The sequence below is a fragment of the Cupriavidus sp. 86D6 genome (genome assembly GCF_057815095.1).
On sequence record NZ_JBYPSB010000003.1, the window covers coordinates 113824 to 228346 of the forward strand.

The following is a 114523-nucleotide window of genomic DNA, read 5'->3' on the forward strand; positions in this document are numbered from 1 at the left end:
CCCGAGATCGTCGGCACGTTCGGCGTCGCTGCTTCCACCCACTGGCTGGCCACCCAGACGGCCATGGGCGTGCTGGAGCGCGGCGGCAATGCGTTCGATGCAGCCGTGGCGGCGGGCTTCGTGCTGCAGGTGGTGGAACCGCACCTGAACGGCCCCGGCGGCGAGGTGCCGATCCTGTTCTGGAGCGAAAAGGACCGCGCGGTGCGCTCGGTCTGCGGCCAGGGCCCGGCCCCGGCGCTGGCCGACCCGGAGGCGCTGCGCAAGCAGGGCATGGAACTGATGCCCGGTATCGGCCTGATGCCCGCCACGGTGCCCGGCGCGTTCGGCGCGTGGCTGACCATGCTGCGCGACCATGGCACGTGGTCGCTGGCCGACGTGCTGGCGCCGGCCATCGGTTACGCACGCAACGGCTTCCCGCTGGTGCCGCGCATCTCGCAGGCCATCCTGGCCGTGCAGCAGCTGTTCCGTGACGAATGGCACAGTTCGGCCGATACCTGGCTGCCCGATGGCCGCGTGCCGCGTCCCGGCGCACTACATACGCTGCCCGTGCTGGCCGATACCTACACACGCATCGTCGAGACGGCCGTGAGCCGGAGCGACAGCCGCGAAGGCCAGATCGACGCGGCGATGCACTGCTGGTATCGCGGCTTCGTGGCCGAGGCCATCGACGCATACTGCCGCACCACCCCCGTGCGCGACACCACCGGCGAGAAGCACACCGGCCTGCTGCGCTACGACGACCTGGCCGGCTGGAAGCCCACCGTGGAAGCGCCGGTCTCGCTCGACTTCGGCCGCTATGCGGTGGCCAAGTGCGATATCTGGAGCCAGGGCCCGATGTTCCTGCAGCAGCTTGGCATGCTGCGCCACGCCAATCTGGATGCCCACGCGCCGACCTCGCCCGAATTTGTCCACACCATTGCCGAGGCCGCCAAGCTGGCGATGGCCGACCGCACGGCCTGGTACGGCGATCCGTTGTTCGAGGACAGTCCGCTCTGTGCGCTGCTCAATCCGCATTACCTGGCCGCGCGGGCCGCGCTGATCGGCGACCGCGCGTCGCTGACGATGCAGCCGGGCGCGCTCAAGGGCCGCGCGCCGCGTATGCCGGACCTGACCGTGGCCGACCGCACGCTAGCCGCGGCAGATACGCGCTTCGGCATCGGCGAGCCCACGTTCGCGGCGCTGCCGCCGGTCAGCGAATGGGCCGAGCGCGAAGTGTTCGTCGGCGATACCTGCCATATCGACGTGATTGACCGCCACGGCAACATGGTGGCGGCTACGCCGTCGGGCGGCTGGCTGTCGTCGAGCCCCACCATTCCGGCGCTGGGCTTTGCGCTGAACACGCGCCTGCAGATGACGTGGCTGGAGCCGGGCCTGCCCAATACGCTGGCACCGGGCAAGCGCCCATGCACCACGTTGTCGCCGTCGCTGTGCCTGCGCGATGGGGAACCGTATATGGTCTTCGGCACGCCCGGCGGCGACCAGCAGGACCAATGGTCGCTGGCCTTCTTCATGCGCCATGCGGTGCACGGCATGAACCTGCAGGAAGCGATCGACGCGCCGGCCTGGCATATCGACCATTTCCCGCAATCGTTCTGGCCGCGCCAGACCACGCTGAACCGCATCACCGTCGAGTCGCGCTTCCCGGCCACCACCATCGAAGCCCTGCGCGCCCGCGGGCACGAAGTTCGCGTAGGGGAAGACTGGTCCGAAGGCCGCATGTCGGCGTGCACGCGCGAGCGCGACGGCAAGGGTCGCCTGGTGCTGCGCGCGGGCGCCAATGCGCGCGGCATGCAGGGTTATGCCGTGGGCCGCTGAATCGCATCACATCAGACAGTTCGAAGACAGAAGGGGAGTTGCATCATGAGGTCCGTATTGAAAAGCCTGCTGTGCGGTGCCGCCGCGCTGGCCATGTCGTTCGCCGGCCACGCCGGGGCCGCCGACACCTATCCCGCCAAGCCGGTCACGCTGATCGTGCCCTGGGCCGCCGGCGGTTCCACCGACATCCTGGCGCGCGTGCTGTCCGAGCACCTGACAAAGTCGCTGGGCCAGCCGGTGATCGTCGACAACAAGCCCGGTGCGTCGGGCAACATCGGCTCGGCGATGGTGGCGCGTGCCCAGCCCGACGGCTACACGCTGCTGATCGGCTCGATGAGCACGCACGCCATGAACCCGGCGCTGATGGCCAACATGCCGTTCAAGGGCGTGGAGGATTTCACGCCGCTGGGCCTGCTGGCCTACGTGACCAACACGATGGTCGTGCATCCGTCGGTGCCGGCCAATAACGTCAAGGAACTGGTCGCCTACGCCCGCGCCAATCCCGGCAAGCTGGCCTACGCCAGCGCCGGGCCCGGCTCGACCAACCACCTGAGCGCCGTGCTGTTCGAGAAGATGGCGGGCATCCAGATGCTGCACGTGCCGTACAAGGGCGGTGCGCCGGCCGTGGTGGATACCGTGGCGGGTCAGACCCAGCTGCTGTTCTCGGCCGGCACGCAGACGCTGCCCCACGTGAAGGCCGGCAAGCTCAAGCTGCTGGCGGTGACAGAGGCCAGGCGGTCGCCGCTGCTGCCCAATGTGCCGACCGTGGGCGAGACCATCCCCGGGTATGAACTGTCGGTGTGGTACGGCGCGTTCGGTCCGAAAAACATGCCGCCCGCGCTGGTGGCCAGGCTGAACACCGAAATCAACCGCGTGATGTCGCTGCCAGAGGTCAAGGCCAAGATGGACGCGATCGGCGTGGAAACGGCCACCTCGACGCCGCAGGAGTTTGCCAAGATCCTGCGCCGCGATGCCGACCGCTACGGCAAGCTGATCAAGGACCTGGGCATCCACGGAGAGTGACGATGGCAAGCGTCGATACGCTGGGCCACTGGCAAACGCACCTGCATCCGCTGTTCGACCGCCTGCGCGCCGCCGCCACGCCGCAGGCTGTCATGGACGCCGTTGGCGCAGCCACGCTCGATATCGTCGGGCCGGGTTTGCTGACGATCAACGCCTGGCACGTGGAAAGCCGCGAAATCCGCCGGCTCTGGTCGTCGGACCCGGTGGCCTATCCGCCCGGCGGCAAGAAGGTCAAGGGCGATACGGGCTGGACACGCCAGCTGCTGGACCGTGGCGAAGTCTTCGTGGGCGAAGGCGACGCGGCGCTTGCCGCCGTATTCGACGACATCGCCACGATCCGCGCGCTGGGCCTGAACGGCGTGGTCAACGTGCCGCTGTGCCACGGCGGGCGGGTAATCGGCACGTTCAACTACCTGGCCGGCGTGGAATCGTGGACCGCTGAGGACATCACGGCGCTGCGGATATTGGGGCAGTTTGCGGTGGGGGCTGTCTGCGAGGCAAGCGTGGACTGATTGTTGTCTCCCTCTTCAGCAGTGCGGGAGAGGGAGCAAGCCGACGGAGGTTGAATGGCGTGCGGTGTTCTCCCTCTCCCGCCTTGCGGGAGAGGGGCGGGGGAGAGGGTCGGCCGTTCAATCTGCGACAAGTCGGCAAGCAGAGCCGCCGTTGCCCTCTCCCCCAACCCCTCTCCCGCCTTGCGGGATAGGGGAGCAAGCCGACGGAGGTTGAATGGCGGGCGGTGTTGTCCGTCTCCCGCAGCGGGAGCAAACAGCCCGGCAAGCGGCCGCCTACTCCGTCGTACTCGCGCTCCAGAACGCCTGGCTGACCACGCTGGTGCCGCCCAGGCGGGTCACGATCTGGTCGAGCACATCGCCATCGACCGATGTGGCTGCCAGCGCCGCCTCGATTTCCACATCCTGTTCGCCGAACGCGCGCACTTCGAGGTCGCGCGTCGGATACTGGGCCGCCTCCAGCGCCTCTTCCAGCAGGCGCATCGCCGTTTTCTGGTAGTCGCGGGCCGTGATCACATGCACGGTGTGCGTGACCTCCACGGCCGTGGTGTCCAGCGGCTGGCGGTTGATCCGGTCAACCACCGGGCGCAGCAGCGTGTTGGCGGCCAGGATGAACAGCGCGGCAATCCCGGCTTCCGCAATCATGTCGGCGCCGGCGCAGGCGCCCACCGCCGCCGAGCACCACAGCGTGGCGGCGGTATTGAGCCCGCGCACGTTGCCTTCCTCGCGCATGATCACGCCCGCGCCCAGGAAGCCGATGCCCGAGACCACGTACGCAATCACGCGCACCGCGCCGTCATGCCCCGCGATATGGTTGGCCAGGTCGACGAAGATGGCCGCGCCCACCGCCACCAGCACATTGGTGCGCAGGCCGGCCGTGCGTTGGCGGTACTGTCGCTCAAAGCCGATCATGCCGCCCAGGATGAAGGCGGCGGCCAGGCTGATGGCGGTATCGAGCAGCGATTGCGGATTGATGTTCTGCAGGGCTTCCAGGGACATGGGCGGCATCCGGTCGGGCCAAAAACTGGCGCGATTGTGGCACAGCTGCCGCCGTTCCCTGAAACTTCCTGTTCAGCGCCAGCTGCCGGTGGCCAGCGCCTGCGGCGACGCGCCATCGGGATCGATGTCCCAGCGCAGCGGCAGGGCGCGGTCGCGCCGCACGATCTGCTCGGGCGTGAATCGCCACAGCCGTTGGGCACCGTCGAAGGTGGCAATTTCTGGCGAATCGATGATGACTTCGGTGCGGCCGCTCAGTTGCAGCAGGTCGCCCGTGGCATAGCTCACGAACACCAGGCCGGCCACCGGATTGACCATCATGTTGCCGAGCGTGTTGAAGAACGTGTTGCCCTGGAAGTCTGGAATCGTCAGGGTGCCATCGTCATCGACGCGCACAAAGCCGGGCTTGCCGCCGCGATGCGAGACATCCACCTGGCGCAGCCCGCCGGGCAGGTCCACATAGGTCGCCACGAAAAACGAATCGGCATGGCGGATCAGCGTCCGCGCGCGGGCATCCAGCGCATCGAGCATCTCGGGCGGCTCGCTGGCCGGCGTGGCCGGGTCGCGGGTCATCACGGGCGCGCGCTTCTGGATGTACTGCGGGCAGTTGCCGAAACTCTGGCCCACCGCCACCTGAAAGCCCTGGGCGCCCGTCGTGGCATCGCGATGGATCGTGCCGTTCATCCGGTTGCGGCGCCGGGTATGCGGCTGGATGCCCAGCAGCCCGATGGCGTTGCCGTCCTCCATGCCCGCGTCGGCCGGATCAGCGGCGTCGCGCACCATCGCCACGTCGAGCTGGCGCGGATCGGGCGAATGCAGGAAGCCCGGCTGACCGCCGCGCACCGTTGCCCAGGGCCGCCCATCCGGTGCCACCGTGCCAATCACGACCGACGGCAACATGGCGAAGAAGTCGCGATGCTGGTCCGGCATGTAGTCGCGCACCACGCGCGAGCCCACTTCGGCCAGGCGTTCCTCGGCGCCGATGCTGGCTTGCAGCTGGCGCTCGCCGGTATGCCAGGGCGTGCCGGGCAGGATTTCCACGTGCGGAACCGGATGCGGGGTCATGACGGACTCCTGAAGTTATGCGGGATGCCGGAACGGCGGGAAGCGCGGGCGGGGTTCAGGCGGCCAGGCCGACTGGCGTGGTCTGGAACGGGATGAAGCCGGGCAACGCTTCCACGCGCGCCAGCCACTGGCGCACATTCGCGTAGTCCTTCAGGTCGACAAAGCCCTCGGGCGCGCGCGCCGTGTAGCTGTACAGCGCCACGTCGGCAATGGTCGGATGATCGGCGGCAAGCCAGGCGCGGCCCGCCAGCGCGTCGTCCATGCGCTTGAGCACCACGTGTGCGCGTTCGATCGCGTCCTTGCTGTCGTACGGGGCCTTGAAGACAGTGATGATGCGGGCGCGGGCGGGGCCAAATGCGATGTCGCCCGCGGCCACAGACAGCCAGCGTTGCACAGCGGCGGCCTCGGCGGGGGCTTCGGGCAGCCAGTCGGTACGGCCCAGCTTCTTGCTCAGGTAGACCAGGATCGCGTTCGAATCGCTGATCACCGTATCGCCATCGACCAGCACGGGCACCTGGCCGAACGGGTTCATGGCCAGGAATTCCGGCGTCTTGTGGGCGCGCGCCAGCAAGTCCACATCGATCCACTCGGCAGGCTGGCCCAGCAGCGACAGAAAGAGCCAGGCGCGGTGCGAATGTCCGGAAAGCGGGTGGCCGTACAGTTTCATGATGGATGTCCTTGGTCGATTATTGTGGTATCGGGCGCAAACGCTGCGTACGGATCGACTATAGACACCCGGCTGGGCGGGAAAAACCGGTGAAGCCCGAAGGGACTCTTGTGAAATCCAGAAGAATCAGCGGGTTCGGGCGCTGTCGGGAATGTTCAGCGAGGCCTGGCCGCGCAGTTGCGCCACGGCCAGGTCGATAAACGCGCGCACCTTGTGCATGGCGTGCCGGCCCTCGCGGTGGATGACGTGGATCGGCAACGGGTCGGGCTCGTAGTCTTCCAGCACGATCCGCAGCCTGCCGTCGCGCAGTTCGTCGGCAATCTGGTAAGACAGTACGCGCGTCAGGCCGAAACCGGCCACGGCGGCGGCAATCGCGGAATCGTTGGTGGTGGTGGCCAGGCGTGGGGTCAGCCGCACGGGCAGCGGCTCGCCGTTGCGCATGAAGCGCCATTCGGGCGCGGTGGAGATGCCCGTGGTCTGGATCACCGCATGGCGCGCCAGGTCGTCGGGCGACGCCGGTGTGCCGTGTTGCGCCAGGTAGTCCGGCGCGGCACAGACCACGCGCCGCACGTGGCCCACCGGGATGGCCTGCAGCGAAGAACTCGGCAGCGGGCCGATGCGAACGCCAACGTCGATGCCCTCGTCGATGAAATTCACCACGCGGTCGACGAACATGCAATCGACATCGACCTCCGGATAGCGGCGCAGGTACTCGACCACCACCGGCGTGACAAAGCGCCGGCCAAACAGCACCGACGCGGTGATCGACAGCCGGCCGCGCGGCGCCTCGTGCGCGCCGGCGGCGGCCAGTTCGGCGTCGTCGATCTCGGCCAGGATGCGGCGGCAGTTCTCGTAGTAGGCGGTGCCGGTGGGGGTGGGGCGCACCACGCGCGTGGTGCGCGTGAGCAGGCGTACGCCCAGATGCGTTTCCAGGTCGGTCACGATTCGACTGACCACGCTCAGCGACGCGTCGAGCTTGCGCGCCGCGGGCGTGAAGCCGCCGCATTCCACGACGGCCACGTAGGTCTTCATTGCTTGCAGTCGGTCCACGGCGTCTTTCGCGATTGGCGTCAGTGAGCCGCCGGGTCTTCGGCGTTGTTCAGGTCCCAGCAGGCGATGAACAGCGCGGCGATCAGCGGCCCGATCACAAAGCCGTTCAGCCCGAACAGCGCCATGCCGCCCAGCGTGGAGATCAGCACCACGTAGTCGGGCATCTGGGTGTCCTTGCCCACCAGGATCGGGCGCAGCACGTTGTCGACCAGGCCGATGACCACCAGGCCAAAGCCGATCAGCACGCAGCCCTTGAGCACCGAGCCGGTCAGCAGGAAGTAGACCGCCACCGGCGCCCAGATCAGGCCCGCACCCACGGCTGGCAGCAGCGACAGGAAGGCCATCACCACGCCCCACAGCAGCGACCCCTGGATGCCCAGCACCGCGAAGATGCCACCGCCCAGCACACCTTGCGCCGCCGCCACGGCGATATTGCCCTTGACCGTCGCGCGCACGACCGTGGTGAACTTCTGGATCAGGTGCTGCTTGTGGGCCGCGCTCAGCGGCACGGCCAGCCGTATCCGGCGCGACAGCTGCGGGCCATCGCGCAGCAGGAAGAACAGCAGGTACAGCATGATGCCGAAGCCGATCATGAACTGCGCCGTGTTCTGGCCGATGCTCAGCGCGCGCGTGGCCAGCATCTGGCTGGCGGACAGCGCGCTGGCGCTGAGCTTGTCCTTGAGGTCGGAAATGCTGGCCAGGTCGGCGCGCGCCAGCATGTCGCGCACGAAAGGCGGCAGCGCATCGGCGGCGGACTGGAAGTAGTGGCCGAAGTTGATCCGGCCGGAGCGGATGTTGTCGTAGAGGTTCACGCCCTCCTGGATCAGCGACATCGTGATCACGATCATCGGCAGGATCACCAGCAGCAGCACCAGCAGCAGCGTCAGCAACGCCGCGATGTTGTTGCGGCCGCGCAGCGCCGACACCAGCCGCCGCTGCAGCGGCGCAAAGATGATGGCCAGCACCGCGCCCCAGAACACCGCGCCGTAGAAGGGCAGAAGAATCCAGAAAAATGCGATGGTGACTATCGCCAGCAACAGCAGGAACGTCTTGTGATGCAGACCGTCGGGGTCGGCCATGGGTCGAGCCTCAGTTTGCGAGCCAGTGGCCATTCTACGATGTTTGCCGAATGGCGCCGTGGCGGTCGGCCTGCCGGGCGTTCACTCCGCGCCGGGGCCGCCCGTGGTGGGCGGGTCGCCGGCACCCGTGGATTCCGCCACGAGGCTGTCCCACATCGACAGCAGCCGGACGGCACATGGATAGAGCCGGCGCGCGGCGGCCGTGGGGTGCATCGACGCGGCCTCGCGCGAGAACAGCGTGGTGCCGAGCCGATCCTCCAGCCGGCGGATCGCATAGTGGATGCAGGCGGCGCGGATGCCGGTGTGGCGCTCCGCCGCGATGGCCGATTCGTGCTGCATCAGCATGACGAAGCGGCGCAGTTGGGTCGTGTTGATGTGTCGGACGGGCAGGGGCGCATGCAGGCTGTCCGGCGGGCGGACCGGCAGGGAGCGCGCCAGACGCGGGCGGCGCGGTGCGCTGCCGGGAAGTGCGGCGTCCGGCTTTGCTTTGTCAATGTCCCACATTCTCGTGCTGCCCAAGGCGGTATTGCAATGAGGCCGGATTGTGCAGCGATTCGCTGCGCAGGCACTTGTCCCCCGACAAGTTGCGCAGCGTGCGACGGCAAAGAAGCCCCGCAGGCCCGCGCGGCACCGCGCATCGACATCGGAATTCTCCGAATCCACGCGATGTCGCGGATCGCAATTCGACGATTTTTCCCGCATACACACGGAATCAATGCGGAGCGGCGGAGCATCGCAGTTGGAGGTCTTTCTTCTTCGCATTGGCCCGTTCTGCCTCAGCACAAACCTGGTACGCCTGTCGCCAAATCATTGCACTCCGTTGTGTCGATACGCCACTGAAGTCAGATGTAAAGAAGTCTCAGATCGGCCGTTTTCACCTACGGATTCTGGCGATTTTTCGAAACTGTCTCTTCGGCTTCTTCGGCCGGCGGGCGCGCCCGCTCGCGCCGTTGCACCCGTGATAAACGTGTGACCAAAAATGAACGGACGTTCACAAATAGAGGGTCTTTCGGTACTTCGTCCCCTCCAGTAACCTGCGCGCCGTTTCGATTTACTTTTCCGGTTGAAACGGTAAAGCGCGCGACAGGCAGGTTCTCCGGTCCGAATGACCCGGTGTTGCCTTGAAGATCCGCATTACGTGGATGACTTGACGATTGGCAGCCGATATACCGTACGGGGTTTCGATGGCGAGAGCCAGCTTGCCGGCGAGCGTGGATTCTATTGGCGCAACGAACTGCAGGCGCCCCTGGGAGCCAGCGGCCAGGCGCTTTACGTCGGTCTCGATTATGGCCGCGTGTACGGACCATCGACCCAGGCACTGGTGGGCACACAACTGGCCGGCGCGGTGATCGGCATGCGCGGCGGCGTGGGCTCGCAACGGTTCGGCGGCGTGTCGTATGACGTGTTCCTGGGCACGCCCGTGTACAAGCCGGAGCCATTCAATACCGCCGGGGTGACGGCGGGGATGCAGGTGGTTTATCAGTATTAGTCCATGAGCAATCGCCAACGGCCGCGCGGAACGCTAATCGCTGCCTGACTCCTGCCATGGCTCTCCCTCCGCAATCCTTTGCGCCACTGACACAAACCGTTGCACATGCCGGTCGTCGGTGTCCTGCTGCGTGGCCAGTGCGATGCCGATGCGGTTGGTCGGGCGCGGGCTCGACAGGCGCAGAAAGCGCACGCGCCGGTTGGTGTAGCGCGCGGTCACGCCCGGCACCAGGGCCACGCCCAATCCGCTTTCCACCAGGCTGACGATGGTCTGCACCTGCACGGCTTCCTGCGTGATGCGCGGCACGAAGCCGGCCTGCTGGCATAGCAGCATCGCCACGGCTTGCAGGTTCGGCACGTCGGCGCTGGGATGCATGATGAACGGTTCGTCGGCCAGCGCCTTCAGCGCGATGCTGTCCTGGCTGGCGAAGCGGCTGTCGGCGGGGACGGCGGCCATGAACGAATCGGACTCCAGGGGCAGCAGCTGAAACGGCCCGCTGCTCAGGATCGGAAAACGCACCAGGCCGGCGTCGAGCTGGCCGCGCTCGATGCGGTCCAGGATCGCCGCCGACGTTGATTCATGCAGGATCAGCTCGATGCCGGGGTGTTCGCCACGAAACGCCGGGATCAGCCGGGGCAGCAGCGCATAGGTTGCCGATCCGACAAATCCCACGCGCAGCGCGCCGCGCTCGCCATGGGCGGCCGATTGGGCGGCGGCGCGGGCCTGCTCCGCATGGAACAGCGCACGCCGCGCATCGTTCAGGGCGGCCTCGCCGGCCTGGGTCAGGCGCACGCCACGGGTGGTGCGCACGAACAGCGGCGTGCCTAGCGACGCTTCCAGCTTGCGGATCGAGATGGACAGCGGCGGCTGCGCCATATGCAGGCGCTCGGCGGCACGGTGGAAGTTGCCGGTCTCGGCAAGCACGACAAACTGCTGAAGCTGGCGCAGGTCCATGGCGATATACGGGCGATATACAGGTGATATCAGTTCCTAAATATCTAATATTAGACGCAAGCGTCCGACTGGACTACGCTAGGCCCCCATCAGTTCCATAAAAGCCATAAGGAGACACCGCGATGCTGCCCTTGTCAGGTATCCGTGTCATCGACCTGTCGACAGTCGTGATGGGCCCCTACGCCAGCCAGTGGCTGGCCGACCTGGGCGCCGAAGTGATCAAGGTGGAAACGCCCGACGGCGATTCCACGCGCCGCACCGGCCCGGCCACCGAAGATGGCATGTCCGCCATTTTTTTGGGCGTGAACCGCAGCAAGAAGAGCGTGGTGCTGAACCTGAAGCAGCCGGCCGCGCAGGCGGCGCTGCACAAGCTGCTGGCCACGGCCGATGTGTTCCTGCACAGCATGCGCCCGCAGAAGCTGGGCAAGCTGGACCTGGACCCGGCCAGCGTCATGGCGCGCCATCCGCAACTGGTCTACGTGAGCCTGCTGGGATTTGCCGAGGATGGCCCCTATGGCGGCCGCCCGGCCTACGACGACATCATCCAGGGGCTGTGCGGCAATGCCGCGCTGATGGCCGCGCAGACCGGCACCGTGCGCTACTTCCCGACCATCTCGGCGGACAAGACCAGCGGCCTGGTGGCCGCGCTGTCGATTTCCGCCGCGCTGGCCGGCCGTGCGCGCAACGGCGGCAAGGGCGGGCTGGTCGAAGTGCCGATGTTCGAATCGATGGTGGCGTTCAACCTGGTCGAGCATCTGTACGGTCAGCATTTCGAGCCGCCGCGGGCCACGGCCGGCTATCCGCGCGTGCTGGCGCCGTTGCGCAGGCCTTACCAGACGGCCGACGGCTACGTCTGCATGATGCCGTACACCGACGCCCACTGGCGCGACTTCTTCCGGGCCGCCGGCCGCGACGACCTGGCTGCCGATGCACGCTTCACCGACATCGCGGCGCGCACGCGCCATATCGAGACGCTTTACGAAATGACCGGCGAACTGGTGCGCGAGCGCAGCACCGACGACTGGCTGGCGCTGTGCGAAACGCTGCAGATTCCGGTGGCCCGCGTGAATGACCTGGATGAGCTGGTGGATGACCCGCACCTGCGGGCCACGGGCTTCTTCGATCAGGTGCACGACCCGGCCATGGGCACGCTGCGCTTTCCGGGCGCGCCGGTGCGCTTCGACGGCGAGCGCGCGCATGCCGCCGTACCGCCGCGCCTGGGCGAGCACACGCGCGAGGTGCTGGGCAGCCTGGGCCTGAGCGACGCCGAGATTGCCGCGCTGGGCGATTGAGCCGCGAACACCCCCATCGACACACGACACGGAGACCACATGACCGCAGCACAGCCGCAACGCCTGGGACAGGGCTTCTACTGGCAGGACATCCGGGAAGGGCAGGTATTCGAAACCTTCCGCCGCACCGTGACCGAGACCGACCTGGTCAACTTCATCTCGGTCACCGGCATGCTGGAGGCCATTTTTATCGAGGAAGGCTACGAGGCCGGCGCGATCAAGGGCCGTCCCGTGCCGGCCGCGCTGACCTATGCGCTGATCGAGGGCTTCATCCTGCAGACGATGATCCAGGGCACGGGCCTGGCCATGCTGGAGCTGACCCAGAAGATCCACGGCCCGGTACTGGTGGGCGACACGATCCACGCGCGCATCACCGTGACCGGCGTGCGGCCGACGTCGAAGAGCGGCCGCGCCGTGGTGGATTCGTTGATCGAGGTGTTCAACCAGCGCCAGGCGCTGGTCATGACCTATACCGCGCGGCGGCTGCTGGCCGGACGCGAGGCCTGACACGGGCCGACGGCCCCACGGCGTGACGGCGTGACGCGCCGGTTGCGCCGGTCGCCCGCTGCTGCGCTTCCTGACGGGGCGGGGCAGGACACGGTTTTTACCGGAGGAGACAACCATGCCCATACAGAGCAGAATTGCCAGGCATTGCTTCAATATTTCCACGCGCCGCGCATGGCTGCTGGCACTGACGGGGTGCGCGCTGGCCGTCGCCGCGCTGCCTGGCGCGGTGCTGGCCGCCACCTATCCCGACCGGCCGATCCGGCTGGTGGTGCCGTTCCCGCCCGGCGGTCCCACCGACCTGGTGTCGCGCGTGATCGCCCGCAAGATGTCGGACGAACTGGGCCAGCAAGTGCTGGTCGACAACCGGCCGGGCGCCAACGGCAATATCGGCAACGAGATCGTCGCCAAGGCGCCCGCCGATGGCTACACGGTGCTGTACAACACGTCGTCGATTGCCCTGAGCCAGGCGCTGTACAAGAAGCTGCCTTACGACGTGAAGCGCGACCTGCTGCCCGTGGCGATGACGGCCAATGTGCCGTTGGTGCTGGAAGTCAACGCGCAGGTGCCGGCGAACACGGTGCCTGAATTCGTGGCGTGGCTCAAGTCGCATCCCGGCAAGATGACGTATGGATCGGCCGGAAACGGCAATGTCACGCATCTGGCCGCGTTCCTGTTCCTGCAGGCCAACGGACTGGACGCGGTGCATGCGCCGTACAAGGGCAGCGCGCCCGCACTGACCGATCTGGCCAGCGGCCAGGTGCAGTTCATGACCGATACGATCAATTCGTCGCTGCCGTTTATCCGCGACAAGCGCATGAAGGCGCTGGCCGTGACCAGCGCCGCGCGCAGTGCGCAGTTGCCGGATGTGCCCACGCTGGCGGAATCGGGCATGCAGGGGTTCGAGGTCGGTGCCTGGCAGGGCATGATGGTGCCGGCGAAAACGCCACCCGACATCGTGCGCAAGCTCAACGCCGCCGCGCTGAAGGCGCTGGGCTCGGCCGACGTGCGCGCCAGCCTGGCCGCGCAGGGCGCCGAAGCGCGCGGCTCCAGCCCCGATGCCTACGCGAAATACCTGACGCAGGAAATCGACCGCTGGCAGAAGGTGGTCAAGGACACCGGCGTCACGCTGGACTGACCGGCAGCCGGCGAATGGATCGGTAAAGGAGTCGACATTGCATCCGTTGTTTGGCACGTTCGCGCTGACCGCCTTGCCTGCCGGCGCCGCCGCGTTCCGGCAGGAAGTGAAGGCCTTCCTGCGGGATCACCTGCCCGCGCTGCCGCCCGATGTACGGGCACGCTCGTGGATGGGTTTCGATGCCGGCTTCAGCCGCGCGCTGGCCCGGCGCGGATGGGTCGGTATCACGCTGCCCGCGCAGTACGGCGGGGCCGGTCTCGACGCGTTCTCGCGCTTTGTGCTGGTGGAGGAACTGCTGGCCTGCGGCGCGCCGGTTTCGGCGCACTGGATTGCCGACCGTCAGAGCGGCCCGCTGATCCTGCGCTACGGCAGCGACGCACAACGGGCGTTCTACCTGCCGCGCATCTGCCGCGGCGAGGCGTTCTTCTGCATCGGCATGAGCGAGCCCAATTCGGGCTCCGACCTGGCCAGCGTGGCCACGCGTGCGGTGCCGCTGCCCGATGGCAGGTGGCGCCTGAACGGCCGCAAGATCTGGACGACCAATGCCGACCGCTGCCACTTCATGCTGGCGCTGGTGCGGACGTCGGGCGAGACCGGAGACCGGCGGCAGGGGTTGTCGCAGGTGATCGTCGACCTGTCGCTGCCGGGCGTGACCGTGCGGCCGATCCACGACCTGGCCGGCGACGCGCATTTCTCGGAAGTCAGCTTTGAAGACGTGCAGTTGCCCGCCGACGCGCTGGTCGGGCAGGAGGGCGCCGGCTGGGAGCAGGTCAACGCGGAACTGGCTTTCGAGCGCAGCGGGCCCGAACGGCTGTATTCGAGCGTGGTGCTGCTCGATGCATGGATGGCCGCCCTGCGTCGGCAGCCGGCGGTGCAGCGCGATCTGGTGACTGTCGGGCGGATCATGGGGCAACTGGCCACGCTGCGCGCCATGTCCCTGGCCGTGACCGCAAGGCTTGCAGCCGGCGAAAGCCCGCTGGTCGAGGCCGCGCTGGTCAAGGACCTGGGCACCGGGCTGGAACAGTCGATCGGCGCACTGGCCGAGGCGGCATTGGGCGCCGATGCCGACCTGGCCGCCGATGCCGACCTGTATCGCACGGCGGCCTATGTGAGCCAGATCTCGCCGACCTATTCGCTGCGGGGCGGCACGCGCGAGATCCTGCGCGGGATGATCGCGCGCGGCCTGGGACTACGCTGACACGGAGAGAGGGCATGGACGACATCTACGCCAATGCGCTGGAAACGGTGCTGCGCGATCACTGCACGCCAGCCGTGGTGCGGGCCATCGAGGCGGGTTCCGGGTCCGCGGCATCTGCGCTCTGGACGCAGCTCGATGCCACCGGCTTCGCGGACAGCCTGCTGCCCGACGCCGGCCTCGCGCTGCGCAACCTGTTGCCGATGCTGTGGGTCACCGGCCGGTACGCGACCCCGCTGCCGCTGGGCCAGACGATGTTTGCGCGCGCGCTGCTGCACGCGGCCGGCGTCGCGATACCGGACGGCCCCGTCGCACTGGCCAGTTTCGGCGTGCAAGCGCGGACCCTGATTGCCGATGGCGCCACGGCAAGCTGGTTCCTGGCGCAGCAGGCCGACCGCGCCTGGCTACTGCCGCGCGACGCCGCCGATGTGGCGCCGACCGGGGTGCACGGCGACCTCGCCGTCAGCATCGCCGGCGCGCCGGCGTCAGACTTTGCCTTGCCGTCGGGCACGCTGCGCACGATAGGCGCCGCACTGCATGCCGCGCAGATGGCCGGGGCCATCGCCCGTGTGTTCGATCTGACCCTGCAGTACGCCAACGACCGCGTGCAGTTTGGCCGGCCCGTGGGCAAGTTCCAGGCGATCCAGCACCAGATCAGCGTGATGGCCGAGCAGGTGGCGGCCACCCGCATGGCCGCGCAGATCGCATTTTCCGGCGATGGGGCGACCCCGCATCGCATGCACGCGGCCATCGCCAAGCTCGGGGCCAGCGAAGCCGTTGCGCCGGTCACGTCGATGGCGCACGCCGTGCACGGGGCCATCGGCGTGACCGCCGAATACGACCTGCAGCTTTACACGCGACGGCTGCACGCCTGGCGCGTGGCCGACGGGTCGGAACGATACTGGGCCCGCGAGATCGGCCAGGCGGTCTGCGAGGCGAACGGTGGTGCGGTGGACATCATCCGTGCCTGGAGCGGCGAGGCCGCGTAAGGGCGCGGGGAACGACGATCAGGCCGGCAGTACCGTGGTCCAGTAGCGCGTCATGAAATGGATACGCACGGGCAGCATGCCGCGCAGTGCGTCGAGGATACGGTCTGTGTCGGCAACGGGGAACGTGCCCGACACGCGCAAATCCGCGACGGCCGGATCGCAGCGCAGATGGCCCGGGCGGTAGCGGTCGACATCGGCCAGGAACGCATCGAGCCGCATGTCGGCCGCCACCAGCATGCCGTCGGTCCAGGCGGTGGCAGCGTCGGACAGCGGGGCGGGTGCCTCCACGCGCCGTGCCGTGAACTGCGCGGCCTGGCCGGCCATGACGATGCGTTCGGCGGCCCCGGTCTCGGCGGGGCTTACCGATACGGCGCCTTCGGTCACACCAATCCAGTCCGCATCGGTGAGATGCCGTACCGCGAAGCGCGTACCCAGCGGCCGCAGCGTGGCGGCTTGCGTGGCGACGACGAACGGGCGCGGCGTGGGCGCGGTATCGCGCGCAGTTTCGATCTCGATTTCGCCACGCTTCAGGACCACGCGGCGCTCGGTTGCCGAAAAGGCGATGTCGATGGCGGTATCGGTATTGAGCCGCAGGTGCGTGCCGTCGTCGAGCGTGAGCCGGCGCTGCTCGCCCACGGCGGTGGCGGCATCGGCCAGCCATCCCTGCAGCGGCGTGTGTTCGCGGGTCATCCACGCCACCCCGCCGCCCACGAACAACGTGGCGAGCGCGCGCACGGCCTGGCGGCGCCCGGCTGACCGGGGTGGCGTCAGCGCGGCGCTGGCCACGGTGCTGGCCAGCGGCGATGCCACGCCGCGCAGCCGCGCCAGCCGGGCATTGACGGCTTCGATATGCGCCCATGCGCGGGCGTGTTCCGGATGCTGATCGAGCCAGCGGCGCCACGCCGCACGGGTGGCGTCATCGGCGTCGCTGCCTTGCAGCGTGACCAGCCATTCCACAGCGGCATGCGCCACGTCGGACCTGACGGCAACGGTCGAGGCGGTTGCGCGGGTCATGACGCGGCCATCGCGAAATAGCACTGCGTGCCGGCGCGGACCAGATAGCGTTTGACGGTGGTGACGGAGATCCTCAGCGCAGCCGCGATGTCGGACTGGCTCAGGCCATCCAGTTGCGCCATCAGGAAGGCGCGCTGCACCGGCACGGGCAGGCCATCCAGCAGTTCGGCGATTTCCTGCAGCGTTTCGAGCAGGATGGCGCGTTCCTCGACCGAGGGCACCAGCGACGGCGCCTGGTGCGCCAGTGCTTCCAGATACGCTTGTTCGAGCTTGTCGCGGCGCCACTGATTGGCCATCACGCGTTGTGCGACGGTGGTCAAAAAGGCGCGCGGCTCAAGGATGGAAGGCGATTCCTCGCGGGCCAGCAGGCGCATGAACGTGTCCTGCGCCAGGTCCGCCGAACGGTGCCAGCAGCCCACCTTGCGGTGCAGCCAACCCAGCAGCCAGCGGTGGTGGTTGCTGTATAGCGCGTGAATGTCCTGATGTGGACCGGCGTCGGCGGCCATTGTCCTTTCCTTGTTGCCGCGGCGGGCCTGCTGAGGTACGAATACCGTGGAAATGAGAATCGTTATTATATGGAGGCATGCGGCAGCGGGCAAATGGAACTTCGGGGGCACGTGGAGAACGTCGTGCCGGTGCCACGCTTGGGGCGTGGGGCCGTCCTCAGTGGGCGGTCAGTGGGCGGTCATTTCCACGCGGCAGTCCATTTCGGGTTTGCCGGGCAGGACCAGCCGGGCATTCGGGCCTTTGTCCCAGAACTGGGCCTCGCCGTCCTTGAGCGTGGCGGCATAGCGCGCGCCAGAGGCGGCGGGGGCTTGCTGGAGCACGATTTGCTGATCGAGCCATCGCAGATAGGCGTAGCCGGGGTCGGTCTGCACGAAGGTGCCGGCGATCACCGCCTCCACGCCGGGGCAACGGATATTGAACGGGCCCCGGCTGATGCCGCGGTCGTCCTGGGTGCGGGCGCCTGCGTAGCCGTGGCGCAGGTCGAAAATGCGCTGCAGGTAGGTGGTGGCGGTGCAGGCGTGCACGTCGTCGGCCTTCCAGCAGTCGTTGCGGCCCTTGATCCAGCCCCGTTGCTCGGCGATCAGCGATTTCTTCTGCGCGGTCGGCAGCGACCGGGCATCGAGCGCCAGGCCGTAGAGCCGGGTAGTTTCGCGATCCAGCCGCGCCAGGGCGGCGTCCTTGCACACCAGCTGTTCGATCTGGCCCTCTGCCTTCTTGCAGTCGAAGCTCGGCGTGGCCGCGGTCTGTGCGGCGTGTGCCGGGCTGGCGAGAACCAGAATGGCCAGGAGCAGGGTCGGGACGTTCGGCAGGGCGCGGTGGCTGGGCATGGCAGGAACTCCTGCGGGCCGCTCAGCCCGCGTTGCGATCGATCACGACGAAATGCTTGCGCACCGGTTCGATGACTTCGAAGACGCCTTCAAAGCCCGCGGGGATCACGCAGGCATCGCCCGGGCCGAACTCCCGTGCGCTACCAGTATGGCTGGTGATGCGCAGCCGGCCACTGATCACGCAGAAGAATTCTTCCTTGCCGGCCGGAAAGGCGATGCGCCACGCGCCCGGCTGGCACGCCCAGATGCCACAGTCGAAATCGCCCTGCTCGGCGCTGTAGTGCGTCCAGGTGGTGCGATCCGGATTGCCGGCCACCAGGCGGTCGGGACGTGGATTGTCATGGGCAGGCGCCGGTTCGGCACGGAAATCGACCAGGGAGACGGGCGCGGGGGACGTGGGATGCGACATGGATGGCAACCCGGCGAGAGCCGGGCCAGGCAGGGTGTAAAGCCGTAAGTGTAGCCGCCGGTGGCAGGCCTGCCCGGGCGCCGGCCGGGCTCGGCGGGCATCGGTCAGCGGCCGGCCGCCTTGTCGCGCAGGAAGGCAACCAGCGTCGTGACGGCACGCGTCTGGTAGCGGGCCGGCATGTACAACAGGTACATGGTCGTGCGCAGGAACGCCAGATCCTGGGGCGGCAGCGGCAATTGCAGCAAGGTGCCGGCGGCCAGGTCCCCATCGACCATGTAGTGGGGCACCAACCCCACGCCCAGCCCTTTCAGGATGGCGTCGCGAAGGAAGAAAAAGTTTGCCGACATCAGTCGGGGGCGGATATTGGGCACCCCGCCCGCCGCGCCCGCCCGGCCCGCCGCATGCAGTTTCTGGCCGGTCAGTTCCGACGTGATCAGCGGCAGGTCCCGAAACTGGTCGAGCGTGCGCGGCATGCCGTATTGGCGCACGAGCTGTGGGGTGGCGCAGGCGACATATTCGACATCGCCCAGGCTGTGCGCCACCGCATTGGTTGGCGCTTCTGCCATGACGCGGATGGAGAAGTCCACCGCCCCCTTGAACATCGTCATGAATTCGATGAACCACGCCGACATGGTGTGCTGGCCGAACCCGCTCGGCACGCTGAGCCGCACCGTGCCGCTCAGACGCTTGCCCAGGCTCTGCACCGATTCCTGGGCGGCCATCAGTTCCTGGCGGATGGCGCGGCCATGTTCGTAGAGTTGCCATCCCAGTTCGGTGGGTTCGAGCTGCCGGGTGCTCCGCCTGAGGAGTTCGGCACCCAGCTGCCGCTCGAAATGATTGAGCCGCTTGCTCACATTGGCGCGGCTCATGCCAAGCTGGCTCGCGGCGCGGCTCAGGTTTCCGGCGTCGATGATATCGACCAGCAATGCGAGCGCGTTCAGGTCCATTGTCAACCTTGAGTATGCAGATATGTTGAAAACCGGTTGCAATTGTCAAGGATTAGGAACATATGGACAATGCTTCCTCGTAAAGACAACCGGACCTCCCTGTCAGGAACCGATCCGGGACGCGGGGAGACGCATCAAAAATGAATCAGGAAAACATGGCATCGCTGCCGCTGGCCGGCGTGCGGGTGCTGGACCTGTCACGTGTGCTGGCAGGGCCGATGTGCGCGATGGCGCTGGCCGACCTCGGTGCGGACGTCATCAAGGTGGAACATCCCGCCCGGGGTGACGACACCCGCGACTGGGGCGTGCGCATCGGCACGCGCAATACCTCCTACTTCAATAGCGCCAACCGCAACAAGCGTTCGGTGACGCTGGACCTGCAAAGCGAAGCGGGCCTGGTGCTGGCGCAGCAACTCGCCGCGCAGTGCGACGTGGTGATCCAGAACTTCAAGGTGGGCGGCGCCGAGAAACTCGGCCTCGGCTACGAACAGCTCAGCGAGATCAATCCGCGCCTGGTCTACTGCTCGATTTCCGGCTATGCGCGGTTCACCCCGGAAGCCGAACGCCCGGGCTACGACCTGGTGGTGCAGGGCGAGTCCGGCGTGATGGCGACCAACGGCGAGGCCGGCCAAGGCCCGCTGAAGTTCGGCGTGGCGGCCGTGGACATGTTCACGGGCATGTATTCCGCCCAGGCCATCCTGGCGGCGCTTTTCGCGCGCCACACCACCGGCCGCGGCCGCCACGTGCAAATGGCGCTCTACGACTGCGGCGTGATGATCACGTCCTATTACGGCATGGAGGCCTTGCTCAAGGCCGGCGATCCGCCCAAGTTCGGCAATGCGCATCCGTCCATCGTGCCCTATGGCGTGTTCGAAGCGGCCGACGGCCCGCTGGTCATCACGGTCGGCAACAACGGACAGTTCCAGCGATTCTGCCGCGAGGTCATCGGCTGCCCGGAATGGGCGGACGATGAACGGTTTGCCACCAACACCGCCCGCTCCGCGCATCGTGACGTGCTGCTTGCGCAGGTCCGCGAACGGCTCCGACGCTTCACGCGTGCCGATCTGCTGCAGCGCCTGACGGCTGCCCAAATCCCGTGCGGCGAGGTGCTGGGCATGCTTGACGCCCTGCAATCCGAACGTACCGCGCAGGCGGGCCTGCTGCATCGCTTCGAAGACAGCGAGGCCGGCACGCAGGCCGTGTTGGCGCCGCCGTATGCGCTCGATGGCCAGCGTCTGCCGGTGCGCATGCCGCCTCCCCACATGGGCCAGCACACGCACGAGGTGTTCAAGGAATTGCTGAAGCTCGACGACGACGCCATCGCGGATCTGCAATCCCGCGGCGTGATCTGACACCCCGAATTTTCGATCGACAGGAGACAAGACAATGACCAAGCTGCTACTGAGCCGCCGCCAGGTACTGAAGGCGGGTGCCGCCGCGTCGATGGCCGCGGTGATGCCCTCGGTGCTGGCCAAGACCGGCTGGCCCGACAAGTTCATCAAGATGGTGGTGGCATTCCCCGCTGGCGGCCCCACCGATACCGCCGCGCGCATCGTGGCGCAGAAGCTGTCGGAACGGCTCGGGCAGCAGGTCATCATCGAAAACAAGCCCGGTGCCTCGGGGTCGATCGGCACGGCGAGTTTCATCCGCAGCCCGGCCGATGGCTACAACCTGTCGATGTTCGGCATGCCGGCCCTGCTGGCGCCGCTGATGTACAAGACCAACGCCTACGACGTCAAGAAGGACTTCCTGTCCGTGGCCACGGTCTATGTGCTGCCGATGGCCATCGTCATCAACCCGGCCGTGGTGCCGCATGTCGAGACGCTGGCGGACCTGATCCGCTTTGCCAAGGCCAGCAAGACCCCGTTGAGCTATACCAGTTCGGGCACCGGCAGCTTTGGTCACCTGGCCATGGAACAGCTCAAGGACCTGGGCGGCTTCGACGTGCTGCACGTGCCCTACCGTGGCAGCGCCCCGGCCGTGGCCGACCTGCTGGGCGGCCAGGTGGGCATCATGTTTGCCGACGTGGTCGCCGCGTTGCCCCATATCCGCGCCGGCAAGCTCAAGACCATCGCGCTGAGCTCACCCAACGCCCGGGTGCTGCTGCCAGGCGTGAAGACCGTCTCGGAGCAGGGCTTCCCGGGCTTTGATTTCGATTCCTGGGGCCGTTGGACACCCCGCAGCCTATCGTCGATCGCATCGCCAGCGAAACGCGCGACATCCTCGGCAAGGACACGGAATTGCAGCAGAAGCTGGTCAGCGCTGGCGCCATCGCGTCGTTCCAGGACGGCAGGCAGATGCAGGCGCGGCTCAACAAGGACTACGACCGCTGGAGCGCCATCGTCAAGGCAAAGGGCATCAGTGCAAGCTGAGGCGGGTCGCCGCCGGCAGTCGTCCGGCACGTGAATGCGGCAAGCGGGCTGGCATGCGTGGCCCTGGCGGCCCTCTGCCGAAAGGATCGATCAGCCGTACGCCGGTCTGGGCGAAGTCCCGCACATTGCGCGTGACGACGGCCAGCCCGTGAATCATGGCGGTGGCCGCGATCATCTTGTCCAGCGGGTTCTCCGGATGGGGCACCCGCAGGTGGCCCCATAGCTCGACCACGCGGCCGTCCACGCCAAGGATGTTGTGTGCGTAGCGACGTTGGACCGCCAGCAGCCATTCATCGAGCGCCTGGCATTGCTGCCGGTCGCCCCGGAAGCGTTTCAGTTCCACGCCCCGCCGCAGTTCTCCCATGGTCACCACCGACACGAACAGGGCGTGGCCATCGGCCTCGGCATCGTCAAAGAAGGCCCGCACGCCGGGATCGGCCCGGCGCCCCTTGCGGCTTTCGCTGATGACATCGGTATCGATCAGGTACATGTGCCGGCCCTCCCGTCAGTGAATCCGTGCGAAGTCCTGGTCGTCGTACGCGTCGCCAGGCGGAATCGTCTTGAGGAACGCCGCGAACGTCGGCTTGCGGGCGGATCTGGCGCGGCTCGTACGCGATGTGCCGCCGCCGCGTGACGGATCGCCCGCGTCGGGGCCGGCCGTGCCTTCATCGAGACCACCGGCATTGGATTTGTCGTGCTGTTTCATGCTGGACCTCCGTCATGAGTGAATGAACGAGGCGCCATCTTGCATGCGGAAAGGCCCGAAATTTGTGTCCGGATGTGACGGGTGATCGACTGTTGATCCAGCGCAATGTGGTGCCTGGCGCGGGCTCGGAGGCCAAGTCGGCGCCCCAAAAGAAAATACCCCGACGCGCGGGATCGTCGGGGTAGTAAGAGTTGCCAAGTCGTTTGGAGTCGTGTCGAAATGACCCCGCATCAGTGTGACGTTCCCGGCCAGCTACGCCAATAACTCACATGAGTTATTGGCGTATGCGGAACAATCCCTGGGAAACGCCCTATTGCGTCGCGGAATTCTGAACAAAGGAACGAAATTCCGATTGGGAGCCGTGGCATGCCCCGCCAGCCGTTGTTTCATCGCGACCCGCGCCGCGCCAAACCATCATTCGCCGGTGTCCGGCCGGCCCGCCTTGCTGCGTTGCGCCGGGTGCCACGGATACAGTGCCAGTAGGGCGCTGACCACGCCGTTGGTCCAGCCGAAGCCGTCCTGAAGCGGGTACTCGCCCCCGCCGCCGCCCTCGGCGCCCCCGGTGCGGCGTCGCTGCAGCCGGTATTTCTCCACCAGCTTGTATTCCGAGACATAGAGGCTGGCCACCGTCTGGAGCCAGCGGTGCGCAATGTCGTCGGCCAGCGCGTCGCAGCCATAGCGCCGCAGGCCCATGATGCCGATCCACTGCAGCGGCGCCCAGCCGTTGGGCCGGTCCCATTGCTCGCCGGAATCGATCTCCGTGGTGGCCAGGCCGCCTTCCTCGACCAGCCGGGCGGCCACCACGCCGGCCACCTGCGCGGCTTGTTCCTTGGTGGCCAGGCCCAGGAACAGCGGCATCAGGGTGGCTGCGCTCAGGCACGGACGCGGCGTGCCGCGATGCCAGTCGAAGTCGACGAACGCGCCCGTGCCGGCGTCCCACATGATCGTGGCGATGGCCAGCCGGCGACGGTCCGCGGCTTCGCGATAGCGCGTGGCGCGGTCGATGTGGCCGGCGCGCTCGCACAGTTCGCCCAGGCGGCACTCGGTATGCCAGAGCAGGGCGTTCAGGTCGATGGGCAGGATCGCCGTGGTGCGGATGGTGGCCAGGTCGCAGGTTGGCTGACCGCCGGCCGGCGCGGGGTCGCACCAGCGCGAACTGAAGTCCCAGCCCGATTCCGCCGCGGCGCGCAGGTCGCGGAATACCAGGTGCGCGGGCCGGTCGGCGCGCCGGGCCGTGGCCACGTCTTCCAGGTACGCTTCCTCGCGCGGATGGGCGCGGTCGTCCCAGTAACGGTTGAGCAATGCGCCGCCGGGCAGGCGCACCAGGCGCCGGTGGGCGGTGCCGGGGGCCAGGTGGACGGCGCCGTCCATCCAGAACGCATATTCGCGCTCGAGCTGGGGCAGGTAGCGTACCGCCGCATCGACGCCCTGGTCTTCGAACAGGTCGGTCATCAGCGCGAATACGGGGGGCTGCGAACGGCTCAGGTAATACGACCGCGTGCCGTTGGGCACCAGCCCGTAGGTATCCAGCAGGTAGGCGAAGTTGTCGGCCATGGCGCGCAGCAGATCCTGCCGGCCGCTGGCTGACAGGCCGAGCATGGTGAAGTACGAATCCCAGTAGTACAGCTCTCGGAAGCGCCCGCCAGGTACGACATAGGGCTGGGGCAGCGGCAGCAGCGAGCATCGCGGCGGATGTTCGGCCGGTTCGCGTGTGAGGACGGGCCACAGCCCGTCGATGTGCTCGCGCAGCGAATTGTCCGGATCGGACTGGTAGTGATCGTCCGGAACCGTCTCGCGCGCGAAATAGTGGCGCACGAAGGCTTCGAGCGAAAAGTCGGGCGCATCGCGCTCGGCGCGGTAGCGCGACAGGATGGCCTCGGGTGCTTCGAGCGGAATGCAGTCGGGAAAGGTCTTGCTGTCCGCGAACATGCCGCTGGCCTGTACGGCGACGAACAGCTCGGCATAGCGTTCGGCCGGCGACATGGTGTCGGCGTCCGCGCACCCTGGCAGCGTGCACGGCGCGGGGGTGGGCAAATGGGTGATCGCAGGCGCGTGCCCGTGGCAATGCGGCGGCAACGGTGGCTGGCCCGGTCCCGACGCTGCGGCCGTAACAGCCGGCGCAGAAACCGGGGCCGCGGGATGCGGCGCGGCATCCGCCCTAGCGGGCTCGGTTCGCGCGGGAACGTGCGGCGTGCCGCCGGCCGACTCAACGTTATTGTTCCGCATAGTTCCAGAGGAGTCCGCCATCGATCACGAGCGTGGCGCCGGTGATGTAGTCGGCATCGGCGCTTGCCAGGTAGGCCACCAGTCCGGCGACTTCGTCGGGCTGGCCCAGCCGCCCCAGCGGGATGTTGGCCAGCAACGCCTGCAGTTCGGCGCGGTCGGCCATCAGCTTGCGGTTGATGGGCGTCTGGATGGCACCCGGTGCGATGTTGTTGACCGTGATGCCGGCCGGTGCCAGTTCGATGGCCAGGTTGCGCATCATCATGCGCAGGCCGCCCTTGCTGGCGCAGTAGCTCGTGAAATGGGGAAAAGGCAGGTCTTCGTGCACGGAGCTGATGTTGATGACCTTGCCCCCCAGCTTGCGCGCCAGCCGGTGCTTCACGAACTGCTGCGTGAGAAAGAACGGCCCCTTGAGATTGGTATCGAGCACGCGGTCGTAGTCGGCCTCGGTCACCTCGGCAAACGGTGCCCGCACTTCGACGCCGGCGTTGTTGACCAGGATATCGAGGCTGCCGGACGGCGCGACGGCCGCCACCGCCTGGTCGACGATGGCGAAGGCCTGCGCCACATTGCCGATATCGCCCGCCACCACATGGGCGCGGCGGCCTGCGGCGCGCACGCCATCGGCCGTCTCTGCGGACTCGGCGTCGAGCTTGTGCACCGCAACAACGATATCGGCGCCTTCCTGGGCCAGGCGCAACGCGATGGCGCGGCCGATGCCACCCGCGCCACCCGTGACCAGAGCCGTCTTGCCTTGCAGCCGCATGGGGAACCTCCTGCATTCACGGTGGTGTCACCGTCAGAGCCACGCGCCGGGCGCGAAGTTCAAACGTCGCCCCGACATGCTCCGACGTTGCCATGTCCGATGGCGGGCCGCTGTCGGCGCAGTCCGAATCCGGTGTCGGCCGGAGGCTCAATCGTGCGTGGCGGGGTCAGGGGCGGCGGTCTGGCCGCCAGGTTCGGAAGGTTCGCCAGCTTCGGAAGGATCGGCGGGGTCGATCGACAGGCCCAGCTGGGCCAGCACGCTGGCGGCGGCCTGTGCCACGGTGCCCGCATGGGCCGGCATGATCAGGTGGGCGATTTCGCGGTAGAGCGGATCACGCTCGCAGAACAGGGCTTCGAGCCGGGCGCGCGGGTTGTCCACCTGCAGCAACGGGCGGTTGCGGTTGCGTCGCACGCGGCGCCACAGTTCGGGCAGCGCCGCGTCCAGATAGATCACGTGGCCGCGCGCGCGCAGCATTTCGCGGTTTTCGGGCCGCAGCACGATGCCACCGCCGGTGGCCAGCACAATGCCGCTGCGCTGGGTCAGTTCGTCGAGGATGCGGGTTTCACGGCGGCGGAAACCTTCTTCGCCTTCCAGCTCGAAGATGGTGGTGATGCGCACCCCGCAGCGCGATTCGATCTCGTGGTCGGTATCGAAAAACGGACGGCCAAGCCGACGCGCGACGGTTCGCCCGATCGTCGTCTTGCCGGCCCCCATGAAGCCGATGAAAAAGAGGTTGTCTGACGCGGATCGGGGTTCCAAAAGTGTGCGCCGTAGCGTGCCGTCCCATTCTTCGCAACGGTAGCACGTAATGGCGTTTTCGCCATAGCGCAGCCGATTTACGGGACGAAGCGGGATCGGCGCGCTTCGCCTCGCCGTGCTGCCGCCGCCTCTCAGTGCCCGGCCACGGTCTGGCCGGCCGGTTCGCCGCCGTCCACTGCGGCACCCGCCCCGGAGAACTGCTTGACCACCAGTGCCCCTGCGGCGATGAACGCCGGCACCGTCAGCAGCGTGAAGATCGCGTCGAAACCGAGGTGCATGCGCAGCAGTTCGGCGCCCAGCAGCGCACCGGCAATGCCGCCGAAGCGGCCGATGCCGAGCATCCAGGCCACGCCGGTGGCGCGGCCCTGCGTGGGGTAGAAGCTCGCTGCCAGCGTGGGCATCGACGACTGCGCGCCATTCATGGCCGTGCCGGCCAGGAAGATCAGCAGGCCGAGTACGAACTGGTCGCCGCCCGCGCCATGGCCCACCGTGTAGATCAGGACGCCGGTTAGCGCATAGGTGAACGCAATCACCTTGTTCGGGTTGAAGCGGTCCATGAACCAGCCGGCGGCAATCGTGCCGATGCCACCGCCGAGCGGGAACAGCGCGGTCAGCAGCGAGGCGCGCTGCAGCGTGAATCCGGCGTCCTTCATCAGCGTCGGCATCCAGCTGGTCAGCAGGTAGAAGATCACCAGGCCCATGAAGTACGTGAGCCAGAGCATGGCCGATCCCACGCGATAGCGGGGCGCCAGCACCGTGCCCACGGCCGACCTGGCTGCCGGCGCCGCCTCGTGGATCGTGAACACCTGTGCGGCGCCCAGCGCGGCGCCGGTCACGCGTGCCAGCACCTTGCGGATCTGGTCGGCGGGGTACTGGCGCACCACCATGTAGCGGATCGACTCCGGCAGGGCGGCCACCAGCACCACGGCCAGCACCAGCGGCACGATGCCGCCGAAGACCAGCACGCTGTGCCAGCCGAAATGCGGAATGATGGCTGCCGCGAAGAAGCCGCCACCAGCCGACCCCAGCGGGAAGCCGCAGAACATCGTGTTCACCAGGATCGCGCGGCGGCGGGCCGGTGCGTACTCGGACATCAGCGTCACCGCATTGGGCATCGCGGCGCCAAGCCCGACGCCCGTCAGGAATCGCAGCACGGTCAGCCACGTCACAGACGGCGCGAAGGCCGTGGCCAGGCTGCACGCGCCGAAGAAGAACACCGACAGCACCAGCACGCGCTTGCGGCCCACGCGGTCGGCCATCGGGCCGGCGAAGATCGCGCCAAAGGCCAGCCCGAACAGGGCGGCGCTCATGACGGGCCCAAGCGACGATTTTTCAATGCCCCACTCCTGGACAAGGGCCGGGGCGATATAGCCCATGGCCGCCGTATCGAAGCCGTCAATCGCGACGATGAGGAAACATAGAATCAGGATGAGCCACTGATACGCGGAGAAGCGGTGGCTGTCGATCAATGACTGCACGTCGAGCGTGCCAGTCGCGGGGCGCGGGGGCTGGGACATGGGGTCTCCGTTCTTCGGATCGTTTCAGGCCCGATCAGGCGGTCTGTCGGGCGTTTCTTGTTCGCGATTCGCCTTGTTTGTTCTAAAGGCGAACTCATGTTCTCGATAGGAACGGATCATACGCAGCGTTTTTCCAGGCGAAATATCGGCGTTAACCCGCAAGCGGGGTGGCGGCCGACCGGGGCCGAAGCGCGCTGGCCCGCGCGCCCAAAGGGCTGGCGGCGGGATGGAAGGGGTCCCAAGATTTTTTCGGCGCAGGCGGGACGAACGGCAAAAGTGCCGCGCGGGGATCAGGCCGGCGGCTCGATGACGGCTGAACGGCGGCCGGGATTGGCTCAGCCGGGCTGGGCCGCGATGCGCCGGATGGTTTCCGCAAACGCCTCGGCCACCGGGCCCAGCGTGCGGTCGCTTCGGCGTAGCAGGCCGATCGGTTCCTCGGTGCCTTGCGTATCGACCGGCAGCAGCACCATTTCGCCGGCCGCCACCGCCCGGCGCGTGGCCGACAACGGCGCGGCCCACACGCTGTCGCCCTGCTGCGTGAGCAGGCGGCCCAGGTAGGCGTCGGCGGTTTCCAGGCAGCCTTCGGGCAGCGCAAAGCCGTGGCGGGCCAGCAGGCTTTCGGTGCTGTGGCGCGGGATGGAGCCGACGGCCGGCACCACCATCGGCCACGCCACCACGTCGCGCAGGGTCGGGCGCGGCTGGGCCGCCAGCGGGTGTCCGGCACGCACGGCCAGTACCAGCGGCTCTGCCGCCAGCGATTCGAACCACAGGCCTTCCATGGCCGCCGGGTCGTCCATGCGGCCGATCACGACGTCGAGCACGTCGGCCTTGAGTAGGTCGATCAGCGTGCGGTTCATGCCGCTCTGCACGGCCAGCGCCACCTCGGGATGCGTGGTGCGGAACGCGGTCACGGCATCGAGCAGCAGCGCGGGCACGATGCTGGGCAGGGCGCCCACGCGGATGCGCTCGTGGCGCGTGGCGTCGGTGGCTGCGAGGCTGTCGGCGGCGGCGTCGATGTCCTCGATGATCCGCAGCGCATGGCGCAGGAACCGCATGCCGGCCGCCGTCAGGTTGGTGCCGGCCCGCTGGCGCACCAGCAGCCGGGCGCCGACCAGTTCCTCCAGTTCGGTCAGCGTCTTCGACACCGCCGGCTGCGTCAGGCCGAGCTGCTCGCCGGCCCGCCCCAGATGCTGCGCCTGGGCCACGGCTACGAAGCAGTGCAAGTGCCGCAGCCGGATGCGGCTGCGAAAGGCGTCAACGCCGGGGTGGGGTGCGGGAGGGCGTTCCATTATAAAAATTCATCGTAATTACGCCAAATCTCAATTTACATGACTTCTGACGTTGCATACAGTCCATCCCATCGATTCACACCAACAACGGAGACAGCGCGATGCCCCACCGCTCCGATCGCCCCGCCCAGTACCGCCGGCCGTACTGGGACACCCAGCCCGAATACCGTTTCGACCCCTATGCCTCGACGCAGCTGCGCTCGCCGGCCCAGCCGCTGATCGCGCTGCCGCAGTCGCTGTCCGAAGTCACGGGGCCGACGTTCGGTCCCGAGTTCGTCCGCGAGGGCGACAACGACCTGACCGTCGGCAACGGCGGCGAGCCGATTGGCGAGCGCATGCTGGTCACGGGCCGCGTGCTGGACGAAAACGGGCGCCCGGTTCCCAACGCGCTGATCGAGGTCTGGCAGGCCAACGCCGCGGGCCGCTACACGCACAAGCGCGACCAGCACGACGCGCCGCTGGACCCGCACTTTTCCGGCGAAGGCCGCACCATCACCGACGCCAACGGCCAGTACCAGTTCAAGACGATCAAGCCGGGCGCCTACCCCTGGCGTAACCACCACAACGCCTGGCGGCCGCAGCACATCCATTTTTCGCTGTTCGGCAACGCCTACGCCACGCGTCTGGTCACGCAGATGTATTTTCCGGGCGATCCGCTGCTGGCGTACGACCCGATCTTCCAGTGCGTGCCCGACGAGAAGGCGCGCAATCGCCTGATCGCCACGTTCGACTGGGAAACCACGGCACCCGAGTACGCGCTTGGCTACCGTTTCGATATCGTGCTGCGTGGCCGCGATGCCACGCCGATGGAGTAAGGCCATGCTGTACGCCACCGCATCCCAGACCGTAGGTCCGTACCTGCATATCGGCCTGACCGGCCTGAACTGCGCCGACCTGACCGCCGACGCGCCCGACCTGGCCGCGCAACGCATCGTGATCGAAGGCCGTGTGGTCGATGGTCGCGGCGAACCCGTGCCCGACGGCATGGTCGAGATCTGGCAGGCCAACCCTGCCGGCCGTTACCGTCATCCCGAAGATGCCCGCGAACTGCCGCTGGTGCCGGGCTTCACCGGCTTTGGCCGTGTGCCCACCGAGGCCGATGGCTCGTTCCGCTTCACCACGGTCAAGCCCGGCACCGTGCCCGATGGCGATGGGCGTCCGCAGGCGCCGCACATCATGGTGTCGGTCTTCACGCGGGGACTGGTCAAGCATGTGGCCACGCGCATGTACTTTCCCGAGGACACGGCCGCGCACGGCGCCGATGCGGTGCTGTCGCTGGTGCCCGCCGAGCGGCGCGACACGCTGATCGCCAGGGCCGAGGGCCAGAACCGCTACCGCTGGGACGTCGTGCTGCAGGGTCCGGGCGAAACGGTGTTCTTCGATATCTGATACGTCGCCATCGTTGCCCGCCTGGCATGAACGCGGCGCCGGCTCACACCGGTGCCGCGTTTTGCATCACAATCGGCGCATTCCTTGCCGGCAACTCAAACGGTTCGCCCCCAACCGACCATGCCAACGTTTTCCCGCCTGACCGATCCGATGTTCGGCAGCCCCGCCGTGCTCGATATCTTTTCCGACACCGGCACGGTGCGCCGCATGCTGGATGTGGAAGCCGCGCTGGCGCGCGCCGAGGCGCGCTGCGGCGTCATTCCCGAAGCGGCCGCCCAGATCATCGAACAGGTCTGTGCCGGCGACCCGGCCCAGGTCATCGACTTCGACGCGCTTGCGCAGGCCGCCGCCTCGGCTGGCAACCTGGCGATTCCGTTCGTCAAGCAGCTGACCGCCGCCGTGACGCAGCGCGATGCCGAGGCCGGCCGCTACGTGCACTGGGGCGCCACGAGCCAGGACATCATCGATACGGCATTGGTGCTGCAGCTTGCCGACGCCTTGCACGACATCGATGCCGGCCTGCTGGCGCTTGGCGATGCCTGTGCGGCGCAGGCCGCGGCCCATCGCGCCACGTCGATGGTGGCGCGCACCTGGCTGCAGCACGCGCTGCCCACCACGTTTGGCCTGAAGGCCGCCGGCTGGCTCGATGCCTTGCGCCGCGATCTGGCCCGACTCGACCTGGCGCGCACGCATGGGCGGGCGTTGCAGTTCGGCGGCGCGGCCGGCACGCTGGCCAGCCTGGGCGGCGATGCGCCGGCGGTGGCTGCGCAGCTTGCGCAGGGGCTGCAACTCGATCTCCCCGCGCTGCCGTGGCATGCGCACCGCGACCGCATGGTCGAAGTGGCCACCACGCTTGGCATGCTGACCGGCACGCTCGGAAAGATGGCGCGCGATATCTCGCTGCTGATGCAGACCGAAGTGGCCGAGGTGGCGGAACCATCGGGGCCGGGCCGGGGCGGCTCCAGCACGATGCCGCACAAGCGCAACCCGGTGGGCTGCGCGGCGGTGCTGACCGCGGCCGTGCGAATGCCGCCCCTGGTTGCCACGATGCTGGCCGGCATGACGCAGGAGCACGAGCGCGCGCTGGGCGGCTGGCAGGCCGAGTGGGACACGTTGCCGCAGATCGTCACGCTGGCAGCCGGCGCGCTGCGCCAGATGACCGACGTGGTGGCCGGCCTGCAGGTTGACGCTGCCCGCATGCGCCAGAACCTGGATATCACGCATGGCCTGATCCTTGGCGAAGCGGCCATGCTCGAGCTTGGCCGGCGCATCGGCCGGCTGCCCGCCCATCATCTGGTGGAGCAGGCGTCGCGTCGCACCGTGGCCGACGGTACGACGCTGCGCGACGCGCTGGCGCGCACGCTGGCCGACGATCCATCGCACCGGGGCCTGCTCGACGACGCCACGCTCGACCGGCTCAGCGACCCCGCGCAGTACGCGGGCCAATCCACAAGCTTCGCCGATGCCGCCGTGCAAGCCTGGCGGCACGCGCGGGCGCACCGCAACCACGCCTGACTGGAGACGACCTTGCCTTACCTCGATCACGCCGGTGCCCGGCTGTTCTATACCGTAGACGGCCCCGACACCGCGCCCGTCATCATCTTCTCGAACTCGATGGGTACCGACCACACCATGTGGAAGCCGCAGGCCGATGCGCTGGCCGGCCGCTTCCGCGTGGTGCGCCACGACATGCGCGGACACGGCCGATCATCGACCGATGCGTCCGAGGCAACGGTCGACGTGCTGGGTCGCGACGTCCTGGCGATCCTGGACGCACTGCAGGTGGACCAGGCCGTGTTCTGCGGCCTGTCGATCGGTGGCCTGATTGGCCAATGGCTGGCCGTGAATGCCCCCGGGCGGTTCTCGAAAGTCATCGTCGCGAATACGGCGCCGAAGATCGGCACGGCGGACGCGTGGCGCGCGCGCATCGACGGCGTGTTGCGCGACGGCATGGCGCCGCTGGTCGATGCCTCGCTGGGCCGCTGGTTCACCGAGAACTTCCGCAGCACCGCGGGCGGCGCGCTGGACGACCTGCGCGCGGTGCTGCAGGGTCTGGACCCGCGCGGCTACGCGCTGGGCTGCACGGCGCTGCGCGACGCCGACCTGCGCGAGGCCGTGAAGACGATCGCGGTGCCGGTGCTGGTGATTGCCGGCAGCGACGATCCATCGACCACCGCCGCCGAGGGCAGGGCGCTGGCCGATGCCATCCCCGGCGCACGCTATGTCGAGCTGCCGGCCGCGCATCTTTCCAACCGGGAGCAGCCCGGGCGATTCACGGCGGCGTTGCTGGACTTCATCCATGGCCGCTTGCCCGTGACCGATGACCACGCGCGCTACGAGGCAGGGCTGTCGGTGCGCCGCGCGGTGCTGGGCAGCGCCCACGTGGACCGTTCACTGCAGAAGCTGACGCCGCTGAACGAGGAGTTCCAGAACCTGATCACGCGCTATGCGTGGGGCGAGATCTGGACACGCGAAGGCCTGCCGCGCCATACGCGCAGCCTGGTGACCATCGCGATGATGGTGGCGCTGAACCGTTCGGAGGAGCTGAAGCTGCATCTGCGCGCGGCGGCCAACAACGGGGTGACACGCGACGAGATCAAGGAGGTACTGCTGCAGACCGCGATCTACTGCGGCGTGCCGGCCGCCAATTCGGCCTTCCATATGGCCGAGGAAATCTTCGCGGAGGTTGACAAGGCGCGCGCCTGACGCGCGCGGCAGCGGCATCGGGGCTCAGCCCTCCCGCGTGGCGAATGCGGGAAGGCGCGCACGCCCCGATTCGCGGAACGCGGTGGGCGTCTGGCCCGCCAGCCGCGCAAAGAAGCGCGAGAAGTAGCCCGCATCCGAAAACCCCAGCGTCATGGCGATCTGCTTGATATCGAGATCGCTGAACAGCAGGTCGCGCTGGGCTTCCGCCAGCACGCGGGCGTGAATCAGCTGCAGCGCGCTCTGTCCGGCCAGCTGGCGGCAGATGCGGTTGAGCTGGGTCGGCGTGATGCCGATCGTGTCGGCGTAGTACGCCATCTCCTTCTGCTGGCGATAGTCGGTTTCCAGCAGCTGCTGGAACTGCTGGAAATGGCGCGCGGGCCGGCTGCTGGCACGCGTGGCGGCAGGTGCCGATGCCTCGGCAATGCGCGCGATGCCCACCAGTACCAGCGTGAGCAGCGCCGACAGCGCGGCGCCGCGCCAAGGGGCCACCGAGGCCATCTCCATCCTGAACATCGCCAGCGCACTGGCCAGCGGGTGCTTGCGCGCCACGCGCTCGTGGCGCGGATGCTCGAACAGCGGCAGCGTGCCCGGCACGCCGGCCAGCAGCGTGCGCAGGTAGCTGTCGGTCATCGTCACGATGATGCCGTCCACGTCCGGCGAGAACACGAACCCATGCACATGGTGGGGCGGCACGCAGATCAGCGATCCGCTGGCCAGGCGCTCGCGCCGGCCGTCGAGCAGCGCCTCGCCGCTGCCGCTGTGGATGTACAGAATTTGAAGGAATCGCTCGTGCCGGTGGGGTTTGATCTCCCACGCGTAGAGCTGGCTGCGCGACGCGATCGATTCGAAATGGAGCTGGTCCAGCAACGGCTCGGCGGAATTGACGCCGTAGAGCGAGTAGGTGGGGACGGTTCTCATGGGGGCGCGCTGCATGCTTCCGGGAATGTTCGAATTTTCACGTTCTTGGTTCGATCTGTCCATTCCGGCCAGGCACGCGAGGCTCTATCGTTGAGCCCAATAACCACATTCCAGATCAGGAGACACGCCATGGCCCCCAATGGCTCGCCGCATTCCCGTTCCACCCGCGTCGCCATCGTCGGCGCCGGCCCTGCCGGCCTGCTGCTCGGCCAGTTGCTGACCGTGGCCGGCATCGACAATATCGTTATCGAACAGCGCAGCCCCGAGTACGTGCTGGGCCGCATTCGCGCGGGCATTCTCGAATGCGTGACCGTGGAGGCGCTGCGGCGCGCGGGGGTCGATGGGCGCCTGCGCGAGGAAGGATTGGTGCACCACGGCATCGAAGTGTCGTTCGGTGGCGCGCGGCACCGGATCGACTTTCACGCGCTGATTGGCCGCGACGTGACCGTGTACGGCCAGACAGAGGTCACGCGCGATCTGATGGCGGCGCGCCAGGCGGCCGGCGTGCCAACCGTCTACGAGGCGCAGGACGTTGCACTGCACGATTTCGATGGCGGACGCCCGCGCGTGTCGTATCGCAAGGACGGCGTCGAGCACGAGGTGGTCTGCGACTTCATCGCCGGCTGCGACGGGTTCCACGGTGTCAGCCGGGCCAGCGTGCCCGCCCCATCGAAGCGGATCTTCGAACGGGTGTATCCGTTTGGCTGGCTGGGCATCCTTTCGGACACGCCGCCCGTGGCCGACGAGCTGATCTACGCCAGTCACGAACGCGGATTTGCGCTGTGCAGCATGCGCTCGAAGACGCGCAGCCGGTATTACGTGCAGGTGCCGTCGACCGAAAAGCCGCAGGACTGGTCCGACGCACGTTTCTGGGACGAACTGCGCAGCCGGCTGGACCCGCAGGCGGCGGAATCGCTGGTCACGGGGCCGAGCATCGAAAAGAGCATTGCGCCGCTGCGCAGCTTTGTGTGCGAGCCGATGCGTTACGGACAGTTGTTCCTGGCCGGTGACGCCGCGCATATCGTGCCGCCGACCGGTGCCAAGGGCCTGAACCTGGCCGCCAGCGACGTGCTCTACCTGGCTGACGGCTTTATCGCGCACTACCTGCACGATGATTCGCACGAGCTGGATCGCTATTCCGCGAAGTGCCTGGGCCGGGTGTGGAAGGCCGAGCGGTTCTCGTGGTGGATGACATCGCTGCTGCACCGCTTTCCGGATGCCGACGACTTTGCACACCGCATCCACCAGGCCGAGCTTGAGTATCTGGTCAGCTCCGAGGCTGCATGCCGGTCACTGGCGGAAAACTATGTCGGGTTGCCACGCTGAAGGGGCGTATCCATATGCAGAGAATATGAATAGATAGGTTGGCATATATTTTACGTGGCATCACCCCGGTGATACCGTCTCGCTCCAGCATGCCGGCACAAGTACCGGCTGTACTGGAGGAGACGAACGATGACAACCGGATACATGGGCAGCCACCCTGCGTTGCGGCTGGCCGCTGCATTGTCAGTGGCACTGCTGGTGTCCGCCTGCGGCGGCGGCGAGGATGCCCCCGCCACGGCCAGCCCAGGCAACACGGGCAACACCGGGGCCGGCAGTGATGCGGGACCGGCACCGACCGCGCCGGCGCTCAGTGCGCTGGAGGCCTGCAACGCGCTCAATGGCGCGAGCCTGCCGGCGTCGAGCCTGGCCTTGGCTTCGGGCGGCGCCATCGTCAGCAAGGCCACGCTGATCGCGGCCGATGCCCCCGGCAACACGCTGGGCGAGTACTGCCAGGTGCGCGGCGCGATTGCCCCGGTCGATGCGTCGGCGTCCAGCATTCAGTTCGCCGTCAATCTGCCCACGCAGTGGAATGGCAAAGGCATCCAGTTCGGTGGTGGCGGTTTTGACGGCACGCTGATCGACGGCACCGAGACCGTGCGCTTTGCCTTGCCCGGCGACCCCGCACCGCTGTCGCGTGGCTACGCCACGTGGGGCGACGACTCGGGTCACCAGAGTTCCAGCATCACCGATGGCCGCTTTGCCACCAATGACGAGCAACTGGCCAACTATGGCGGCGACACGCTCAAGAAGACGCACGATGTGGCGATCGCGCTGATCACGCAACGCTATGGCAAGGCGCCGGTGCGCGCGTATTTCCTCGGCACCTCGACGGGCGGCCGCGATGCGCTGCGCTATATCCAGCGATGGCCGGCGGACTACGCCGGCGTGATCGCCAACGAGCCCGCGCTCAACTACACGGGTACGCGGCTGTCGAACGTGGCCGTGGGCCGGGCGCTGTACCTCAATGGCGGTGCAGGCTGGCTCAATATCAACAAGACGCTGATGGTGCAGAAGGCGGCCATGGACGCGTGCGACACGCTCGACGGCGTGGCCGACAAGGTCGTCAGTAACGTGGAGGGCTGCCGCGTCGGCGCCATGCAGGTGCTGGCCAGCCTGCGTTGCGCGGGGGGCGCCGATACCGGCGACACCTGCCTGTCCGATGCGCAGATCGCCACGGTCAAGACCATCGAGCAGCCGCTGCAGCTCGGCTATCCGCTGGCCAATGGCGTGACGGTTGCCGGCGGCTACAACCTCATGGAAGGCGCGCTGGTGGCGGGGCCATTCACCACGCGCGACCTCGGTACGCGTGCGGTGCCCGGCAATCCGGCCACCACGGCAGACGCCAACATGTACGTGACCGGCGACCAGTGGGTGAAATACTTCGTCACCCGCAACGCCACGTTCGACGCGCTGACCTTCGATCCGGCCAGCCCGGGCAGCTGGACGTCGCGCGTGCAGGCCGTGTCGGCGCTGACCGACGCCACGAATCCCGACCTGTCAGCCTTTCTGGCCAGGGGTGGCCGCCTGATCATGCTGCACGGTCTGGCCGACGAAGTCATCAGCCCCAATTCCACCATCGCGTGGTACAAGGCCGTCATTTCGCAGGTGGGGCAGGCGGCGGTGGACCAGGGCATCCGGTTCTATACCGTGCCCGGCATGGGCCACGGTACGGGCAGCTTCCTGCCGGCGTGGAATTCGCTGACCGCACTCGAAAACTGGGTCGAGATGGGCGCGGCGCCGGGCACCCGTGAAGTGATGGACACCAACGTGGGCACCTACGGCCGCACCCGGCCGCTGTGCCAGTATCCGTCGTGGCCCAGGTACAAGGGCACCGGCAGCGCGGACGCCGCCGTCAACTACACGTGCGAAGGGGCTTCGGGCATCGTGCAGTCCTGTCTGAACCTGCCGTCGGTGGCCACCACCTGGAAGGGCGGCAACACCAATGGCGAGGAACTGTCGGTCCGCATCGACCCCGCCACGCTCAAGTACACCGTGACGATCGATGCCAGCGCCCAGCGTGCGGCCAGCACCGTGCTGAGCGGACAGCTCGTCTCGCTGGGTGGCTGCACGTACGCCAGCGATGAAAACGGCGCGCAGTTCTCGTTGACCGGCGGCGGTGTGCTGGCGGGCGGCGTCAAGCCGGTATCGGGGGGCGGGTTCCTGCCGCTGGTGGCGTTCCAGAACGTCTCTGCCGACTACAAGGCGGTGGCCGATATCTACAACGTCAACGGCATCCAGACCGCCGTCGCCGACGGATCGGTCACGGTGCGCAACGGCTCGGCGCGGCTGCGGTCGTCGGCGGCCACCTGGCAGACGTGCGCGGCCACGGCCAGCGGCGGCTATATCGTCTATGACGCCGCGTGTACGAACACGACCAAGGGCTACATCGTCTGGAACGCTGCCCGCAACGCGTTCGATTACTTCGTGGGCGGCACCATCGCGGCCGGTGATGGCGTGCTGAGCGGGTCGCTGATCAGCGGCATGGTCAATGGGGCGCCGGTACCGGTGGTCCTGACGCGCTCGGCCACGGCGTACGGCATGAACATTTACGCGCAGCAATCGACGGCCGGCCTGGCGGCCGGCGCCGCCGATGGCGCCTATCGCGTGATGGCCACCACAGGCGAGCAGGTCAATGCCGACCTGAACGGCACGCGCATCGTGCGTAACGGGGCGTCGGGCACGCTGGCCTATAACAGTCCGGTGCCGGGCGTGATCGGTGCAACGGGTGGGGTGGTCGCGTCCTACCTGTACAACAGCGGCCTGCTGATCGGCACGGCCGCCGGGCGCTTCGAGGTTGGGCTGCTGCACTGACGCCCGCCGCGTTGCCAGGGGATCGCCCCCGTGCTCGCGGGAGCGTTGCGGCGATCCCGGCTGGCAGCTATTCGTCTTCCTGCGCTGTCTTGCGGTGGCGTGTGGCGATGCGGTGGGTCAGCGCCACCAGTGCCGTCAGCGCGGCGTCATCCTGGCCCTCGCGGTAGCCGAGCGTCAGCGGTGCGCGCAGCCGGTCGGCCTCGACCATCCGGCAGTAGGCCACGCCGTGACGGTTCAGGCCGGCCATCGATGCCGGTACCACACTCACGCCGGCGCCGGCCGCGACGAGATTCAGGTTGGTCAGCATCCGTTCGACTTCGGCGCCGATGCGTGGCGTGAAGCCAAGCGCCTCGCATTCGCGCAGCAGGTCGCCGTACATGCCCGGCGCGCCCGGTCGCCGTACCAGGATGAACGGGTCGGATGCCAGCTCGCTCAGCGACACAGGCGCCCCAGCGTTCTGGCCGCGCAAGGCACGGCGCCGCAGCAGGGCGTGATCGAGCGGCAAGGCAATCACCATTTCCTCTTCCAGCAGCAGGTCGAAGCGCACGCCCTCGGGATGCGATACCGGTGCGCGCAGCAGGGCGGCGTTCAGCGTGCCGTCGGCCAGCCGTTCGATCGCTTCCGCGGCGTTGCATTCGGTCAGGGACAGCGCCACGCGCGGAAAGTGCCGGCGGCAGGCGCGCAGTACCTCGGGCGTGAGCTTGTGGGCGGCGGCGGAACTGGTGAAGCCGATGGCCAGCGCCCCTTCGTCGCCCCGCGCCATGCGCTGCATGCGTGCGCGCATCTGCTCGACCCGGGCGAACAGGTCCACCGCATCGGCATGCAGCGCCGTGCCGGCAGGCGTGAGCGCCACGCCGCGCGGCAGCCGTTCGAACAGGGTCACGCCAAGTTCGGCTTCCAGTGCCTTGAGTTGCTGCGAAAGCGGAGGTTGCTGAATGCCAAGCTGTTCGGCGGCGCGCGTGACGGACCGGGTTTCCGCCACGGCCAGGAAGTAACGCAGGTGTCTCAGTTCCATGGATCTATATCCAGAACATATGGAATTCTTGTGAGGCATATATTTTACGTGCGGCCGGCGTGGCCGTAGTATTGGCGTTTCGCCCGATGCGCGCGGGCGGCCAGAACATCAAAGGAGACAGCTTCATGCGCCGCATTACGCAATATTTGGCCGTCACCGCCTTGGTCGCGGCGGTCTCGGTGCTGGCCGGTTGTGCCGGCCAGACCGGCACAACGGCTGCCATGGCTGCCACACCCGGCGCGCCCGGCGCACCGGCAGTCAAGCCCCAGTGGCAGCGCGTGCACCTGGGCAATGGGGCCGGCTATGACTTCCCGGTCTATGCCAATCACGCGCTGAACGGCGACCTGCGCGGTATCCGCGAAGTGGTGTTCGTCCAGCATGGCTTGCAGCGCAATGGCGACGACTACTACGACGCGGGCGCGGCCTTGTTGAAGGCCAGCGGCCGGAACCCCGACGAGGTGCTGCTGGTGGCGCCCAATTTCCCGGGCACGCCCGACGCCGCCAAGCATTTCGACAACATGCCGGTGTGGACGGTGCAGGGCTGGATCGGCGGCGAAGACGCGGTGTCCGGCCCCGGCGCCGGCGTCAGTTCTCTGCAGGTGATCGACGATCTGCTGGCCTACGTCACCGACAGGCAGCGCCTGCCGATGGTGCGCAAGGTCACCGTGGCCGGCCATTCGGGCGGGGCGCAGATCGTGCATCGGTACGCCGTGCTGAACAACGTGGACGAGACGGTGCGGGCGTCCGGCATCGACCTGCGCTACGTGGTGGCCAATCCGTCGTCCTATCTGTACTTCACGCCGGACCGTCCGGTGGCGCCGGATTACCGCCGCTTCGCGCCATACAGCACCAGTACCTGTGCCGATTACGACAAATACCGCTATGGCATGCGCGACATGGTGGCTTACGCGCGCGGCGCCGATGGCATGACGCTCTATCGGCGCTACATGCAGCGCCAGGTCACCTACATGGTGGGCAGCGAAGACAACGATCCGAACCATCGGGTTCTGGACAAGGCTTGCGGCGCCGAAGCCGAAGGTCCCACGCGCCTGCAGCGGGCACGCGCTTACTGGCGCTATGAGCAGGTGCTGGCCACGCCGGGGCAGCCCAGCGCGCACCGGTCGTTCGAGGTGGTGGGCGTGGGGCATGACCAGGCCCGCATGTTCGGTTCGCAGTGCGGCGCGCAGGCGGTCTTCGGCATGGACCCCGCCGCCAACCGCAACGGGGCGGCCTGTCGCGCCCCGCAGCAATGAGATGACGGGCGCCTGGACACGTTGATATCCGTCCGGCGGGTTTGCCCGGGCGGCAGACGTTGGCGCGCGGTGCTACGATGCCGCAGTTTTCCCGACACATGCCGCCGCCTTCATGTCAGTTCGTGCTCGCCGGCGCGTCATTGCGGCATTGCTGGCCATGCCGTTCGCGCGTCCCTGGCGGCCTGCCGCCGCTGCCCCGTTTCCGTCTGAGGCTCCGCCCCTGCATCTATTGGTGGGCTATGCCGCCGGTGGCGGCGCGGACCATGTCGCGCGCATCGTGGCGGACGGTCTTGGCGCCGACGGCGAACCCACGGTCGTCGACAATCGACCGGGTGCCTCTGGCCAGATTGCGATGCATGAAGCCGCACGCGCCGGCGCCGACCGCCAGACACTGCTACTTGGCACGGTCGGCTCGGTCAGCATCGGGCCGCTGCTGGCCAGCAGCCCCGAGGCGCCGGCGCGCCAGCTGCATCCGCTGGCGATCGTTGCCAGCACGCCCCACGTGCTGCTGATGGCGGGCGACGGCACGCGCTCGCAGCCGGAACAGGCTCGCGCCACGCTGCAACGCCTGCTCGACGATGCCCGGCAACGTCCCGGGGACATCGCCTATGCCTCGCTTGGCATGCACTCCAGCGCCCATCTGGTGGGTGAACTGATGTGCCGGCAGGCCGGCGTCTTCATGGCCCATGTTCCGTATCCCGGCAGCGCGCGTGCGCTGGTGGACTTGCAGGGCGGGCACGTGGCAGTGCTCGTCAGTACCTTGCAGGCCGCGTTGCCATTGATGCGGCAAGGCCGCGTGCGTGCCCTGGCGGTGACGGGCCGGGCGCGTAGTCCGTTGGCGCCGGCGGTGCCGACATTCGCCGAAGCGGGCATTGCCGGCATGCAGCAAGACGCCTGGTATGGCGTGCTGGCGTCCCCTGGCGTGCCAGAGGTACGCCGCATCGCGTTGTCCGCGCGACTGGCCCGGCTCCTGCGCGAGCCATCGCTGCGGCAGCGCCTGGCGCAGGACGGCGCCGAGCCGCTGAGCCTGACCGGCCGGCAGGCCATCGACTATCTCGAACAGCAGCGTGAAGTGTGGCGGCAGGCGTTGGCGGTGGTGTCGGGCCGGCTGGGCTGAGCAGGGGATTGCAAGCCGGAGCAAATAAGCAAGATACGCCTGCCCGACTAGAACGAAAGACGCCGGAACATCCATGGCGGATGTTCCGGCGCGGGGTCCCGCTTCCATGAGGCCGCGTCCTGACTTCAGACGTGGTGTGACAACCGTGGAGATGTCACTGCGGGGCCCGGAAAGGAGAGGAAGTCGGCAGGATTACTGCTGACGGTTCTTCTGCTGCTGGGAGCCTTGCTGCGATCCCTGCTGGCTGCCTGTGCCGCTTTGCTGCTGGTGCTGGCCGGAGCTCTTGTCCTGGTTGCCCATCTGACCACCACCTTGCTGGCGTTGCTGATCCTGGCTACCTTGCTGCTGGTTGCCGCGCTGGCCGCCTTGCTGCTCCTGCTGCCTTTGTCCCGATTGGGATTGGCCACCTTGCTGTCCGGATTGGCTACCTTGCTGCTGTCCCATTGCTGTCTCCAAGTCCAAGTCGCGGCGGGCTGCCGCATTGGATAGCGCAGCAATCCGCGTGCCAAACGCCAAAGTCGGGGGTATGGCATCTGGCAGACATGCAGGTAACCCATGCGAGACATGCGCTTTGCCCCGATTTACAACGCATGCATGCTTTTCACGCGGGAAGGGCCGCAGGGCATGCGAGCCTGCCTGCCGACGTGGGCGCATGCTCTCGGGCATCGGCCTGCCGTACGGACCTCGGCACACCACGTGTCGTCCTTGAAGGGCTTTGGAACGCTATTTGCAGCGTCATGGGCAAGCTGCCGGTGACCGTGCAAGCCGTACAGGCCATACAAGCCGTACGCGCGCCAGGCGCGCTGCCCATGGTTCCGGCAATCATCCATCTGCGAATCCAACGCAAACAAGGAGAGCGCCCATGAAAATCGTACCCAAGCTTCGCATTGCCCTGACGGTTGCCGCGCTGGCTGCCGCCGGCGGCGCCCACGCACTCGACAATGGCGGCTTCATGAAGATTGCCGACAAGAGCACGACCAGCGGATCGGCAATGCACCCGGCCCCTGCCAACAATGCGGCGGGCACGTCCGGCCGTACCGACGGTGACCGCACGACCGGGGCTACCACTGAATCCAGGACGGATGCTGGCGCGGACAATGCCAAGCAGGCCGTGACGGACGGGGCCCTCACAACCAAGATCAAGACCAAGCTGCTGGCGACCAAGGATCTGAAGTCCACCGGCATCCACGTCAAGACCAAGGATCGGGTGGTGGACCTGAGCGGTTCGGTGCCGAGCGCCGAACAGAAGCAGATGGCCGTGGACACGGTGAAGTCGGTGGAAGGGGTGGATTCCGTGAAGGACAACCTGAAGGTGTCATCACGCTGAGGCAGGAAGGTGTTGCCGTCCGAGATTGGTAGTAACGGTTGATGATGCGCGGCGACCCAGGTCGCCACTGCGCTGAGCCGCGACTCTCCCACGTGTCGCGGCTCTTTTTCGTGTGCGTCGGGCGGGGGGCGTGGGGGCGACCTGCATCACGGACGCCCGGGCTCAGGCGGCCTTGCGGGCGGTGGTGCGGGCGGTGGTGCGTGCGGTGGCCTTGACTGTTTTCTTCGCGGTCGCTTTGCGCGCGGGGGCTTTCTTTGCGGTGCTCGCGGCGGTCCGGGCGTTGCGCTTGGCGGTGGCAGACGCGGTGGCAGACGACTTCGGCGAGGCCTTCGTGCCTGCTGGCCGCCCGGTGGTGCCCGGTTTGCGGTTGCCCGCCGCACCGCGTCGGACGGTTTTCTTGCGCGCTGTGGTGGCTGCTTCCGCGGGCTCGCCATCGTTGGCTGACGTCTCTCCAGCGGCTGCGCCACGCTTGTCCCGTTGTCCCAGGCTCTGCTTGAGCAGCGCCATCATGTCGATCACCTTGGCACCCTTGCGCGCGGGCGCGGTGGCCTCGTCGGCGGCAGGCGTCAGCAGATGCGTCTTGCCGGCCTTGACCCGGGCGTGAATGCGGGCCAGCAAGTCCTCGCGATAGGTGTCGTGGTATTGCTCGGGGTGGAAGTCCTCGCTCATGTCTTCCACGAGCCTGGTGGCCATCTGTACCTCGCGGGCGCTGGCGGCGTGCTTCTTGCCGCCGGGCAGGCTCAGGTCGGCCACCGGCACCACTTCGTCGGCGAAGCGCATCGTGTTGAGGACCAGCGCCTTGCCGGCGACCAGCAACGCCGCCAGATGCTGGCGGTTGCGCAGCACCACCAGCGCCAGGGCGGCGCGTCCGGTCTTGCGCATGGTTTCGTGCAGCAGTGCATAGCCGCGTTCGCCGCGCTTGTCCGGCTCCAGGTAGTAAGGGGTGTCGAAGAAATAGGGCGGAATCGCGGCGGCGTCCACGAAGCTGACGATATCCACGGTCTGGGTGGCTTCCACGTTGGCCTGCCGGAAGTCCTCGTCAGTCAGGACGACGTACTCGTCCTTTTCGTACTCGTAGCCCTTGACGATATCGTCGCGCTCCACCGGCTTGCCGGTGTGCTTGTTGATGCGCTGATACCCCACCGGCGCCATGTCGCGCTTGTCCAGCAAGTCGAGATCGAGCGACTGCGTGCGTGACGCAGGCTTGACCGATATGGGGATGTTCACCAGCCCGAAGCTGATGGCGCCTTTCCAGATTGCGCGCGACATGGTCGGTCAGCCGATCACGCCGCGCGGGGCCGCCAGGCCCGCGCGCTGCGGCGGTGGTGGGGGCAGGTCGCCGGGAGGCGGATCGTTGACCGGTTCCGGCGTCGTGTCAGGCGGCTCCGGCGGCGGCGTTTCCGGCTTCGGTGGTGTGATATCCGGTTCGGGTGTGATATGCATTGCGTTCCTTGTGCGGGCGCTTGCTCCTCAGGCGTCCAGTTCCTCGAGCAGGCGCGTCAGTGCGTTGAGATCCGCTGGCTTCACCAGATGCATGTCGAAGCCGGCGGCGCGGGTACGGCGCCGGTCGTCGGGCTGGCCGAATCCGGTCAGCGCCACCAGCCGGGCATTGCGCAGTTCGGGAATCTCGCGCAGCCGCCGGGCGGTTTCGAAGCCGTCCATGGTCGGCATGCCCAGATCCAGCAGGACGACGTCCGGTCGCACGCTGGCGGCGCACGCGATGGCGCTCTGGCCATCGGGCGCGGTCACCACGGTGTGCCCCAGCGTCTCCAGTGTCATCGTCATGGCCTCCAGGGCGTCGATGTTGTCATCCACGAGCATGATCGTGTGCGCGGCCGTGGAGGCCACGCGGGTCTTGCCGCTCGTCGGATGCCAGGTCTGCCAGGGCTCCACTGGCAGTTCGACGATGAAGGTACTGCCAAGGTTCCGGCCCGGGCTTTCGGCGCTGATGCGTCCGCCGTGCAGGGTCACCAGTTTCTGGACCAGCGTCAGGCCGATGCCGGCGCCTTCACGCGCGGCAAAGGCATCGGGGTCCGTGATGCCCGCCTGCGGGTCTTCGGCCTGGGCCTGCTGCGATGGCTGAGCGGGCTGCTGCGCCGCGCGTTCGGCAGCCAGCCGGTCATCGTGTTCGCCGGCGCCGTGTGCGTCCGCGTCGCCGCCGCCCGCTGCAGGCGCCAGCGGGTCAAAGAGTTGCCGCTGCATGTCTGTCGACAGCCCGTTGCCGTTGTCGCGCACGCGCACCACGACCTTGCCATCGGAGGCCGTGGCCTCGACGGCGATCTGGCCGCCTTCGGGCGTGAACTTGGCCGCGTTGTGCAGCAGGTTGGCAAAGATCTGCGTGAGCCGCACCATATCGCCCCGCACCGGCAGCGGCTGCTCCGGCAGCGCCAGGCGCAGCGTGTGGCGGCGCGATTCCAGCAGCGGCCGCACGGTTTCCACCGCCGTGTTCAGGGCGCCGCGCAGTTCCACCAGGTCGCGGCGCAGGGTGATCTTGCCCTGGTTGAAGCGAGACACATCGAGCAGTTCGTCCACCAGGCGGGTGAGGTGATGCAGCTGGCGGCTGATGATGTCGCGCGCGCGGAACATGTCTTCGCGGCTTGGCGAAAACTGCTGAAGCAGGTCCACGGCGCTGCGCATCGGCGCCAGCGGATTGCGCAGTTCGTGCGCCAGCATGGCCAGGAATTCGTCCTTGCGGCGCTCTTCGTTATGCAGGGTGCGCTCGGCGCGGTTGTGGCGCGTAACGTCCTGGCAGATGCCGGCCACGCGCAGGCATCGCCCATCGGCGCCGCGTACCGGGAACGCCCGCATATGCACTTCGCGGATCTCGCCGTTCGGGCGTTCGAGCTGGAATTCCGAATCCAGGCGGCCGTCGCGCAGCATGCTCTGCCATTCGGCTTCCAGGCGCGCGCGATCGTCCGATGTCACCCACTTCAGCCAGCAGGTGGGATCGTGCTTGACCGAATCGGCCGGGCGGCCCCACAAGGCCTCGAAGGAGGGACTCATGAACAGGAAGCGGTTGGCCGCGGGATCGATGATCCAGACCACATCGGCGAAGGCCTCGGCCAGTTGGCGGAACAGGTCTTCGTTCTCGTGCAGCGCCTGCGAGGTGCGCCGGTAGGCGTCCTCGGCGCCCCGCATGCGCAGCAGCGCGTTGATGTTCGACACCAGTTCCTCGGGCTCCACCGGTTCCACCAGAAAACTGTCCGCGCCGCCGTCCAGCGCCTGCACGCGGCGATGCGAGTCCGTCACGCCGGGCGAGGTCAGCAGCACCATGGTCCGGGCAGTCTGCGGATCGCTCTTGATCAGGCGGCAGACGTCCAGGCCATCGATGTCGGAAAGCGGGCCCGCCAGCAGCACCAAGTCTGGCGCGTGCTGACGAACCAGCGACAGCGCGGCCTGGCCGTCGGATGCCTCTAGCACGGCGAAGTCCGCGCGGTTCAGGATACGGCTCTTGACGTAGCGCGGCCCCTCGCGGCCCTCGACATTGAGGACGAGCGGTCGACGCGTCGGGTGGTGGGCAGGCGTGGCATTCATGGCTGACGGGCGGCAGACAACGCCGCTTTGGCTTTGATCATGGCAAAGTCGGGCGAGCGCAGGGCACCAACCGGCGCGACGCGGCCCGAAGCGGCGTCCCGAGGTGGCGCCGACCTATCCTGAATTGTAGTTTTTACCTTCATTCCGCCCATATCGATTGTATTTATGACATTGGTGCGTTGCGCGGCCGGCAAACGTCAGCCGCCCGGGGCGTAGACGTGCAGCCGCATACCTGCGGCGCGTGCGTCCGCCGGGGAAGCCAGCAGATAAGCCAGTGCGAGCATCAGCACGCCGATCAGGGCGCGCTGCCAGAATTCGCTCGAGTACCAGGGATCGGGGTCTTGTTTCATCGTTTCCAGTCCAACCGGGGCGGCGACAGGCCCGGGTTCTGGGTGCAGTGTGGCAAGAACCGTGCCGCACATGGCGCGATGGCTGACAGACGGACGCCGACAGGGGACGGGCGTTGTGGCGTGGGGGAGGCGTGCGCCGCGCTTCAGGCGGCGACGAGCTGCCTGCGGGCCTGGGTCAGCGTCTGGCGAACCTTGTCGTGGCCAGCCCAGGGGTCGTGGCGCGCCAGTTCGTCCAGGCGGCTCGCCACGTTGGCGATCGTCCATTGCGCGGCGCCCGTCAGGTCATCCAGTTCATCCCAGCTGACAGGAATCGACACGCCGAGGCCGGGACGCGCCCGCGCCGAGAAGGCGGCCGCCGTGGTAGCGCCGACACCATTGCGCAGGTAATCAATGAAAATCTTGCCAACCCGGTTGCGCGGACCGCTCTTTGACACAAAGCGTTCGGGGATCGTGCGGGCCATGTGCGTCACCGCGTCCTGCGCGAAGTCGCGCACGGCATCCCAGCCCGCGCGCGCGGCCAGCGGCACCACCACATGCAGCCCCTTGCCGCCGCTGGTTTTCAGGAAGCTCTGCAGCGACAGTGCGTCGAGCAGCGCCTTGACCAGGCTGGCCGCCTCCTGGATCTCGCGCCAGCTGACGCCTTCGCCCGGGTCGATGTCGAAGACGATCTGGTCGGGCTTGTCGATGTTGCGCGCCCTGGCATTCCAGGTGTGGAATTCCACGACGTTCAGCTGCGCCGCTTCCACGATGGCGGCGGCCGAGGTGATCTCCAGCAGGGGCGGATGGCCGGGCCAGAGTTCGGGGTCCAGGGCGTTGACGCCCTTCAGGTGCAGCGTGTCGCCATGGCGCTGGAAGAACTGCTCGCCGTCGATGCCGGAGGGCGCGCGAACCAGCGCCAGCGGGCGCCCGCGCAGGAACGGCAGCATCAGATCGGAGGCGTGGGCGTAGTAGCCGACCAGATCGCCCTTGGTCAGCCCGGTGGACTTGTCGATCACGCGGTCGGCATGGCTGACCACGACATTGCCGATGGCGGCCTTGGCGCCTTTTCGCGCGGGCGCACTTGCGGTGGTCTTGGTGGCGGCGCTGGTGGCGGCCTTGGTGGCAGTCTTGGTAGCAGTCTTCGTGGCGGCTTTCATGGCGGTCTTTCCCGAGGGCGTGCGGCCCGGCGCGTCCGCCTTGGCGGGCACCTCCAGCGTGACCGAGGCCGCCGGCTTGTCGGTGCGCAGGGCGTGGAACACGGAATGGCGAATGCGCCCTTCGCGGGTCCAGGCGCCGAAGGTCACCTCGGCCACCAGCCTGGGCTTGACCCAATGGCCCTTGATGCCGCGCGGCAGCGGGTCGAACGGCGTGTCGTCGGTGCGCAGCGGTTCGAGCTGCTTGCGCAGCGCATCGAGCATGGCCGTGTCGAAGCCGGTGCCGACATTGCCGACATAGCGCAGTTTGCCGTCGGCATCATGCACGCCCAGCAGCAGCGATCCGAGCCCGCTGCGGCTGCCCTTGGGGTCGGTGTAGCCGCCGATCACGAATTCCTGCCGGTTCTGGCACTTGAGCTTGATCCATGACGGCGCGCGCGAACTGACGTAGGGCGCATCCACGCGCTTGCCGATGATGCCTTCGAGCTTCATGCGGCACGCTGCATCGAGCATGTCGGCCGGGGCGCCTTCGAAGTTGTCGCTGAAGCGCACGCGGCCCGACGTGTGACTGGCCAGCAGCCCGCGCAGCAGGGCCCGTCGCTCGGCCAGCGGCACCGCGCGCAGGTCATGCCCGGCAAACCAGGGCAAGTCAAACACGTAGAACTGGATCGATTCGGCATGCGCGGTTTCGAAGGCATTCTGCAGCGCCTGGAAGTCGGTGATGCCGTCCTTGTCCACCACGACGATTTCGCCGTCGAGCCAGCCGTCGGGCCAGCCCAGCGCGGCGATCTCGGCCGCGAGCGCGCGCAGCTTCGTGGTCCAGTCGTTGCCATTGCGGGTGAACAGCCGTACATCGGCGCCGTCGATGCGCGCCACGATGCGGTAGCCGTCGAACTTGATCTCGAATTGCCATTGGCTGGGGTCGGCGGGCGGCTTGTCGACCAGCGTGGCCAGCTGCGGCGCCAGCGCCAGGGGCAGGGCGGCCTTTTTGGCGCCGGCTGGCAGCGCGGGCATCTTGCTGTCGGCCTTGTCGCCTTGGCTGCCCGTCTTCGACGTCTTTTTCGAGGCTGGCTTGTCCTTCCCGGTCGCGGCCTTTTTCGTCGGCGCCTTGGCCGTGCCGGCCAGCACGCTGTCGGGCATGGCCTCCACCACGTCGAACTCCGACGCGGGCCGCGCGTATTCGTCGCGCTCCTTGATCAGCAGCCATGCGTTGTCGTCGCGCGCCTTCTTGCCGCCCATGCGTACCAGCGTCCAGTGGCCCTGCAGCTTTTCACCGCGCAGTTCGAACTTGAGCTTGCCGTCCCGATAGCCGGCCTCGGGGTCCGTATCGGGAATCCATTCGCCGCGATCCCAGACGATCACCGTGCCCGCACCGTAGTGGCCGGCGGGGATGACCCCCTCGAAATCGGCGTAATCGAGCGGATGGTCTTCCACGTGCACGGCCATGCGCTTGTCTGCCGGATCGTAGCTGGGACCCTTCGGCACGGCCCAGCTCTTGAGCGTGCCGTCCAGTTCCAGCCGGAAGTCGTAATGCAGCCGGCGCGCCGCGTGCTTCTGGATGACGAACGGGTGGGCGCCGTTGCCGGCGGCGGCCTTGCCCTTGCCGGCCTTCGCGGTCCGAGGGACCTGCTTGCCGCTCGGTTCCGGCGTGGCCGCAAAGTCGCGCTTGCGCTGGTACTTGCCCAGCGGGGAGTCTGTCGAGTCGGAGGCTGCAGCGGACTTGGCCATGGGACGGGGTCTGAGGCGGTGGAGTCATTTCAGCTTAGGCAGCGCCCCCCACGTGCGAAAGCGGGGGCCGTCCTACAACGGGGGGGCGGATTTTTCCCGGGTTTGTTTCCGGGTTTGTAATTCCTGACCGGACTTGCTGCGGTGCACATCGGCGCACGCGGCTGCCCCGTGCGGGCACGGGATGTGCGATTGGCAGCAACGGGCTTGGGCCCAATCCTTTCCATCCCCAGCTAGAGAGGCAACATGAAGACGCTGAAGAAGATTGGCTCGCAGGTCATCGTGCTGACGGGCGCCACGAGCGGCGTGGGACTTATCACCGCCCGCAAGGCTGCCGCGCTGGGCGCCAGGCTGGTGCTGGTGGCGCGCGGCGAGGATGCCTTGCAGAAACTGGCCGAGGAACTTCGTGAACACGGCACCGAAGTCATCACCGTCGCGGCCGATGTCGGCAAGCACGAGGACGTGGCCGCGGTCGCGCAGGCGGCGATTGACCGTTTTGGCGGATTCGATACCTGGATCAACAACGCCGGCGTGACGATCTTCGGTCGCCACGACGATGTGCCGCTCGAAGATCATCGGCGGCTGTTCGAAACGAACTACTGGGGCGTCGTGCACGGATCGCTGGCCGCCGTGGCGCACCTGCGCCAGAACGGCGGCGCCATCATCAACATGGGAAGCGAGTCCTGCGACTGTCCGTTGCCGCTGCAAAGCGCGTATGTGGCGTCGCAGCATGCGATCAAGGGCTTTACCGACACGCTGCGGCTGGAGCTCGAGCAGGAAAAGGCGCCGGTGTCGGTCACGCTGATCAAGGCGGCGGGGATGGATACGCCCATCGTCACCCACGCGAAGAACTTCCTCCACGTGGAGCCGAGGCAGGCGTCGCCGCTCTACGACCCATCGATGGCCGCCGAGGCGATCCTGTTTGCCGCGGAACACCCGCGCCGCGACATGTTCGTGGGGGCATCCGCCAAGGCGTATTCGGCAGCGGCATACTACGCGCCGCACGCGTTCGACCGCTTCATGCGGCGCTTTATGGGCCGCGCCCAGCAGACCGCCATGCCGGCGGGGCCGCGCGACGACAACGCGCTGCACGCCGCCGGCAACAGTCTGATAGAGCGGACCGGAGATCGCCGGACCATGAAATCGTGTCCCTATACGGCCTCCACCCGCCATCCGATCCTGACGACGGCGCTGGTGGTGGGCGCCTCGGCCGCCATGGCCGCGCTGGTACGCCACCGGCGCGGGTAGGCGGACGGACCAGGTCTGCCGTTCAGAGGATCGTATCGACCACACCCCCATCCACGCGCAGCGCGGCGCCCGTGGTGGCCGACGCCTGCGTGGAGCACGCGTAGACGATCATGTTGGCCACCTCGTCGACCGTGGCCGCACGCTGGATCAGCGACGTGCTGCGGTGCGCCTTGACGAAATCGGCGGCCACCTCTTCGGCCGATTTGCCGGTCTTCGCGATGTCGTCCTTGAGCATGGCTTCGACGCCCTCGGACAGCGTGGGGCCGGGCAGCACCGAATTGACCGTCACGCCGGTGCCGGCCAGCCGCTTGGCCAGCCCGCGCGACACCGCCAGCTGGGCGGTCTTGGTGAACCCGTAGTGGATCATCTCCACCGGGATGTTGACCCCTGACTCCGAGGCCACGAACACGATGCGGCCCCACTTGCGCTGGACCATGCCCGGCGCATAGGCACGCGACAGCCGCACCCCGGTCAGCACGTTGACTTCGAAGAAGCGCGACCATTCGCTGTCCGGAATCTCGAAGAAGTCCTGCGGCTGGAAGATGCCAAGGTTGTTCACCAGGATGTCGATGTCGGGATGGGTCTTGACCAGCGTGTCGCAGACGGCGGCATCGACCAGGTCGCCGGCAAAGCCGGCCACGTCGGCACCGGGCACGGCGGCGTTCAGCGCCGCGATGGCCTTGTCGACACTGGCCTGGCTGCGGCCGTTGAGAATCACGCGTGCGCCCGAGCCGGCCAGGCCGCGCGCCGTGGCAAAGCCGATGCCGGCGGTGGATCCGGTTACCAGGGCGGTCTTGCCCGACAGGTCGATCTTCATGTGAACTCCAGGGTAGGTAGGCCCGTCAAGTGTATGAAGCCGGCGGCAATGTGCAAGGCCGGCGTGCGGAATGCAGCATTCCTGCCGTGCGATGCCGCAAAAAAGAAAAAAGGCCGCAATCGCTTGCGGCCTTTGGTGCTTGCCCAGGGCGGGCAGGCGCTTACTGGAACAGCTTCATCGCCTGGGTGATGGTGTTCGACACACCCCACACCAGCGGGACCAGCACGTAGAGCCAGAAGGCCGCCAGCAGGGCCTTGTTGGTCGGTTGTGCGTTAAGGTTCTGGTTTTCCATTTGCATGACTCCTGATCAGTGGGCCGCGCCGGCACTGGCGCCCAGCCTGGCGACGTCGGCATCGCTCATGTGGTGCTTCGCGTTGACGCGCGACACCAGCAGGTTGCAGATGAAACCCACCACCAGCAGGGCGGCCATGATGTGCAGCGTCATGGCATAGGCCTGGGCGCCGGTCACGCCGTGCGCCACCTGGTATTCGCGGATGTAGTTCACCAGCACCGGGCCGGCAATGCCTGCAGCCGCCCAGGCGGTCAGCAGACGGCCGTGGATGCCGCCCACGAAGGCGGTACCGAACATGTCGGCCAGGTAGGCCGGGATGGTGGCGAAACCGCCGCCGTACATCGACATGATCACGCAGTAGCCCAGCACGAACAGCGCGATATTGCCGCTGGCGCCCAGTTGCGGCACCAGCCAGTACAGCACGGCGCCCAGCGCGAAGAACACGAAGTAGGTGTTCTTGCGGCCGATCCAGTCCGACGACGAGGCCCAGAAGAAGCGGCCACCCATGTTGAACAGCGACAGCAGGCCCACGAAGCCGGCGGCGGCCGCGGCGGTCACGCTGCCCTTGAAGCTTTCCTGGATCAGCAGCGACGCCTGGCCGAGCACGCCGATACCGGCCGTCACGTTCAGGAACAGCACCAGCCACAGCAGGTAGAACTGCGGCGTCTTCAGTGCCTCGTCGATATGCACGTGGTTACGCGTGATCATCTTGTTCTCGACCACGGGCGGGGTCCAGCCTTCCGGCTTCCAGCCCGGCGGCGGGACGCGGATCGCCAGCGAGCCGATGGTCATCGAGATGAAGTAGCCCACGCCCATGACCAGGAAGGTCTGGGTCACGCCCACCGAGGTGGCGCTCTTGAAGTAGTTCATCAGCGCCACGGACAGCGGCGCGGCAATCATCGCGCCGCCGCCGAAGCCCATGATGGCCATGCCGGTAGCCATGCCGCGGCGGTCCGGGAACCAGCGGATCAGCGTCGACACCGGCGACACATAGCCAAGGCCCAGCCCGATGCCGCCCAGCACGCCGTAGCCCAGGTAAAGCAGGACGATCTGGTGGGTATAGACGCCCAGCGCCGAAATCAGGAAGCCGCCGCCAAAGCAGCAGGCCGCCGTGAACATCGTGCGGCGGGGGCCGACGCGCTCCAGCCATTTGCCGGCAAATGCGGCCGAAATGCCCAGGAAGAAAATCGCCAGCGAGAAAATCCAGCCCAGCGTGGTCAGCTTCCAGTCGTCAGCTGCGGATTCGGTAATGCCGATCACCTTGGAAAGGGGGGCATTGAATACCGAGAATGCATAGGCCTGGCCGATACAGAGATGTACCGCCAGCGCGGCGGGCGGCACCATCCAGCGGGAAAATCCCGGCTTGGCGTAGGTCGCTTCCTTCGAGAAGAACGGCGCCGGCCCTTGGGACGCCATGCCGCCTTCATTCATAACACTGCTCATTGGATGTTCTCCAGTCGTGGATCCTCGGTAATCCGTCCGTGCAGTCTGGCGCGTCCGCCGGGTCTGGCTGGCCCGTCGGTTGACCCCGTCACACCCTCGGTGCGGATGACCTCCAGAGGTTGTCGCCGTGCCGGGCTTTCAGAGACGTTTTGGCCCGGAAATGGCGACGGTTGCTACGGGTTGCTACAAAACGGATAAACGGAACCGGGCACGCGAACGCGCGCCGGCATGGCCCGAAGGGGCCGGGAATGAGGGCGGCTGGAGACGCTGGGTGCGTCCCGTCATGGAATGGATCATTGTTTTTCCGGCTGGGGCGAACAATATATGCACGGAGTTGCATATATTGCCGTGGAAAATATTATGCGCAGAACCATATCCCCCCGGATTGATCACTTCAATAGGCTAAAGATGACATATTCCGCAAATACCTGAATTTCTGGTGCTCATGAGAAAAAATCGGCAGTGGTTTCCTGTATCCGTTTGATTTTCACAACACTGTGTCAGCCATTCGACGGCCCCGCTTGCCCCTTGGCCCGCAAACATCAGCCATGGATTGGCCTGGTCATATGTCAGGACACGTTGTCATGCGGCTGACATGGATCGCCACTACGATCCGTCCCGGTGGCGGTTTTCCTCTGCCATGAAAGGACAAGCCGGTCGAACCAGAAATGGGGTGCAACGGGCGACATAGTGGGTGTCGCGCGGACCGGCGAATTGACACGCTGCGGCCAGATTCGGGCTGCGGCGTTTTTTTTGCCTGCGATTTGTACCGCCCCCTCGGCGGGACATGCAACAGGGTGTTGGATGTATGAGTCATTCACGTCGGGTTCAACTTGTTGTCATAAACGGTCCATAGGATGCGTTGCGGCGCGGTCTTGTGCCGCCGACCTCACAAGCGCGAATGGCCGGCCATGGGCATGGCGCGTTCGATAACAACCAGACGGGAACCATACAGATGTTCGAAAAACCTGACGCTTCGCGCCGCAAGGCCCTGAAACTCCTGGCCGGCGCGCCGATGCTGCCGCTGGGCCTGGCTTCCACCTCGCTGCTGGCGGGTTGCGGCGGCGGCGACGATGCGCCTGCCGTGACCCCGGGCGCCACCACGCCCCCGGGCACCGTCACGCCGAGCTTCGTTTCGGCCGAGTTCACGGGCATGGCCGCGCCTTCACTGAGCAAACCGGCTGCCATGGCCACGACCACGGTCGGCTCGAGCCTGTCTGTGAAGCTGAGCGACGGCAGCACGCAGACCTACAAGCTGGCGTACCAGCCGTTCTTCATGACCGGCGACATGGTGCCGGACGGCAACGGCGGCCAGATCCTGGCCGGCGGCTACTTCAACATCAACAACAGCCCGATCATCGATCCGTCGGTGAGCGGCAACAAGCAGTTTTTCTCCGATTCGCCGGACGGGACGTCGCTGCTGAAGATCGACGGCGCCAAGGTGGCCGGCGTGAAGGGCAACACGGTCTTCGCCGTGGTGCAGTTCGAATACACGACGTGGGACCAGGCCAAGGCCAAGGACATGTACGGCCGCCTGCCGTCCCCGATCGCCGTGCTGACGCTGGACCAGGACCCCGCCACGGGCAAGCTGACGCTGGTGAAGTACCACAACGTGGACACGTCGGGCGCCAACGGCCTGTGGATTACCTGCGGCGCCAGCCTGTCGCCGTGGAACACCCACCTGTCGAGCGAAGAGTACGAGCCGGACGCGCGCACTGCCGACACGAACCAGCAGTGCATCGACTATGCGCTGAACCTGTACGGCACCTCGACGATCAAGTTCAACCCCTACCTGTACGGCCACCTGCCGGAAGTCACGGTCAACCCCGACGGCACGGGCTCGATCAAGAAGCACTACTGCGTGGGCCGTATCTCGCACGAACTGGTGCAGGTGATGCCTGACAACCGCACCGTGCTGATGGGCGACGACGCCACCAACAGCGGCCTGTTCGTGTTCGTCGCGGACCAGGAAAAGGACCTGTCCGCCGGTACGCTCTACGTGGCCAAGGTTGGTTCGGGCTTCTCGGTGGACCCCGCCGCACCCGGTGCCGACCTTGCCTGGATCAGGCTGGGCCATGCCACGAGCGCGCAGGTGGAAGCCTGGGCCAAGTCGCACACGTTCGCCGACATCATGGATTACTCGGCTACCGATCCGTCGGACAGCACGTACACGAAGATCATGCTCAGCGGTGCGGCGCAGTGGGTCCGCGTCAAGCCGGGCAAGGAACTGGTCGCCGCATTCCTGGAAACCCACCGCTACGCAGCGCTGAAGGGCGGCAGCATGGGCTTCACCAAGATGGAAGGCACCACGGTCAACATCAAGGACAAGATCGCCTACTCCGCGCTGCAGAACATCGTCGATTCGATGGTGGCCAACAACACGGCCAAGGGCTGGTACGCCGAGAGCGGTATCAGCGTGCCGGCTGCCATCAACTCCGGCGGCGTACTGCAGCACAAGCTGGCCGGCGGCCAGAAGGACACGGCCGGCGCCCCCATCAACAGCGAATGGATGCCGGTGCATACCCAGGCGCTGATCGTCGGCAAGGACATCACGGCTGACGCGCTGGGCAATACGGCGGACCCGGAAACCATCGGCAACCCGGACAACCTGAAGTTCTCGGAAAAGCTGCGCACGCTGTTCATCGGCGAGGACAGCAGCCGCCACACCAACAACTTCCTGTGGGCGTACAACGTCGACACGAAGAAGCTGTCGCGCCTGATGTCGGTGCCGGCCGGTGCGGAATCCACGGGTCTGCACGCCGTGGACGAGATCAACGGCTGGACCTACATCATGAGCAACTTCCAGCACGCTGGCGACGGCATCAAGGCGCAGGTCAAGGCGCAGGTGGAGCCGCTGGTGTTCGCCAACTACAAGAACGGCCTGGGCGCCTCGGTCGGTTACCTGACGGCCAACGCCACGAGCATGAAGCTGGGCAAGTAATTCCGGCTGCCGTCAGGCATCACGGCGCCGCGGGCCGAAGGGTCCGCGGCGTTTTTCATGGGCCTCGAAGATCCCGGGGTGTTCAGAACGCCTCGTTGATCTGGAAGTAGACGCCCTTGGTGCTGCGGCCGACGCCGACGTCGAACCGCACGTTCACGCGTGGCTTGAACTCGAAGCGGTAGCCCACGCCCGCGTTCGGCAGCCAGTGGGCCGACGTCAGGGCGCCGGGGTTGCCGGCGATGGCGCCGGTGGCGGCCCAGAACACCATGCCCTGGCGCCCGGCGATATGCCAGCGGTATTCCACCTGCGCGGTCAGCATGGCCTTGTCGCGATACTGGCCCATGAAATAGCCGCGCATGCGCCGGTTGTCCCCGAGCTTGGACATCATGCTCCACGGCACATCGCCCCAGTTGAACTTGCCGTAGACGTCGAAGGCCAGCACATCGCGATCGCGCATCCGGAAGTAGTTGTCGTAGATGATTTCCAGCGATTCGAAGTCGTTGTCGCTGCCGATGGCGCGCCGGTAGACCGTGCCATTGACCAGAAGCGCCTGGCCCTTGTAGGGGTTCGGCAGGAAGTCGCGCGTGTCGTACGAGAAATGCGCAGTCAGGCCGCTGCTGAGCACCCGCGTGCCGTGCGGGTCAGTGGCCAGTGCGCTGCTGGCGCCACGCTCCAGCTGGGCGGCATTGTCATACTCGAAATCGTAGCCGCCGCCCACGTAGATATTGGGGCGCACCCGCACCATGACGCGGGGCTGCACCACGATGCCGCGACGCGTGTAGCCTTCCTTGTTGGCGCCGTTGATGGCGTTGTCGTAGCCGATGCCCCAGTACGAGGTCGGCATGTTGATCAGGGCGCCGCTGAAGACAAAGCGATAGCTGTCGTCGGCGAAGAACGTGTTGTTGTCCACGCCGATTCCCACGGCACCCGACGTGGTCAGAAAGCCGTGCAGGTTCAGCGTCGACAGCTGCGTGTCCTTCTCGGCGTTCTTCGGCTTGTACAGGCCCACCGCGGCGGCCCCGACGCCCAGTCCCATCTCGGGGTTGTAGAACGGTCCGGGCAGCACGCCCCAATCGATGCCATGGCTCAGGTCCACTTCCTTCGACGCGCCGAGCTTGTTCAGCACCTTGTCGATCCAGCTCACATGCTCGGACTCGGGCCGGGGCTCCGGCGCCGCGTCGGCGGTGGACGTCTGCGCCCCCGCGCTGCCGGCGCAGACTGCCAGCAGCATCGTGCACAGCGTGGCCGGAAGCGGGGCGGCGCGCATGGTCGTCAGAACCGGAAGAACCCGGTGGCGATGATGTTGTTGCGGTTGTAGCCATAGCCCACCTCCATCAGCAGGCCGAAGCTGCGGTTGATCGTCCAGCTGGCGCCGACAGAGCCGCTCCAGTACCCCGTCACATGCTCGCCGATCCGGTAGTTCAGCCGCGCGGTCTGGCCATCGGTGTCGGGCAGCGGCACGTCGAAATGCCCTGTGATGGTGGCGCGCGTGCGAAAGTACGTGGCGCCGACATACGGGGTCAGCAGGCCCAGCCCATGGCCCAGCCGGATATTCCAGCCCACCCGGGGCCCGATGTTGATCGACTTGATGGGCGTCTCGGACATGGTGATGTCCGCCACCGTGTACGTCACCGGCAGCGAAAAGAACAGCTGCCTGTAAGTGCCTACCAGCGTGAATCCGCCGCCATAGGTGTGCCCGCTGTAGTTGGCGTGCTGGGTGGGCAGCTTGATCGGCTGGCTGCAAGCCGCCCGTGGCCGGCGCCCGCCACAGCCGACGTTGATGCCGAAGAAGCGTTCCAGATCGGTCAGCGACGAAAAACCGATGTCGATCGATCCGCTGCCCTGCACGTTGCCGACGATCCCGTACACATTCATGAACGGAAACAGCCAGGCCCCCACCTGCACCTGGTTCGACGTGTTGTGGATGCGCGATTGCTGGAACTGGACGAAGTCAGCCGCACGCAGCGGATTGCTGCCGGCGGATACCTGCAGGTCGCCAAGCTGGTAACGCTGGTAGCCGTCGAAGTACGAATAGCCGATGTCGTACGGATTGGGCAGGTTGTAGCCCTTGTCGATCACGCGCTGGGCGAAGAAGGGCAGCGCGCGGTCCCATAGCGGCGGCTCGGCCGGCGCGGGTTCCGGTGTTCCCACGGGGCCCACGATGCCGCGATACGGACCCGAATGCGTATCGGGCGACGCCGTGGCGGCCGCGGCGCCGCCGTTGCCGCCCGCCGTCCACGCGTGGGCAATGCCCGGCAGGGCGAGCGCCACCGCCGCCGTCAGGCTGGCCAGCCTGTGGCGCAGGGACAGTCGGACGGTGGCGCCGCGCTGGCTGCCGCAGGCGGACATGGGTGGCTGGATTCCTGGGGATCGATGCGAATGGCACCGATATTCCCCGATTGCGCGCCAGCGCCGAAGTGAATGTTTTCGAAAAGCGACTTAGGAGATTCAGCGTGTGCGTCGGTTCATCGACTTCGTGGCCGAAGCCGGCCGTGCGGCGGCGCTGACGGGAGCCTGCGCAGGAATTTGCCTGCCGGCGGTGTCAGCTCGTATGGATCGGCGCGAGCGCTGCCTTCGGCGCGCTGGCCGACGGGATGGAGGGGGTGGTGGCTACGCCGGTGCCTGGGCCGGTCGCGGTGTCGCAATGGCATGCGGCGGGCCTGACCTGCTGACGCTGATGGGCGTTGGCACGCGCGCGCTCGATCACGGCAAAGTCGGGACCGGCAACGGCGGACAGCGAGGCAAGGAGGGAGGCTGCGCCACACAGGGCGAGCAGGGCGGACTTCATCAAAGACTCCGGGGGTGGGGGAAACCGTTGACTGCGATGATCCGCCTTTCCGGGTATAGCGTCCAAGACCGGTTTGTTATGCGGGGGATAGGCTGGGCCAATAGTGCGTCGCAGGCTGCGGAACCCGTACGGGCTGGCCCGCATGGCGTCGCGCAGCGTGGGTGGCCTTGGCATGCCGCAGCAGATCGAGCGGGATGCCGAATCTGTCATGGAATGATGCTTCCACGTCATGGCCCGGCGGCCAGCCTACGCTGCGTTTCAGCGACGGCAGGCCGGCGCGCCCGTGCGGTGCCTCGAACAGCAGCCGCATCAGCCGCTGCGTCCGGCACAGGTCTCCGAAGGCCGCACCTTCCGCAAACAATGCGCGCCGGATACGTTCGGGCGGCACGCCCAGCAAGCCGGCAGCGAATTCGGCACGCCATGGCAGATCAGGTTGCAGAAAGATGCGCCGCGACAGCACGCGATGCAGCAGCGCGTGGCCGGAATGATCAGTCTCCGGCGCGATGTCGATCCGACAGCCGGCTGGCTGCGCCATGGTGCCGGCCACCAGCAGGTCGAAGCCCTGGAACGGTTCGACCTTGCACGGCAGGCCCGGTACCAGCATGCGATCGAATCCGTCGCGCCGCAAAACGGCCGTGCCACGCGTGGCCGTGACCGTGACCGGAAACGCCGGCGCCAGCCGCGCCAGGCGCAGGTGCGACGCCGACTCGATGCTGAGCCGCATGTCGGGAGCCGGCTAGAGCACGCCCTTGGCGCGCAGGTCCGCCACGGCTTGCGGCCCCAGCCCCAGGCATTCGCGCAGCACTTCGTCCGTGTGCTGGCCCAGCGCGGGCGGCGCGTGGCGCAGCGTGGGCGGCGTATCGGACAACCGTAGCGGACTGGCGGTGGAGCAGATGCGGTTCACGGTGTCCGCCTCTGGACGGTCGGACGTCGCATAGCGATACTGCTCCACACGCAGCCCGCGATGCTGCACGTGCGCGTCGGCGAACGCCTGCCCGATGTCGTTGATCGGGCCGCAGGGCACCGACGCCGCCTCGAGCAGGCCAATCCATTCGTGGGTAGGCCTCGCGCGCGTGACATCGCACATCATCGGAATCAGCGTGTCGCGATGGGTGACGCGAGCGCTGTTGGTGGCGTAACGCTCGTCGCGTGCCCAGTCGACATCAGCCACTTCGCAGAAACGCGCGAACTGGCCGTCATTGCCGATGGCCAGCAGCATGTTGCCGTCCCGGGTCGGAAAGTCCTGGTATGGCACCACGCTCGGATGCACATTGCCCTGCCGCGTCGGCACGACGCCCGCGTTCAGGTACCCGGCGCCCTGGTTGGCCAGTACCGCCATGGCCACGTCGAGCAGCGCGATGTCGATCTGCTGGCCGCGCCCGGTGTGGTGGCGGGCCTCGATCGCGCCAAGGATGGCCGTGGTGGCATACATGCCCGTGAACACGTCGATCACCGCCACGCCTACGCGCAACGGGCCGCCGCCCGGTTCGCCATCGGGCTGGCCCGTGATGCTCATCAGCCCGCTCATGGCCTGCACCAGCAGGTCATAACCGGGCCGTGCGGCATAGGGCCCGGTCTGGCCGAACCCGGTAATCGAGCAGTAGACCAGGCGCGGGTTCAGCGCGCCGAGCGTCGCGTAGTCGAGCCCGTAGCGCTTGAGGCTGCCGGTCTTGTAGTTCTCGATGACCACGTCGCTCTGCTGCGCCAGTTCGCGCACCAGCTTCTGGCCCTCGGCCGTGGCGATGTCCACGGTCACCGAGCGCTTGTTGCGGTTGCACGCCGCGAAGTAGCTGGCCTGGCGCGTGGGTCCGTCATCGCCATCCAGGTACGGCGGCCCCCAATGCCGGGTGTCGTCGCCGGCGCCGGGCTTCTCGATCTTGATGACGTCGGCGCCCATGTCGGCCAGGTTCTGCGTACACCATGGACCCGCCAGCACGCGCGACAGGTCCAGTACGCGCAGATGGCTGAGGGCGCCGGTCTGCCGCGACGGCGGCGGCAGGCCGTGGGTGGGTTCGTTGGAAGCGGTCATAGCGAAGAAATCAGGCGAATTGGGCGGGCGGGCAATCAGGCAATCTCGGCCCAGCCATGGCTGAGCACGACCTTGTCGCGCTCCAGCACCCTGGCGCGCAGCTGGAACTGGCCGGCATGTTGCGGGTCGCGCCAGATCTCCGTCACCAGCGTCTCCCCGGGGAACACCGGCGCGGCAAAGCGGATATCGAACGCGCGCAGCCGTGCCGGGTCATGCCCCGCGCATTGGCGCAGCAACGCGTGGGCCACCAGCCCGTAGCTGGCCAGGCCATGCAGAATCGGCCGCTCGAATCCGGCTGCGCCGGCCACGGCAGGATCGGCGTGTAGCGGATTAAAGTCGCCCATCAGGCGGTACAGTAGCGCCGCCTCGGGCCGCGTGGGCTGGGTATCGACGAAATCGGGCGGACGGTCTTCGGGCACCGGGCGCAGTGCCGGCAGCGGTTCGTCGCTGGGTTGGCCGCCATCGAGCGAGCTGTAGCCGCCGTCGCCGCGCAGGAACGACACTTGCTGGATGGTGGCCAGCAACTCGCCTTGTACGGTTTCCAGCCGGCGCTCCGTGACCATGATGGCGCCTTTGCCTGCGCCCTTGTCGGTCAGGTGGGTGATGCGGTTATGACCCACCACCTCGGCATCGGCGGGCAGCGGGCAATGCAGCCGCAGCCGCTGCTCGCCGTGCAACAGCTTGACCCAGTCGATGCCGGTATCGGGCTCGCGGGCCCAGAAGCCGGGATAGCCCAGCACCACGGCCTGCGACGGCAGCGCGCGCAGCCCGCCCGGCGTGCCTTCGTAGACGAAGGGCAGGGCCGACCCGTTCATCGGGTCGTTGCCCAGGCCCAGGCTCAGCGCGTACAGCATGGTGTCGCGCATCGTGTAGTGCTGGCGCACCGGGGGAAAGGCGCGGTTGCGCAGGTGCTGGTAGCGGATGGCCATCGGCTGCTCCGCTCAGGACGCTTCGGCCGGCGCGAAGACGGGCACGGGCGCGCCGCCTTCGGTCTCGGCAAATCGCACCTTCACGCGCTGGCCGATGCGCACGCTGTCCAGGTCCGTATCGACGATATGGGTGAGCATGGTCACGCCTTCATCGAGCTTCACATAGGCGATGCAGAACGGATTGGGGCCCGCGCGGCGGGTGATGCTGAACGAGTAGATCTCGCCCAGGCCGCTGGCGTCCTTCCAGTCGGTGTCGCCCATGCAGAACGGGCACAACGCACGCGGATACCAGTGGGGCTTGCCGCACGACTTGCAGTGGCGCACCAGCAGGCGGCCTTCGCGGGCGGCTTGCCAGAACGGCGCGTTGTCGGGCAGTTCGTCCGGGGACTTGAGAACGGTGGGAACGTAGGGAGTGGTCATGGTTAGCCTCGCGCTTATTCGCGTTCCAGGATCAGGGTGGCCGAGCCATGGCGCGATCCCATGTAGCCGCCGGTCCCCTGGGCCAGCGCAAGCTGGCAGTTCTTGACCTGCACGGCCGGATGGGCCTCGCCGCGCAGCTGGCGTACGGCCTCGATCACCTTGGTGATGCCGCCGCGGTTGGCCGGGTGGTTGTTGCACAGCCCGCCGCCATCGGTGTTGACCGGCAGCTTGCCCACGCCCGAGATCAGGTTGCCGTCCATCACGAACTTGCCGCCTTCGCCTTTCTTGCAGAAGCCCAGGTCTTCCAGCTGCATCAGCACGGTGATGGTGAAGCTGTCGTAGATCGATGCGTACTGGATATCGGACGGGGTGACGCCAGCCTCGGCAAAGGCTGCCGCGCCGGACACGCGGGCGGCCGACCATGACAGGTCCACCTGGCCGCCGAGCAGGCCCTTGACGTGTTCGCCCGCGCCCAGCACCTTGATCTTCGGCCGGTTCAGCTTCGCCGCAATCTCGGGGCGCGCCACCACCAGCGCACCGCCGCCGTCGGATACCACGCAGCAGTCCAGCCGGTGCAGCGGGTCGGAGATCATCGGCGAGTTCAGTACGTCCTCGACCGTCACCAATTCACGCAACATCGCGTTGGGGTTGTGCTGTGCGTGATGCGAGGCGGCCACCTTGATCCACGCCAGCTGTTCGGGCGTGGTGCCGAACTCGTACATGTGGCGCTGCGCCACCATCGCGTACAGGTTGACGGTGACGGGGCTGAACGGCGCCTCGAACGGCTGGTCGGGCAGGTTCGCGCCCCAGTTGCGGGCCTGCGTGCCGCTGGAGCCCTCCGAGCGTGGACGCCCGGCCAGCGTGATCAGCGCCACGTTGCACTTGCCGGCGGCAATCGCCTGCGCCGCGTGCGAGACGTGCGCGATATAGGACGATCCGCCCATTTCGCTCGAATCCACATGGCGCGCGTTCAGTCCCAGGTAGTCGACCATGTTGACCATGCCCAGGCCGGGCGCGTCGCCCGCGCAGAAGTAGCCGTCCACGTCGGCCAGCGTCAGGCCGGCGTCTTCCAGCGCGCCGCGGGCGCTTTCGGCGTGCAGTTGCGGCACGGTCTTGTCCGGTGCCTTCCGGGTCGGGTGCTCGTAGGCGCCGACAATGTATGCCTTGCCATGGATGCTCATGGATGTGTCTTCCTTCTGATGTCTGGTGTGCGGATCAGGCCGCCATGGGGGCGATGGGGGCGATAGGGGCCATGGAGGCGCTGTAGCGTTCCCTGTGCAGGTCGGTGTCGCCGAGCAGCACATCGGTCATGGCCAGCGCCTTGAAATAGTCGCCAACTTCGAGTTCGTCGGTCATGCCCATGCCGCCATGCAGCTGCACGGCCTGCTGGCCGACAAGGCGTGCCGCGCGTGCCGTGACCACCTTGGCGGCCGATACCTTGCGACGGCGTTCGTCGGCGTCGGTGGCATCCAGCCCCTGCGCGGCCACGTAGGCCATCGACAGCGCCAGTTCCTTCTGCAGCAGCATGTCAGCCATGCGGTGCTGCAGCGCCTGGAACGATGCCAGCGGCTTGCCGAACTGCTTGCGCGCGCCCAGGTATTCGGCAGTGATCTCGATCAGCCGCTCCATCGCGCCGGCCGCCGCCGCGCACTGCGCGGCAATGCCGTGGTCGATGCCGAGTTCGAGCGCCTGCAGCCCGTCGACGGTGACCAGCGTGGCCGGCACATCGGTCAGCTTCAGGTCCGCGCCGGTCAGGCGGTCGATGGTCGGGTAGGCGGTCACGGTCAGCCCCGGCGCGTCGCGGCTGACCAGGAACAGCGCCAGCGTGCCATCGAGCTTCGCCGAGACCAGGTAGGTATCTGCCGCACCGCCATGCCACACCACCGACTTCGCGCCGCTCAGCACGTAGCCGTTCGGCCCGCGCTGGCGCGCCACGGTCTGCGCCGCGTCCAGCCGATAGCGCGTGGCGGGTTCCAGATAGGCCAGCGCCAGCACCTTGCTGCCATCGGCGATGGCGGGCAGCCATTCGGCCTGCTGCGCGGCCGACGCATGGTGCGCCAGGATGGCCGTGGCAATGGCCGCCGGAATTACGGGCTCCTGCACCAGCCCGCGGCCCAGTTCGCGTTGCACCACCACCTGGCTGGCCGCGCCCTCGCCAAAGCCGCCGTGGTCCGCCGGAACGGTCAGGCCCAGCACGCCCATGTCGGCCAGTTGCCGCCACGTGGCACGGTCGAAGCCGCCGTGCTCGCGCGCATTGCGGCGGCGATGTTCGAACGAATACTCGGATGCGACAAAGCGGCGCAGGCTGTCGGCCAGCATCTGCTGTTCTTCGCTGTAAGTGAAATCCATGCCTGTCGTCCCCTGCGTTAGAAACCGATGATCATCTTCGAGATGATGTTTTTCTGGACTTCGGTCGAGCCGCCGTAGATCGTGGTCTTGCGCATGTCGTAATAGGTGGATGCGGCGGGCGCGGCCCAGTCCGGGCCGCTCACGGGCTGCGGCACGCCGGGCTCCATCCAGTCCGGCGAATACGGCCAGCCATTCGGGCCAGCCACTTCCATCTGCAGCATCGCAATGTCCTGCTGCAGTTCGGAGCCTCGAATCTTGACGATCGACGCCTCGGGACCGGGTGTGCCGGCTGCCTGGGTGGCGACGCGCAGCAGCAGCATTTCAAGCGCCAGCAGATCCATCTCCACGCCGGCGATCTTGTCGCGCATGCGCAGGTCCTCGATCAGCGGGCGGCCCCGGCCGTCGGTGGTCTCGGCCGCGTAGTGCCGCAACTGGCGCAATTCGCGATAGCAGTGGCCGATGCCGGCAATGCCGGTGCGTTCGTGCCCCAGCAGGTACTTGGCGTAGGTCCAGCCCTTGTTTTCCTCGCCCAGCAGGTTTTCCACCGGCACCTCGACGTCCTCGAACCAGGTTTCGTTCACGTCATGGCCGCCGTCCAGCGTCTTGATCGGCCGTACCGTCACCCCCGGCGACTTCATGTCGATCAGCAGCATCGAGATGCCTTCCTGCGGCTTGGCCTCGGCGTCCGTGCGTACGAGGCAGAAGATCCAGTCGGCAAAGTGGGCCATCGTCGTCCAGGTCTTCTGACCGTTGACGATGTACTTGTCGCCCTTGCGCACCGCGCGGGTCCGCAGCGATGCCAGGTCGGAGCCGGCGCCGGGCTCGGAATAGCCCTGACACCAGAAGTCTTCCACGGTCGGGATGCGGGGCAGGAAGCGGGCCTTGTGCTCGGCGCTGGCGTACTTCATCAGCACGGGGCCGATCATCGTCAGCCCGAACGGCAGCATGCGCGGCGCGCCGGCGCGAAGGGTCTCGATCTCGAAGATCAGGCGCTGCAGCGCGTTCCAGCCCGTGCCGCCCCACTCGGTGGGCCACGTCGGCGCCCCCCAGCCCTGGGCGTGCAGGATGCGGTGCCAGCGCACATAGTCGTCCTTCTCCACGCGGCGATGGCCCAGCACCTTGTCGCGGATGTCGGCGGGCAGGCTGGTCCGCACAAAGGCGCCGACTTCCTCGCGAAAGGCTTCTTCTTCTCTTGTGAAACGCAGGTCCATGAACTGTCTCCGGTCAGTGAAAACGATTCTATGGGCGTGTACGCCACGCTGGTTCGAGATTGCCGAATCCAGCCTTCCGGATACCGAAATGCGCGGCCGCCGCATTCCGCAGCGCGGTTTCAGGCCAGCGAAGCCGGCCCTTGTGATTTACGAATGGCGCCTGCCCGGCTTTGGCGCCATGCTGCGCGAACCTCTTCATCGCATTCAGCAAGGACGGCTAGCGTGACCACCCGGATTCATGAGCTGCTTGACCATTGGTTGGCCGAGGCCCCCGATCAACCGTTTCTCCACCTGCCGGACGGCCGCAGCCTGAGCTTTGCCGATCTGGGCGCGCTGACGGACACGGCCGAGGCGGAACTGCGCGAACTCGACGTGCGGCCCGGTGACCGCGTGATGGTGGTGGCCGAGAACTGTCCCGAGCACGCCGCGCTGATCCTGGGGTGCAGCCGCGTGGGCGCGTGGTCGTGCGGCGTCAATGCCCGCATGGCCGACGGTGAGATCGATGCCTTCGCCGCCCGTGCCGATGCCCGGCTGGTGTACTTCACCGCCGCGGCGTCGCGCGCCGCCGCCGCGCACGCGCAACGCTTCGGGGCCGCACCGTCGTCGCTGCCGGGCATGCATCGGTCGGCGGTGCGTGCCGATGCCCTGCAGGAGCCGGCGCCGCTGCGCGACGACGTGGCCGCCCTGATCTTCACATCGGGCACCACGGGCGAGCCCAAGGGCGTGATGCTGACGCATGACGCCCTGATCCATTTCGCTCGAGTGACGCGCGATGCCCGCGCGCTGGGGCCGGCCGACCGCAGCTATGCCTTCGTGCCGATGACCCATATCTTCGGCCTGGGCACGGTGCTGCTCAGTTCGCTGCTGGCCGGCGCCCAGCTGGTGATGCGGCCGCAGTTCGATCCCGCCGATCTGCTCGACGCACTGGCCCGTCACGGCGTGTCGCAGTTGCAGGGGCCGCCCACGCTGTTCTCGCGGCTGCTGGCTTACCTGCAGGAACAGGGCATCGCGCAGCCGGTGGCTCCGGCGCTGCGCTATCTCTACACCGGCGCGGGTCCGCTCGACCTGTCGCTGAAGACGCGCGTGGAAGCAACGTTCGGCCTGACGCTGCACCATGGCTATGGCCTGTCCGAATATGCGGGATCGGTCCATGTGACGCGTCTGGGCGAGCAGCGCGCCGATACCAGCGCCGGCTATGCCGTGGCCGAGGCCGAGGTGCAGGTGACGGATCCCGCCACCGGCCAGCCATTGCCGCTGGGCCAGCGCGGCGAACTCTGGCTGCGGGGCAGGGGGCTGATGCCGGGCTACTTCCGCGATGCGGCGGCCACCGAAGCGGTGATGCGCGAGGGCGGCTGGTACGCCAGCGGCGACCTCGGCGAGATGCATGCCGATGGCGCGCTGTTCGTGGTCGGTCGCCTCAAGGAGATGATCATCCGCTCTGGTTTCAACGTCTACCCGGCCGAGGTGGAGGCCGCGCTCAACACCCATCCGAGCATCCAGCGGTCCGCCGTGGTCGGCGTGGCCGAGGGCGACGGCAACGAGGAGATCGTCGCCTTCGTGGAACTGCGCCCCGGCGCGGCGCTGGAACCGGAAGCGCTGCGCAGCCACTTGCGCGGCCGCCTGGCGCCGTACAAGCGGCCGGCGCGCATCGTGGCGCTGGCCGAACTGCCCACCAATAACAACGGCAAGATCCTCAAGCGTGTGCTGCAGGAGCAGGCCGGTTCGATGTCGACCCAAGGAGACCCAGCATGAACCCATCGTCCGCCATGCGCCGACGCCTGTTGGCCGCCGGCCTGTTCGGCGCCGCGGCGTACCCGTTTGCGTCGTTCGCCACGGAAACGTGGCCGGCCAAGCCCGTGCGCGTGATCGTGCCATTTCCGCCTGGCGGTCCGGTGGACAGCACCGCGCGCATCTTCAGCCAGAAGCTGGGCGAGATCTGGAAGCAACCGATCGTCATCGACAACCGCGCTGGCGCGGGCGGCACCATCGGCGCCACCATCGCCGCCAAGGAAGCCCCCGATGGCTACACGCTGTTCCTGGGGTCGATCCATCACGCGGTCAACCCATCGCTGATGGGCAAGCTGCCGTACGACATCGAGAAGGACTTTGCGCCGGTCAGCTTTGCGGCGATGTTCCCGGTGTTCGTCGTCGCGCATCCGTCGGTGCCGGCCAGCAACATCAAGGAACTGATCGCCTACGCCAAAAGCGGCCACACGCTGGCCTACGGGTCGTCAGGCAATGGTGGCGGCACGCACCTGGCGGGCGAGCTCTTCAACATGGAAGCGGGTACCAAGCTGCAGCACGTACCGTACAAGGGCAGCGGGCCGGCCATGAATGACCTGCTGGGCGGCCAGGTGCAGCTGATGTTCAGCGATGCGCCTACCGCGCTGCAACATATCAAGTCGGGACGCATCAAGGTGCTGGGCGTGGCCAGCCGCAAGCGTTCGGGCATGTTGCCCGACGTGCCGACCGTTGCCGAATCGGGGCTGCCCGGCTACGAAGCCTACTCCTGGGCCGCACTGTTCGCGCCGGCCCAGACGCCGAAGCCGATCCTCGACAAGATCAATGCCGATTTCAACGTCGCCATGAAGGACGCCGGCGTCAAGCAGCGGCTGCTGCAGGCTGGCGCCGAAGCGGACGCCGGCACGCAGGACCAGATGCGCCAGCGCCTGCACAGCGAAATCGAGAAGTGGCGCAAGGTGATCCAGACGGCGGGGATTACGGCGGGGTGAGCGTCAAGCCAATGCGATATCCGCCGTTATGCGCTCCCCTCTCCCACGCCGTGGGAGAGGGGAGCAAACCTGAGTGAGATGGCAGCAAAACATCAGGCAGCCGAACTTGGCCACTGGAACAGCGGCGGCTCTTTTTCCTTGAAGCGGCGCACGGCCTCGTGGTGGTAGTCCGTGGTAAAGGCGATGCCCTGGCCGAGCGATTCCAGCTCCAGCATGGCGCGCACGTCGGCGCCGTTCGACTGGTTCAGCGCCCGCTTGGTCAGCGCGAACGCCGTCGGCGACGTCCCGGCCAGTCCACGTGCCAGCTGCCCGGCGCGTGCGTGAAGCTGGTCCTGTTCGACGATCTCGAACACGGCGCCAATCTGCCGGGCTTCTTCGGCGTCGACTTCGCGCGCGCTGAAGACCAGGTCCCGGGCGCGTGCCATGCCCACCACGCGCGGCAGCGTGTACAGTGCGCCGCAATCGGGCACCAGGCCGACCTTCATGAACGGCATGCAAAAGCGCGCGCGCGGCGTGGCCACGATGAAATCGGCCAGCAATGCCAGGCTGAACCCGGCGCCGTACGCCACGCCATCCACCGCGGCCACGACCGGGCGGTCCAGATCGACAAGCAGGGCGATCCAGCCGTGCAGGTCGTCCATGCGATTGCGCCCGGCGTCGGCAGCGGTGACGTTCATCGCACGGATATCGCCGCCGGAGCAGAAGTCGGTGCCGGCGCCGCGCAGCACCACGGCACGCACCGTACGATCGGCGCGGATCTGCTGCACGGCTTCGCGCAGGGCGTCGCGCATCGGACCGTTCAGTGCGTTCTTGTTCTGGGGGCGGTTCAGCGTCAGCGTGGCAATGCCGTCGGCGATGTCCACCAGCAGGGTCTGTTCTTCTGCCATCGGGTGTCTCCATGAGGGTTCGATGACACAGCTTGACCGATGCGCGGCCGCGCGGCTATTTGCATGTTTTGAATCCGGCATTCGCCGGCAGTGAAGGCCTCTCGGTAATTGCGAGAATGGAAAAAGTGCCGGCGTTCGGGGGATAATCGCTGGTTACCCTGGAGACAACGACATGCGCTTCGATCTGGTCGATCTGAATCTCTTCACGCATATTGCGGAAGCCAGCAGCCTGACCCGCGGTGCAGAACGTTGCCACCTGTCGCTGCCGGCGGCCAGCACGCGCATCAAGAACCTGGAAGAGCAGGTGGGCGTCAAGCTGCTGAGCCGCAGCAGCCAGGGCGTCAAGGTCACGCCCGCCGGCGAGACGCTGCTGGCCCACGCGCGCCGGGTGCTGCGGCAGATCGAGCAGCTCAGCGGCGACCTGCAGGAGTACGCGTCCGGCATCAAGGGGCATGTGCGGGTGTTCGCCAACACCACGGCCATGAGCGAGTTCCTGCCGGGGGTGTTGCGTACGTACCTGGTCAATCATCCCGACGTGACCGTCGATATCCGCGAGCGGCTCAGCCCCGACATCGTGCGGGCCGTGCAGGAAGGCATGGTCGATATCGGCATCGCCGCCAGCGGCGTCAACATGGACGGGCTGGAGGTGATGCCGTACCGGCTGGACCGCCTGGTGCTGGCCACGGCGCTGAGCCACCCGCTGGCCCAGCGCAAGCGGGTGCGGTTTGTCGAGACGCTGGACTACGACTTCATCGGCCTGCCCGAGGAAAGCGCGATCCACAACTTCCTGAAACGCGCGGCCTCCGACCTGCAGCGCCAGTTGCACTGGCGCATCCAGGTCAGCAATTTCGAGACGGCGGGCCGGATGATCGAGGCCAATGTCGGCATCGGCGTGCTGCCGGAGAGCACCGCGCGCCGCCATGCGCAGACCATGGCGCTGAATATCGTGCAGATCGAGGACGACTGGGCCGAACGCAAGCTGCAGATCTGCGTGGCGGACCTGGACGCGCTGCCGGTCTTCGCGCGCAAGCTGGTGGACCTGCTGGTGGAAGACGGCACCGGCAACCCGGCCTGAAGGCCGGGCGCACGGGCGCCCGGCTGCTTGGGTGCAGAAAGCTAGGCCATTTCGGCGACGATGCCGCGCAACTGGTGCTTGTGCAGCTTGCCGCTGGCGGTAGTGGGAATGGCCGGTACGCGCACGATCTGCGCGGGCCGCTTGTACGGCGACAGCCGCTCGGCAAGATAGGCGTGCAGTTCGGCAGCATCGAAGGTCTCGCCCTCGCGCAACTCCACGAATGCCACGATCTCCTCGTTGCCATCGGCCGCGGGCCGGCCAACCACGGCCGACATCCGCACCGACGGGTGCGTGTTGATGACCGATTCCACCTCGATCGGATAGACGCTGAAGCCCGAGCGGATGATCAGATCGCGCGTGCGCCCGACGATATACAGCGCGCCATCGGGCCCCAGCCGGCCGATATCGCCCGTGTTGAGCCAGCCGTCGGGGCGCAGGGCCTCCGCCGTCTGGATGGGGTCCCGATAGTAGCCGCGCATGACGCCCGGGCCTTTCACCCATAGCTCGCCAGCCGTGCCCGGTGGCACCGTTTCGCCATTGGCATCGACGATGCGCAGTTCGGCCCCCTCGACAATCTCGCCGGCCGAGCAGTCGCTGCGCGGGCGGTCCATGCGGGTGATGAACAACGAACCCGCGTATTCGGTCATGCCATAGCCATGGTGCAGCGGCTGGCCGAAGACGGCTTCGACGTTGCGCTTGAGCGTGGGCTCCAGCGGGCCGCCGCCGGTATAGAGATAGCGCAGCCGCGTGGGGTGCAGCGTGGCGATGCCCTGCTTCTGCAGGTGCACCAGGATGCGGCTGAACATGGCCGGTACGCCCTGCAGGATGGAGATCGCGTCGCGTTGCAGCGCGGCGCAGGCGTCGGTGACATTGAACCGGGCCACCAGGTACAGGCTGCCGCCGCCCTGGAAGGTTGCCAGCAGCAGCGTGGCGAGCCCGAAGATATGGGACATCGGCATCACCGCGTAGGCGCAGTCGCCCGGCCCGATCCTGCGGGTGTCGGCGGTGACGCGCGCATAGTGCAGCAGGCCGCGATGCGTGACCATCACGCCTTTGGGCTGGCCCGTGGTGCCCGACGTGTAGATCAGCGCGGCCACCTCGTGCGCCAGCGCCTGCGGCTCGCGCTCGCTGCGCGCGTCCACATCGGCAGCCATCAGCGGCCCCAGCCCCGGCGGGGCGATCTCGCGGGCGCGGTAGCGCAGGCCGTGGCGCAGCGCATCGGGGGACGCGGCGTGCGTGAACAGCATCAACCGCGGCGTGCAGTGCGCGCGGATTTCCTCGATCTCGCGCGCCGTCAGCCGGGCGTTGGTCACCACCGGCCAGGCGCCCAGTTCGGATAGCGCAAAGACCAGCGTGATGACCGCCAGGCAGTTTTCGCCGGTGATCATGACCCGGTCGCCGGTGCCGACGCCCTGGTCCTCCAGATACTGCCGCGCCAGCCCGACGCCTTCCCAGAGCTGCGCAAAGCTCACCGTGCGCTCGCCTTCATGCACGGCCACGTGGTCGGGCGCATGGGCGGCCCAATGGCGGGGAATGTCGCTGATGCGATTCGCGATGGCTCGGTCCTGCGGCATCTCGCTCAAGTCCTTTGCAGAGTGGATTTCGGAGTGGCGCCGGCCCCGCAGTCACACCGATGCCGGCTCGTCGCAGTGTATGGGCAGCCAGGGGGCCGCGCAATTCGCCATCGGGAAAGCGGTACTTCGCCGGGGTGGAACGGCGCGCCCCGGGGGGGGCGGCAAGCTTATTCCACCTCGATCCTGGCTGTCTTGACCACGTTGCCCCACAGGGCCAGTTCCTTCTTGATACGGTCCTGCAGCGGCGCCGGGCCGGTGATGTTCAGGTCGTAGCCGCCGTCGGCCATGCGGGCGCGGAACGCCGGGTCCTGGCCCACGGTCTGCTGGGCCTTGACCAGCCGGTCTGTCACATCGGCAGGCATGCCGAGCGGGCCGACCAGCCCGTACCAGCCGGTCAGGTCATATTGCTTGAGCCCGGACTCGACCAGCGTGGGCACCGTTGGCAGCGCGGCGTTACGGGTCTTCGACGTCACGGCCAGCGCGCGCACCTTGCCGCCCTGGATATGGCCGATGGCGGTGCCGGTGATGTCGAACATGAACGTCACCTTGCCGCTGATGACGTCGGCCATGGCCGGTGCGTTGCCTTTGTACGGCACGTGCAGCATCTTCACGCCGGTCATCTGCGCCAGCAGTTCGGCGGACAGGTGGTTCGAGGCGCCAATGCCGGCCGACCCGAAGCTCACATCGCCCGGATGCTTGCGCGCATACGACACAAGTTCGTCGACGTTCTTGGCCGGGAAGTCCTTGTTGATGAGCAGGACGTTGGTGTAGTCGGTAATCAGACCCACGTAGGTGAAGTCCTGCGCGGGCTTGAAGCTGACCGACTTCTGGATCAGCGGCGTCATCGTCATCGTGGGGCTGGCCACAAAGTAGAGCGTGTAGCCGTCGGGCTTGGCGCTGGTGGTCATGCCGGCCGCGATAGCGCCGCTGGCGCCGGCGCGGTTGTCGACGATGACCGGCTGCTTGAGCACGCGGCCCATGTAGTCCGCGTAAATGCGCGCGGCGGTGTCAACGGGGCCGCCCGGCGCATAGCCCACCAGCAGCCGCACCGGGCGCGAGGGATAGGTGTCGGCCAGGGCCGCTCCGTGGGCCAGCGCCAGCACGGCGCCGGCAAGCATGATTCGCAGCATGGTCTCCTCCTGTTTCTGTATCAGGCTGTTGTTGGGGAGACTTTGCGGCACGCCCGCCGGTCAGGCAATTTGCATTTGTTGAAGGTGGGCTTTGTTGAAGCGATAGCGGGCACGCCGGCCCGCTTCCCGCCTGCCCGTCAGGGCTTCAGTCGAGCTGGATGCGTGCCGTGCGCACGATTTCCGCCCATTTCGGGGTGTCGTTGCTGACCACCGTGGCCAGTTCGGCCGGGCTGGAGGCCACCGGCTGCAGGCCCATGGCGGCAAGCCGCTGCGACACGTCGGGCTGCTTCACGATGCGGCCGATTTCGGCCGCCAGCCGGTCGGCAATCGGCTGTGGCGTACCGGCGGGCAGGAAGATGCCGAACCAGCCATTGGGCTCGAATCCGCGCAGGCCGGCCTCCGAGAACGTGGGGACGGCTGGCAGCGCCGCGTGCCGCTGCGTGCCCGTGATGCCCAGCACGCGAAACTTGCCGCCGGCCAGGTAGCTGTTGGCCGACGTGACATCGACAAACGCGGCATCCACCTGACCGCCAAGGATGTCGCTGACCAGCGGCGCCGCACCCTTGTACGGAATATGGATGATGTCGATGCCGGCCTGGATCTTGAACTGCTCGCCATGCAGGTGCGACGACGTGCCGTTGCCGTACGAGCCGTAGCTGAGCTTGCCCGGGCTGGCCTTGGCCAGCGCGATGAACTCGGCAAGCGTGCGCGCGGGCACGCGCGACGGCACCACGAACAGGTCGGACGAACGCGCTACCAGCGACACGGGCAGGAAATCCCGCTCCACGTTGTATGGCATCTTCCGGTACAGGCTGGGCGACTGGATCATCGCGGTGATGGCCAGCAACAGCGTGTACCCGTCGGGCGCGGCCTTGGCGACGATGTCGTTGCCAAGGATGCCGCTGGCGCCGGGCTTGTTGTCGACCACCACCGGTTGCTTCCAGGCCTGCGCCAGCTGCTGCCCGATCAGCCGCGCGATGGTATCGGCACCGCCACCCGCCGGATACGGTACGACCAGCCGTAACGGCCGGCCTGGATAGGTGCTGTCGGCCCGGGCGGGCCAGCTTGCCAATGCCGCCGCGCCGCCCAATGCCGCGGCCTGGCCCATCCAATGTCTCCTGCTGTGCTGCATGTCAGTCTCCCAGGTCTGGTCTTTTATGTCGCGTCGCCCGGCGCGATGACGCCTGCGCGGGCCAGGGCGGTGACTTCGTCGTCGCCATAGCCCAGCTCGGCCAGGATGGCCCGGCTCTGTCGGCCAAGCGTCTCGCCGGCATGGCGATAGGCCGGCGGCGTTGCCGAATAGCGCACGGGATGGGCAATCTGCGGCAGCGTGTCCGCATCGCCCGGGTCAGTGACGGGCACATCGACCACCATGCGACGCGCACGCAACTGCGGATGGCAGGCAGACTCCTCCAGCGTGAGAACGGGTTCCACGCAGCAGTCCACCTTGGCAAACACCGCGCACCAATGCGTATATGGCTGGCTGCGGAACACGTGGGCGATCTCGCGCTTCAGGCGTGGCATGTCGGCGTGCGCCAGCGCGAACCATTCCGGATGCCCCATCGCATCGCAGAAGCGTTCCAGAAACTGCGGTTCCAGGCTGCCGACCGAGAAATGCCGGCCGTCGGCCGTGGCGTAGTAGTCATAGAAGGCGCCGCCGTTCAAGCGCTCCGACCCCGGGCGCGGAGCAGGGCCACCGGCCAGGTGGGCCGCACCCGACATGGCGTTCAGGCTGAACGCGGCGTCGGTCATGCTGACATCCACGTGCTGGCCCTCGCCGGTGCGGTGCCGGTGCGCCAGTGCCGCCAGGATGGCCACGCTGGCGTGCAGGCTGCCGCCCGCGATATCGGCCACCTGGATGCCCAGCGGGGCGGGATGGTCATGGCCGTTGTAGCTGGCCGCGCCGGCAATGGCCAGGTAGTTGATGTCGTGGCCGGCGCGGTCGCGGTAGGGGCCGTCCTGCCCGTAGCCGGTGATCGAGCAGTAGATCAGCGCCGGCTGGATGGCGCGCAACTGGTCGTAACCGAGGCCCAGACGGGTCATGACGCCGGGCCGGAACTGCTCGACCACGATGTCGTGCGTGCGCAGCAGCCGCTGCACGATCCCGATGGCCTCAGGCTGCTTGAGATCCAGTGCCAGCGAACGCTTGTTCCGGTTGAGCCAGGCGTGGACGGCCGATACGCCATGCCGTTGCGGTGCCAGCCGCCGCACGGGATCGGCACGCGTGGGGGCCTCGATCCGGATCACGTCGGCGCCCAGGTCTGCCAGCGCCAGGGTCGCGAACGGCCCTGGCAGCAGCGTCGAAAAGTCGAGAACCCTCAGCCCTGCCAGCGGTCCGCTCATGCCCGTGTCACCCGTCTGTTGAAGTCCGGCCGATTCTTTCATCGGGGGCGAGGGCTGTCTTGGTCCGTTCGGACCAATCGCACCGCAGCATGCAAATTGGTTCTTTCGGAGCACGACACGGCGCCGGCGCGTCCGTACAGTCGGTGCCCAGGACATGACATCCGCCGCCAGGCCATGCACCTGGCGTTCGCATCACATAAGGAGGCGACACATGTATCTGACGCAGGGGCTGCATCGCTGCATGCAGCAGACGCCGGACAGCCGTGCCACCGTCTTTGGCGGCCGCACCCGTACGTTCCGGGCATTGCATGACCGCGTGGCGCGGCTGGCCGGTGCGCTGCGGGCCCTCGGCATGGCGCCCGACGATCGCGCGGGCATGCTGGCACTGAACTCAGACCGCTATATCGAATACATGCTGGCGGTGTGGTGGGGGGGCGGCGTGCTGAATCCGGTCAATATCCGCTGGAGCGTGCCGGAGATCGTGTATTCGCTGGACGATTGCGATACCGGCATCCTGATCGTCGACGACCAGTTCGTGCCGATGGTGGCCGGCATCGTGGCCACGGCCAGGCGGCCGCCGCGCGTGATCTACGCCGGCGAGCGCGAAGTGCCCGACGGCATGCTCGACTATGAGGCGCTGATCGCCGGGGCCGGGCCGGTGGCCGACGTGTTCCGTGGCGGCGAGGACCTGGCCACGATCATGTACACGGGCGGCACCACCGGCAAGCCCAAGGGCGTGATGCAGTCGCACCTGAATCTGTGGGCATCGGCGGTCTCGCGCATGGCCGAGTTTCGCACCGGGCACGGCACCTTCGTATCGCTGCATGTGGCACCGCTGTTCCACACCGCTGCGATGGCGCGGGCCGTCGGGCATATCGTGGCCGGCGACGTGCAGGTGATCCATCCGGGATTTGCCCCGGCGGCGGTGCTGCAGACCATCGAGCAAGAGCGCATCGAGGAACTGATGATGGTGCCGACGATGCTGCAGGCCGTGCTCGACGATCCGTCCTTTGGCGATCACGACCTGTCGAGCCTGCAGCGCATCTACTACGGCGCCTCGCCGATTGCGGCCGGGGTGTTGGACCGCGCGCTGGCGGCCATGCCGGACATCGCGTTCTATCACGCCTATGGCATGACCGAGGCGTCGCCGGTCATCAGCGTCAATCCGCCCGACAACCATGGCCCGGCGGGCCGCGCCAGCGGCCTGTATCGCTCGGCGGGGCGCGCCGGCTTCGGCGTGACGATGCGCATCGTCGATCCGCAGGGCAACGAGCTGCCGCGTAATCGCGTGGGCGAGATCATCGTGCGCGGCGCCAATATCACGCGCGGCTACTGGAACCGCCCGCAGGAGACCGCGCAGGCGCTGCGCGACGGTTGGCTCTACACCGGCGATGGCGGCTACATGGACGAGGACGGCTACCTGTTCATCGTCGACCGGCTCAAGGACATGATCGTCACCGGCGGCGAGAACGTCTATTCGGCAGAAGTGGAGAGCGTGCTGTCGCTGCATCCGGAAGTGGCCAGCTGCGCGGTGATCGGCATTCCCGACGAACGCTGGGGCGAGGCCGTGCATGCGGTGGTGGTGCCGCGCGCCGGAATGTCGCCTACCGACGTGGCGTTGCGCGAGCACTGTCGCGCGGCGCTGGCCAGCTACAAGTGCCCCAAGAGTTTCGAGTTCCGGCCGGCGCTGCCGCTGTCGGCCGCCGGAAAGATCCTCAAGCGCGATCTGCGCGAGCAGTACTGGCGCGGCCAGGCGCGCCAGGTCAGCTGAACCGCTTTACCCGATTCCCCAGATTTCCCCGATTCCCCCGGTTTCACGAATTCCCCAATCTTCAAGGAAACGAACATGAGCAGGAAAGTGTTGGTTGCAGGCGTCGGCATGATTCCGTTCACCAAGGCCGGTGCCAGCGATGACTACCCGGTCATGGGTGCCAACGCGGCTCGCGCGGCGCTGGCCGATGCCCGCGTCGACTATGCGCTGGTGGAGCAGGCCTACGTGGGCTATGTGTACGGCGACTCCACGGCCGGCCAGGCCGCCATCTATGGCGTGGGGCTGACCGGCATCCCGGTCATCAACGTCAACAACAACTGCGCCACCGGATCGACGGCGTTGTTCCTGGCGCGCCAGGCGGTGGCCAGCGGCGCCATCGAGTGTGCCATCGCGGTGGGGTTCGAGCAGATGGTGCCCGGTGCCTTGAAGGGCGCCTATACCGACCGTCCGTCGCCGATGGCCCGCTTTGTCGATGCCATGCAGGCCATCCAGGGTTTTGATGAGGCCGCGCCGCGTGCCGCCCAGTTCTTCGGCGGCGCAGGCCGCGACTACATCAAGGAATACGACATCCGGCCCGATACGTTCGGCCGCATCTCGGTCAAGGCGCGCCAGCACGCTGCGCGCAATCCGTTCGCGGTGTTCCGCAATACGGTCACGCTGGAAGAGGTGATGGCGTCGCCGACCGTGTTCGACCCGCTGACGCGCCTGCAATGCTGCCCGCCCACCTGTGGCGCGGCGGCGGCCATCGTGTGCTCCGAAGACTTCGCGAAGCGGCACGGCCTGGATACGCGCGTGGCGATTCGCGCCCAGTCGATGACCACCGACCGCAACAGCACGTTCGACGAAGGCGACATGCGCAAGGTGGTGGGCTACGACATGACCCGGGCCGCCGCGCAGGCCGTGTACGAGGCATCGAGCGTGGCGCCCGCCGACATCGACGTGGTGGAGCTGCACGACTGCTTCACCGCCAACGAGCTGATCACGTATGAAGGGCTTGGCCTGACGCCCGAAGGCACCGCCGAGAAATTCATCCTCGACGGCGACAACACCTATGGCGGCCGCGTGGTGACCAATCCATCCGGCGGCCTGCTGTCAAAGGGGCATCCGCTTGGCGCAACGGGCCTGGCGCAATGCGCCGAACTGGTGTGGCAACTGCGTGGCCAGGCCCAGGACCGGCAGGTGGCGGGCGCGCGTCTGGCGCTACAGCACAACCTTGGCCTCGGCGGCGCCTGCGTGGTGACGCTGTACGAGCGTCAGTAAGGAGTCCCCCGATGCTGGACACGAAACATATCGGCACGGTGGTGTCGCGCCACGTGGCCGAGGTGGAAGCCGGACGCCTGCGCTTCTTCGCCAAGGCCACGGGCCAGGCGGACGCCCGCTACACCGATGCCGAAGCCGCCAAAGCCGCAGGGTATCCGGGGCTGCCGGTGCCCCCGACATTCCTCTTCTGCCTGGAAATGGAGGCGCCGAACCCGCGTGCCACGCTGGACCTGCTGGGCATTGATATTGGCCGCGTCCTGCATGGCGAACAGGCATTCCGCTACCACCGCATGGCGTTCGCCGGCGAGCGGCTGCACTTCGAGACGCGCATCGCGGACATCTACGAGAAGAAGGGCGGTGCCCTGGGCTTCGTGGTGCGCGAAACGCGCGTCACCGATGCCGACGGCGCCGCCGTGGCGGACCTGCGCAGCGTGGTCGTGGTGCGCAACAGCCAGGAGGCCGCATGAATCCGGTTCGATTCAAAGCACTGGAGGTGGGCAGCACGCTGCCGCCGTTCACCGCCGAGCCGCTGAGCCGGCTCACGCTGGCGCTCTACGCCGGGGCATCTGGCGATCACAACCCGATCCACGTCGACACCGACTTCGCCAGGCGCGCCGGCATGCCCGATGTGTTTGCGCACGGCATGCTGTCGATGGCCTATCTTGGCCGCCTGTTGACCAACTGGGCGCCACAGCAGGCGATCCGCGAGTTCTCGGTGCGCTTCGCGGCCATCACCCATGTGGGCGATGCGGTCTCGTGCACGGGCGTGGTCACGGAGAAGGACGAGGCGGCGGGGACGGTGCGCATCGCACTCACCACGCGCAATCAGCAAGGCGACATCAAACTGACGGGCGAGGCGCTGATCGCGCCCGGCCGCTGAACATCAAGGGAGACAACACAATGAGCAAGCTCAATGGCAAGGTTGCCATCGTATCGGGTTCGGGCCGTGGTATTGGCCGCGAGATTGCGCTGAAGCTGGCCGGCGAGGGCGCCGCCGTGGTGGTCAACGACCTGGACGCCGAGCCGGCGAATGCCGTGGTGCGCGAGATCGTGGCGGCAGGCGGGCGGGCCGTGGCCTGCACGGGCAGCGTCACCGAGGCGGACTTCGGCCAGCGGTTCGTACAGACGGCGCTGCAGTCGTTCGGCGCGCTCGACATCATCGTCAACAACGCCGGCTATACGTGGGACAACGTGATCCAGAAGATGACCGACGAACAATGGTCGTCGATCATGGACGTGCACGTGACGGCACCGTTCCGCATCCTGCGCGCGGCGGCGGACCATTTCAAGGAGACCGCCAAGGCGGAGGCCGAGGCCGGTCAGGAGATCTTCCGCAAGGTGGTCAATATCTCTTCGGTGTCGGGCGTGATGGGCAATGCGGGCCAGGCGAACTACTCGGCCGCCAAGGCCGCCATCAACGGGCTGACGCGCGCGCTGGCCAAGGAGTGGGGCCGCTACAAGGTCAACGTCAACAGCGTGGCCTTCGGACTGATCAAGACGCGCCTGACCGAAGCCGTGGCCGGAGACGGCAACAACTCGACCATCGACATCGCCGGCAAGGAGATCAAGGTGGGCGTCAATGCGCAGTTGATGAAGAACGTCGAGGCCATGATTCCGGTGGGGCGCGGTGGCACGCCGGCCGAGGCCGCCGGGGCGGTCTACCTGCTGTGCATTCCGGAGTCGAACTACATCAGCGGCCAGGTGCTGGTGGTGGGCGGCGGACGTCCCTGAACCGCGCGCTACGCAAAGGAGCACAGCCATGCCGACAAGCCAGAGCCCGTGGATGACGGAGGACCTGTCGATATTCCAGGACGCGATCCGCAAGTTCATCGAGCGCGAACTCGTGCCGCACGAGGAACGCTGGGGGAAGCAGCAGCATGTGGACCGCGAAACCTGGCGCAAGGCCGGCGAGGTCGGCATGCTCTGCGCCAGCATCCCCGAAGCCTATGGAGGCGGGGGCGGGTCGTTCGCGCATGAAGCGATCATCGCCTACGAGCAGGCGCGCGCCATGGCGACCAGCCTGGGTACCAACGTGCACAGCGCCATCGTGGCGCACTACATCCTGCGCTATGGCTCCGAGGCGCAGAAACAGCGGTGGCTGCCGAAGATGGCCACCGGCGAGATGGTCGGCGCGATTGCGATGTCGGAGCCCGGCGCCGGATCGGACCTGAAGAGCGTCAAGACGCGCGCGGTGCACGACGGCGCGCACTATGTCATCAACGGCTCTAAGACCTTTATCTCGAACGGCCTGCTGGCCGACCTGGTCCTGGTGGTGGTCAAGACGGACCCGGACAAGGGCGCGAAGGGCGTGTCGATCGTGGTGGTGGAGACGGCCGGGCTGGAGGGCTTCCGGCGCGGCCGCGTGCTGGAGAAGATCGGGCAGAAGGGGCAGGACACCGCCGAGCTGTTCTTCGACAACGTGCGCGTGCCCCGCGAAAACCTGCTTGGCGACGAGGAAGGGCGGGGTTTCTACCAGCTGATGCAGCAGTTGCCGCAGGAACGCATGGTGATCGCGCTGGGCGCGCTGGGGTCGATGGAGCGTGCGCTGGAGACGACTGTGGCGTACGTGCGCGACCGGCAGGTCTTCGGCGCGCCGTTGCTGGAGATGCAGAACACGCGCTTCAAGCTGGCCGAATGCAAGACACACGCCACCGTGGCGCGTGCCTTTGTCGATGACTGCATGGGCAAGGTGCTGCGCGGCGAACTGGCCGCCGAGACCGCGGCCATGGCGAAGTGGTGGTGCACCCAGAAGAGCTGCGAAATCATCGACGAATGCCTGCAGTTGCACGGCGGCTACGGCTACATGGCCGAGTATCCGATCGCCCGGCTCTACGTCAACGCGCGCGTGGGCAAGATCTACGGCGGGTCGAACGAGATCATGAAGGAACTGATCGCGCGGACGTTGTAGGCGGACGGGGCTTTCCTCCCCTCTCCCGCCTGCGGAGAGGGGAGCGATTCAGCGAGTCAATCCAGCAACCCCCTCGCGCGCGCAATTGCCACCACTTCGGTACGGCTTTGCGCGCCAAGCTTGGCGCTGATGCGGCGCAGGTGCGATTTCACGGTCAGTTCGGAGACGAAGAGCTTTTCGGCAATCGCGCGATTGCGGTGGCCCAGCGACAGCATCCGCACGACGTCGAGTTCGCGGGCCGTCAGCGCGTCGAGGCCCGCGTCCGGTGCGGGCGGGCTCTGGAATGGCGACGGGGCGGCCGTGCCAGTGTTTTCCGACATGCCCATGCGCGCCAGCAGCGCCGGCACGAACGTCGCGGCCACGCCGGACACCGTGCCACCGCGTTGCGCGGTCATCCACCGCTGCAGCAGGCCGGCCAGCCGGTCGCCTTCGTCGACGAAGGTGCGGATCAGTCCCTCGTGGCTGGCCACGCGCAGTGCGGCGGTCAGCGCGTCGAAGGCGGCCCGTGCCTCGCCCACCGAATCGAGCGCCATCGCAAGCAGCAACCGCAGCTTGAGCAGGCGCCAGTGGCGCTGCTGTGCGGCAGCCGCGGCGATGGCGGCAGCCAGTGCATCGCACACCGCGCGACTGCCGCCGCGGGCAATGTCGAGCCGCCAGCGCGCTATCGTCGGGGTATCCACCTCATTGCCGTAGCCGGCGTCGTCGAGGGCTTCCCATGCGCCGTGCGCCTGCGCGGCATCGAGCGACTGGGCGGCGGCATCGAGTGCGCCGTCGAGCGTGGCCACACGCGCGCGCTCGAGCCACGCCGAGCAGATCGCCCGCTGCGATTGCACCTGGCGGCCCAGTTCATCGAGTTCGTGCAAGCGGCGGTGCCAGAGGTCGCGATCGCCGCGCGCCAGCGCAATCCGGGCGCTGAGGATATGGCAGGTCGTCATCGAATCGACCGGGCCGGTCATCTTGGCAAACGGCAGCGTGTCGTTGACAAAGCGCGCCGCTTCATCGATCTGGTCCGATTCATAGAGCAGCAGCCCCAGGATCACGCCCGCCGCGGCGCGGCCGCCGGTGACCGCGTCCGGACGCTCATGCCACGCCTGCTGTGCCGTGCGCAGCCGGGCCATCGAACGTCCCAGCCTGCCGTGGATCAGGTCGATGATGCTCTCCAGGCAGTCGGCCACGCTGCGCAGCAATGCGGCACCGGGCGCCGCCCCGAGCCGACCGCTGGCGCCGGCATGGGCCAGCACCTGGCGCGCTTCGTCGTGCCGGCGCCCCGACACCAGGCCATACGCGACCGAATTGGCCAGCATCCAGTACTGGAACGAGTCGTCGGGTGGCAGGCGGTCGAGCAGCGGCAGCCCGGTGCGGCGGCAGGCATCGATCTGGTCCGTCATCGCGAACAGCACGCAGCGTAGCGTTTCGGCCTGCAGCTGCACCGCCTCGCGTGCCGCGTCGGCCATCGTGTCGTCTGCAATCTGCTGCACCGTGGCCATGGCTTCGTCGAAGCGGCGGTTCAGCAGCAGGGTCCACGCGGCGCTGATACGTACGCGCGGGTCGGCGGTACGCAGCTTGTCGCGGACCAGATCGAACCACCGGGACAGCAGCCTGACGCGCCCGTTGTTGAGCAGGGCGTCGGCGTGCTGTGCCATCAGTGCGATGGCTTCGTGGTGCAGGCCCGCGCGCAGCAGATGGTCGATGGCAGGGACGGGCCGGTCGGCCGCCAGATACCAGCGCGCTGCCGCCGCGTGCAGCGCGGTTTCGCGTGCCGGGTCGAGGGCGTGCAGCCGATGCTGCAGGAAGCTGGCGAACAGGCTGTGGTAGCGGTACTCGTCGTGCTCGCCGTTGAGCGGGAACAGGAACAGGTTGTTGCGCTCGAGCGTGGCCAGCATGGCCTGGCTATCGGTGCGGCCCAGGATGGCATCGCACAGCGGTGCCGACAGTTGCGACAGGATGCTGGTTTCGAGCAGGAAGCTGCGCACCGCGTCGGTCTGCCCGCCGAGGATGTCCTCGGCGAGATACTCGGCCAGCTCGGTGTTCGAGCCCGAAAACGACGAGACAAAGCGGCCGTATTCGGTGCGCTGGCGCAGCGACAGCGTGGCGAGGAAGATGGCGGTCGCCCAGCCCTCGGTATAGCGGTGCAGCCTGGATATCTCCGCATCGCCGAGCGGCAGGCCGCATTTGTCGCGGATGAACACCGTGGCTTCGGGCAGGGTGAAGCGCAGTGCGCCAGGCTGGAGTTCCAGCAGGTTGCCTCGGGCGCGGAGGCGGCCCAGGCCGAGCGCAGGCATGGTGCGCGAGGCCACCACCAGCGTGCCGACGGGCGGCAGCGACTCCAGCAGCAGCTGCACGAAGTTCAGCACGGATTCGCTCTGGATCGTTTCGAAGTCGTCGAGCAGGATCGCGAACGGTGCCTTCTGCGAGGCCACGGCGGCAATCACGCTGGCCGCCAGCCGTTCGGCGGAGGCCGATGCCTGCGGCGTGTCGGGCGCGAGTGCGCGGAGCCCCGCGCCAAGGTGCCCCAGGAAGCGCGGCAGGTCGTTGTCGGCGGCATCCAGCCGCATCCACGCCGTGGTGTGCCCCAGCGACTGCCGTGCGGCCACGTACTGCTGCATCAGCGTGGTCTTGCCGAAGCCGGCCGGCGCACGGATCAGCACCAGCCGCGCGCTGTGGGCGGCCAGCATGCTGTCGACCAGATGCGGACGTGCCAGATGGGAATCGGCACAGGCCGGTGGCACCAGTTTCGACGCAACAATCGTCGGCATCGTCGGCATCGCCTGTGGCCTCGCGGTGCCGTCGGCGTCGTGCCGCCGCGCACCCGGCGGGCTGGGCTGCATGGCGGAGGGTCTCCTGGATCGATGTTCTTGTGGCCGCGATTGTTACATGGGTTTTGCGCGCATGGATACCCGGGGCCGCCCCGGTTTGCGGCAGGCGAAGGCCCGATTCGCAAATCGCAAATACGAGAAGGCGGCGCCCCGTACTATCGTTGGGCGGCATGCCTACCCGATGACTTCCAGACTCCCACGATGACCCTCCCATCCATGGTGCCCGCATCGACCGCCTGCCGCGCTGCGCACTGGCCGTCAGGGCTACCGCGCACGATCCACGTACCGGCCACCAGCCTGGTCTACAACGTCGAACACGCGGCGCGCCGCTATCCCGGCAAGACGGCCATCCAGTACTTTGGCACCGCCATTCCGTACACGCAGCTGCTGCAAGAGATCGAGCGGCTGGCCGGCTACCTGCAGCACGACTGCGGCGTCCAGCCCGGCGACCGCGTGATGCTGTGCGCGCAGAACTGCCCGCAATACATCATTGCCAGTTACGCAATTCTGCGGGCCGAGGCCGTGCTGGTGCCGGCCAACCCGATGTGGCTGACGGGCGAGATCGAACATGTGGCGGCCGACAGCGGCGCACGCGTGGCGATCGTTGCCGAAGACCTCTATGCGCAGGTGGCGCCGCTGCACGGGCAGGCCATCGAGCGCGTCATCACCTTTGCCTATGCCGATGCGCTGGCCGACGACGGCGGCCTGCCGGTGCCCGGGTGGGTACGGGATCGCAACCCGCCGCCGGCGTCCGGCATGGCCGGGCCGGCCACGACGTGGCTGGCGGCGATGGCGGCGCAGCGCGTGCCGTGGCCGCACCAAGCCGGCCCGGAAACCCTGGCGCTGCTGGCCTACACATCGGGCACCACCGGACGGCCGAAGGGATGCATGCACACGCATCGCTCGCTGATGTGCGCGGCGGCCGGTTCGCAGGTCTGGCGCGCGAACGGGCCCGAGAGCGTGTTCCTGGCCGTGGCGCCGCTGTTCCACATGCTGGGCCTGCAGAACGGCATGCACGCACCGCTGTACCTGGGCGCGACCATCGTGCTGATGCCGCGCTGGGATGCGGCGCTGGCGGCGGCGCTGATCGAGCGTTTCGGGGTCACCAACTGGAATGCACCCCCGGCGATGCTGGTGGACTTCTTTGCGCAGCCCGGCATCGATGCCCGCGACCTGTCCAGCCTGGCGTTTCTGGGCGGCGGTGGCGCGGCCATGCCCGAAGCGGTTGCCACCACGCTGCAAACGCGCTTCGGGCTGCCCTATGTGGAAGCGTATGGCATGACCGAGACGGCGGCGTTCATCCTGTCGAATCCGCGCCATCGCGCCAAGCGCGAGTGCCTGGGCGTGGCCACGTTTGGCGTGGATGCCCGCGTGGTGGACCCGGCCACGCTTACCGAGCTGCCGCCCGGCGAAACCGGCGAGATCGTGCTGCACGGCGGACAGATCATGGCCGGCTACTGGCGCAATGCCGAGGCCGACGCCGAAACCTTCATCGACATCGACGGCAAGCGCTTCCTGCGCACGGGCGACCTGGGCTACGTGGACGACGAGGGCTACTTCTTCATGCGCGACCGGCTCAAGCGCATGATCAACGCCAACGGCTACAAGGTATGGCCCGCGGAGGTGGAAAGCCTGCTGTACGGCCATCCGGCCATCCACGAGGCCTGCGTGGTGGCCGCCCGGGATGCCCGCCGGGGCGAAACGGTAAAGGCCGTGGTGGTGCTCAAGCCGGGGCAGCATGGGGCGCCCGGCACCGACGAGGCGTCGATCATCGCGTGGTGCCGAGAGCACATGGCGACCTACAAGGCGCCGCGCATCGTCCGCTTCGTGGAGGCTTTGCCCAAGTCCGGTACGGGGAAGATCCAGTGGCGCCTGCTGCAGGAGATGGACGACTGACGCGGTCCATTGTTGATTTCAGATCAACATTAATTCGCCAATACGCAGCTTAATCAGCAAAGGTAACTTCGGCATACTGCGGTCATTCCAGCTGGACCGAATCCGCAATTTCACAGGAGTTACCCGATGAGCATCCCGTCTTTTGGTGTTGGCACGTTCCGTCTGACCGGCCAGGCCGCCGTGGATTCGGTGCGTAACGCGCTGGATCTGGGCTACCGGGCGGTCGATACCGCGCAGATCTATGGCAACGAGGCCGACGTGGGCCAGGCCATCGACGAAAGCGGCGTCAAGCGCGACGCGCTGTTCGTGACCACCAAGATCTGGACCGAGAACTACGCCGCCGACAAGCTCGTGCCGAGCCTGCGCGAGAGCCTGGACAAGCTGCGCACCGACTACGTGGACCTGACGCTGATCCACTGGCCGGCGCCGGGCAATGGCGTGTCGCTGCCCGAGTTCATGGGCGCGCTGGCCGAGGCCAAGGCGCGCGGCCTGACGCGCCAGATTGGCGTGTCGAACTTCAATATCGCGCTGACGCAGCAGGCCATCGACGTGGTGGGCCGGGGCGAGATCGCGACCAACCAGATCGAACTGAGCCCGTACCTGCAGAACCGCAAGCTCACCGCATACCTGAAGGAACAGGGCGTTGCCGTGACGTCGTACATGACGCTGGCCTACGGCAAGGTGCTGAAGGACCCGGTGCTGGCGCGCATCGCCGCGAAGCACCACGCCACGGTGGCGCAGGTGGCGCTGGCCTGGGCGCTGCAGCTTGGCTACGCGGTGATTCCGTCGTCGACGAAGCGCGAGAACCTGGCCAGCAACCTGCTGGCGCGCGACCTGAAGCTCGATGCCGACGACATGGCGGCCATCGCCGCGCTGGAGCGCAACGGCCGCGAGGTCAGCCCCGCGGCCCTGGCGCCGGCGTGGGACTGATCCGATCGATCCACACAGGAGTTTCCCGATGACCCATCCTTCGATCGATACCATTTCGCAAGCACCGCTGTTCCAGCCCCTGGCGCTGGGCGGCCTGACCCTGCCCAACCGCATCGTCATGCCGCCAATGACGCGTTCGCGCGCCAGCCAGCCCGGCGATGTGCCCAACGCGCTGATGGCGGAGTACTACGCCCAGCGCGCCGGCGCCGGCCTGATCGTCAGCGAAGGCACGTGGATTTCGCCGCTGGGCAAGGGCTATGCGTGGACGCCTGGCATCCATACGCCCGAGCAGGTGGCCGGCTGGCGCAAGGTCACGCACGCCGTGCATGCCGCCGGCGGCCGCATCTTCGCGCAACTCTGGCACGTGGGCCGGCTCAGCCATATCAGCCTGCTGGACGGCCAGTCTCCGGTCTCGTCGTCGGCGATCCAGGCACAGGGCGTCAACGTCTTCGTGGCCGAGCGCGACGGCACGCCGGGCTTCGTGCAGGCATCGCAGCCGCGTGCGCTGACCGTGGACGAGATCCACGCCATCGTCGACGAATACCGCCAGGCCGCGCGCAATGCGATGGCGGCCGGTTTCGACGGCGTGGAGCTGCACGCCGCCAATGGATACCTGGTCAACCAGTTCATCGACTCCGGGGCCAACCACCGCACCGACGAATACGGCGGATCGCTGGACAACCGCCTGCGCTTCCTGGGCGAGGTGGCCCAGGCGCTGATCGAGGGCACGGGCGGCAAGGACCGGGTCGGCATCCGCCTGGCGCCGCTGACCACGCTGAACGGCTGCGTCGATGCGGACCCGGAAACCACCTATACGGCGGCGGCGAAGCGGCTGGGAGAACTGGGCGTGGGCTATATCCACATTGCCGAGGCCGACTGGGACGATGCCCCGCATATGCCGCTGGCGTTCAAGCAGCGCCTGCGCGAGGTATTCCCGGGCGCGCTGATCTACGCCGGCAAGTACACCGCCGAGCGCGCCAATGCCGCGCTGCGCGAAGGCTGGGCCGACCTGATCGCCTTCGGCCGTCCGTTCGTGGCCAATCCCGATCTGCCCGAGCGCCTGCGCACCGGGGCCGCGCTGAACCCGCACGACCGCAACACGCTGTTCGGCGGCGGGGCACAGGGGCTGACCGACTATCCCGCGCTGTCCGCCAGGGCCGCCTGATATATACAGCCATGCAGGACGGGGGCACCCGGACGCGTTCCAAAGGAACTCATAGCGGTTTTACTAGTCAATTGTTGCGTTCGGTTACAATGCTGTGCCGCAGCAATGTCGTCGGCATTGTCTGCCCAATGTCTGCAATCGCGCCCCCATCTTGCTACGTTTCGTTCTCTTCCTGCTGACTGCCATGTGCCTGTCCGCGCTGTCCTATTCGGCAGCGGCGAACGTGCGCGCGGCTGCGCCGCAAGTCGAGCCAGCGATCCAGGCGGTCAGTGCGGCACAGGCCGAGGTGCCCGACTATGCATCACTGGCAACCGGCGACGACCTGGCCCAGCTGGTGCTGCCGGGCGACCCCGACTTCGGTGCCGACGACGAGGTCGTCGATGATGGCCCGCCGCCGGGCTACTGCAATATCTGGTCGGCTGACCTGCTCGACCCGCTCGATCTGTTCGATGCGGTCGACGAAACCAGCGCCCTCTTTGTCCTCCCCAATTTCGAACCCGCCGAATCCGTGAGCGACCGCTTCCAGGCGCCCACCGCGCGTACCACGTTCGAATCCGAAGGCCTGTTCCGGCCGCCCAATCTCCTCGCCTGAGTCTCCCGGCCACCGTTCCGGCTGATGCCCGGACGGTGCGCTCGTCCTTGCCCTTGCGCCCCCTGATGCCCGCGACCGCCCTGCGTCGCGGCTGAAAGCGTTTGCCGTTTGCCCCCGGCGTCCCGATGCCGGCCGGCACGCGGCGCGCCTGCAGTGGGTGGCCGGGCAAGCCGTACCGTTTGAACCATTCCGACATGAAGACCAAGAAATCGTTGACCTGGGTCGCGTCGCTGTCGTTCGTGGCGGCGCCGGCCTGGGCCGTTCAGCCCGTGCCAGCCCCCGCGCCCGCCAACGCACCCGCGAAAATGGCCCATACCGGGACGCAGGCCGGCGCTGGCCAGTTGCCCGCTGCGACACCGGCCACCGGCACCACGGCGCCTGGCATGAAGCTGGCGGCCAAGGCCATGCCGCGTGCCACCACGCCCGAGGCGGAATCCTTCGGATTGCCGCAGTTGCTGGAACTCGCGCAATCGACCAACAAGGGCGCGGAGGCCGCGCAGGCCAATGTGGATGCTGCGACTGCCGCCATCAGCAGCGCCCGCGCGTATCCGAACCCGCAGGTGGAAGTGATGTACGGGCGGCTGTCCGGCAAGCAGCCCGGCGTGGCCAGCGGCAACGCGCCGTCGTACGCCGTGGTCCAGAAGTTCGACTATCCGAATCAGCGCAACCTGCGCCAGCAGATGGCCGGCCGTGGGCTTGAGGCATCCGAGGCCCAGCGCCAGACCTTCCGTGCCGAGCTGGCCGCGCGGGTCAAGACGGCGTACTTCCAGGTGCTGCGGCGCGAGACCGAACTGGCCGCCGCGCGTGAGGACCTGAACCTGATGCGCCAGATCCAGGAGCGCGCCAAGGTGCGCGTGGATGTGGGCGAAGCGCCACGCTACGAGCTGATCAAGGCCGATACCGAACTGCTGGCGGCGCAGAAGACGCTGCAGACGGCCGAACTGCGCGTCGATCAGTCCAAGGCCACGCTGCGTCAGCAGGTGGGCGGCGCCATGCCGGTGCGCTTTGGGCTGGTGGGCAGCCTGGCCAATACGCCCGACGTGCCGAACCTGGCCGTGCTGCGCGACAGCATGCAGGCCAACAACGCCGAACTGAACCAGCGCCGCAGCGAACTGGAACGCGCCCGCCTGGGCGTGGACTACCAGCGTTCGCTGCGCTGGCCCGAGGTGTCGCTGCGCGCCAGTACCGATCGCCAGCCGGACAACAACGTCTCGCAGATCGGCCTGGTGATGACGATTCCGTTGTGGGACCGCCGCAGCGGCCCGGTGGGCGAAGCCACGGCACAGGCCACGCAGGCGCGTACCGCGCTGGAGGCGCGCGAGTTCGAACTCACGCAGGAGCTGGACACCGCCTACCAGCAGTACGAGATCACGCAGGCGCAGGTCACCGCGCTGGAATCGGGGATCGTGCGCGAAGCCGAATCGGCGCTGGGCGTGGCGGAAGCCGCCTACCGCTTTGGCGAGCGCGGCATTCTCGACTATCTCGACGCCCAGCGCGTGCTGCGCAATGCGCGCAGCGAACTGATCAACGCGCAGTACGAACTGCAGATCGCCGCCATCCAGATCGAAAAGCTCATGTCGGCCACGCCCGGCGCCGCTGCCATCGTGCCCTCCCGGCCCGTCTCCCAGAATCTGAACTGAACATGCGTCCCTCTCATTCCCTGCTTTCCATTGCCGCCGCCGTCGTGATGGTGATGTCGCTGGCCGGCTGCTCCAAGGAACCCGAAGCCGTTGCCGAGGCGCCCAAGCTGCCGCCCGGCATCGTCAAGGCCGAAGACAACCTGCAGAAGACCCTCAAGGTGGCACCCGTGGCATCGTCCCCGTTCAGCGAGATGCTGCGCGTGGCGGGCCGTATCGACTTCGACGAACAGCGTGTGTCGCGCATCGGCGCCACCGTCACCGGCCGTGTGACCGATCTCTACGCCATCCTGGGCGATGAAGTGAAGGCCGGCCAGGTGCTGGCCCGCCTGCACAGCAGCGAACTTGGCGCCGCGCAGATGGCCTTCCTGAAGGCCGAGGCCCAGAACGACCTGCAGGCCCGCAATGCCGAGCGTGCGCGGCAGCTGTTCGACGCCGACGTGATCGGCCGCGCCGAACTGCAGCGCCGCCAGAGCGAATACGCGATTGCCGCCGCGGAGATGCGTGCCTATCGCGACCAGCTGCGCGTGCTGGGCATGTCCGCGCAGGCCATTGCCACGCTGGCGAAGAACGGCAGCATCGAGTCGTATTCGCCGGTGTTTTCCAGCATCAGCGGCACGGTGGTGGAGCGCAACGTGGCCCAGGGCCAGGTGGTGCAGCCGGCCGACGCGCTGTACACCGTGGCCGACCTGTCGCGGGTCTGGGTGGTGGCCGAGGTGCCCGAGCAGCAGGCGGCCCAGGTGGCCGAAGGCCAGGCCGTCGACATCGAGGTGCCGTCCCTGGCCAATACCAACGGCCGCATCACGGGCAAGCTGATCTACGTGGGCCGTACCGTGAATCCGCAATCGCGCACGGTGTTGGTCCGTACCGAGCTGGAGAACAAGGAAGGGCGCCTGAAGCCGGCCATGCTGGCCAGCATGCTGATCGCGGGCAAGCCCGTCGATACGCTGGTGGTGCCCGGTTCGGCGGTGGTGCGCGACGGCAACGACGAGCAGGTCTACGTGGAAATGGCGCCCGGCCAGTATCGCCTGACCAAGGTGAAGCTGGGTTCGGAAAGCGACGGCATGCGCGTGGTGCAGAGCGGTATCAAGGCGGGCGATCGCGTGGTCGTGGAGGGTGCGTTCCACCTCGACAACGAACGCAAGCGCCTGGAACAGGGGTAAGCCGCCATGATGACATCGCTTGTGGAGGCCGCGATCAAGCAGCGGCTGGTGGTGTGTGTGGTGGCGGTGGTGCTGTTCTTCTTTGGCCTGCGCGCGGCCGGCAAGCTGTCGGTCGATGCCTTCCCGGACGTGACCAACGTCCAGGTGCAGATCGCCACCGAAGCCACCGGCCGCTCGCCCGAGGAGGTGGAGCGCTTTGTCACCGTGCCCATCGAAATGTCGATGACGGGCCTGCCCGGACTCGAAGAGATGCGCTCGCTGAACAAGGCCGGCCTGTCGCTGATCACGCTCGTGTTCACGGACAAGACCGACGTGTACTTCGCGCGGCAGCTCGTCATGGAGCGGCTGATCGAGGTGTCCGGCCGCATGCCGGAAGGCGTGACGCCGGTGCTGGGGCCGGTGTCCACGGGGCTGGGCGAGGTCTACCAGTACACGCTGGACCGCCCCGACGACGGTGACCGCGAACTGACGCAGGAAGAGCTGGCCGAGCGCCGCATCGCGCAGGACTGGGTGGTGCGCCCGCTGCTGCGATCGATCCCGGGCGTGGCCGAAATCAACTCGCAGGGCGGCTACGTGCGGCAGTACCAGGCACTGGTCAACCCGGAGCGCATGCGGCACTACGAGGTCAGCCTGCAGCAGGTGTACCAGGCGCTGGCGCGCAACAACGCCAACTCGGGCGGCGGCGTACTGCCGCACTACGCGGAGCAGTACCTGATTCGCGGCGTGGGGCTGGCCAAGGGCGTGGACGATATCGGCAGCATCGTGCTCAAGGAGATCAACGGCACGCCGGTCTACCTGCGCGACGTGGCGCAGGTGACGATCGGCCACGAGGTGCGGCAGGGGGCCGTGGTCAAGAACGGCCAGACCGAAGCCGTGGGCGGCATCGTGATGATGATGCGCGCCGGCAACGCCAAGGAGGTGGTGAGCCGCGTCAAGGCGCGTGTGGCGGAGATCAACGAGAAGGGCATGATCCCCGGTGGCCTGCAGATCGTGCCGTACTACGACCGCAGCGAACTGGTGGACGCCGCGCTGTGGACGGTCACCAAGGTGCTGCTCGAAGGCGTGGTGCTGGTGGTGATCGTGCTGTTCCTGTTCCTGGGGGACGTGCGCTCGTCGGTCATCGTGCTGGCCACGCTGGTGCTGACGCCGTTGCTGACGTTCATGGTGATGAACCGGATCGGGCTGTCGGCCAACCTGATGTCGCTGGGAGGGCTGGCCATCGCCATCGGCCTGATGGTGGATGGCTCGGTGGTGGTCGTCGAGAACGCGTTCGAGCGGCTGGGCCATGCGGACAAGTCGGGGCTGACCCGCAACCAGATCCTGGTCAAGGCGGTGCAGGAAGTGGCCACGCCGGTGATCGTCGGTGTGGGCATCATCATCCTGGTGTTCCTGCCGCTGATGACGCTGCAGGGCATGGAAGGCAAGATGTTTGCGCCGCTGGCCATCACGATCTCGATTGCGCTGGCCATCTCGCTGTTCCTGTCGCTGACGCTGTCGCCGGTGCTGTCGTCGTACCTGCTCAAGGGCGGTGCCGAGCATGACACGCGCGTGATCGCGTTCATGAAGCGGCACTACCTGCGCATGCTGCACTGGGCGCTGCTCAACAGCAGGAAGACAGTGCTGTCGGCGGTGGGCCTGTTCGTGGCCACGGTGATGATCGTGCCGATGCTCGGGACGTCGTTCATTCCGGAAATGAAGGAAGGGTCGATCGTGCCCGCGCTGGACCGCGTGCCGAACATCTCGCTCGAAGAGTCGATCAAGCTGGAACGGCAGGCCAACAAGCTGGTGCTGGAGGTGCCGGGCGTGAAGTCGGTGGTGTCCGGCGTGGGCCGTGGCGAAAGCCCGGCCGATCCGCAGGGCCAGAACGAGTCGACGCCGATCGCCAGCCTCAAGGACCGCGACGAGTGGCCGGAGGGCTGGACGCAGGACGACATCGCCAACGCCATCCGCGAAAAGCTCAAGGCCATACCAGGCGTGCAGATCGTGATGGCGCAGCCGATCTCGGACCGCGTGGACGAGATGGTCAGCGGCGTGCGTTCCGATATCGCCGTGAAGATCTTTGGCGATGATCTCGACCGCCTTCGCGGCCTGGCCGGCGAGATCGCGCGCGTGGCGGGCGGCATCAAGGGTGCGGAGGATGTGCGTATCGAGCGGATTTCGGGCCAGCAGTACCTGTCGATCGAAATCGATCGCCAGGCGATTGCGCGCTACGGGCTGAACGTGTCGGACATCCACGACATCATCGAGATCGCCATCGGCGGCAAGCGCGCCACGGACATCTTCGAGGGCGAGCGCCGCTTTGCGGCGGTGGTACGCCTGCCGGAGGAGTTCCGCGGCAACGTGCAGGCCATCCGCCAGTTGCTGGTGCAGGCGCCCGATGGCGTGCAGGTGCCGCTGCAGAGCGTGGCGAAGATCGAGGTCAGCGATGGCCCGGCGCAGATCAGCCGCGAAATGGCCAAGCGCCGCGTGGTGGTGATGATCAACGTGAAGGACCGCGACCTGGGTGGCTTCGTGGCCGAACTGCAGTCCGCCACGGAGGCCAGGGTCAAGCTGCCGGAGGGCTACTACTACGAGTGGGGCGGCCAGTTCCAGAACATGGAGCGCGCCATGGGCCACCTGAAGCTGATCGTGCCGATCACCATTGCAGCGATCTTCTTCCTGCTGTTCCTGCTGTTCAACTCGCTGCGTTTTGCCACGCTGATCATCACGGTGCTGCCGTTTGCATCGATCGGCGGCATCATCGGGCTGTTCGTCACCGGCGAATACCTGTCTGTGCCGGCCTCGGTGGGCTTTATCGCGCTGTGGGGCATGGCGGTGCTGAACGGGGTGGTGCTGGTGTCGTACATCCGCACGCTCCGCGAGTCGGGCATGTCGCTGCGCAATGCCGTGGTGCGCGGCGCCACCCAGCGATTCCGGCCGGTGATGATGACCGCCACCATTGCCATGCTGGGCCTGGTGCCGTTCCTGTTCTCGGACGGCCCGGGCTCGGAGGTGCAGCGGCCGCTGGCCGTGGTGGTGATCGGCGGGCTGATTACGTCGACGCTGCTGACGCTGGTGATGGTGCCCACGCTGTACCGCTGGTTCGACGACCGCAAGCCCGAACCGCGCGACATGTCCGTGTAATGGCGTGAGCGCGTAAGAGACGTAAGGGATTTTCGCCGCAGTACAATGGCAACCGGCCGGCATGCATCGCGCGTGCCGGCCGTTTTCGTTCTGGAGTACACACCTGTGACAACACACCTGCGCCGCAAGCTCGTGCGGGCCCTGGCCTGCGTGGCCATCGGACTGCCGATGGTGGCAGCCGCCGCCGATGCACCGGTCAATATCGAAATGGGTCAGCGTGGCGGCAGGCCGGAAGCGCCCGAGGCGCCAGTGGCCTGCATGGAGGCTGTCAAGGCCAGGCTGCCGAACCCCGACAAGTTCCGGTGGGTGCAAGGCACCTCGCGCCGCGTGGCGGAGGATGTCTACAGCGTGGTGGGCAGCATCGAATTCGTGAACCAGGCCGGCGAGGCGCGCAAGGGCGAAGCCCAGTGCGACGTGATGCGCGCGCCGGGCAACCAGTTCATCGTGCCGAAGGTTCGCCTGCCGCAGTAATAGGCAGGCAGCGGGCGGTCACCCGACTCGGGCGGCCACACCGACGCTGAACGCCGTCTCACGCGCCTTCCATCACCCCAAGTGATGTGAGCGCCTCAAGATTAAGTTTTTGTCATGCTGCCACACCGATGTGGACATCGTTCTGATCATCTCCTAGGATTTGTGTACGCTGTACACAAGACGGCGATATCGATCTGAACTTATCCACCGGAGACTTAAGCATGCAAGTCGAAATCACCAAGGAACACCGCTGGCTGCACCGGCTGGTAGGCAACTGGACAGCCGAAGGCGAAGCCCAGATGGGCCCCGAAGGCCCGGCCGAGAAGTGGAAGATTCCCGAGCAGGTCAGCAAGGTTGGCGACACCTGGGTGCAGACCCGCTCCGAAGGCGAATTCCCCGGCTGCGGGCCGGCCGTGACGGTCATGACGCTGGGCTACGACCCCGCCCGCCGGCACTTCGTGGGTACCTTCATTGGTTCGATGATGACCCACATGTGGGTCTACGAGGGCGACCTGGAAGCCGACGGCAACACGCTGACCCTGCGCGCCGATGGTCCGGCGTTCGGCCCGGATGGCACCGTGGTGCCGGGCAAGATGGCGAAGTATCGCGATGTGATGGCGTTTCAGGACGACGACAACCGCACGCTGACGTCATTCATGCAGACCGACAACGGCGAGTGGGTCCAGATCATGCAGGCGCGCTACCGGCGGGCCAGGTAGTCGAGACACCCCGTCGTGGCGGCGCCGCCGGTCCTCCGGCGGCGTGCCTGCATCAGGCCCGGTCCAGCTCGTTGCTGTTCCACCAGGCTTCCAGCAGCGGCTGGAAGCGGTCGTCGGGGGCTGGCGGAGTTCGCGTGCTCTTGCGCGCCGGCGGCAACTGGCGTCCGGTCAGCTGATAGAAGACGGCGGCGGGCGGCGTGCCGGGGCCGTAGGGCACATGGTCGATCACGCTCATCTGCCGCGCGGCCTTCAGGGCGCGCGTGGTCTCCTCGGCGGACAGGCCGCAGGCGTCGGCCAGCCCGTCACGGCGCACCGGGCCCTGACGCTGCAAACCTTCGATCAGCAGATGCACGCATTCGCGCGTATTCCTTTTCATGCCGCGCATTTTTCCGCACTGCCTGACACTTCACAATGACACTTGACACTTGTTTGCAATCGTCCACCCGGAAGTGTGGCAAGGACGCAAAAATCACTTCGTAAGCGTCGATTCAGGCACTTGAATAGCGTACCCCTTGCGCCGGCCCTGATACTGTATAAACATACAGTATTCGACGAATTCCTATGTCCGCGCCGACTGCGCGTGGGCCGACAACCCGATCATGACCCCCGTCCCGCATGGGCAGCCTTCGCTTCTGGCAGAGGACCCTGCGCCCCCATCCTCCCCGCTGGCCGAGCCGCCCCGCGAATCGGTGCGCGAACTCGAACAGCGGTATCCCGGCCTGTGGCGCGCGGGCCAGTTGGGCCGTGCCGGCCGGCTGCCCGTCTGTCCGACCGGCTATGACGCGCTGACCGCCGAGTTGCCGGGCGGCGGCTGGCCGGCCGGTGCGGTGACGGAACTGCTGCTGACGCAGGACGGCGCGGGCGAGTTGCGCCTGCTGATGCCGGCGCTGCGCATGCTGGCGGCCGGCGGGCGGCGCATCGCGCTGGTCAATCCGCCTTACCTGCCGAATGCTGGCGGACTGGCGGGCGGATTGGACGATGACCGCCTGCCCGCACGGCAGCTCTACTGGGTGCGCCCGCCGGTGGCCGCCACGATGGCCTCGCAGCGCACGGACATGCTCTGGGCGGCCGAGCAGATGCTGCGCAGCCAGGCGTTCGGCGCGGTGCTGGTGTGGCTGGCGGGCGCGCGGCCCGAGGCGCTGCGGCGCCTGCAGGTGCTGGCGCAGGCTGGCGATACCGTGGTGTGGGTGCTGCGGCCCATGCGGGTGCTGCACGACTCGTCGCCGGCGGTGCTGCGGCTGGCGCTGTCGCCGCAGCCGGGCAACCTGATGTCGATCACCTTCCACAAGCGGCGCGGCCCGGTGCGCGACACGCCGTTGCTGTTGCCCCTCGAAGGCATGGCCCATGTGCCCCGGCGCACGGGCATGCCTGCCGTTCCCACGCCCGCCGTCGCGGCGGGTCTCGATCCGATTGCCCATGACGTACTGGATCGCGGTGCATCTGCCGCGCCTGCCGCTGGACGCGCTGCAGCCGAGCTGGCCTGAGCCCGCCGGCACCCCCGCCGCGCATGGCAACGGTACGCTGCAGCAACTGCCGGTGGCCGTGATGGCGCACGAGCGCGTGGTGCTGGCCAATGGCCCGGCCGCGGCGCTGGGCGTGTGCTACGGCATGCGGCGCGGCGGCGTGCAGGCGTTGTCGGCCGATGTGGTGCAGCTTGAACGCGATCCGGCCGCCGAGACCGGTCTGGTGACATCCGTGGCGCTGACGCTGTTGCATTTCACGCCGGCCGTGACGATCGACCCGGAACCCGAATCGGCCACGGTGATGCTCGACGTCACGGCCAGCCTGCGGCTGTTCGGCGGGCATCGTGCGCTGTGCCGGGCGATCCGCGCCCGCGTGCGGCAACTGGGCACGTTCGTGCAGGTTGGCAGCGGCACCACGGCGCAGGGCGCGGCATGGCTGGCGCGCCAGCCGCTGCGCAAGACGCCGCGCGGCATCGTCCGGCCGGCCCGGCGCGCGGTGCAGGCGCCGCGCATGATGCGCCTGCTGGACCGCCTGCCCGTGACCTGCCTGCAGGCGTACACCGATCCGGACTGGCTCGAAGGCGTGGGCTGCCATACGCTTGGACAGGTGCGGCAGCTGCCGCGCGCGGGTTTGTCGCGCCGTATCGGCACCGAACTGCTGGCGCGGCTGGACCAGGCCTATGGCAACGCCCCTTCGGGCTTTGCATGGTTCGAAGCGCCGCCCGCGTTTGCACAACGCATGGAGCTGCCGGGCCGCATCGAATCGGCCGAAGGCGTGCTGGCCGGGGCGCAGCGGCTGCTGCTGGCGCTGTCGGGCTGGCTGGCGGCGCAGCAGGCCGGCGTGACGCGCTGCGTGCTGGTGCTGGAGCACGAACGCTACCGGCTGGGTGAGGACACCGACAGCACGCCGGTGCCGCTGGCGCTGGCGCAGCCGAGCCGCGACCCCGTGCATCTGTCGAAGCTGCTGCGCGAGAAGCTCGACAAGGTGCGTTTTCATGCGCCCGTAGGCGGCCTGGGACTGCGCGTGGAGACGATGGAAACCTGCGTGCCGCAGAGCGATTCGCTGTTTCCGGAGCCCGGCGCCGAACCGGCCGAGCTGGGCCGGCTGATCGATACGCTGGTTGCCCGGCTGGGCCGCGACAACGTGCTGCAGCCACAGCCGCTGGCCGACCATCGTCCCGAGCGCGCCAACCAGTGGTGCCCGGTGGGCGAGACGCCCGCGCGCGCGCCGGCCACGGGCGCCTTGCCGCCGGAGCGGCCGCTCTGGCTGCTGGAAGCGCCCCAGCCGCTGCGTGTGGAAAAGCACCGTCCCGTGTACCAGGGGCCGTTGGTCATGCTGACGCGCCCCGAGCGCATCGAGGCCGGCTGGTGGGATGGCGGCCTGGCCACGCGCGACTATTTCATTGCCGAACGCGCCGACGGGCTGCGCTGCTGGGTCTATCGCGAACGCCCCGGCCGCCCCATGCGCGACGGGCAGGAAGACGGCGGCGAATACCGCTGGTTCCTGCACGGCCTGTTTGCCTGAGCGCCCCGGAGCTTGGCGATGTTGCCCGGATTGTCTTCCCTGTTGCCGTCGTTGCCCGACTATGTCGAGCTGCACTGCATTTCCAACTTCACGTTCCTGACTGGCGCGTCGCATCCGCAGGAACTGATTTCCCGCGCGTTCCAGCTGGGCTACAGCGGCCTGGCGCTGACCGACGAGTGTTCGGTGGCCGGCACCGCCCGCGCGCACCACGCCATCAAGGTCTTGCGCGAGGACATGTGGGAAGCCGTGGCCCGCAGCGCGCGGCGCCTGGCGGCGGGGCAGGGTGCGGGCGACGTGGACGATGTGGAGGACATCGTGGCCTTCGTCGAGGAAGACGACGAGGAGGGGGGCGAGGGTGGCGATGAGGAAGGGGCGCCGGTCGACTTCGGCGAAGACCCCGATGCCGCGGCACGCCGGCACGCGATGCTTGAAACGCTGGCCGCCGCGGCCGACGCGTTCAACCTGATCATCGGCAGCCGCTTCACGCTGACGGCGGCCCCGGGCGACACCATGCCGCCGCCCCGCCTGGTGCTGCTGGCGCAGAACCGCGAGGGCTTTGGCAATCTCAGCGAGTTCATCACGCTCGGGCGCCGGCGCGCCGACAAGGGCAGCTACGTGCTGTATCCGTCCGATATCGCCGATCCACAGCCCGACGTGCATCACTTGCGCGGCATGCCCGATTGCCTGGCGATCCTGCTGCCCGACTACTGCGCCGATGCCGAGGTGTTGCGCGCACAGGCGCGATGGTGCCGCGACGTGTTTGGCGACCGCGTATCGATCGCGCTGGAACTGCTGCAGGGCCATGCCGAAGCGTTGCACCGCGAACGCCTGCAGCAGGTGTCGCGCGATACCGGCGTGCCGCTGGTGGCCACCGGGGCGGTCAACATGCATGTGCGGTCGCGCAAGCCGCTGTCCGACGTGCTGACCGCCATCCGGCTGGGCCAGCCGCTGCCGGCCTGCGGCATGGCACTGGCGCCCAATGCCGAAGCCCACCTGCGCATGCGGCAGGTGCTGTCGCGGCTCTATCCGCGCGAGGCGCTGGCGCGCACGCTGCAGATCGCCGACCAGTGCCGGTTTTCGCTCGACACGTTGCGCTACGAATATCCCGAGGAACTGGTGCCCGACGGGCTGACGCCGATCGGCTATCTGCGGCAGGCGGTCAGCAAGGGCATCGACGAACGATTCCCGCACGGCATGGAGCCCGAATGGGAAAAGCAGCTCGAAGGCGAGCTGGAACTGATCGAAGAGAAGCGCTACGAGCCATTCTTCCTGACCGTCTACGACATCGTCAGCCATGCGCGCAAGCTGGGCATCCTGTGCCAGGGACGCGGCTCGGCGGCCAATTCACTGGTCTGCTACTGCCTGCATATCACCGAGGTCAGCCCCGAGCAGGCCAACCTGCTGTTCGGGCGCTTCCTGTCGCGCGAGCGCGACGAGCCGCCCGATATCGACGTCGACTTCGAGCACCAGCGGCGCGAGGAAGTCATCCAGTACATCTACGACAAGTACGGCCGCCACCGTGCCGCGCTGGCGGCGTCGCTGATCACCTATCGGTCGCGCAGCGCGTTGCGCGACGTGGGGCGCGCGCTGGGCATCGACCCGAGCGTGGTGGAGCACGTGGTCAAGGGCCAGGCGTGGTGGGACGGCGGCACCGAATTCATCGAGCGGATATCCCGCTACGGGCTGGACCCCGATTCGCCGGCCGTGCGGCAATGGGCCAGCCTGACCGAGCAGTTGCGCGGCTTTCCGCGCCACCTGTCGCAGCACGTGGGCGGCTTTGTGATCGCCCGGCACAAGCTGTCGCGGCTTGTGCCGATCGAGAATGCCGCCATGAAGGATCGCAGCGTGATCCAGTGGGACAAGGACGATCTGGAATCGCTGGGCCTGCTCAAGGTGGATGTGCTGGCGCTGGGCATGCTGACCGCCATCCGGCGTGCGCTGGCGATGATCCCGAATCCCGAGCCCGATCGCGCGGGCCTGCCCACGCGCATGGAAGACCTGCCCGAGACCGACGATGCCACCTACGCGATGATCTGCAAGGCCGACACCATCGGCGTGTTCCAGATCGAATCGCGCGCGCAGCAGTCGATGCTGCCGCGCCTGCAGCCGCGCCAGTACTACGACCTGGTGGTGGAAGTGGCGATCGTGCGGCCGGGGCCGATCCAGGGGGGCATGGTGCATCCCTACCTGAAGCGGCGCGAGGACCTGCGCCGCACGGGCAAGCTGCCCACCTACTTCAACGACGTGATCCGTCGTGTGCTGGGCCGCACGCTGGGTATTCCGATCTTCCAGGAACAGGTCATGCAGCTGGCCATCGAGGCGGCCGGTTTCACGCCGGGCCAGGCCGACCAGCTGCGCCGCTCGATGGCCGCGTGGCGCCGCCGGGGCGACCTGAAGAAGCACCAGGACGCGCTGGTGCGTGCGCTGACGTCGCGCGGCTACCCGGAGGCCTTCGCGCTGGCCATCTGCAAGCAGATCGAGGGGTTTGGCGAATACGGGTTCCCGGAAAGCCATGCGGCCAGCTTCGCCAAGCTGGTCTACGTGAGCGCCTGGATCAAGTGCCACCACCCCGACGCGTTCCTGTGCGCGCTGCTCAACAGCCTGCCGATGGGATTCTATTCGGCATCGCAACTGGTGCAGGATGCGCGCCGCCACAAGGTGGAAGCGCTGCCCGTGGACGTGACGGTCAGCGGCTGGGAAAGCGCGCTGGAGCCACAGCGGCCGGGGCGGCCGTATCGCGACGTACGGCTGGGCATGAATCGCGTGAAGGGCATGCGCGAGGCCGCCGCGCTGCGCATCGAGGCCGCGCGTGCCGAACGGCCCTTCGAGAGCGTGGAAGACCTGGCGCGCCGCGCGCGGCTCGATGCCCACGATATCGACGTGCTGGCCGCGGCCGACGCGCTGGTGTCGTTGGCCGGCCATCGGCGCCAGGCACGCTGGCATGCGCGCGGCGCGGCGGTGCAGACCGCGCATCGCGACCTGCTGCACGAGGCGCCGCCCCAGGAACTGGCGCTGGCGCTGCCCGAACCGAAGATCGGCGAGGACGTGGCGGCCGACTATGCGAGCCTGGGCCTGTCACTGAAATGCCACCCGCTGACGCTGCTGCGACGCCGGCTGACCGCGCTCAAGTACATCACCGCGCAGCAGCTGTCACGGCTGGGCAACGGCCGCCGCGTGCGGGCCTGCGGCATCGTGACGGTGCGCCAGCGCCCCTCCACTGCGAGCGGCACGATCTTCACGTCCATCGAGGACGAAACCGGATCGATCAACGTGATCATCTGGCCCGACCTGGTCGAACGCCAGCGCAAGGAGGTACTGGGCGCCACGCTGCTGGGCGTGATCGGCACCTGGCAACGGCAGGGCGACGTGAAGCACCTGGTGGCCCAGGAGCTGGTGGACCTGAGCCCGCTGCTGGGCAGGCTGATGGTGGGGAGCCGGGATTTTCATTGACATCGGAATGTTCCGACTGGCGATGGCGCGGACAAGCCGCTACCGATGAATTTCGGCTCCGTATATCGGCAAAAATTGATTTCAGGATTTCGTTTGAGTTAGCTGTAGAGAACGCAACACCAATATTCCCCGCTGGTTTGAAACCGGATAACGTGCGCCGCGAGGTGCGTGGCTTGTGTGCCGCCTCCCGTTCGCAGGGTTCGTCTCAAATCACGGAGCAGGGAACATGGCTGGTGTCGTGGATACGCTCACTACGGTTGGCAGGGCGCTGCAAGGCGCGTTGACGGGGCGGCAGTCCTATCATCTCGACGTTCCCGCCGCACCGGATGCCGCGGCATTGTCAGTGGTGTCATTCGAAGCCACTGAACGTCTGGGCGAGCCCTATCGCCTCAAGGCGGTGCTGACACATCCGCTGGGACTGGTGCGCGAGAATTACCTGCGCAAGCCGGCCACGTTCAGGGTGACGCCAGCGGACGGATCGGTGCCGCGCCTGTTCTCCGGCTGGATCTCGCAATTCTCGCGAACCAGGACCACCCGCGATTTCTGTGCCTACGAAATGGAGCTCAGGCCCACGGTGGCCTTGCTTGAATTGACCACGGCCAGTCGCATCTACCAGCAGAAGACGGCACTGCAGATCATCGAGTCCATCCTGCGGCGCCACGGCCTGGAAGGCCACCAGTTCGCGTTCCGGACGCGTCGCGAATATCCCGAGCACAAGTTCCGGCTTCAGTACCAGATGACGGACTGGGATTTCGTCCGGCTGCTCATGGAGCAGGAAGGGCTGTACAGCTACTTCGTGCCGAGCCGGTTCGGTACCCATCTTGGCGAGGTCTTTACCATCGCCGATGATATCGACCACTACATCTACCAGCCGGCGCTGCATGTGCCGTATCGCGAGACGGCCGGTCTGGAATCTGGCGCCGAGACCGTGTTTTCGCTGCAGACCCATGCGCGGACCGTGGCGGCGTCATTCATGGCCGCCGATTACAACCCGGACCATGCCTACGAGCGGTTAAGGGACGAGGCCAATCTCGCTTTCAATGACAAGGGAAACTACGGTCAGCCCTATGTCTTCGGCACCCATCACCTGGACTGGAAAGGTGCCAGATGGGAGGCGCAGCTTCGTCATGAAGCGGCACTGGCCGGCCAGATCGTCTACGAGGGTGAGAGCAACGTCCTGGAACTCTGCCCCGCACGCATCCTGCGCATGGATGCGGTGCTACCCGATGCGCCGCACGGACAGGTTGTTACTGAGGTCATTCACAAGGGTGGGCGAGACCAGGCTTATCGCAACACGTACAAGGCCATTCCGTCGGGTCGGCGCTATCGTCTGCCGATCGACGAAAGAAAGTGGCCGCGCATCGCCGGTACGCTGAGCGGCAGGATCAGCGCGCCAGACCGGTACAAGTACGCCTATCTGACCGGGGAGGGGCGCTACGTTGTCCGCTTCGACTTCGATTTCGACGCATGGCGCAAAGGCGGCGAAAGCGTGCCGCTGCGACTGGCCAAGCCTTTCGCAGGCGGTCTGAAGACCGGCTTTCACTTTCCGCTGCTCGATGGTACCGAGGTCGCCATCGCCTTCCACGACGGTAATCCGAACCGTCCTTACATCGCGCACGCCCTGCACAACAGCGTGCACCCGGACCTCATTACCCATGAGGGCCGATGGCCATCGCGCAATGTCATCCGTACCCAGCGCAACAACAAGCTGCGCATGGACGATTGGGAGGGCCATGAGGGCATCAAGCTGTCGACGGAATACGGCGGCAAGAGCCAGCTCAACCTTGGATACCTCGTCGATGCGGACAGCAAGCAACGCGGGGATGGTTTTGAACTGAGGACGTCAGGGTGGGGCGCCATCCGTGCAGGCAAGGGTGTGCTGATCTCGGCGGACGATCAGCCCGCGGCGAGCGGGCAGCAACTGGAGATGGAGCGGGTCCGGGGCCTGCTGCAGCAGGCGCTGCAGTCTAGCGAAGCGCTGGCGGAAGCGGCCAGGACGGCGCAAGCGGAGGCAACGGACTGCGCCCGCCAAAGGGCCCTGCTGGACGATACGCTGGACCAGCTCAAACGCGCCGGGCTGCTGGCCACCGCGCCAGCCGGCATGGCGCTGGCGTCGGGCGCCGATCTTCAACTTTCGGCCAACGAAAATTTGATTGCGACGGCCACGAACCATGTCGACGTGAGTGCGATCAAGCGATTCACGGTGGCGGCGGGAGAGCGTATCTCCATGTTCGCCCAACGACTGGGCATCAAGCTGTTCGCCGCCAGGGGCAAGGTGGAGATACAGGCGCAGCGTGACGAAATGCGACTGATGGCGGACCAGAACATCACTGTCACCAGCGCCAACGGGCGGGTCGTGATCGAGGCCAAGGATGAGTTGCTGCTCAAGTGCGGGGGCTCGTATCTCCGCATGTCTGCGACTGGCATTGAAGACGGAACGCGCGGGGAACGCACGATCCGATCCAATGGCATGGCGCGGCAGGGGCCGGCTTCGCTGGCGCAGTCGATGAACGAAATGTCCAGGACGGCCTTCAACGACGCCTACGTGCTCCGTAACGAGATCACAGGGGACCCGTTGAGGGACCACCCTTACGAGATCCTGCGCGACGACGGGTCGCGAATCGCAGGCGTGACCGATGCATCCGGCAGGACTTCCGTCCAGAAGAACCAGGATGTCGAGCGCATCAGGATTCGGATTCTTCCTAAGGCGGGCAAGGCGTGAACCGCCTGCCCGACTGTCACCCTTCTTCTATTTGAACGATGGATAGTCCGCAAAGCACCGATCCGCAAGCGCCAGCCGATGTGTCGCATGACGGCGGCAGCCAGACCGTCCGGCTCCCCACCGGCCTTGACTTCGACGGCACGCCAATAGCGTCCGCCGTGCTTACGCCTGACAGTGATCGGTGCGTCAAGGAGATTCACTGCGATCCGCGAACGCCCATACCGGTCATTTTTCTGCCGGGGGTGATGGGGAGTTTGTTGGCGAATAGTCAGAATGGCCGCGAAGTCTGGTACCCACCCAACATGGACGGAGTTGCTTCCGGCTTTGCCGCGTTCTTCGCCGTGTTGCGCGGGTGGCTTCGGGGCGCCGCCTCGCGCGCCGCCCGCTTCGATCCAGAGCCCGCGGTAGTGGACCCTCGTGGTCCCTTGATTTCCATCGATGAAGCCAAGCTCGGGATCGACGCCGCAGAAGCACGCCGGCGTGGCTGGAGCACCCTGCATCGCTGGAGCTACCAACCGACGCTGAAATGGTTGCAGGGGGCGCTGAACAAGCCAATGCAGTATGGCGAGCCCATTGGCGAGTGGGCGAATGGAAGCGAAGACGGAGAGAAGTCGGCCCTGAAGCCGGTACTGGGTACCCACCCGTCGGAATACGGTGGGTACGGCGCCGGTGAAGCCCTGACACTGGATTCCGAAGTATTCAAGACCTTTGTCAGCTATCGATACCCGGTGTATGCGATTGGCTACAACTTTCTGCAATCGAACGAACTGTCGGCCAGGGACGTACTCGATGGGGTCGACTTCGAGGACAAGAGGCGAAAGAAGAAGACACGCATCATGGGCATCCGGGAAATTTGCAGAGAGAACCACACGGACAAGGCCATCATCGTTACCCATTCGATGGGTGGTTTGGTGGCGCGCATGGCTGCCGTGCTATGCGGCGGCGCCGACGACATGCTTGCCGTGCTGCATGGCGCCCAGCCGGCCACGGGCGCCCCCGTGTTTGCCAGGCGATTCCGTGCTGGCGGCGAGGGTAGAAGTGGGCTGGAACGGTTCATCAATCAGAGCCTGTTCGGCGCCAATGCCCGCGAATTTATTGCAGTGGCCAGCTATGCGCAAGGGCCGATGGAGTTGGCACCCATGCCCGATTACAACAACGGAGAGCCGTGGTGGATCGTGGTGGATGCCAAGGGGCGTGAACGATTGCGGTTTCCGGAGACGAGTGCGTTGGAGGATCTGTATGTCAGCGATGCGTGGTATGGGTTATTGCCGGATCCAAAGCTGCTGGATCCGGCGGGGGTGGTGGCGGAGTATTTGAAAAGGGAAAAACATAATATGTCCGTCCACGTCTATTACAAGAATGTTATCGCGGCCGTGGTGCGCAGGCAGGAAGCCCTGGCGAGTGCCTACCACCCCAATACTTACGCAATGTTCGGAAGCGGAGCACTGGAACCTTCCCCAGTCAATGCCGGCGGAGAACTGCAAAAGGTTGAGATTAGCAAGCCGGAGGGCGAGCTATTGACCTTCGGGAAAGTGATCTGGCAAGGCGATATTCCCGACGATGTCTCGCCGGAAGAACTGAAGCGTGCGGAGTTAGAGGAAGACGATCACAAAGGCAAACTGAAGCTGCGTGTGCGTGGACAACTTGTCGTCTTGACCGTGTGGAAGGAGATGCGTCAGGCGGACCTGCGGAACGACGGCGTCAAGGACAGCGGTGTCATACCCGGCGATGGCACTGTGCCCGCGTGGTCTTCAGAAGCGCAAGCGCGGGGGCTTATTCCGGAAGTGGCGGGCCAGGCGGCTCAAGGCGTGCAAATGGCATTCAGGCAGAAGGGTTACGAACACCAATTCAGCTTCAGGCATCCGTGGACGCGATGGGCCACGCTCTATAGCGTGGCGCAGGCCGTTCACAAGATCAAGGGAGGGTGCAGCCAATGACTATAAGTCTCCTTTCACCGTATGTGCAGCGCCTAAGTTTACTCGTGTTCGTGGGCACGTTGTCGGCCTGCGTTAAAACTAGTCTTCCGGAGTCAATCATGAAAGAAAATCCTGTCATTTCCAACCCTCGCCCATGGTGTATAGGGAGAATGGTATTTGATCGCCCCATTAATAGCAGTATGTCTTATGAGAAATATCGATATGCCGGGAATGATATCGAAATAAAACTTAATGTAAATGCGCTGACTTTTCAACGTTTGGTAGAACTTCGTGATCAGAAGCTAAAAGCAATGAAGCGTACCACGCTGATCCCCTACAAGGAAAAAGTTGAAAAAGGGCTGAAATCGATGTGGGTTGAAACGGACATTCCGGGGTTGGAACGGGCGGACTCACCATCCCGAGATTCTCGGATATTCATTTACAAAGAGAGCGCAGACGAAATCTTCGAGGCATTCAACCTGGAGGGATACATTCTGGCTGGGAACACTCAGCTAACAGTGAAGGGCTTGCTCGGTAAAACCGGAGTGCAGCAAGTTCTTCACAGAAATAGCGAATGGTTTCGACAAACCAAATACCGCGAAGACTGGTCAGTGCCCACCGAGCGAGGGTATTGCGTGAAAGGTGCGCTGATCGGCGGGCCTCCCGTGAGTACCGGCTGGGTTGATCAGACATTCCTGCTGATGCCGGGGCGCCCTGCCACCTTTATCGTCACCATGCGCGCATCCCTCGACGTCGATCAGCAAGCCTCCCTGCTCAAGGCCGTCCCTGACCTGCGCCGGGAGTTGGATGGCCGCCTGCTGCTCAGCAAAGTGAAGGTGCTGCGCGAGCGCAAACGTGAGTTCGCCGGGATGCAGGCCGAGGAAGTGTTGCTGTCGATGAAGGAGGATGGTGTCGAGGTGTTTCGCTTCCATCTGATGGCGCCGGGCACCGAGGATGATCATGGCCGGCCATACACGGAAATCCAGTTGGACCTGGGTGCCGAGCCCAGCGAGGACTTTCCGGCAGAACTGGCCACCTCCCCCGTAGATGAAGCCGGCGCCCTTCAGGCCTGGGACACATTGCTCGACAGTTTCCGCCTGCGGCCTGGAGCACTTTGATGCGTTGGGTGTTGGGTCGGACGCGGTGGGCCACGCTCTACAGCGTGGCACTGGCAGTCCATAAAGCGAAGAAGGAGGGCCGCTCATGAGAAGTTCATGCACGGCAGCATACATACTCCGCCTCATCATGGCGATCTTTGCGGTGGGATTGAGCGCTTGTGCTCCTTACCGATCCATCGAGACAAATATGAAAGAGAATCCAGTAATTGCCAACTTGAAACCATGGTGTATTGGACGAATGATTTTCGACAGGCCGGCAGAGAGCAGCATGTCGTATGAGAAGTACACGTATGCCGGCAATGACATCGCAATAAGGCAAAACGTAAGTCAGCACACGTTTATGCGTATGGTCGAAGCGAAAGAGGCAGAGTTTAGAAGCAGAAAACGGACGTACACCATCCCTTACAAGGAAATGCTGGCTAAGGGGTTGAAATCCATGGACATCGAGACTAGCGCTCCATGGCTGGAAACAATGGCGTCACCATCGCCTCAGTCGCGGTTGTTTGTCTTCAAGAAGGATGAAGACGTTCCGAAAGACGTTTTTCAGGGTGAAGGGTACATTCTTGCTGCTACGACGCAATTGACGTTATCCGGTCTGCTGGGAAGAACTGCTATTCAGCGAGTGCTTCGCGACGATAGTGACTGGTACCGCCAGACAAGCTATCGCGAAGACTGGTCTGTTCCAACCGAACGAGGCTTTTGTATCAAAGGTGCGCTAATTGGCGGCGTGGCCCGCAGCACCGAATCTGTCGATCAAACCATCCTGCTGATGCCTGGCCGCCCTGCAACGTTCATCATCACAATGCGTAACTCATTTGACATCGATCAGCAAGCCTCCCTGCTAAAGACCGTCCCCGACCTGCGCCGGGAGTTGGATGGCCGCCTGCTGCTCAGCAAAGTGAAGGTGCTGCGCGAGCGCAAACGTGAGTTCGCCGGGATGCAGGCCGAGGAAGTGTTGCTGTCGATGAAGGAGGATGGTGTCGAGGTGTTTCGCTTCCATCTGATGGCGCCGGGCACCGAGGATGATCATGGCCGGCCATACACGGAAATCCAGTTGGACCTGGGTGCCGAGCCCAGCGAGGACTTTCCGGCAGAACTGGCCACCTCCCCCGTAGACGAAGCCGGCGCCCTTCAGGCCTGGGATACATTGCTCGACAGTTTCCGCCTGCGGCCTGGAGCACTTTGATGCATCGCGATTCGGGTGGACGCAGCAGCAAGGACAGCGGAAGAAAACGGCAGACGCTTTCGTTCGGCACAAACGTTGCCAGTCATTCCGCTAATGCACCGGATAGTTGATATGGCCGTCGATTTCTCCTTGCTGCCTTCAGAAGAGACGTTTGAGGAAAAGCCCCCATCTTTGCGGCTCTGGGGTGTGCTGTTTGTTGCCGCCGTCCTGGTGGGCGTGGCCGCCGTCCTGCTGCTTTGGCCCGATGGCATGCCTACGGACACCTGGCGATTCTGGGCAACGTTGATCCTCTTCCCGGTTGCCATGCCGGCATTCGTCGTCCTGCGCCGGTTTGCGCGCCATGAATCGAACAGGCTCGATGCAGAGATGCGAAATGCCGCCGTCGTCGCTTTCAAAGAACAGGTGTTCAGTGCCGCAAGCATCCCGCTGGCGTTGATTGGCGCCGCGCACCGGCTTTCGGCGGATTCCAGTCAGAATGCCGCCGATGGCGTACGGGAGGGTACGTTGCGCCTCAAGACACAAAAGTCTGTCGCCTACGACACCGCGCCGGTCAAGGCGCGATGGTTCGATGTGGCCGGCGTGCCGATGGCGCCGGGAACCATCAATGCAGACTTCAAGCGTGCAAGTCTGTTGACGCCGTGGCTATTGGACCAGTTGCTGGCCGAACTGGCGCCCCGCATCGAGGCGTTGCCGTTGGCAGTCCCACTCGACGTGCGCTTGCACGTCGTCAACGCGTTGCCGCTCGAACAGAATAGGCGGCTGTGGGACGAATGCTGGGGCGCAAGGTTCGCGCGAGCTGCGTCGCTGGAGACCCCGGCGTTGCCAGATGACCTGATGGCGCTCGACCGATGGCTGGACCGATTGCTCGCAGGCGGCGAGCCGCGTGCAACGTTGTTCGTCAGCGTTCAGCTTCGTCCCGTACTGCATGCGTCGCTGCCCGATGGATCGGCAGAGGCAGGCGTTGCCGTGTTGTTGATGCCCGATGCGCTGGCACACAAGCATGGCATTCACCGTGCTGCGAGTCTGCACCGCCCGGTGCGCGGTCTGGTGATGGAACCCCAGGAAGCGTATTCCCACGCACTGCGTTGGGCCGGAATCTGGGCCGGCGAGTTGGCCGGCGCATGGCAAGCCGGGCTCGATGCCACCCAGGCGGGGGCGCTGCGACAGGCGACGATGAAGCTCGGTATGGCGCTCCATGCCACGGATCTCGACCAAACCGTGGGTCACGCAGGGGTTGCTGCCGGATGGCTCGCCCTGTCTTGTGCTGCTGCGACACTGACGGACGCGACTGCAAGGCAAGTCGTCATGGCGGGTCAGGGCACCAGCGTTGACTGCGCCGTGATCAGGCGCGATAACCCGGCACATGGTAGGCCGGACACAGAACCTTCACGAAACGATCGCAATGACCAGACGCTATGACATTTTGCGGGGAGATGCCACGTCGTCCGGCGGAACCGTGCTGGGCGGAGACGCCCGCGATACGCTGGGTGGCCGCGAGCAAGCCTACGAGGGCGATCCGGTCTGTTGTCCGCAATGCAAGACGGTCGGGCGCATCGCATGTCAGGGGCCGCGCCACTCGATGCGGGACCAGAACGGTAGGGAGGCGGCATTGAGCGACGATATTTGCGCGTGTGGCTGTTCGCCAAGTCCTCTGCTGATTCCGTCCCAATATGGCTCATACACGGATGTATGACAGACGCGTGATCGTAGTGCTTCCAGAATTTTCCACAAGCCGCCCCTTCTCGCCTTTGACTTTCCATCGATGAAGAAGCTGCGAATTGATGTCCTGTCCATTCTCGTGATCGCACTGCTTGTCGGTGGTGCGATCCTTGTTTGGGGCAAGGATCTCGGCATTGAAACGGCCGAGCGCCGGAGTGAATGGCTATCCGGCGTGGCATTTGCCGCGTTGTTGCTGGCCATCGCCGTGTCATTCCAATATGGGGTCCGTTGGATGGAAGCGATTCGCCATGTCCGGGATTGGCTGAACACCCGCCAATCCAGTATGGCGGATACAACCCAGGCGGCCCTGGCGCCAAAGCGCCCGGCACCGCCAAGCCTTGCGCCGTCGCTGGCCACGTTGCGTGATGCGCTGCGCCACAAGTACGGGCTGCGCTGGCGTTATCGCCAGCCTTGGTTGCTGCTGGTGGATGCCGATGCGGATGCTCGCGCGACTGTCGCCGCGCTGCTGCCAGAACTGAAGGCACAGGGCTGGCTTATCACGCCTGATGCGGTGCTGGTGCTGGCTCAGTACGACAAGGATGGTCAGCCAGATATCGCGTGGCTCAGGCAATTCCGCCGACTGCGGCGTTGGCGGCCGCTCGATGCCCTCGCCATGCTGTTCGACGGGCATACGCCAGAGGCACTGCAGGGCAGGCAGGCGCAAATCCTTTCTGCCTGGCGGCTACGTATTGCCGATGTCCTGCGCTGGTCCGCGCCGATATTCGCGATGCAGGCGGGGCAGACGATTGCGCTGCCTTCTGCCGAGGTGCCGCTTGTCGGTTGCGAGATTCCCGAGCGCGCCAACGCTTCGGATGTCGAAGTCGCGTTGCATGCGCTGCGACATCGACTGGCGTGCTGGAGTCTGAATGGATGGCCGATGGATGTGTGCACGCGCCATCTCGGCCGATTGTCCCAGGAACTGGGCCGCCAGGTCGACAAGCTGATCGCCATGTCAGCCGCTGTGGCAGGCCATGCACGGCAGCCGATGGGCGTGCGTGGCATCGTGTTCGTGCCTGTGCCCGACAAAAGCCGCAGCATCGGCACGGCGGCGGATTTGTCGGTGTGGCAACACATTGCCGATGTGGCGCAACGCAGGCCGGGGCGCCGCGCCGTCTGGCATCCCTTGACGGCCGGAGCCGGTCTCGTATTGGCAGGCATCGGGATATGGACGGCCGGCATGATGTTCTCAAGCCTGCAGACAGACACCGACATCCGGGTTGCGCGCCAGGCGGTGCGTGACGTGGAATCCGTGTCCGATGCGGCCACGCGACTGAACGCGCTGGATGTCATGCAGCAGCAGATTGCGCGATACGCGTACCGCGCCAGCCACCATGCGCCTGTCTTGATGCGCTTCGGCATGAATCGCGACGCCGATGTCCTGGCCGCCCTGATGCAGCCGTATGCCAAGGCCAGCCGTGAAATCCTGATCCGGCCTGTGGTGCGGGATCTCGAAGCGTCGCTGGCCGACTTGTCCCGCTTGCCGACGGCTGGTCTGAGCGATGAAACGAGCAAGTGGGCACTGGCGGGGCATGACGCGCTCAAGGCCTACCTGATGCTGGCGCACCCCGAGCGCACCGATCCGGCGTTTCTTGCCGGACAACTGGCGCGACACTGGTCCACGGACGCGCGTATCGGCCCGGCGCTCAAACAAGACTATGGCGAACGATTTTCCAGATTCTTCGTCCAGCACCTGAAGGCGAATCCGGAGTGGCGCATCGCCGCAAGCGCCGAACTGATCCATGGGGCACGTCAGACGCTGTTGGCCGTCATGGGCGAGCGCAACGCCGTCGATACCACCTATCGGAACATGATCGAGGGCGTTGGCAACAAGTATCCGGATCAGACGCTGGCGTCGCTCGCGGCGGGGACCGATACGCGCGGGCTGCTGCGAAGCGACGCCGTGGTGCCTGGCGTCTTTACGCGGCAGGCCTTCGAGGGCTACGTGGCCGGCGCCATGGAGAAGGCCGCCACCGAACAGGACGTGGCGGGCGATTGGACGCTCGCGGTGGGACAGCAGTTGCCCATCGGCAAGGGCCCGGGTGGAACGCCCGCAGAGATCCGCAAGGCGCTGGCGGACCGCTATTTTGCCGACTATGCCGAGCACTGGCAGCAGTTCATGAACGGCCTGCAATGGGAGCCGGCCCGAACGCTGCCCGGCGTGGCCGATCAGCTGAAACTGATGGCGGATGCGCGCCAGTCGCCCGTCATGGCGTTGATCCGTGCGCTGGAGTACCAGGGCGGAGCCGGTACGCGAAGCGCGTCACTGTCGGACACGCTAGTCAACAAGACCCGGGAAATCCTGAGCGGCAACGATCCGGCACCCGTGAAATCGAGGGCCGATCCGGACGGTCCCTTGCACGCCGCATTCGGCCCGGTGATGCGCCTTGTAGACCCGTCCCGCAATGCCGGTAGTGGTGAGTTGAGCCTGCAGCGGTTCATGGACCGCGTGACGGCGGTTCGACTCCATTTGCAGCAGATTGCCATGGCCAGCGATGCCGAAGCGCAGGCGCGCCAGATGGCACAGGCCTTGTTTCAAGGCAAGACCTCGGAGCTGGCCGATACGCAAGCCTATGCGCAGCGGATGGCGGCCAGTCTCGGCGCCCAATGGGCCGGCATGGGCAACGCGCTGTTTGTGCGGCCGATTGCCCAGGCCAGCCAGGCTATCGTCCAGCCGGCGCAGGCGAGCCTGAATGAAAGCTGGCGGTTGGGTGTTGCCACGGCATGGACACGCTCGTTCGCAGGCCGCTATCCGTTCTTCGACACGGAAAACGACGCGTCGCTACCGGAACTGGCGCGCTTTCTGCGACCGCAGGGTGGGCTGATCCCTGCATTCTTGTCGACCCAGCTTGCCGGGGTGCTGGAACTGCGAGGCGATGAATGGGTGCCTACCACGACAGGCGGGCAGTCGCTCGCATTCGATCCGGAGTTTCTGCGGCGTATCAACACGTTGCAGCGCATCGCCACGCACATGCTTGCACAGGGCGAACCGCGCTACCGCTTCCATCTCAAGCCGATCCCGACACCGGGCCTGACCGATACGCTACTGATCGTCGACAACCG

General features: G+C 66.8%; 95 protein-coding genes and 2 pseudogenes (2 of these 97 running past the window's edge). 50 read left to right on the forward strand and 47 right to left on the reverse strand.

What is annotated here, in order from left to right:
• The 3 genes in view from AC3G88_RS09535 to AC3G88_RS09545 are tightly spaced (at most 45 nt apart) and all read left to right on the forward strand, a layout consistent with a single transcriptional unit that may run on beyond the window.
• Nucleotides 1-1815: the 3' portion of a gamma-glutamyltransferase family protein gene (locus AC3G88_RS09535; RefSeq protein WP_488772745.1), read on the forward strand. The gene continues 15 nt to the left of window position 1, outside the view; the window shows 1815 of its 1830 coding nt (coding positions 16-1830); its start codon lies off the left edge, out of view; it ends in the stop codon at nt 1813-1815.
• A 45-nt stretch (nt 1816-1860) separates the two neighbouring features.
• The gene (locus AC3G88_RS09540; RefSeq protein ID WP_488772743.1) at nt 1861-2838 is read left to right on the forward strand and encodes a Bug family tripartite tricarboxylate transporter substrate binding protein; all 978 of its coding nucleotides are present in this window, start codon (nt 1861-1863) and stop codon (nt 2836-2838) included.
• Between the two features lie 2 nt (nt 2839-2840).
• The gene (locus tag AC3G88_RS09545) at nt 2841-3350 is read left to right on the forward strand and encodes a GAF domain-containing protein (RefSeq protein WP_488772742.1); all 510 of its coding nucleotides are present in this window, start codon (nt 2841-2843) and stop codon (nt 3348-3350) included.
• 273 nt (nt 3351-3623) lie between these two features.
• On the opposite strand, the gene AC3G88_RS09550 is transcribed toward AC3G88_RS09545, so the two are convergent.
• The 6 genes from AC3G88_RS09550 to AC3G88_RS09575 form a co-directional block, all read right to left on the reverse strand.
• Nucleotides 3624-4346, reverse strand: coding sequence for an MgtC/SapB family protein (locus AC3G88_RS09550; protein WP_488772741.1), 723 nt, complete (start codon nt 4344-4346; stop codon nt 3624-3626).
• Between the two features lie 72 nt (nt 4347-4418).
• Nucleotides 4419-5408, reverse strand: coding sequence for a flavin-nucleotide-binding protein (locus tag AC3G88_RS09555; protein ID WP_488772740.1), 990 nt, complete (start codon nt 5406-5408; stop codon nt 4419-4421).
• A gap of 55 nt (nt 5409-5463) precedes the next feature.
• Nucleotides 5464-6075 (reverse strand): glutathione S-transferase family protein, encoded by a 612-nt coding sequence (locus AC3G88_RS09560; RefSeq protein WP_488772738.1) that lies wholly within the window; start codon nt 6073-6075, stop codon nt 5464-5466.
• 126 nt (nt 6076-6201) lie between these two features.
• Nucleotides 6202-7125: a LysR family transcriptional regulator gene (locus tag AC3G88_RS09565; RefSeq protein WP_488772737.1), complete on the reverse strand. Its 924-nt coding sequence runs from the start codon at nt 7123-7125 to the stop codon at nt 6202-6204.
• Nucleotides 7126-7145: 20 nt separating this feature from the next.
• Complete coding sequence (locus AC3G88_RS09570; protein ID WP_488772736.1) at nt 7146-8204, reverse strand: AI-2E family transporter; 1059 nt, start codon at nt 8202-8204, stop codon at nt 7146-7148.
• 81 nt (nt 8205-8285) lie between these two features.
• Nucleotides 8286-8708, reverse strand: a complete 423-nt coding sequence (locus tag AC3G88_RS09575; RefSeq protein ID WP_488772735.1) for a LysR family transcriptional regulator — start codon at nt 8706-8708, stop codon at nt 8286-8288.
• A gap of 634 nt (nt 8709-9342) precedes the next feature.
• On the opposite strand from AC3G88_RS09575, the pseudogene AC3G88_RS09580 reads away from it, so the two are divergent.
• Nucleotides 9343-9693: pseudogene (locus AC3G88_RS09580) on the forward strand (ShlB/FhaC/HecB family hemolysin secretion/activation protein); the annotation flags it as partial.
• A gap of 33 nt (nt 9694-9726) precedes the next feature.
• Here AC3G88_RS09580 and AC3G88_RS09585 read toward each other — a convergent pair.
• On the reverse strand, nt 9727-10647 hold the full coding sequence (locus AC3G88_RS09585; RefSeq protein WP_488772734.1) for a LysR family transcriptional regulator: 921 nt from the start codon (nt 10645-10647) through the stop codon (nt 9727-9729).
• Between the two features lie 122 nt (nt 10648-10769).
• Here AC3G88_RS09585 and AC3G88_RS09590 point away from each other — a divergent pair, with 122 nt between their 5' ends.
• From AC3G88_RS09590 to AC3G88_RS09610, 5 genes are all read left to right on the forward strand, one after another.
• Nucleotides 10770-11939 (forward strand): CaiB/BaiF CoA transferase family protein, encoded by a 1170-nt coding sequence (locus tag AC3G88_RS09590; protein WP_488772733.1) that lies wholly within the window; start codon nt 10770-10772, stop codon nt 11937-11939.
• 39 nt (nt 11940-11978) lie between these two features.
• A complete protein-coding gene (locus AC3G88_RS09595) occupies nt 11979-12446 on the forward strand; it encodes a MaoC family dehydratase (protein ID WP_488772732.1) in 468 nt (155 codons plus the stop codon).
• Nucleotides 12447-12561: 115 nt separating this feature from the next.
• Nucleotides 12562-13581 carry a Bug family tripartite tricarboxylate transporter substrate binding protein gene (locus tag AC3G88_RS09600; protein WP_488772731.1) on the forward strand — a complete coding sequence of 340 codons (1020 nt, stop codon included), beginning with the start codon at nt 12562-12564 and terminating at the stop codon, nt 13579-13581.
• Nucleotides 13582-13618: 37 nt separating this feature from the next.
• Nucleotides 13619-14779 (forward strand): acyl-CoA dehydrogenase family protein, encoded by a 1161-nt coding sequence (locus AC3G88_RS09605; RefSeq protein WP_488772730.1) that lies wholly within the window; start codon nt 13619-13621, stop codon nt 14777-14779.
• Between the two features lie 14 nt (nt 14780-14793).
• Nucleotides 14794-15765 (forward strand): acyl-CoA dehydrogenase family protein, encoded by a 972-nt coding sequence (locus tag AC3G88_RS09610; RefSeq protein ID WP_488772729.1) that lies wholly within the window; start codon nt 14794-14796, stop codon nt 15763-15765.
• An 18-nt stretch (nt 15766-15783) separates the two neighbouring features.
• Here AC3G88_RS09610 and AC3G88_RS09615 read toward each other — a convergent pair whose 3' ends face one another.
• From AC3G88_RS09615 to AC3G88_RS09635, 5 genes are all read right to left on the reverse strand, one after another.
• A complete protein-coding gene (locus AC3G88_RS09615) occupies nt 15784-16779 on the reverse strand; it encodes a FecR domain-containing protein (protein ID WP_488772728.1) in 996 nt (331 codons plus the stop codon).
• Nucleotides 16776-17285, reverse strand: a complete 510-nt coding sequence (locus AC3G88_RS09620; RefSeq protein ID WP_488772727.1) for a sigma-70 family RNA polymerase sigma factor — start codon at nt 17283-17285, stop codon at nt 16776-16778. The genes AC3G88_RS09615 and AC3G88_RS09620 overlap by 4 nt, the downstream gene beginning before the upstream one ends.
• 168 nt (nt 17286-17453) lie before the next feature.
• Complete coding sequence (locus tag AC3G88_RS09625) at nt 17454-18113, reverse strand: MliC family protein (RefSeq protein ID WP_488772726.1); 660 nt, start codon at nt 18111-18113, stop codon at nt 17454-17456.
• A gap of 22 nt (nt 18114-18135) precedes the next feature.
• Nucleotides 18136-18522, reverse strand: coding sequence for a cupin domain-containing protein (locus AC3G88_RS09630; protein ID WP_153949383.1), 387 nt, complete (start codon nt 18520-18522; stop codon nt 18136-18138).
• 104 nt (nt 18523-18626) lie between these two features.
• Complete coding sequence (locus AC3G88_RS09635) at nt 18627-19469, reverse strand: LysR family transcriptional regulator (RefSeq protein ID WP_488772725.1); 843 nt, start codon at nt 19467-19469, stop codon at nt 18627-18629.
• Between the two features lie 140 nt (nt 19470-19609).
• Between AC3G88_RS09635 and AC3G88_RS09640 the strand changes: the two genes are divergently transcribed.
• On the forward strand, nt 19610-20821 hold the full coding sequence (locus AC3G88_RS09640; RefSeq protein WP_488772724.1) for a CaiB/BaiF CoA transferase family protein: 1212 nt from the start codon (nt 19610-19612) through the stop codon (nt 20819-20821).
• Nucleotides 20822-20855: 34 nt separating this feature from the next.
• Nucleotides 20856-21841, forward strand: a pseudogene (locus AC3G88_RS09645) (tripartite tricarboxylate transporter substrate binding protein).
• On the opposite strand, the gene AC3G88_RS09650 reads toward AC3G88_RS09645, so the two are convergent.
• The 7 genes from AC3G88_RS09650 to AC3G88_RS09680 all read right to left on the reverse strand — a co-directional run bounded on the left by AC3G88_RS09650 (nt 21828) and on the right by AC3G88_RS09680 (nt 29101).
• Nucleotides 21828-22331, reverse strand: coding sequence for a type II toxin-antitoxin system VapC family toxin (locus AC3G88_RS09650; protein WP_488772722.1), 504 nt, complete (start codon nt 22329-22331; stop codon nt 21828-21830). The pseudogene AC3G88_RS09645 and the gene AC3G88_RS09650 overlap by 14 nt on opposite strands.
• A 15-nt stretch (nt 22332-22346) precedes the next feature.
• Nucleotides 22347-22547 carry a hypothetical protein gene (locus tag AC3G88_RS09655; protein WP_488772721.1) on the reverse strand — a complete coding sequence of 67 codons (201 nt, stop codon included), beginning with the start codon at nt 22545-22547 and terminating at the stop codon, nt 22347-22349.
• 414 nt (nt 22548-22961) lie between these two features.
• Complete coding sequence (gene treF, locus AC3G88_RS09660) at nt 22962-24794, reverse strand: alpha,alpha-trehalase TreF (RefSeq protein ID WP_488893360.1); 1833 nt, start codon at nt 24792-24794, stop codon at nt 22962-22964.
• The gene (locus tag AC3G88_RS09665; RefSeq protein WP_488772719.1) at nt 24760-25536 is read right to left on the reverse strand and encodes an SDR family NAD(P)-dependent oxidoreductase; all 777 of its coding nucleotides are present in this window, start codon (nt 25534-25536) and stop codon (nt 24760-24762) included. The genes treF and AC3G88_RS09665 overlap by 35 nt, the downstream gene beginning before the upstream one ends.
• Nucleotides 25537-25683: 147 nt before the next feature.
• Nucleotides 25684-26250, reverse strand: a complete 567-nt coding sequence (locus tag AC3G88_RS09670) for a shikimate kinase (RefSeq protein ID WP_488772835.1) — start codon at nt 26248-26250, stop codon at nt 25684-25686.
• Nucleotides 26251-26426: 176 nt separating this feature from the next.
• Nucleotides 26427-27812 (reverse strand): aromatic acid/H+ symport family MFS transporter, encoded by a 1386-nt coding sequence (locus AC3G88_RS09675; RefSeq protein ID WP_488772718.1) that lies wholly within the window; start codon nt 27810-27812, stop codon nt 26427-26429.
• A 335-nt stretch (nt 27813-28147) separates the two neighbouring features.
• The gene (locus AC3G88_RS09680) at nt 28148-29101 is read right to left on the reverse strand and encodes a LysR substrate-binding domain-containing protein (protein ID WP_488772717.1); all 954 of its coding nucleotides are present in this window, start codon (nt 29099-29101) and stop codon (nt 28148-28150) included.
• A 101-nt stretch (nt 29102-29202) separates the two neighbouring features.
• Here AC3G88_RS09680 and pcaH point away from each other — a divergent pair, with 101 nt between their 5' ends.
• The 4 genes from pcaH to pcaDC all read left to right on the forward strand — a co-directional run bounded on the left by pcaH (nt 29203) and on the right by pcaDC (nt 33196).
• Nucleotides 29203-29916 carry a protocatechuate 3,4-dioxygenase subunit beta gene (gene pcaH / locus AC3G88_RS09685; protein WP_488772716.1) on the forward strand — a complete coding sequence of 238 codons (714 nt, stop codon included), beginning with the start codon at nt 29203-29205 and terminating at the stop codon, nt 29914-29916.
• A 4-nt stretch (nt 29917-29920) separates the two neighbouring features.
• Nucleotides 29921-30490, forward strand: a complete 570-nt coding sequence (gene pcaG / locus AC3G88_RS09690; RefSeq protein ID WP_488772715.1) for a protocatechuate 3,4-dioxygenase subunit alpha — start codon at nt 29921-29923, stop codon at nt 30488-30490.
• Nucleotides 30491-30610: 120 nt separating this feature from the next.
• Nucleotides 30611-32005: a 3-carboxy-cis,cis-muconate cycloisomerase gene (locus AC3G88_RS09695; protein ID WP_488772714.1), complete on the forward strand. Its 1395-nt coding sequence runs from the start codon at nt 30611-30613 to the stop codon at nt 32003-32005.
• Nucleotides 32006-32017: 12 nt separating this feature from the next.
• Nucleotides 32018-33196 carry a bifunctional 3-oxoadipate enol-lactonase/4-carboxymuconolactone decarboxylase PcaDC gene (pcaDC, locus tag AC3G88_RS09700; protein ID WP_488772713.1) on the forward strand — a complete coding sequence of 393 codons (1179 nt, stop codon included), beginning with the start codon at nt 32018-32020 and terminating at the stop codon, nt 33194-33196.
• Between the two features lie 24 nt (nt 33197-33220).
• Here pcaDC and AC3G88_RS09705 read toward each other — a convergent pair whose 3' ends face one another.
• Nucleotides 33221-34114 carry a helix-turn-helix domain-containing protein gene (locus AC3G88_RS09705; RefSeq protein WP_488772712.1) on the reverse strand — a complete coding sequence of 298 codons (894 nt, stop codon included), beginning with the start codon at nt 34112-34114 and terminating at the stop codon, nt 33221-33223.
• Between the two features lie 129 nt (nt 34115-34243).
• Between AC3G88_RS09705 and pobA the strand changes: the two genes are divergently transcribed.
• Both pobA and AC3G88_RS09715 read left to right on the forward strand, forming a co-directional pair.
• Nucleotides 34244-35440 carry a 4-hydroxybenzoate 3-monooxygenase gene (gene pobA / locus AC3G88_RS09710; RefSeq protein ID WP_488772711.1) on the forward strand — a complete coding sequence of 399 codons (1197 nt, stop codon included), beginning with the start codon at nt 34244-34246 and terminating at the stop codon, nt 35438-35440.
• Between the two features lie 129 nt (nt 35441-35569).
• Nucleotides 35570-38251: a tannase/feruloyl esterase family alpha/beta hydrolase gene (locus AC3G88_RS09715; protein WP_488893361.1), complete on the forward strand. Its 2682-nt coding sequence runs from the start codon at nt 35570-35572 to the stop codon at nt 38249-38251.
• A 67-nt stretch (nt 38252-38318) separates the two neighbouring features.
• Here the strand turns inward: AC3G88_RS09715 and AC3G88_RS09720 are convergent, their stop codons facing one another.
• Complete coding sequence (locus tag AC3G88_RS09720; protein WP_488772709.1) at nt 38319-39266, reverse strand: LysR family transcriptional regulator; 948 nt, start codon at nt 39264-39266, stop codon at nt 38319-38321.
• Nucleotides 39267-39391: 125 nt separating this feature from the next.
• Between AC3G88_RS09720 and AC3G88_RS09725 the strand changes: the two genes are divergently transcribed.
• Together AC3G88_RS09725 and AC3G88_RS09730 are read left to right on the forward strand one after the other, a co-directional pair.
• A complete protein-coding gene (locus AC3G88_RS09725; RefSeq protein WP_488772708.1) occupies nt 39392-40519 on the forward strand; it encodes an alpha/beta fold hydrolase in 1128 nt (375 codons plus the stop codon).
• A 112-nt stretch (nt 40520-40631) separates the two neighbouring features.
• Entirely contained in the window at nt 40632-41636 is a 1005-nt protein-coding gene (locus tag AC3G88_RS09730) for a tripartite tricarboxylate transporter substrate binding protein (RefSeq protein WP_488772707.1), read from the forward strand.
• A 192-nt stretch (nt 41637-41828) separates the two neighbouring features.
• Here the strand turns inward: AC3G88_RS09730 and AC3G88_RS09735 are convergent, their stop codons facing one another.
• On the reverse strand, nt 41829-42080 hold the full coding sequence (locus AC3G88_RS09735; RefSeq protein ID WP_092597492.1) for a hypothetical protein: 252 nt from the start codon (nt 42078-42080) through the stop codon (nt 41829-41831).
• A 418-nt stretch (nt 42081-42498) separates the two neighbouring features.
• On the opposite strand from AC3G88_RS09735, the gene AC3G88_RS09740 reads away from it, so the two are divergent.
• Nucleotides 42499-42963: a BON domain-containing protein gene (locus AC3G88_RS09740; protein ID WP_488772706.1), complete on the forward strand. Its 465-nt coding sequence runs from the start codon at nt 42499-42501 to the stop codon at nt 42961-42963.
• 162 nt (nt 42964-43125) lie between these two features.
• Here AC3G88_RS09740 and ku read toward each other — a convergent pair whose 3' ends face one another.
• The 5 genes from ku to ligD form a co-directional block, all read right to left on the reverse strand.
• Nucleotides 43126-44232: a non-homologous end joining protein Ku gene (gene ku, locus AC3G88_RS09745; RefSeq protein ID WP_488772705.1), complete on the reverse strand. Its 1107-nt coding sequence runs from the start codon at nt 44230-44232 to the stop codon at nt 43126-43128.
• 6 nt (nt 44233-44238) lie between these two features.
• Nucleotides 44239-44406, reverse strand: coding sequence for a hypothetical protein (locus tag AC3G88_RS09750; RefSeq protein ID WP_488772704.1), 168 nt, complete (start codon nt 44404-44406; stop codon nt 44239-44241).
• 27 nt (nt 44407-44433) lie between these two features.
• Nucleotides 44434-46497, reverse strand: coding sequence for a hybrid sensor histidine kinase/response regulator (locus tag AC3G88_RS09755; RefSeq protein WP_488772703.1), 2064 nt, complete (start codon nt 46495-46497; stop codon nt 44434-44436).
• Nucleotides 46498-46694: 197 nt separating this feature from the next.
• A complete protein-coding gene (locus AC3G88_RS09760) occupies nt 46695-46847 on the reverse strand; it encodes a hypothetical protein (RefSeq protein ID WP_153949406.1) in 153 nt (50 codons plus the stop codon).
• A gap of 143 nt (nt 46848-46990) precedes the next feature.
• A complete protein-coding gene (gene ligD / locus AC3G88_RS09765; protein ID WP_488893362.1) occupies nt 46991-49708 on the reverse strand; it encodes a DNA ligase D in 2718 nt (905 codons plus the stop codon).
• A gap of 243 nt (nt 49709-49951) precedes the next feature.
• Here ligD and AC3G88_RS09770 point away from each other — a divergent pair, with 243 nt between their 5' ends.
• The gene (locus AC3G88_RS09770) at nt 49952-50953 is read left to right on the forward strand and encodes an SDR family oxidoreductase (protein ID WP_488772701.1); all 1002 of its coding nucleotides are present in this window, start codon (nt 49952-49954) and stop codon (nt 50951-50953) included.
• A gap of 22 nt (nt 50954-50975) precedes the next feature.
• Here AC3G88_RS09770 and AC3G88_RS09775 read toward each other — a convergent pair whose 3' ends face one another.
• From AC3G88_RS09775 to AC3G88_RS09785, 3 genes are all read right to left on the reverse strand, one after another.
• On the reverse strand, nt 50976-51770 hold the full coding sequence (locus AC3G88_RS09775; protein ID WP_488772700.1) for an SDR family NAD(P)-dependent oxidoreductase: 795 nt from the start codon (nt 51768-51770) through the stop codon (nt 50976-50978).
• 160 nt (nt 51771-51930) lie between these two features.
• Entirely contained in the window at nt 51931-52068 is a 138-nt protein-coding gene (locus tag AC3G88_RS09780) for an MFS transporter small subunit (protein ID WP_488772699.1), read from the reverse strand.
• A gap of 9 nt (nt 52069-52077) precedes the next feature.
• Nucleotides 52078-53505 (reverse strand): L-lactate MFS transporter, encoded by a 1428-nt coding sequence (locus AC3G88_RS09785; RefSeq protein WP_488772698.1) that lies wholly within the window; start codon nt 53503-53505, stop codon nt 52078-52080.
• A gap of 955 nt (nt 53506-54460) precedes the next feature.
• On the opposite strand from AC3G88_RS09785, the gene AC3G88_RS09790 reads away from it, so the two are divergent.
• The gene (locus tag AC3G88_RS09790; RefSeq protein ID WP_488772697.1) at nt 54461-56446 is read left to right on the forward strand and encodes a PhoX family protein; all 1986 of its coding nucleotides are present in this window, start codon (nt 54461-54463) and stop codon (nt 56444-56446) included.
• Nucleotides 56447-56528: 82 nt separating this feature from the next.
• Here the strand turns inward: AC3G88_RS09790 and AC3G88_RS09795 are convergent, their stop codons facing one another.
• The 10 genes from AC3G88_RS09795 to AC3G88_RS09840 all read right to left on the reverse strand — a co-directional run bounded on the left by AC3G88_RS09795 (nt 56529) and on the right by AC3G88_RS09840 (nt 66172).
• Nucleotides 56529-57713, reverse strand: coding sequence for a BamA/TamA family outer membrane protein (locus AC3G88_RS09795; RefSeq protein WP_488772696.1), 1185 nt, complete (start codon nt 57711-57713; stop codon nt 56529-56531).
• A gap of 5 nt (nt 57714-57718) precedes the next feature.
• Entirely contained in the window at nt 57719-58795 is a 1077-nt protein-coding gene (locus tag AC3G88_RS09800; protein WP_488772695.1) for a hypothetical protein, read from the reverse strand.
• Nucleotides 58796-58988: 193 nt separating this feature from the next.
• On the reverse strand, nt 58989-59234 hold the full coding sequence (locus AC3G88_RS09805; RefSeq protein WP_488772694.1) for a hypothetical protein: 246 nt from the start codon (nt 59232-59234) through the stop codon (nt 58989-58991).
• A 76-nt stretch (nt 59235-59310) separates the two neighbouring features.
• Complete coding sequence (locus AC3G88_RS09810) at nt 59311-59958, reverse strand: AraC family transcriptional regulator (protein WP_488772693.1); 648 nt, start codon at nt 59956-59958, stop codon at nt 59311-59313.
• A 12-nt stretch (nt 59959-59970) separates the two neighbouring features.
• Nucleotides 59971-61263, reverse strand: a complete 1293-nt coding sequence (locus tag AC3G88_RS09815; RefSeq protein ID WP_488893363.1) for a CaiB/BaiF CoA transferase family protein — start codon at nt 61261-61263, stop codon at nt 59971-59973.
• A 35-nt stretch (nt 61264-61298) separates the two neighbouring features.
• A complete protein-coding gene (locus AC3G88_RS09820) occupies nt 61299-62192 on the reverse strand; it encodes a MaoC family dehydratase (RefSeq protein WP_488772691.1) in 894 nt (297 codons plus the stop codon).
• A 12-nt stretch (nt 62193-62204) separates the two neighbouring features.
• Nucleotides 62205-62612: a Zn-ribbon domain-containing OB-fold protein gene (locus AC3G88_RS09825; RefSeq protein WP_153949418.1), complete on the reverse strand. Its 408-nt coding sequence runs from the start codon at nt 62610-62612 to the stop codon at nt 62205-62207.
• A 14-nt stretch (nt 62613-62626) separates the two neighbouring features.
• The gene (locus tag AC3G88_RS09830; protein WP_153949419.1) at nt 62627-63793 is read right to left on the reverse strand and encodes a thiolase domain-containing protein; all 1167 of its coding nucleotides are present in this window, start codon (nt 63791-63793) and stop codon (nt 62627-62629) included.
• Between the two features lie 34 nt (nt 63794-63827).
• Nucleotides 63828-64961 carry an acyl-CoA dehydrogenase family protein gene (locus AC3G88_RS09835; protein ID WP_488772690.1) on the reverse strand — a complete coding sequence of 378 codons (1134 nt, stop codon included), beginning with the start codon at nt 64959-64961 and terminating at the stop codon, nt 63828-63830.
• A 17-nt stretch (nt 64962-64978) separates the two neighbouring features.
• The gene (locus AC3G88_RS09840) at nt 64979-66172 is read right to left on the reverse strand and encodes an acyl-CoA dehydrogenase family protein (RefSeq protein ID WP_488772689.1); all 1194 of its coding nucleotides are present in this window, start codon (nt 66170-66172) and stop codon (nt 64979-64981) included.
• 222 nt (nt 66173-66394) lie between these two features.
• Here AC3G88_RS09840 and AC3G88_RS09845 point away from each other — a divergent pair, with 222 nt between their 5' ends.
• Nucleotides 66395-67924 carry a class I adenylate-forming enzyme family protein gene (locus tag AC3G88_RS09845; RefSeq protein WP_488772688.1) on the forward strand — a complete coding sequence of 510 codons (1530 nt, stop codon included), beginning with the start codon at nt 66395-66397 and terminating at the stop codon, nt 67922-67924.
• A complete protein-coding gene (locus AC3G88_RS09850; protein WP_488772687.1) occupies nt 67921-68904 on the forward strand; it encodes a tripartite tricarboxylate transporter substrate binding protein in 984 nt (327 codons plus the stop codon). The genes AC3G88_RS09845 and AC3G88_RS09850 overlap by 4 nt, the downstream gene beginning before the upstream one ends.
• Nucleotides 68905-68996: 92 nt before the next feature.
• On the opposite strand, the gene AC3G88_RS09855 is transcribed toward AC3G88_RS09850, so the two are convergent.
• Nucleotides 68997-69791 (reverse strand): enoyl-CoA hydratase/isomerase family protein, encoded by a 795-nt coding sequence (locus tag AC3G88_RS09855; RefSeq protein ID WP_488772686.1) that lies wholly within the window; start codon nt 69789-69791, stop codon nt 68997-68999.
• Nucleotides 69792-69963: 172 nt separating this feature from the next.
• On the opposite strand from AC3G88_RS09855, the gene AC3G88_RS09860 reads away from it, so the two are divergent.
• Nucleotides 69964-70866 (forward strand): LysR family transcriptional regulator, encoded by a 903-nt coding sequence (locus AC3G88_RS09860; protein ID WP_153949424.1) that lies wholly within the window; start codon nt 69964-69966, stop codon nt 70864-70866.
• A gap of 41 nt (nt 70867-70907) precedes the next feature.
• Here AC3G88_RS09860 and AC3G88_RS09865 read toward each other — a convergent pair whose 3' ends face one another.
• The 4 genes from AC3G88_RS09865 to AC3G88_RS09880 form a co-directional block, all read right to left on the reverse strand.
• Nucleotides 70908-72440 (reverse strand): class I adenylate-forming enzyme family protein, encoded by a 1533-nt coding sequence (locus AC3G88_RS09865; protein WP_488772685.1) that lies wholly within the window; start codon nt 72438-72440, stop codon nt 70908-70910.
• Nucleotides 72441-72607: 167 nt separating this feature from the next.
• Nucleotides 72608-73570: a Bug family tripartite tricarboxylate transporter substrate binding protein gene (locus tag AC3G88_RS09870; protein ID WP_153949426.1), complete on the reverse strand. Its 963-nt coding sequence runs from the start codon at nt 73568-73570 to the stop codon at nt 72608-72610.
• A gap of 145 nt (nt 73571-73715) precedes the next feature.
• On the reverse strand, nt 73716-74702 hold the full coding sequence (locus AC3G88_RS09875; protein ID WP_488772684.1) for a tripartite tricarboxylate transporter substrate binding protein: 987 nt from the start codon (nt 74700-74702) through the stop codon (nt 73716-73718).
• A 23-nt stretch (nt 74703-74725) separates the two neighbouring features.
• Complete coding sequence (locus AC3G88_RS09880; protein WP_488772683.1) at nt 74726-75913, reverse strand: CaiB/BaiF CoA transferase family protein; 1188 nt, start codon at nt 75911-75913, stop codon at nt 74726-74728.
• A gap of 211 nt (nt 75914-76124) precedes the next feature.
• Here AC3G88_RS09880 and AC3G88_RS09885 point away from each other — a divergent pair, with 211 nt between their 5' ends.
• From AC3G88_RS09885 to AC3G88_RS09910, 6 genes are all read left to right on the forward strand, one after another.
• The gene (locus tag AC3G88_RS09885; RefSeq protein WP_488772682.1) at nt 76125-77684 is read left to right on the forward strand and encodes a long-chain-fatty-acid--CoA ligase; all 1560 of its coding nucleotides are present in this window, start codon (nt 76125-76127) and stop codon (nt 77682-77684) included.
• Between the two features lie 75 nt (nt 77685-77759).
• On the forward strand, nt 77760-78944 hold the full coding sequence (locus tag AC3G88_RS09890) for a lipid-transfer protein (RefSeq protein WP_488772681.1): 1185 nt from the start codon (nt 77760-77762) through the stop codon (nt 78942-78944).
• A gap of 11 nt (nt 78945-78955) precedes the next feature.
• A complete protein-coding gene (locus AC3G88_RS09895) occupies nt 78956-79411 on the forward strand; it encodes a MaoC family dehydratase N-terminal domain-containing protein (protein ID WP_488772680.1) in 456 nt (151 codons plus the stop codon).
• On the forward strand, nt 79408-79824 hold the full coding sequence (locus AC3G88_RS09900) for a MaoC family dehydratase (protein ID WP_488772679.1): 417 nt from the start codon (nt 79408-79410) through the stop codon (nt 79822-79824). Before AC3G88_RS09895 ends, AC3G88_RS09900 begins: the two co-directional genes overlap by 4 nt.
• Before the next feature lie 20 nt (nt 79825-79844).
• Nucleotides 79845-80675, forward strand: coding sequence for an SDR family NAD(P)-dependent oxidoreductase (locus tag AC3G88_RS09905; protein WP_153949432.1), 831 nt, complete (start codon nt 79845-79847; stop codon nt 80673-80675).
• Nucleotides 80676-80703: 28 nt separating this feature from the next.
• The gene (locus AC3G88_RS09910; RefSeq protein WP_488772678.1) at nt 80704-81852 is read left to right on the forward strand and encodes an acyl-CoA dehydrogenase family protein; all 1149 of its coding nucleotides are present in this window, start codon (nt 80704-80706) and stop codon (nt 81850-81852) included.
• Between the two features lie 56 nt (nt 81853-81908).
• Here the strand turns inward: AC3G88_RS09910 and AC3G88_RS09915 are convergent, their stop codons facing one another.
• Nucleotides 81909-84680, reverse strand: a complete 2772-nt coding sequence (locus AC3G88_RS09915) for a winged helix-turn-helix domain-containing protein (RefSeq protein WP_488893364.1) — start codon at nt 84678-84680, stop codon at nt 81909-81911.
• Between the two features lie 204 nt (nt 84681-84884).
• On the opposite strand from AC3G88_RS09915, the gene AC3G88_RS09920 reads away from it, so the two are divergent.
• The 9 genes from AC3G88_RS09920 to AC3G88_RS09960 all read left to right on the forward strand — a co-directional run bounded on the left by AC3G88_RS09920 (nt 84885) and on the right by AC3G88_RS09960 (nt 96364).
• Nucleotides 84885-86564 carry a long-chain fatty acid--CoA ligase gene (locus tag AC3G88_RS09920; protein ID WP_488772834.1) on the forward strand — a complete coding sequence of 560 codons (1680 nt, stop codon included), beginning with the start codon at nt 84885-84887 and terminating at the stop codon, nt 86562-86564.
• A 126-nt stretch (nt 86565-86690) separates the two neighbouring features.
• A complete protein-coding gene (gene dkgB / locus AC3G88_RS09925) occupies nt 86691-87494 on the forward strand; it encodes a 2,5-didehydrogluconate reductase DkgB (protein ID WP_488772676.1) in 804 nt (267 codons plus the stop codon).
• A gap of 52 nt (nt 87495-87546) precedes the next feature.
• Nucleotides 87547-88659, forward strand: coding sequence for an alkene reductase (locus tag AC3G88_RS09930; RefSeq protein WP_488772833.1), 1113 nt, complete (start codon nt 87547-87549; stop codon nt 88657-88659).
• A 151-nt stretch (nt 88660-88810) separates the two neighbouring features.
• Nucleotides 88811-89251 (forward strand): auxiliary protein of the heavy metal cation-transporting efflux system HmyCBA, encoded by a 441-nt coding sequence (locus AC3G88_RS09935; protein WP_488772674.1) that lies wholly within the window; start codon nt 88811-88813, stop codon nt 89249-89251.
• Between the two features lie 194 nt (nt 89252-89445).
• The gene (locus AC3G88_RS09940; RefSeq protein WP_488772673.1) at nt 89446-90891 is read left to right on the forward strand and encodes a TolC family protein; all 1446 of its coding nucleotides are present in this window, start codon (nt 89446-89448) and stop codon (nt 90889-90891) included.
• Nucleotides 90892-90893: 2 nt separating this feature from the next.
• Complete coding sequence (locus tag AC3G88_RS09945) at nt 90894-92051, forward strand: efflux RND transporter periplasmic adaptor subunit (protein ID WP_488772672.1); 1158 nt, start codon at nt 90894-90896, stop codon at nt 92049-92051.
• A gap of 6 nt (nt 92052-92057) precedes the next feature.
• Complete coding sequence (locus AC3G88_RS09950; RefSeq protein ID WP_488772670.1) at nt 92058-95174, forward strand: efflux RND transporter permease subunit; 3117 nt, start codon at nt 92058-92060, stop codon at nt 95172-95174.
• A gap of 105 nt (nt 95175-95279) precedes the next feature.
• Entirely contained in the window at nt 95280-95645 is a 366-nt protein-coding gene (locus AC3G88_RS09955) for a DUF2880 domain-containing protein (protein ID WP_488772669.1), read from the forward strand.
• A gap of 221 nt (nt 95646-95866) precedes the next feature.
• The gene (locus AC3G88_RS09960) at nt 95867-96364 is read left to right on the forward strand and encodes a DUF1579 domain-containing protein (protein ID WP_488772668.1); all 498 of its coding nucleotides are present in this window, start codon (nt 95867-95869) and stop codon (nt 96362-96364) included.
• Between the two features lie 52 nt (nt 96365-96416).
• On the opposite strand, the gene AC3G88_RS09965 is transcribed toward AC3G88_RS09960, so the two are convergent.
• Nucleotides 96417-96740, reverse strand: a complete 324-nt coding sequence (locus tag AC3G88_RS09965; protein WP_400392838.1) for a hypothetical protein — start codon at nt 96738-96740, stop codon at nt 96417-96419.
• Between the two features lie 223 nt (nt 96741-96963).
• Between AC3G88_RS09965 and imuA the strand changes: the two genes are divergently transcribed.
• The 10 genes from imuA to AC3G88_RS10015 form a co-directional block, all read left to right on the forward strand.
• Nucleotides 96964-97848 (forward strand): translesion DNA synthesis-associated protein ImuA, encoded by an 885-nt coding sequence (gene imuA / locus AC3G88_RS09970; RefSeq protein ID WP_488772667.1) that lies wholly within the window; start codon nt 96964-96966, stop codon nt 97846-97848.
• On the forward strand, nt 97781-99352 hold the full coding sequence (locus tag AC3G88_RS09975; protein ID WP_488772665.1) for a Y-family DNA polymerase: 1572 nt from the start codon (nt 97781-97783) through the stop codon (nt 99350-99352). The genes imuA and AC3G88_RS09975 overlap by 68 nt, the downstream gene beginning before the upstream one ends.
• An 18-nt stretch (nt 99353-99370) precedes the next feature.
• Nucleotides 99371-102802, forward strand: coding sequence for an error-prone DNA polymerase (locus AC3G88_RS09980; protein WP_488893365.1), 3432 nt, complete (start codon nt 99371-99373; stop codon nt 102800-102802).
• A gap of 226 nt (nt 102803-103028) precedes the next feature.
• A complete protein-coding gene (locus AC3G88_RS09985; RefSeq protein ID WP_488772663.1) occupies nt 103029-105524 on the forward strand; it encodes a type VI secretion system Vgr family protein in 2496 nt (831 codons plus the stop codon).
• A gap of 38 nt (nt 105525-105562) precedes the next feature.
• On the forward strand, nt 105563-107461 hold the full coding sequence (locus AC3G88_RS09990) for an esterase/lipase family protein (protein WP_488772662.1): 1899 nt from the start codon (nt 105563-105565) through the stop codon (nt 107459-107461).
• Nucleotides 107462-107559: 98 nt separating this feature from the next.
• Complete coding sequence (locus tag AC3G88_RS09995; RefSeq protein ID WP_488772661.1) at nt 107560-108558, forward strand: T6SS immunity protein Tli4 family protein; 999 nt, start codon at nt 107560-107562, stop codon at nt 108556-108558.
• 187 nt (nt 108559-108745) lie between these two features.
• Nucleotides 108746-109744, forward strand: coding sequence for a T6SS immunity protein Tli4 family protein (locus tag AC3G88_RS10000; protein ID WP_488772660.1), 999 nt, complete (start codon nt 108746-108748; stop codon nt 109742-109744).
• A 111-nt stretch (nt 109745-109855) separates the two neighbouring features.
• Nucleotides 109856-111163, forward strand: coding sequence for a hypothetical protein (locus AC3G88_RS10005; protein ID WP_488893366.1), 1308 nt, complete (start codon nt 109856-109858; stop codon nt 111161-111163).
• Nucleotides 111147-111437, forward strand: coding sequence for a PAAR domain-containing protein (locus tag AC3G88_RS10010; RefSeq protein WP_488893367.1), 291 nt, complete (start codon nt 111147-111149; stop codon nt 111435-111437). Before AC3G88_RS10005 ends, AC3G88_RS10010 begins: the two co-directional genes overlap by 17 nt.
• Before the next feature lie 69 nt (nt 111438-111506).
• A protein-coding gene (locus AC3G88_RS10015; RefSeq protein WP_488893368.1) for an ImcF-related family protein crosses the window boundary here: on the forward strand, nt 111507-114523 show its 5' portion. The gene runs 451 nt beyond the window's last position; 3017 of the gene's 3468 nt are visible here — the first part of the coding sequence; the start codon lies at nt 111507-111509; the stop codon falls past the right edge of the window.

What these genes read in the sequence shown, in the direction of transcription:
- AC3G88_RS09540 (WP_488772743.1), top strand. Translation starts at nt 1,861, where the DNA reads ATGAGGTCCGTATTGAAAAGCCTGCTGTGCGGTGCCGCCGCGCTGGCC.
- AC3G88_RS09545 (WP_488772742.1), top strand. Translation starts at nt 2,841, where the DNA reads ATGGCAAGCGTCGATACGCTGGGCCACTGGCAAACGCACCTGCATCCG.
- AC3G88_RS09550 (WP_488772741.1), bottom strand. Translation starts at nt 4,346, where the DNA reads ATGTCCCTGGAAGCCCTGCAGAACATCAATCCGCAATCGCTGCTCGAT.
- AC3G88_RS09555 (WP_488772740.1), bottom strand. Translation starts at nt 5,408, where the DNA reads ATGACCCCGCATCCGGTTCCGCACGTGGAAATCCTGCCCGGCACGCCC.
- AC3G88_RS09560 (WP_488772738.1), bottom strand. Translation starts at nt 6,075, where the DNA reads ATGAAACTGTACGGCCACCCGCTTTCCGGACATTCGCACCGCGCCTGG.
- AC3G88_RS09570 (WP_488772736.1), bottom strand. Translation starts at nt 8,204, where the DNA reads ATGGCCGACCCCGACGGTCTGCATCACAAGACGTTCCTGCTGTTGCTG.
- AC3G88_RS09575 (WP_488772735.1), bottom strand. Translation starts at nt 8,708, where the DNA reads ATGTGGGACATTGACAAAGCAAAGCCGGACGCCGCACTTCCCGGCAGC.
- AC3G88_RS09585 (WP_488772734.1), bottom strand. Translation starts at nt 10,647, where the DNA reads ATGGACCTGCGCCAGCTTCAGCAGTTTGTCGTGCTTGCCGAGACCGGC.
- AC3G88_RS09590 (WP_488772733.1), top strand. Translation starts at nt 10,770, where the DNA reads ATGCTGCCCTTGTCAGGTATCCGTGTCATCGACCTGTCGACAGTCGTG.
- AC3G88_RS09595 (WP_488772732.1), top strand. Translation starts at nt 11,979, where the DNA reads ATGACCGCAGCACAGCCGCAACGCCTGGGACAGGGCTTCTACTGGCAG.
- AC3G88_RS09600 (WP_488772731.1), top strand. Translation starts at nt 12,562, where the DNA reads ATGCCCATACAGAGCAGAATTGCCAGGCATTGCTTCAATATTTCCACG.
- AC3G88_RS09610 (WP_488772729.1), top strand. Translation starts at nt 14,794, where the DNA reads ATGGACGACATCTACGCCAATGCGCTGGAAACGGTGCTGCGCGATCAC.
- AC3G88_RS09615 (WP_488772728.1), bottom strand. Translation starts at nt 16,779, where the DNA reads ATGACCCGCGCAACCGCCTCGACCGTTGCCGTCAGGTCCGACGTGGCG.
- AC3G88_RS09620 (WP_488772727.1), bottom strand. Translation starts at nt 17,285, where the DNA reads ATGGCCGCCGACGCCGGTCCACATCAGGACATTCACGCGCTATACAGC.
- AC3G88_RS09625 (WP_488772726.1), bottom strand. Translation starts at nt 18,113, where the DNA reads ATGCCCAGCCACCGCGCCCTGCCGAACGTCCCGACCCTGCTCCTGGCC.
- AC3G88_RS09630 (WP_153949383.1), bottom strand. Translation starts at nt 18,522, where the DNA reads ATGTCGCATCCCACGTCCCCCGCGCCCGTCTCCCTGGTCGATTTCCGT.
- AC3G88_RS09635 (WP_488772725.1), bottom strand. Translation starts at nt 19,469, where the DNA reads ATGGACCTGAACGCGCTCGCATTGCTGGTCGATATCATCGACGCCGGA.
- AC3G88_RS09640 (WP_488772724.1), top strand. Translation starts at nt 19,610, where the DNA reads ATGAATCAGGAAAACATGGCATCGCTGCCGCTGGCCGGCGTGCGGGTG.
- AC3G88_RS09650 (WP_488772722.1), bottom strand. Translation starts at nt 22,331, where the DNA reads ATGTACCTGATCGATACCGATGTCATCAGCGAAAGCCGCAAGGGGCGC.
- AC3G88_RS09655 (WP_488772721.1), bottom strand. Translation starts at nt 22,547, where the DNA reads ATGAAACAGCACGACAAATCCAATGCCGGTGGTCTCGATGAAGGCACG.
- treF (WP_488893360.1), bottom strand. Translation starts at nt 24,794, where the DNA reads ATGGCGGACTCCTCTGGAACTATGCGGAACAATAACGTTGAGTCGGCC.
- AC3G88_RS09665 (WP_488772719.1), bottom strand. Translation starts at nt 25,536, where the DNA reads ATGCGGCTGCAAGGCAAGACGGCTCTGGTCACGGGTGGCGCGGGTGGC.
- AC3G88_RS09670 (WP_488772835.1), bottom strand. Translation starts at nt 26,250, where the DNA reads ATGGGGGCCGGCAAGACGACGATCGGGCGAACCGTCGCGCGTCGGCTT.
- AC3G88_RS09675 (WP_488772718.1), bottom strand. Translation starts at nt 27,812, where the DNA reads ATGTCCCAGCCCCCGCGCCCCGCGACTGGCACGCTCGACGTGCAGTCA.
- AC3G88_RS09680 (WP_488772717.1), bottom strand. Translation starts at nt 29,101, where the DNA reads ATGGAACGCCCTCCCGCACCCCACCCCGGCGTTGACGCCTTTCGCAGC.
- pcaH (WP_488772716.1), top strand. Translation starts at nt 29,203, where the DNA reads ATGCCCCACCGCTCCGATCGCCCCGCCCAGTACCGCCGGCCGTACTGG.
- pcaG (WP_488772715.1), top strand. Translation starts at nt 29,921, where the DNA reads ATGCTGTACGCCACCGCATCCCAGACCGTAGGTCCGTACCTGCATATC.
- AC3G88_RS09695 (WP_488772714.1), top strand. Translation starts at nt 30,611, where the DNA reads ATGCCAACGTTTTCCCGCCTGACCGATCCGATGTTCGGCAGCCCCGCC.
- AC3G88_RS09705 (WP_488772712.1), bottom strand. Translation starts at nt 34,114, where the DNA reads ATGAGAACCGTCCCCACCTACTCGCTCTACGGCGTCAATTCCGCCGAG.
- pobA (WP_488772711.1), top strand. Translation starts at nt 34,244, where the DNA reads ATGGCCCCCAATGGCTCGCCGCATTCCCGTTCCACCCGCGTCGCCATC.
- AC3G88_RS09715 (WP_488893361.1), top strand. Translation starts at nt 35,570, where the DNA reads ATGACAACCGGATACATGGGCAGCCACCCTGCGTTGCGGCTGGCCGCT.
- AC3G88_RS09720 (WP_488772709.1), bottom strand. Translation starts at nt 39,266, where the DNA reads ATGGAACTGAGACACCTGCGTTACTTCCTGGCCGTGGCGGAAACCCGG.
- AC3G88_RS09725 (WP_488772708.1), top strand. Translation starts at nt 39,392, where the DNA reads ATGCGCCGCATTACGCAATATTTGGCCGTCACCGCCTTGGTCGCGGCG.
- AC3G88_RS09730 (WP_488772707.1), top strand. Translation starts at nt 40,632, where the DNA reads ATGTCAGTTCGTGCTCGCCGGCGCGTCATTGCGGCATTGCTGGCCATG.
- AC3G88_RS09735 (WP_092597492.1), bottom strand. Translation starts at nt 42,080, where the DNA reads ATGGGACAGCAGCAAGGTAGCCAATCCGGACAGCAAGGTGGCCAATCC.
- AC3G88_RS09740 (WP_488772706.1), top strand. Translation starts at nt 42,499, where the DNA reads ATGAAAATCGTACCCAAGCTTCGCATTGCCCTGACGGTTGCCGCGCTG.
- ku (WP_488772705.1), bottom strand. Translation starts at nt 44,232, where the DNA reads ATGTCGCGCGCAATCTGGAAAGGCGCCATCAGCTTCGGGCTGGTGAAC.
- AC3G88_RS09750 (WP_488772704.1), bottom strand. Translation starts at nt 44,406, where the DNA reads ATGCATATCACACCCGAACCGGATATCACACCACCGAAGCCGGAAACG.
- AC3G88_RS09755 (WP_488772703.1), bottom strand. Translation starts at nt 46,497, where the DNA reads ATGAATGCCACGCCTGCCCACCACCCGACGCGTCGACCGCTCGTCCTC.
- AC3G88_RS09760 (WP_153949406.1), bottom strand. Translation starts at nt 46,847, where the DNA reads ATGAAACAAGACCCCGATCCCTGGTACTCGAGCGAATTCTGGCAGCGC.
- ligD (WP_488893362.1), bottom strand. Translation starts at nt 49,708, where the DNA reads ATGGCCAAGTCCGCTGCAGCCTCCGACTCGACAGACTCCCCGCTGGGC.
- AC3G88_RS09770 (WP_488772701.1), top strand. Translation starts at nt 49,952, where the DNA reads ATGAAGACGCTGAAGAAGATTGGCTCGCAGGTCATCGTGCTGACGGGC.
- AC3G88_RS09775 (WP_488772700.1), bottom strand. Translation starts at nt 51,770, where the DNA reads ATGAAGATCGACCTGTCGGGCAAGACCGCCCTGGTAACCGGATCCACC.
- AC3G88_RS09780 (WP_488772699.1), bottom strand. Translation starts at nt 52,068, where the DNA reads ATGCAAATGGAAAACCAGAACCTTAACGCACAACCGACCAACAAGGCC.
- AC3G88_RS09785 (WP_488772698.1), bottom strand. Translation starts at nt 53,505, where the DNA reads ATGAGCAGTGTTATGAATGAAGGCGGCATGGCGTCCCAAGGGCCGGCG.
- AC3G88_RS09790 (WP_488772697.1), top strand. Translation starts at nt 54,461, where the DNA reads ATGTTCGAAAAACCTGACGCTTCGCGCCGCAAGGCCCTGAAACTCCTG.
- AC3G88_RS09795 (WP_488772696.1), bottom strand. Translation starts at nt 57,713, where the DNA reads ATGCGCGCCGCCCCGCTTCCGGCCACGCTGTGCACGATGCTGCTGGCA.
- AC3G88_RS09800 (WP_488772695.1), bottom strand. Translation starts at nt 58,795, where the DNA reads ATGTCCGCCTGCGGCAGCCAGCGCGGCGCCACCGTCCGACTGTCCCTG.
- AC3G88_RS09805 (WP_488772694.1), bottom strand. Translation starts at nt 59,234, where the DNA reads ATGAAGTCCGCCCTGCTCGCCCTGTGTGGCGCAGCCTCCCTCCTTGCC.
- AC3G88_RS09810 (WP_488772693.1), bottom strand. Translation starts at nt 59,958, where the DNA reads ATGCGGCTCAGCATCGAGTCGGCGTCGCACCTGCGCCTGGCGCGGCTG.
- AC3G88_RS09815 (WP_488893363.1), bottom strand. Translation starts at nt 61,263, where the DNA reads ATGACCGCTTCCAACGAACCCACCCACGGCCTGCCGCCGCCGTCGCGG.
- AC3G88_RS09820 (WP_488772691.1), bottom strand. Translation starts at nt 62,192, where the DNA reads ATGGCCATCCGCTACCAGCACCTGCGCAACCGCGCCTTTCCCCCGGTG.
- AC3G88_RS09825 (WP_153949418.1), bottom strand. Translation starts at nt 62,612, where the DNA reads ATGACCACTCCCTACGTTCCCACCGTTCTCAAGTCCCCGGACGAACTG.
- AC3G88_RS09830 (WP_153949419.1), bottom strand. Translation starts at nt 63,793, where the DNA reads ATGAGCATCCATGGCAAGGCATACATTGTCGGCGCCTACGAGCACCCG.
- AC3G88_RS09835 (WP_488772690.1), bottom strand. Translation starts at nt 64,961, where the DNA reads ATGGATTTCACTTACAGCGAAGAACAGCAGATGCTGGCCGACAGCCTG.
- AC3G88_RS09840 (WP_488772689.1), bottom strand. Translation starts at nt 66,172, where the DNA reads ATGGACCTGCGTTTCACAAGAGAAGAAGAAGCCTTTCGCGAGGAAGTC.
- AC3G88_RS09850 (WP_488772687.1), top strand. Translation starts at nt 67,921, where the DNA reads ATGAACCCATCGTCCGCCATGCGCCGACGCCTGTTGGCCGCCGGCCTG.
- AC3G88_RS09855 (WP_488772686.1), bottom strand. Translation starts at nt 69,791, where the DNA reads ATGGCAGAAGAACAGACCCTGCTGGTGGACATCGCCGACGGCATTGCC.
- AC3G88_RS09860 (WP_153949424.1), top strand. Translation starts at nt 69,964, where the DNA reads ATGCGCTTCGATCTGGTCGATCTGAATCTCTTCACGCATATTGCGGAA.
- AC3G88_RS09865 (WP_488772685.1), bottom strand. Translation starts at nt 72,440, where the DNA reads ATGCCGCAGGACCGAGCCATCGCGAATCGCATCAGCGACATTCCCCGC.
- AC3G88_RS09870 (WP_153949426.1), bottom strand. Translation starts at nt 73,570, where the DNA reads ATGCTGCGAATCATGCTTGCCGGCGCCGTGCTGGCGCTGGCCCACGGA.
- AC3G88_RS09875 (WP_488772684.1), bottom strand. Translation starts at nt 74,702, where the DNA reads ATGCAGCACAGCAGGAGACATTGGATGGGCCAGGCCGCGGCATTGGGC.
- AC3G88_RS09880 (WP_488772683.1), bottom strand. Translation starts at nt 75,913, where the DNA reads ATGAGCGGACCGCTGGCAGGGCTGAGGGTTCTCGACTTTTCGACGCTG.
- AC3G88_RS09885 (WP_488772682.1), top strand. Translation starts at nt 76,125, where the DNA reads ATGTATCTGACGCAGGGGCTGCATCGCTGCATGCAGCAGACGCCGGAC.
- AC3G88_RS09890 (WP_488772681.1), top strand. Translation starts at nt 77,760, where the DNA reads ATGAGCAGGAAAGTGTTGGTTGCAGGCGTCGGCATGATTCCGTTCACC.
- AC3G88_RS09895 (WP_488772680.1), top strand. Translation starts at nt 78,956, where the DNA reads ATGCTGGACACGAAACATATCGGCACGGTGGTGTCGCGCCACGTGGCC.
- AC3G88_RS09900 (WP_488772679.1), top strand. Translation starts at nt 79,408, where the DNA reads ATGAATCCGGTTCGATTCAAAGCACTGGAGGTGGGCAGCACGCTGCCG.
- AC3G88_RS09905 (WP_153949432.1), top strand. Translation starts at nt 79,845, where the DNA reads ATGAGCAAGCTCAATGGCAAGGTTGCCATCGTATCGGGTTCGGGCCGT.
- AC3G88_RS09910 (WP_488772678.1), top strand. Translation starts at nt 80,704, where the DNA reads ATGCCGACAAGCCAGAGCCCGTGGATGACGGAGGACCTGTCGATATTC.
- AC3G88_RS09915 (WP_488893364.1), bottom strand. Translation starts at nt 84,680, where the DNA reads ATGCAGCCCAGCCCGCCGGGTGCGCGGCGGCACGACGCCGACGGCACC.
- AC3G88_RS09920 (WP_488772834.1), top strand. Translation starts at nt 84,885, where the DNA reads ATGGTGCCCGCATCGACCGCCTGCCGCGCTGCGCACTGGCCGTCAGGG.
- dkgB (WP_488772676.1), top strand. Translation starts at nt 86,691, where the DNA reads ATGAGCATCCCGTCTTTTGGTGTTGGCACGTTCCGTCTGACCGGCCAG.
- AC3G88_RS09940 (WP_488772673.1), top strand. Translation starts at nt 89,446, where the DNA reads ATGAAGACCAAGAAATCGTTGACCTGGGTCGCGTCGCTGTCGTTCGTG.
- AC3G88_RS09945 (WP_488772672.1), top strand. Translation starts at nt 90,894, where the DNA reads ATGCGTCCCTCTCATTCCCTGCTTTCCATTGCCGCCGCCGTCGTGATG.
- AC3G88_RS09950 (WP_488772670.1), top strand. Translation starts at nt 92,058, where the DNA reads ATGATGACATCGCTTGTGGAGGCCGCGATCAAGCAGCGGCTGGTGGTG.
- AC3G88_RS09960 (WP_488772668.1), top strand. Translation starts at nt 95,867, where the DNA reads ATGCAAGTCGAAATCACCAAGGAACACCGCTGGCTGCACCGGCTGGTA.
- AC3G88_RS09965 (WP_400392838.1), bottom strand. Translation starts at nt 96,740, where the DNA reads ATGAAAAGGAATACGCGCGAATGCGTGCATCTGCTGATCGAAGGTTTG.
- imuA (WP_488772667.1), top strand. Translation starts at nt 96,964, where the DNA reads ATGACCCCCGTCCCGCATGGGCAGCCTTCGCTTCTGGCAGAGGACCCT.
- AC3G88_RS09975 (WP_488772665.1), top strand. Translation starts at nt 97,781, where the DNA reads ATGACGTACTGGATCGCGGTGCATCTGCCGCGCCTGCCGCTGGACGCG.
- AC3G88_RS09980 (WP_488893365.1), top strand. Translation starts at nt 99,371, where the DNA reads ATGTTGCCCGGATTGTCTTCCCTGTTGCCGTCGTTGCCCGACTATGTC.
- AC3G88_RS09985 (WP_488772663.1), top strand. Translation starts at nt 103,029, where the DNA reads ATGGCTGGTGTCGTGGATACGCTCACTACGGTTGGCAGGGCGCTGCAA.
- AC3G88_RS09990 (WP_488772662.1), top strand. Translation starts at nt 105,563, where the DNA reads ATGGATAGTCCGCAAAGCACCGATCCGCAAGCGCCAGCCGATGTGTCG.
- AC3G88_RS09995 (WP_488772661.1), top strand. Translation starts at nt 107,560, where the DNA reads ATGAAAGAAAATCCTGTCATTTCCAACCCTCGCCCATGGTGTATAGGG.
- AC3G88_RS10000 (WP_488772660.1), top strand. Translation starts at nt 108,746, where the DNA reads ATGAAAGAGAATCCAGTAATTGCCAACTTGAAACCATGGTGTATTGGA.
- AC3G88_RS10005 (WP_488893366.1), top strand. Translation starts at nt 109,856, where the DNA reads ATGGCCGTCGATTTCTCCTTGCTGCCTTCAGAAGAGACGTTTGAGGAA.
- AC3G88_RS10010 (WP_488893367.1), top strand. Translation starts at nt 111,147, where the DNA reads ATGACCAGACGCTATGACATTTTGCGGGGAGATGCCACGTCGTCCGGC.